The 115,343-nt window shown below is 62.3% G+C and carries 97 protein-coding genes, 1 tRNA gene and 3 pseudogenes (1 of these 101 cut by a window edge); 52 read left to right on the plus strand and 49 right to left on the minus strand.

Annotated elements, in window-relative coordinates:
- On the plus strand, positions 1-1,130 hold the 3' portion of the coding sequence (gene guaB, locus KJP30_RS02430; RefSeq protein ID WP_218447416.1) for an IMP dehydrogenase. 319 nt of this gene lie to the left of the window's left edge; only the last 1,130 of its 1,449 coding nucleotides appear in the window; its start codon lies off the left edge, out of view; its stop codon occupies positions 1,128-1,130.
- 103 nt (positions 1,131-1,233) lie between these two features.
- On the opposite strand, the gene KJP30_RS02435 is transcribed toward guaB, so the two are convergent.
- A complete protein-coding gene (locus KJP30_RS02435) occupies positions 1,234-2,046 on the minus strand; it encodes an NAD-dependent epimerase/dehydratase family protein (protein WP_218447417.1) in 813 nt (270 codons plus the stop codon).
- A gap of 23 nt (positions 2,047-2,069) precedes the next feature.
- Entirely contained in the window at positions 2,070-2,960 is an 891-nt protein-coding gene (locus tag KJP30_RS02440; RefSeq protein WP_218447418.1) for an SMP-30/gluconolactonase/LRE family protein, read from the minus strand.
- A gap of 111 nt (positions 2,961-3,071) precedes the next feature.
- On the opposite strand from KJP30_RS02440, the gene KJP30_RS02445 reads away from it, so the two are divergent.
- Together KJP30_RS02445 and KJP30_RS02450 are read left to right on the plus strand one after the other, a co-directional pair.
- Positions 3,072-4,232: an RsmB/NOP family class I SAM-dependent RNA methyltransferase gene (locus KJP30_RS02445; RefSeq protein WP_218447419.1), complete on the plus strand. Its 1,161-nt coding sequence runs from the start codon at positions 3,072-3,074 to the stop codon at positions 4,230-4,232.
- A gap of 69 nt (positions 4,233-4,301) precedes the next feature.
- Entirely contained in the window at positions 4,302-6,626 is a 2,325-nt protein-coding gene (locus KJP30_RS02450; RefSeq protein ID WP_218447420.1) for a hybrid sensor histidine kinase/response regulator, read from the plus strand.
- 10 nt (positions 6,627-6,636) lie between these two features.
- Here KJP30_RS02450 and KJP30_RS02455 read toward each other — a convergent pair whose 3' ends face one another.
- Entirely contained in the window at positions 6,637-7,227 is a 591-nt protein-coding gene (locus KJP30_RS02455; protein WP_218447421.1) for a gamma-glutamyl kinase, read from the minus strand.
- A gap of 170 nt (positions 7,228-7,397) precedes the next feature.
- Between KJP30_RS02455 and recA the strand changes: the two genes are divergently transcribed.
- The 5 genes from recA to KJP30_RS02480 all read left to right on the plus strand — a co-directional run bounded on the left by recA (position 7,398) and on the right by KJP30_RS02480 (position 12,687).
- Positions 7,398-8,465 carry a recombinase RecA gene (gene recA, locus KJP30_RS02460; protein ID WP_218447422.1) on the plus strand — a complete coding sequence of 356 codons (1,068 nt, stop codon included), beginning with the start codon at positions 7,398-7,400 and terminating at the stop codon, positions 8,463-8,465.
- A gap of 166 nt (positions 8,466-8,631) precedes the next feature.
- A complete protein-coding gene (gene alaS, locus KJP30_RS02465; protein WP_218447423.1) occupies positions 8,632-11,310 on the plus strand; it encodes an alanine--tRNA ligase in 2,679 nt (892 codons plus the stop codon).
- Position 11,311: 1 nt separating this feature from the next.
- Entirely contained in the window at positions 11,312-11,599 is a 288-nt protein-coding gene (locus tag KJP30_RS02470; protein WP_218447424.1) for a DUF1330 domain-containing protein, read from the plus strand.
- Complete coding sequence (locus KJP30_RS02475) at positions 11,596-12,066, plus strand: MOSC domain-containing protein (protein ID WP_218447425.1); 471 nt, start codon at positions 11,596-11,598, stop codon at positions 12,064-12,066. The genes KJP30_RS02470 and KJP30_RS02475 overlap by 4 nt, the downstream gene beginning before the upstream one ends.
- A 354-nt stretch (positions 12,067-12,420) precedes the next feature.
- Positions 12,421-12,687, plus strand: coding sequence for a hypothetical protein (locus KJP30_RS02480; RefSeq protein WP_218447426.1), 267 nt, complete (start codon positions 12,421-12,423; stop codon positions 12,685-12,687).
- Positions 12,688-12,835: 148 nt separating this feature from the next.
- On the opposite strand, the gene typA is transcribed toward KJP30_RS02480, so the two are convergent.
- On the minus strand, positions 12,836-14,653 hold the full coding sequence (gene typA, locus KJP30_RS02485) for a translational GTPase TypA (protein WP_218447427.1): 1,818 nt from the start codon (positions 14,651-14,653) through the stop codon (positions 12,836-12,838).
- A gap of 312 nt (positions 14,654-14,965) precedes the next feature.
- Between typA and KJP30_RS02490 the strand changes: the two genes are divergently transcribed.
- Positions 14,966-15,556: an outer membrane protein gene (locus tag KJP30_RS02490; protein ID WP_218447428.1), complete on the plus strand. Its 591-nt coding sequence runs from the start codon at positions 14,966-14,968 to the stop codon at positions 15,554-15,556.
- Between the two features lie 75 nt (positions 15,557-15,631).
- Here the strand turns inward: KJP30_RS02490 and KJP30_RS02495 are convergent, their stop codons facing one another.
- On the minus strand, positions 15,632-15,961 hold the full coding sequence (locus KJP30_RS02495) for a DMT family transporter (RefSeq protein WP_218447429.1): 330 nt from the start codon (positions 15,959-15,961) through the stop codon (positions 15,632-15,634).
- Between the two features lie 128 nt (positions 15,962-16,089).
- Positions 16,090-17,628 (minus strand): trimethylamine methyltransferase family protein, encoded by a 1,539-nt coding sequence (locus KJP30_RS02500; RefSeq protein WP_218447430.1) that lies wholly within the window; start codon positions 17,626-17,628, stop codon positions 16,090-16,092.
- A 299-nt stretch (positions 17,629-17,927) separates the two neighbouring features.
- Between KJP30_RS02500 and KJP30_RS02505 the strand changes: the two genes are divergently transcribed.
- From KJP30_RS02505 to KJP30_RS02525, 5 genes are all read left to right on the plus strand, one after another.
- Positions 17,928-18,497, plus strand: a complete 570-nt coding sequence (locus KJP30_RS02505; protein ID WP_218447431.1) for a hypothetical protein — start codon at positions 17,928-17,930, stop codon at positions 18,495-18,497.
- Between the two features lie 43 nt (positions 18,498-18,540).
- On the plus strand, positions 18,541-20,283 hold the full coding sequence (locus tag KJP30_RS02510; RefSeq protein ID WP_218447432.1) for a methyl-accepting chemotaxis protein: 1,743 nt from the start codon (positions 18,541-18,543) through the stop codon (positions 20,281-20,283).
- Between the two features lie 246 nt (positions 20,284-20,529).
- The gene (locus tag KJP30_RS02515; RefSeq protein WP_218447433.1) at positions 20,530-23,931 is read left to right on the plus strand and encodes a transglutaminase family protein; all 3,402 of its coding nucleotides are present in this window, start codon (positions 20,530-20,532) and stop codon (positions 23,929-23,931) included.
- 2 nt (positions 23,932-23,933) lie between these two features.
- Complete coding sequence (locus tag KJP30_RS02520) at positions 23,934-26,333, plus strand: circularly permuted type 2 ATP-grasp protein (RefSeq protein ID WP_218447434.1); 2,400 nt, start codon at positions 23,934-23,936, stop codon at positions 26,331-26,333.
- A 4-nt stretch (positions 26,334-26,337) separates the two neighbouring features.
- Entirely contained in the window at positions 26,338-27,255 is a 918-nt protein-coding gene (locus tag KJP30_RS02525) for a transglutaminase family protein (RefSeq protein ID WP_218447435.1), read from the plus strand.
- 1,023 nt (positions 27,256-28,278) lie between these two features.
- On the opposite strand, the pseudogene KJP30_RS25200 reads toward KJP30_RS02525, so the two are convergent.
- Positions 28,279-29,250 (minus strand): annotated as a pseudogene (locus KJP30_RS25200) (amino acid ABC transporter substrate-binding protein); the annotation flags it as partial.
- An 879-nt stretch (positions 29,251-30,129) separates the two neighbouring features.
- A pseudogene (locus KJP30_RS25205) lies at positions 30,130-31,155 on the minus strand (trypsin-like serine peptidase); the annotation flags it as partial.
- Between KJP30_RS25205 and KJP30_RS02535 the strand changes: the two are divergent.
- Together KJP30_RS02535 and KJP30_RS02540 are read left to right on the plus strand one after the other, a co-directional pair.
- Positions 31,073-32,863, plus strand: a complete 1,791-nt coding sequence (locus KJP30_RS02535; RefSeq protein ID WP_218447437.1) for a gamma-glutamyltransferase family protein — start codon at positions 31,073-31,075, stop codon at positions 32,861-32,863. The pseudogene KJP30_RS25205 and the gene KJP30_RS02535 sit on opposite strands and share 83 nt — an antisense overlap.
- 49 nt (positions 32,864-32,912) lie before the next feature.
- Complete coding sequence (locus KJP30_RS02540) at positions 32,913-34,730, plus strand: AMP-binding protein (RefSeq protein WP_218447438.1); 1,818 nt, start codon at positions 32,913-32,915, stop codon at positions 34,728-34,730.
- 46 nt (positions 34,731-34,776) lie between these two features.
- On the opposite strand, the gene KJP30_RS02545 is transcribed toward KJP30_RS02540, so the two are convergent.
- From KJP30_RS02545 to KJP30_RS02560, 4 genes are all read right to left on the minus strand, one after another.
- The gene (locus KJP30_RS02545; protein ID WP_218447439.1) at positions 34,777-36,186 is read right to left on the minus strand and encodes an MmgE/PrpD family protein; all 1,410 of its coding nucleotides are present in this window, start codon (positions 36,184-36,186) and stop codon (positions 34,777-34,779) included.
- Entirely contained in the window at positions 36,183-37,568 is a 1,386-nt protein-coding gene (locus KJP30_RS02550; protein ID WP_218447440.1) for an MmgE/PrpD family protein, read from the minus strand. Before KJP30_RS02550 ends, KJP30_RS02545 begins: the two co-directional genes overlap by 4 nt.
- A gap of 11 nt (positions 37,569-37,579) precedes the next feature.
- Entirely contained in the window at positions 37,580-39,562 is a 1,983-nt protein-coding gene (locus KJP30_RS02555; protein ID WP_218447441.1) for a tripartite tricarboxylate transporter permease, read from the minus strand.
- 108 nt (positions 39,563-39,670) lie between these two features.
- Positions 39,671-40,765 carry a type 2 periplasmic-binding domain-containing protein gene (locus KJP30_RS02560; protein ID WP_218447442.1) on the minus strand — a complete coding sequence of 365 codons (1,095 nt, stop codon included), beginning with the start codon at positions 40,763-40,765 and terminating at the stop codon, positions 39,671-39,673.
- Between the two features lie 146 nt (positions 40,766-40,911).
- Between KJP30_RS02560 and KJP30_RS02565 the strand changes: the two genes are divergently transcribed.
- A complete protein-coding gene (locus tag KJP30_RS02565) occupies positions 40,912-41,844 on the plus strand; it encodes a LysR family transcriptional regulator (protein WP_218447443.1) in 933 nt (310 codons plus the stop codon).
- Here the strand turns inward: KJP30_RS02565 and KJP30_RS02570 are convergent.
- Complete coding sequence (locus KJP30_RS02570) at positions 41,841-42,755, minus strand: LysR family transcriptional regulator (protein ID WP_218447444.1); 915 nt, start codon at positions 42,753-42,755, stop codon at positions 41,841-41,843. The two genes, KJP30_RS02565 and KJP30_RS02570, sit on opposite strands and share 4 nt — an antisense overlap.
- Before the next feature lie 81 nt (positions 42,756-42,836).
- Between KJP30_RS02570 and tcuA the strand changes: the two genes are divergently transcribed.
- From tcuA to KJP30_RS02585, 3 genes are all read left to right on the plus strand, one after another.
- On the plus strand, positions 42,837-44,222 hold the full coding sequence (gene tcuA / locus KJP30_RS02575) for an FAD-dependent tricarballylate dehydrogenase TcuA (protein ID WP_218447445.1): 1,386 nt from the start codon (positions 42,837-42,839) through the stop codon (positions 44,220-44,222).
- A complete protein-coding gene (gene tcuB, locus KJP30_RS02580) occupies positions 44,212-45,324 on the plus strand; it encodes a tricarballylate utilization 4Fe-4S protein TcuB (RefSeq protein ID WP_218447446.1) in 1,113 nt (370 codons plus the stop codon). Before tcuA ends, tcuB begins: the two co-directional genes overlap by 11 nt.
- A 200-nt stretch (positions 45,325-45,524) precedes the next feature.
- Positions 45,525-45,740, plus strand: coding sequence for a hypothetical protein (locus KJP30_RS02585; RefSeq protein ID WP_218447447.1), 216 nt, complete (start codon positions 45,525-45,527; stop codon positions 45,738-45,740).
- Here KJP30_RS02585 and KJP30_RS02590 read toward each other — a convergent pair.
- The 15 genes from KJP30_RS02590 to KJP30_RS02660 all read right to left on the minus strand — a co-directional run bounded on the left by KJP30_RS02590 (position 45,737) and on the right by KJP30_RS02660 (position 62,623).
- A complete protein-coding gene (locus KJP30_RS02590) occupies positions 45,737-47,185 on the minus strand; it encodes a sulfatase-like hydrolase/transferase (protein ID WP_218447448.1) in 1,449 nt (482 codons plus the stop codon). The genes KJP30_RS02585 and KJP30_RS02590 overlap by 4 nt on opposite strands.
- Before the next feature lie 3 nt (positions 47,186-47,188).
- Complete coding sequence (gene phnX, locus KJP30_RS02595) at positions 47,189-47,974, minus strand: phosphonoacetaldehyde hydrolase (protein WP_218447449.1); 786 nt, start codon at positions 47,972-47,974, stop codon at positions 47,189-47,191.
- Between the two features lie 18 nt (positions 47,975-47,992).
- Positions 47,993-49,174, minus strand: a complete 1,182-nt coding sequence (locus KJP30_RS02600) for a 2-aminoethylphosphonate--pyruvate transaminase (RefSeq protein WP_218447450.1) — start codon at positions 49,172-49,174, stop codon at positions 47,993-47,995.
- A gap of 29 nt (positions 49,175-49,203) precedes the next feature.
- The gene (locus KJP30_RS02605; RefSeq protein ID WP_218447451.1) at positions 49,204-50,337 is read right to left on the minus strand and encodes an ABC transporter ATP-binding protein; all 1,134 of its coding nucleotides are present in this window, start codon (positions 50,335-50,337) and stop codon (positions 49,204-49,206) included.
- Positions 50,334-51,344 carry an ABC transporter ATP-binding protein gene (locus tag KJP30_RS02610; RefSeq protein ID WP_218447452.1) on the minus strand — a complete coding sequence of 337 codons (1,011 nt, stop codon included), beginning with the start codon at positions 51,342-51,344 and terminating at the stop codon, positions 50,334-50,336. The genes KJP30_RS02605 and KJP30_RS02610 overlap by 4 nt, the downstream gene beginning before the upstream one ends.
- Positions 51,344-52,501 carry an ABC transporter permease gene (locus KJP30_RS02615; protein WP_246594329.1) on the minus strand — a complete coding sequence of 386 codons (1,158 nt, stop codon included), beginning with the start codon at positions 52,499-52,501 and terminating at the stop codon, positions 51,344-51,346. The genes KJP30_RS02610 and KJP30_RS02615 overlap by 1 nt, the downstream gene beginning before the upstream one ends.
- 3 nt (positions 52,502-52,504) lie before the next feature.
- On the minus strand, positions 52,505-53,497 hold the full coding sequence (locus tag KJP30_RS02620; RefSeq protein WP_246594330.1) for an ABC transporter permease: 993 nt from the start codon (positions 53,495-53,497) through the stop codon (positions 52,505-52,507).
- A gap of 122 nt (positions 53,498-53,619) precedes the next feature.
- Positions 53,620-55,671: an ABC transporter substrate-binding protein gene (locus KJP30_RS02625; RefSeq protein ID WP_218447453.1), complete on the minus strand. Its 2,052-nt coding sequence runs from the start codon at positions 55,669-55,671 to the stop codon at positions 53,620-53,622.
- A gap of 106 nt (positions 55,672-55,777) precedes the next feature.
- Positions 55,778-56,665, minus strand: coding sequence for a LysR family transcriptional regulator (locus KJP30_RS02630; protein ID WP_218447454.1), 888 nt, complete (start codon positions 56,663-56,665; stop codon positions 55,778-55,780).
- A 75-nt stretch (positions 56,666-56,740) separates the two neighbouring features.
- A complete protein-coding gene (locus KJP30_RS02635; protein WP_218447455.1) occupies positions 56,741-57,016 on the minus strand; it encodes an amphi-Trp domain-containing protein in 276 nt (91 codons plus the stop codon).
- A gap of 13 nt (positions 57,017-57,029) precedes the next feature.
- Positions 57,030-58,334 carry a metallophosphoesterase gene (locus tag KJP30_RS02640; RefSeq protein ID WP_218447456.1) on the minus strand — a complete coding sequence of 435 codons (1,305 nt, stop codon included), beginning with the start codon at positions 58,332-58,334 and terminating at the stop codon, positions 57,030-57,032.
- A 37-nt stretch (positions 58,335-58,371) separates the two neighbouring features.
- On the minus strand, positions 58,372-59,058 hold the full coding sequence (locus KJP30_RS02645; protein WP_218447457.1) for a histidine phosphatase family protein: 687 nt from the start codon (positions 59,056-59,058) through the stop codon (positions 58,372-58,374).
- Positions 59,051-60,121, minus strand: a complete 1,071-nt coding sequence (locus tag KJP30_RS02650; RefSeq protein ID WP_218447458.1) for an HprK-related kinase B — start codon at positions 60,119-60,121, stop codon at positions 59,051-59,053. The genes KJP30_RS02645 and KJP30_RS02650 overlap by 8 nt, the downstream gene beginning before the upstream one ends.
- The gene (locus KJP30_RS02655; RefSeq protein ID WP_218447459.1) at positions 60,118-60,999 is read right to left on the minus strand and encodes a GAK system ATP-grasp enzyme; all 882 of its coding nucleotides are present in this window, start codon (positions 60,997-60,999) and stop codon (positions 60,118-60,120) included. The genes KJP30_RS02650 and KJP30_RS02655 overlap by 4 nt, the downstream gene beginning before the upstream one ends.
- The gene (locus KJP30_RS02660; RefSeq protein WP_218447460.1) at positions 60,992-62,623 is read right to left on the minus strand and encodes an aminoglycoside phosphotransferase family protein; all 1,632 of its coding nucleotides are present in this window, start codon (positions 62,621-62,623) and stop codon (positions 60,992-60,994) included. The genes KJP30_RS02655 and KJP30_RS02660 overlap by 8 nt, the downstream gene beginning before the upstream one ends.
- A gap of 169 nt (positions 62,624-62,792) precedes the next feature.
- Here KJP30_RS02660 and KJP30_RS02665 point away from each other — a divergent pair, with 169 nt between their 5' ends.
- Positions 62,793-63,980, plus strand: a complete 1,188-nt coding sequence (locus KJP30_RS02665; RefSeq protein ID WP_218447461.1) for a GAK system CofD-like protein — start codon at positions 62,793-62,795, stop codon at positions 63,978-63,980.
- Between the two features lie 21 nt (positions 63,981-64,001).
- Here the strand turns inward: KJP30_RS02665 and KJP30_RS25010 are convergent, their stop codons facing one another.
- Both KJP30_RS25010 and KJP30_RS02675 read right to left on the minus strand, forming a co-directional pair.
- Complete coding sequence (locus KJP30_RS25010) at positions 64,002-65,804, minus strand: M10 family metallopeptidase C-terminal domain-containing protein (protein ID WP_218447462.1); 1,803 nt, start codon at positions 65,802-65,804, stop codon at positions 64,002-64,004.
- Between the two features lie 489 nt (positions 65,805-66,293).
- Positions 66,294-69,392: a calcium-binding protein gene (locus KJP30_RS02675; protein WP_218447463.1), complete on the minus strand. Its 3,099-nt coding sequence runs from the start codon at positions 69,390-69,392 to the stop codon at positions 66,294-66,296.
- A 484-nt stretch (positions 69,393-69,876) separates the two neighbouring features.
- Between KJP30_RS02675 and KJP30_RS02680 the strand changes: the two genes are divergently transcribed.
- The 3 genes and pseudogenes from KJP30_RS02680 to KJP30_RS02690 all read left to right on the plus strand — a co-directional run bounded on the left by KJP30_RS02680 (position 69,877) and on the right by KJP30_RS02690 (position 73,765).
- Positions 69,877-72,279, plus strand: a complete 2,403-nt coding sequence (locus tag KJP30_RS02680; RefSeq protein WP_218447464.1) for a coiled-coil domain-containing protein — start codon at positions 69,877-69,879, stop codon at positions 72,277-72,279.
- 419 nt (positions 72,280-72,698) lie between these two features.
- Positions 72,699-73,349: pseudogene (tnpC, locus tag KJP30_RS02685) on the plus strand (IS66 family transposase); the annotation flags it as partial.
- The gene (locus KJP30_RS02690; RefSeq protein ID WP_218447465.1) at positions 73,346-73,765 is read left to right on the plus strand and encodes a hypothetical protein; all 420 of its coding nucleotides are present in this window, start codon (positions 73,346-73,348) and stop codon (positions 73,763-73,765) included. The pseudogene tnpC and the gene KJP30_RS02690, both read left to right, overlap by 4 nt.
- A 128-nt stretch (positions 73,766-73,893) precedes the next feature.
- Here the strand turns inward: KJP30_RS02690 and KJP30_RS02695 are convergent.
- Positions 73,894-73,983 (minus strand) — tRNA-Ser (locus KJP30_RS02695).
- Between the two features lie 203 nt (positions 73,984-74,186).
- Here KJP30_RS02695 and KJP30_RS02700 point away from each other — a divergent pair.
- From KJP30_RS02700 to KJP30_RS02730, 7 genes are all read left to right on the plus strand, one after another.
- Complete coding sequence (locus tag KJP30_RS02700; protein WP_246594331.1) at positions 74,187-75,041, plus strand: DUF2059 domain-containing protein; 855 nt, start codon at positions 74,187-74,189, stop codon at positions 75,039-75,041.
- 233 nt (positions 75,042-75,274) lie between these two features.
- On the plus strand, positions 75,275-75,853 hold the full coding sequence (locus KJP30_RS02705; RefSeq protein ID WP_218448405.1) for a 50S ribosomal protein L21: 579 nt from the start codon (positions 75,275-75,277) through the stop codon (positions 75,851-75,853).
- Between the two features lie 21 nt (positions 75,854-75,874).
- A complete protein-coding gene (gene rpmA, locus KJP30_RS02710; protein WP_043138588.1) occupies positions 75,875-76,144 on the plus strand; it encodes a 50S ribosomal protein L27 in 270 nt (89 codons plus the stop codon).
- A gap of 156 nt (positions 76,145-76,300) precedes the next feature.
- On the plus strand, positions 76,301-76,840 hold the full coding sequence (locus KJP30_RS02715; protein WP_218447466.1) for a GNAT family N-acetyltransferase: 540 nt from the start codon (positions 76,301-76,303) through the stop codon (positions 76,838-76,840).
- Positions 76,841-76,991: 151 nt separating this feature from the next.
- Entirely contained in the window at positions 76,992-78,035 is a 1,044-nt protein-coding gene (gene obgE / locus KJP30_RS02720; RefSeq protein WP_218447467.1) for a GTPase ObgE, read from the plus strand.
- Positions 78,023-79,129, plus strand: coding sequence for a glutamate 5-kinase (gene proB / locus KJP30_RS02725; protein WP_218447468.1), 1,107 nt, complete (start codon positions 78,023-78,025; stop codon positions 79,127-79,129). Before obgE ends, proB begins: the two co-directional genes overlap by 13 nt.
- Positions 79,130-79,200: 71 nt before the next feature.
- Complete coding sequence (locus tag KJP30_RS02730) at positions 79,201-80,466, plus strand: glutamate-5-semialdehyde dehydrogenase (protein ID WP_218447469.1); 1,266 nt, start codon at positions 79,201-79,203, stop codon at positions 80,464-80,466.
- A gap of 20 nt (positions 80,467-80,486) precedes the next feature.
- Here the strand turns inward: KJP30_RS02730 and KJP30_RS02735 are convergent, their stop codons facing one another.
- Positions 80,487-81,092, minus strand: coding sequence for a histidine phosphotransferase family protein (locus KJP30_RS02735; protein ID WP_218447470.1), 606 nt, complete (start codon positions 81,090-81,092; stop codon positions 80,487-80,489).
- A gap of 28 nt (positions 81,093-81,120) precedes the next feature.
- Here KJP30_RS02735 and KJP30_RS02740 point away from each other — a divergent pair, with 28 nt between their 5' ends.
- The 3 genes from KJP30_RS02740 to olsA all read left to right on the plus strand — a co-directional run bounded on the left by KJP30_RS02740 (position 81,121) and on the right by olsA (position 83,045).
- A complete protein-coding gene (locus KJP30_RS02740) occupies positions 81,121-81,303 on the plus strand; it encodes a DUF3553 domain-containing protein (protein ID WP_218447471.1) in 183 nt (60 codons plus the stop codon).
- 124 nt (positions 81,304-81,427) lie between these two features.
- Positions 81,428-82,180, plus strand: coding sequence for an L-ornithine N(alpha)-acyltransferase (gene olsB / locus KJP30_RS02745; RefSeq protein WP_218447472.1), 753 nt, complete (start codon positions 81,428-81,430; stop codon positions 82,178-82,180).
- A 7-nt stretch (positions 82,181-82,187) separates the two neighbouring features.
- Entirely contained in the window at positions 82,188-83,045 is an 858-nt protein-coding gene (gene olsA / locus KJP30_RS02750) for a lyso-ornithine lipid O-acyltransferase (protein ID WP_218447473.1), read from the plus strand.
- A 35-nt stretch (positions 83,046-83,080) separates the two neighbouring features.
- Here olsA and KJP30_RS02755 read toward each other — a convergent pair whose 3' ends face one another.
- Positions 83,081-83,707, minus strand: a complete 627-nt coding sequence (locus tag KJP30_RS02755; RefSeq protein WP_218447474.1) for a thiamine phosphate synthase — start codon at positions 83,705-83,707, stop codon at positions 83,081-83,083.
- A gap of 127 nt (positions 83,708-83,834) precedes the next feature.
- Between KJP30_RS02755 and KJP30_RS02760 the strand changes: the two genes are divergently transcribed.
- Positions 83,835-84,584, plus strand: a complete 750-nt coding sequence (locus KJP30_RS02760; RefSeq protein WP_218447475.1) for an RNA methyltransferase — start codon at positions 83,835-83,837, stop codon at positions 84,582-84,584.
- 74 nt (positions 84,585-84,658) lie between these two features.
- Here the strand turns inward: KJP30_RS02760 and KJP30_RS02765 are convergent, their stop codons facing one another.
- From KJP30_RS02765 to KJP30_RS02775, 3 genes are all read right to left on the minus strand, one after another.
- Entirely contained in the window at positions 84,659-85,033 is a 375-nt protein-coding gene (locus KJP30_RS02765; protein ID WP_218447476.1) for an SH3 domain-containing protein, read from the minus strand.
- A gap of 236 nt (positions 85,034-85,269) precedes the next feature.
- Complete coding sequence (locus KJP30_RS02770; RefSeq protein WP_218447477.1) at positions 85,270-85,611, minus strand: SH3 domain-containing protein; 342 nt, start codon at positions 85,609-85,611, stop codon at positions 85,270-85,272.
- A 490-nt stretch (positions 85,612-86,101) separates the two neighbouring features.
- Positions 86,102-86,443 (minus strand): SH3 domain-containing protein, encoded by a 342-nt coding sequence (locus tag KJP30_RS02775; RefSeq protein ID WP_218447477.1) that lies wholly within the window; start codon positions 86,441-86,443, stop codon positions 86,102-86,104.
- Positions 86,444-86,655: 212 nt separating this feature from the next.
- Here KJP30_RS02775 and ctaA point away from each other — a divergent pair, with 212 nt between their 5' ends.
- From ctaA to KJP30_RS02790, 3 genes are all read left to right on the plus strand, one after another.
- Positions 86,656-87,801, plus strand: coding sequence for a heme A synthase (ctaA, locus tag KJP30_RS02780; RefSeq protein ID WP_218447478.1), 1,146 nt, complete (start codon positions 86,656-86,658; stop codon positions 87,799-87,801).
- On the plus strand, positions 87,802-89,277 hold the full coding sequence (locus KJP30_RS02785; protein WP_218447479.1) for a carboxypeptidase M32: 1,476 nt from the start codon (positions 87,802-87,804) through the stop codon (positions 89,275-89,277).
- A 121-nt stretch (positions 89,278-89,398) separates the two neighbouring features.
- Positions 89,399-89,713 carry a hypothetical protein gene (locus tag KJP30_RS02790; RefSeq protein WP_218447480.1) on the plus strand — a complete coding sequence of 105 codons (315 nt, stop codon included), beginning with the start codon at positions 89,399-89,401 and terminating at the stop codon, positions 89,711-89,713.
- A gap of 51 nt (positions 89,714-89,764) precedes the next feature.
- On the opposite strand, the gene KJP30_RS02795 is transcribed toward KJP30_RS02790, so the two are convergent.
- The 3 genes from KJP30_RS02795 to gyrA form a co-directional block, all read right to left on the minus strand.
- Positions 89,765-90,175: a DoxX family protein gene (locus KJP30_RS02795; protein WP_218447481.1), complete on the minus strand. Its 411-nt coding sequence runs from the start codon at positions 90,173-90,175 to the stop codon at positions 89,765-89,767.
- A gap of 120 nt (positions 90,176-90,295) precedes the next feature.
- Positions 90,296-90,871 carry a hypothetical protein gene (locus tag KJP30_RS02800; protein ID WP_218447482.1) on the minus strand — a complete coding sequence of 192 codons (576 nt, stop codon included), beginning with the start codon at positions 90,869-90,871 and terminating at the stop codon, positions 90,296-90,298.
- A 27-nt stretch (positions 90,872-90,898) separates the two neighbouring features.
- The gene (gene gyrA, locus KJP30_RS02805) at positions 90,899-93,637 is read right to left on the minus strand and encodes a DNA gyrase subunit A (protein WP_218447483.1); all 2,739 of its coding nucleotides are present in this window, start codon (positions 93,635-93,637) and stop codon (positions 90,899-90,901) included.
- A gap of 194 nt (positions 93,638-93,831) precedes the next feature.
- Between gyrA and KJP30_RS02810 the strand changes: the two genes are divergently transcribed.
- Positions 93,832-94,101, plus strand: a complete 270-nt coding sequence (locus KJP30_RS02810) for an usg protein (protein WP_218447484.1) — start codon at positions 93,832-93,834, stop codon at positions 94,099-94,101.
- 52 nt (positions 94,102-94,153) lie between these two features.
- Here KJP30_RS02810 and KJP30_RS02815 read toward each other — a convergent pair whose 3' ends face one another.
- Both KJP30_RS02815 and hemB read right to left on the minus strand, forming a co-directional pair.
- Positions 94,154-94,705 carry a lipid-binding SYLF domain-containing protein gene (locus KJP30_RS02815; RefSeq protein ID WP_218447485.1) on the minus strand — a complete coding sequence of 184 codons (552 nt, stop codon included), beginning with the start codon at positions 94,703-94,705 and terminating at the stop codon, positions 94,154-94,156.
- A gap of 150 nt (positions 94,706-94,855) precedes the next feature.
- The gene (gene hemB, locus KJP30_RS02820) at positions 94,856-95,854 is read right to left on the minus strand and encodes a porphobilinogen synthase (protein ID WP_218447486.1); all 999 of its coding nucleotides are present in this window, start codon (positions 95,852-95,854) and stop codon (positions 94,856-94,858) included.
- A gap of 123 nt (positions 95,855-95,977) precedes the next feature.
- Between hemB and KJP30_RS02825 the strand changes: the two genes are divergently transcribed.
- The 4 genes from KJP30_RS02825 to KJP30_RS02840 all read left to right on the plus strand — a co-directional run bounded on the left by KJP30_RS02825 (position 95,978) and on the right by KJP30_RS02840 (position 102,327).
- Complete coding sequence (locus KJP30_RS02825) at positions 95,978-96,499, plus strand: component of SufBCD complex (RefSeq protein ID WP_218447487.1); 522 nt, start codon at positions 95,978-95,980, stop codon at positions 96,497-96,499.
- A gap of 52 nt (positions 96,500-96,551) precedes the next feature.
- Positions 96,552-100,034 carry a transcription-repair coupling factor gene (gene mfd, locus KJP30_RS02830; RefSeq protein ID WP_218447488.1) on the plus strand — a complete coding sequence of 1,161 codons (3,483 nt, stop codon included), beginning with the start codon at positions 96,552-96,554 and terminating at the stop codon, positions 100,032-100,034.
- Positions 100,035-100,430: 396 nt separating this feature from the next.
- Positions 100,431-100,841 carry a TadE family protein gene (locus KJP30_RS02835; protein WP_218447489.1) on the plus strand — a complete coding sequence of 137 codons (411 nt, stop codon included), beginning with the start codon at positions 100,431-100,433 and terminating at the stop codon, positions 100,839-100,841.
- A 1-nt stretch (position 100,842) separates the two neighbouring features.
- The gene (locus tag KJP30_RS02840) at positions 100,843-102,327 is read left to right on the plus strand and encodes a Tad domain-containing protein (protein ID WP_218447490.1); all 1,485 of its coding nucleotides are present in this window, start codon (positions 100,843-100,845) and stop codon (positions 102,325-102,327) included.
- Positions 102,328-102,336: 9 nt separating this feature from the next.
- Here the strand turns inward: KJP30_RS02840 and KJP30_RS02845 are convergent, their stop codons facing one another.
- Positions 102,337-103,347, minus strand: coding sequence for a COG3904 family protein (locus tag KJP30_RS02845; RefSeq protein ID WP_218447491.1), 1,011 nt, complete (start codon positions 103,345-103,347; stop codon positions 102,337-102,339).
- Positions 103,348-103,446: 99 nt separating this feature from the next.
- On the opposite strand from KJP30_RS02845, the gene KJP30_RS02850 reads away from it, so the two are divergent.
- Together KJP30_RS02850 and KJP30_RS02855 are read left to right on the plus strand one after the other, a co-directional pair.
- Positions 103,447-104,325: an endonuclease/exonuclease/phosphatase family protein gene (locus tag KJP30_RS02850; protein WP_218447492.1), complete on the plus strand. Its 879-nt coding sequence runs from the start codon at positions 103,447-103,449 to the stop codon at positions 104,323-104,325.
- Positions 104,326-104,408: 83 nt separating this feature from the next.
- Entirely contained in the window at positions 104,409-104,834 is a 426-nt protein-coding gene (locus tag KJP30_RS02855) for a lipocalin-like domain-containing protein (RefSeq protein WP_218447493.1), read from the plus strand.
- Between the two features lie 49 nt (positions 104,835-104,883).
- Here the strand turns inward: KJP30_RS02855 and KJP30_RS02860 are convergent, their stop codons facing one another.
- The gene (locus KJP30_RS02860; RefSeq protein ID WP_218447494.1) at positions 104,884-105,828 is read right to left on the minus strand and encodes a cyclase family protein; all 945 of its coding nucleotides are present in this window, start codon (positions 105,826-105,828) and stop codon (positions 104,884-104,886) included.
- A 245-nt stretch (positions 105,829-106,073) separates the two neighbouring features.
- On the opposite strand from KJP30_RS02860, the gene KJP30_RS02865 reads away from it, so the two are divergent.
- Entirely contained in the window at positions 106,074-106,325 is a 252-nt protein-coding gene (locus tag KJP30_RS02865; RefSeq protein ID WP_246594332.1) for an excalibur calcium-binding domain-containing protein, read from the plus strand.
- A 6-nt stretch (positions 106,326-106,331) separates the two neighbouring features.
- On the opposite strand, the gene KJP30_RS02870 is transcribed toward KJP30_RS02865, so the two are convergent.
- The 5 genes from KJP30_RS02870 to KJP30_RS02890 form a co-directional block, all read right to left on the minus strand.
- Positions 106,332-106,748 (minus strand): ester cyclase, encoded by a 417-nt coding sequence (locus KJP30_RS02870; RefSeq protein WP_218447495.1) that lies wholly within the window; start codon positions 106,746-106,748, stop codon positions 106,332-106,334.
- 104 nt (positions 106,749-106,852) lie between these two features.
- Complete coding sequence (locus tag KJP30_RS02875) at positions 106,853-107,929, minus strand: methyltetrahydrofolate cobalamin methyltransferase (RefSeq protein ID WP_218447496.1); 1,077 nt, start codon at positions 107,927-107,929, stop codon at positions 106,853-106,855.
- Positions 107,926-108,594, minus strand: a complete 669-nt coding sequence (locus KJP30_RS02880) for an HAD family hydrolase (protein WP_218447497.1) — start codon at positions 108,592-108,594, stop codon at positions 107,926-107,928. The genes KJP30_RS02875 and KJP30_RS02880 overlap by 4 nt, the downstream gene beginning before the upstream one ends.
- A gap of 4 nt (positions 108,595-108,598) precedes the next feature.
- Positions 108,599-109,528 carry a methylenetetrahydrofolate reductase gene (locus tag KJP30_RS02885; RefSeq protein ID WP_218447498.1) on the minus strand — a complete coding sequence of 310 codons (930 nt, stop codon included), beginning with the start codon at positions 109,526-109,528 and terminating at the stop codon, positions 108,599-108,601.
- Positions 109,529-109,564: 36 nt separating this feature from the next.
- Positions 109,565-109,861, minus strand: coding sequence for a virulence factor (locus KJP30_RS02890; RefSeq protein WP_218447499.1), 297 nt, complete (start codon positions 109,859-109,861; stop codon positions 109,565-109,567).
- Positions 109,862-110,094: 233 nt separating this feature from the next.
- On the opposite strand from KJP30_RS02890, the gene KJP30_RS02895 reads away from it, so the two are divergent.
- Positions 110,095-110,787 carry a sulfotransferase family 2 domain-containing protein gene (locus KJP30_RS02895; RefSeq protein WP_218447500.1) on the plus strand — a complete coding sequence of 231 codons (693 nt, stop codon included), beginning with the start codon at positions 110,095-110,097 and terminating at the stop codon, positions 110,785-110,787.
- 32 nt (positions 110,788-110,819) lie between these two features.
- Positions 110,820-111,932, plus strand: coding sequence for a Ppx/GppA phosphatase family protein (locus KJP30_RS02900; protein ID WP_218447501.1), 1,113 nt, complete (start codon positions 110,820-110,822; stop codon positions 111,930-111,932).
- Between the two features lie 31 nt (positions 111,933-111,963).
- On the opposite strand, the gene KJP30_RS02905 is transcribed toward KJP30_RS02900, so the two are convergent.
- Positions 111,964-112,311, minus strand: coding sequence for a DUF1428 domain-containing protein (locus KJP30_RS02905; RefSeq protein WP_218447502.1), 348 nt, complete (start codon positions 112,309-112,311; stop codon positions 111,964-111,966).
- A gap of 136 nt (positions 112,312-112,447) precedes the next feature.
- Between KJP30_RS02905 and KJP30_RS02910 the strand changes: the two genes are divergently transcribed.
- The 4 genes from KJP30_RS02910 (at position 112,448) to KJP30_RS02925 (ending at position 115,330) form a co-directional block, all read left to right on the plus strand.
- A complete protein-coding gene (locus KJP30_RS02910; protein ID WP_218447503.1) occupies positions 112,448-113,179 on the plus strand; it encodes an RlmE family RNA methyltransferase in 732 nt (243 codons plus the stop codon).
- Positions 113,180-113,508: 329 nt separating this feature from the next.
- Positions 113,509-114,135 (plus strand): GDSL-type esterase/lipase family protein, encoded by a 627-nt coding sequence (locus KJP30_RS02915; RefSeq protein WP_218447504.1) that lies wholly within the window; start codon positions 113,509-113,511, stop codon positions 114,133-114,135.
- A complete protein-coding gene (locus tag KJP30_RS02920; protein WP_218447505.1) occupies positions 114,132-114,572 on the plus strand; it encodes a lipocalin family protein in 441 nt (146 codons plus the stop codon). Before KJP30_RS02915 ends, KJP30_RS02920 begins: the two co-directional genes overlap by 4 nt.
- Positions 114,569-115,330: an SDR family oxidoreductase gene (locus tag KJP30_RS02925; protein ID WP_218447506.1), complete on the plus strand. Its 762-nt coding sequence runs from the start codon at positions 114,569-114,571 to the stop codon at positions 115,328-115,330. Before KJP30_RS02920 ends, KJP30_RS02925 begins: the two co-directional genes overlap by 4 nt.
- Positions 115,331-115,343 lie beyond the last annotated feature (13 nt).

The raw sequence follows: 115,343 nt of genomic DNA on the forward strand, positions 1-115,343 counted from the left end.
CCCGGATGTTGACGGAACGCTATGGTTTCACCGGGTTCCCCGTTGTGGATGAGAGCCACCGCGTCGTGGGCATCGTGACCAACCGAGACATGCGGTTTGCCCAGAACGATGCAACGCCGGTTCATGCGATGATGACGCATCAGAACCTTGCCATCCTGACCGAACCGGCAGACCGGCAAGAGGCGATCAGCCTGATGAAGGCGCGGCGCATCGAAAAGCTGCTGGTGACAGACAAGGACGGCAAACTGACCGGCCTGCTGACCCTCAAGGACACCGAGATGGCGGTGCTGAACCCGACCGCCTGCAAGGACAATCTTGGCCGACTGCGCGTGGCGGCGGCCACGGGCGTTGGCGATTCAGGCATCGAACGCTCCGAGGCACTGGTCGACGCCCAGGTGGACATCCTGGTGGTGGACACGGCGCATGGCCATTCCGCCGGCGTGATCCAGGCCGTGGAACGGGCCAAGCGCCTGTCGAACGAGGTGCAGGTCATCGCGGGCAACGTTGCCACCGCCGAAGCCGCGCGCGCGCTGATCGACGCGGGTGCCGATGCCGTCAAGGTCGGCATCGGGCCGGGGTCGATCTGTACCACGCGGATGGTCGCCGGTGTCGGTGTGCCGCAGCTGACCGCGATCATGGATTGCGCCCGCGAGGCCGGTGACGTTCCGGTGATCGCCGATGGCGGCATCAAGTTCTCGGGCGATTTCGCCAAGGCGATTGCAGCCGGGGCATCGTGCGCGATGGTCGGTTCGATGATCGCGGGCACCGATGAGAGCCCGGGCGAGGTCATCCTTTACCAAGGCCGCTCGTTCAAGGCCTATCGCGGCATGGGCTCGTTGGGGGCCATGGCGCGCGGGTCGGCGGATCGCTATTTCCAGAAGGATGCGGCCAGTGACAAACTGGTGCCGGAAGGGATCGAAGGGCAGGTGCCCTACAAAGGTCCGGCGGGCACGGTGATTCACCAGTTGGTTGGCGGGTTGCGTGCGGCCATGGGCTATACCGGCTGCGCAACCGTCGAAGAGATGCGCCACAACTGCCAATTCGTGAAGATCACCGGCGCGGGGCTGAAGGAAAGCCACGTCCACGACGTGCAGATCACGCGGGAGTCGCCGAACTACCGGATCGGTTGAACGGGTTTAGGGTTGGGGACGGGACTCGGCCCCCTTTTCAAGGGGGCCATCGCCCGCCCGCCAACCCTTTGCCCGCCGGTCACCGCCGGGTTTGGCTATGCTGTCAGTCTTCGTGGATGCCGTCAGCGGTAAAGGCACCGCCTTGGTAAACCACGTCCGGCGCATCTGCGGGAAAGCGGGACTGGCTGGCGTCGAGCTTGTCGCGAAACACTTCGGAATTGTCCTGCGGGCGCCAGCCCAGCCAGGCGATTTTCGTATTATCCCACCAGACCGTGTCATTGTCAGAGACGCCATAGATCACCGGGCAGCCAAGCCGCGGCGCGTCAAAGACCTTTTCGATCAGCATGGCGAAATCGCCATAAGACATCCATGACGACAGCATCCGGTGGGATTTCGGCTCGTCAAACGAAGAGCCGATGCGCACCACCGCGGTTTCTTGTCCGAACTTGTTCCAATAGGCCGAGGCCATCATCTCGCCAAAGACCTTGGACACGCCGTAAAGCCCGTCGGGCTGGGGATAGACCGTATTGTCGATGACCTGATCCTGCCGGTAAAACCCCACCGCGTGGTTGGACGAGGCAAAGACGATACGGGGCTTGCCGTGTTTTCGGGCGGCCTCGTAAAGGTTGTAGACGCCTTCGATATTGGCGTTGCGGATTACCTCCCATGTGCCTTCGATGGATTTGCCACCGAAATGAACGATGCCGTCACAGCCCTCGACCAAGGCCTCGACCGCCTGTTTGTCGGCAAGATCGCAGGGCATGATTTCCTCATGCGGCGCGGCATCTTCCATATCGGCTACGTCTGACAACCGGATCGTCCTGGCCAGATGGGTCAACCGGCTGCGCATGGCTTGGCCAAGTCCGCCGGCGGCACCGGTAATCAGCAGTCGGTTCAGTTTGGAATCGGTGTGCATGATTGGTCCTGTCTGTTCCTGTCTCAACCGGCGAAGCGCGCCTGGGGCACGCCCTGAACGCCAAGGCCCGTGATCGCGAATAGCCCGCCGGCCTGCGGCTGATGGGCGTGTGGGTCCATATCCTCGCCGCCGATCGTGGTCAGGTAGAGCACGTCAAGGTTGGGGCCGCCGAACATGGGCCGCGAAGGTTTTTCCACCGGCAGGTCGATGGTCATGTCCAGCTTGCCGGCTGGCGTGATCCGGTACAGTTGCCAGCCGCCGACACCGGCCTGCCAGTAACAGCCATCCGCATCCACCGTCCCGCCATCGGGCCGACCGCGTACCGCGTGGGTGTCGAAAAACACCCTTGGCGCGCCGGGGGTTCCACTATCGAGATCATAGTCGCATTCCCAGATGGTGCGGATGTGCGGGGCGCTGTCCGAGAAATACATCTTGTCCCCGTCAGGCGAAAAGCTCAGCCCGTTGCAGGTGTAAATGCCGTCGCGCCACGCGGTGACCGACAGATCCGGGTCCAGCCGGTAAAAGGTGCCCGAGGGCGGCAGGCTGAGATCGCGCGGGTCACGCATCGTGCCAGCCCAGAAACGGCCCGCCGGGTCGGTCTGGCCATCGTTGAAACGGTTGTGGGGCAGGTGGGATTCGGGGTCGTTGATCGGGGTCAGCGCGCCGCTGTCCCAGTCCATCAGTTTGAATCCGGAATAGGTGGCCAGCACCAGCCCGCCGCCCTCGCGCAGGGCGAAACTGCCGATCTTTTCACCAATCTCGCGGGTTTCAGTGTATCCCGATGTGGGGTCGGTGCAATGGATCAGACCCGCCGGAATATCCACCCACCACAGCCGTTCGGTCCGGACATCCCAGACAAGTCCCTCGCCGATGCCGCTCTGGCTGTCGACGAGACAGTCGATTTCTATGCCCACGGGGGCTCCTCCCTTTGCTTTGTTGAGCGCTAACATGGGGCAAGGCGCGGGTCTCGTCAAAGGACTCGTGCTGGGGTAGGCAGGGCCTGCAACACCACCGGAGAGCCGACCATGACCCCCGCCGCCCGCGCACAGGCCGCCATCGAGCTATTGGACCAGATCGCAGCCGGGAAACCGGCAGAGCAGGCTCTGACAAGCTGGGGGCGGGCGTCGCGCTATGCCGGGTCAAAGGATCGAGCTGCGGTGCGCGACCTTGTGTTCGACGTGTTGCGCTGCTGGCGGTCCTCGGCGGTGGCCGGCGGTGGAGAAAGCGGGCGCGCGCGCCTTTTGGGCGCGTTGCGGCTCCGCGGTGAAGATCCGGATACGGTGTTCACCGGTCTGGGACATGCGCCATCGCCCCTGAGCACCGAGGAACAGGCCGCCGGACGCCCTTTGGACGTGAACGAGGCGATGGACCTGCCCGACTGGCTGGCCGAACGGTTCCGTAAGAGCCTTGATGACCGGGCGGAAAGCACCGCAGAGGCGTTGCGCCACCGGGCGGATGTGTTTTTGCGGGTCAATCTGCTGCGCGGGGATTTGGGCGCGGCCATAGCGCAACTAGCAGGCGAAGGGATTGCGGCAGAACCGCATGAGCTGTCTCCGACGGCACTGCGGGTTACGGAAGGCGCGCGCAAGGTCAATCGGAGCCACGCCTATACCCAAGGTTTGGTGGAATTGCAGGATGCGGCCAGTCAGGCGGTGGTCGACCTGATGCCGCTGTCCGCTGGTCAGTCGGTGCTGGATTTTTGTGCTGGGGGCGGCGGCAAGGCGCTTGCCATGGCTGCCCGGATGCAGGGCGGCCCGGTTTTTGCCCATGATGCTGCCCCTCGGCGTATGGTCGATCTGCCTGCCCGCGCGGCGCGGGCGGGGGCCGATATCCGCCTTGTTCACGACCCGCGCGGTCCTTTCGACCTTGTTCTGTGCGATGTTCCCTGTTCCGGCAGCGGTTCATGGCGTCGCGCGCCGGAAGGCAAATGGCGCCTCACGGAAGATCGGCTGGCAGAGCTGTGTCGCATTCAGGCCGAGATCATGGATCAGGCCAGCCAGATGGTGGCGCCCGGCGGTGTCTTGGGGTTTGCCACCTGTTCGGTCCTGCATGAAGAAAATGCCGATCAGGTCTCGGCGTTTCTTGACCGGACCCCGGGATGGAAGATCGAGGCGCAGCGCCAATGGCTTCCTTCCGATGGCGGCGACGGGTTCTTTGCTGCGGTCCTGCGTCGCGGAGATGATTGATCATACAACTTTGACGCGAACCCGCACGACGGTTAACGTGGCTTTAACGATGCAGGCTGGCAATATGACATGAACCGAATCGAGAGCCCGGGGGACGGTGTGGAGGCGGCAGTTGACATTGCGCAAAAGCGGCAAAGTGCTTTGACACCGATATTCGGTGCGGCCGCATTGGTTGTTCTGGCCACCCTTTCCTTGCTGATCTCTCAATTCGCCACCATCCGGGCGGTCGAGGTGGTCGCGCTGGCAGCAACCGGGGCCTTTGGATGCCTTGCCATGGCATGGCTGATCATCGACAGGATCTCGGGCGGGCGCAGCAAGCGCCGGATCGCCATGTTGGCCGATTTCATCGAAACGGAACCGGCCTTTTGCTTTCTGACCGACGGGGACGGAGGGGTTCAACGCAGCAACCGTTCGGCGAGAGAGCGGTTCACGGTCGCGGATGACAGCCATCTGTCGGCGCTCCTGCGCGATGTCTTTGCCAGTTCCGAGGGCATCATCTATCGCCTGCAACAAAGGGCGTTGCGCGATGGGGCCGCGGTCGAGGACGTCACCAGCCATTCCGAAGGGTATCGGATCTATGTGCGTGCCTTTCGCCCGGACCTGATGCTTTGGCGGCTGGAAAACGAATCTCAGCGGGCCGGGGGGCGCACCCGGGCCGATCTGTCGGTGATTTCGCTGGGGCGCAACGGGGCGGTCTTGTACATGAACCCGGTGGCGCGCGACCTTGTCGGCCAGCGGGTGAAACGTCTGGATGACATCTTTGCCGATCTGCCTCTGCGGCCCGGCGGCGTACACTGCCTCAAAGGCGCCCACGCGGGGCAAAGCGTTCTTGTCCACAGTTCGGACATCGGCGGCGGGCGGCAGGAACTGGTCCTGTCGCCCATCGCCGAGGATTCGGGCCGGCAGGACCTGATGGGCAGCTTTGACGGGCTGCCCGTGCCGTTGCTCAAGGTGTCTCCGGCCGGGCAGGTCCTTCGCGCGAACCCCGAGGCGCGGCGCTTGCTGAATCTGGGGCAGGGCGAACCGGGTCATGTGGCCGAACACATGGAAGGGTTGGGACGGGCGATCAAGGACTGGCTGCAAGAGGCCGCGGATGGCAGGGGCCTGCACCGTTCAGAATTCCTGCGGCTGACACGCGCCGACCGCGAGGTATTTGTGCAGGTGACACTGAACCGGGTGATCGACGATGGCGAAACGGCGCTGATCGCGGTGCTGAATGACGCAACCGAGCTAAAGACCCTCGAAGCCCAGTTCGTCCAAAGCCAGAAGATGCAGGCCATCGGCCAGTTGGCGGGCGGAGTTGCTCATGATTTCAATAATTTGCTGACCGCCATTTCCGGCCATTGCGACCTGTTGCTGTTGCGGCATGATCAGGGTGATCCGGATTACGGCGACCTTGTGCAGATCAATCAGAATGCCAACCGCGCCGCTGCGCTGGTGGGGCAGTTGCTGGCTTTCTCACGCAAGCAAACCATGCAGCCCGAGGTCATGGACCTGCGCGACACGCTGTCCGATCTGGCGCATCTGCTGAATCGTCTGGTGGGCGAAAAGGTTCGTCTGACACTGAAACATGATCCGGTTCTGCCACCGGTGCGCGGGGATCGCAGGCAGTTGGAACAGGTCATGATGAACCTCGTCGTCAACGCGCGCGATGCCATGCCCGAAGGCGGCGAGATCGTGGTTGAAACGGAACGCCGTGAATTGAACGAACCGCTGACCCGTGACAGGGCCGTCGTTGCGCCGGGCACCTATGTGGCGGTGCGTGTCACCGATGAAGGCATCGGGATCCCGCAGGACAAGCTGCAAAAGGTCTTTGAGCCTTTCTTTACCACCAAACGCACCGGCGAGGGCACGGGCCTTGGGCTGTCGACGGTCTATGGCATCGTCAAGCAGACCGGCGGATTCATCTTTGTCGACAGTGTTGTGGGGCAGGGCACGTGTTTCACATTGCTGTTCCCGGCTTTCGAAACGCCGAAACAGGAAGAAGTGAAGGTCGAACAGAAAGAAGCCAAGAAACTGCCGGAACAGGGATCCGGCGTGGTTCTTCTGGTCGAGGACGAGGCCCCGGTGCGCGCCTTTGCCGCCCGCGCCCTGCGACTGCGCGGCTACACCGTGATCGAAGCGGAGACGGCCGAAGATGCCTTGGAAACGCTGGATGACGCCGATCTGGCGGTGGATATTTTTGTCACCGATGTGGTGATGCCGGGCATGGACGGGCCGACATGGGTCCGCAAGGCTCGCGAACGTCGCCCCGACACGCGCGTGGTTTTTGTGTCCGGTTACGCCGAGGATGCATTTGGCGAAGGCAGCGAAGAAATCCCGAACTCGGTTTTCCTGCCCAAGCCGTTCTCGCTGTCTGATCTGACGGAAACCGTTCACCAGCAATTGAACTGAGCGGCTGGTCCTAACGGGCCTTTTCCCATGTCTCGAAATCCGCCGCGCATTTGCGGTGCAGTTTGGCCGCGATGTCAGGGGACAACGTCAGGTCCTTCCGGGGCGACACATTGGCCTGCGGAATCTCCAGCCGGGTTTGCAGGCGATCCTCCAGAAAGCGGACTAGGTCGGGCTGGTTTTCGTATTTGAACAGATACTGGACCGACACGCCATTGGGCCGCGGCTCGACGAACTTGGCCTGACTTCCCACATTGGCAAAGGGCGGCCGTTCGCCGCGCGTATAGGCATCACAGAAAGCGTCAAAGCTGACCCCCTTGGTCGAGGTCGGCTTGCCGTCCAGAAAGTCTCGTTGCCGGTAGCGATACCATGATCCCAGCCAATCGACCGGTTCGCGGATAACGGCCAAAAGCTCCATCTCGCCCCCTTGTTTTTCAAACATGGGGCGGAAGAAACGGTTGTAGCGATAGACCGGCGCGTGTTTGAGCTCTGGCGGATCCGAAACCACCATGGATGCCACCGGGCCAAACGCCCGCGCAAAGGCCGACGTACCGGTCTTGGGGACCGCCAACATCACCAAACGCGCTTTCCAGAACACGAGCATTCAAATTGTTCCTGTTTTGTAAACCTTGCCTTAACCGTCCCGCGCCAAGCTGACCAGAGAAAGATTTAACTTGAACTGTTCTCGTTTTGATCTCATTAAGTTGAGAACAAGAGGTAAACGAAAGCAGCGATTGCCGCGCTCCCCGGCATATGGAATAAGGATCGAAACGCATGGCAACGGCAGATCTTCTGAGTATGGACAACAAGCGTAAGGCCGAAAAGCAAAAGGCCCTGGACAGCGCGCTGGCCCAGATCGAACGACAGTTCGGCAAGGGCTCGATCATGAAACTGGGTGGTGACAACCCGATCAAGGACATCGAGGCAACCTCGACCGGATCGCTTGGTCTGGATATCGCGCTGGGGATTGGCGGCCTGCCAAAGGGGCGGATCATCGAGATCTACGGCCCGGAAAGCTCGGGTAAGACGACGCTGACGCTGCATTGTGTGGCGGAAGAGCAGAAAAAGGGCGGTGTCTGCGCCTTTGTCGATGCCGAACATGCGCTGGATCCGCAATACGCCAAGAAACTGGGTGTGGACCTTGATGAACTGCTGATCTCGCAGCCCGATACCGGGGAACAGGCGCTGGAAATCACCGATACGCTGGTGCGTTCGGGGGCCGTCAGCATGGTTGTGGTCGACTCGGTTGCGGCGCTGACGCCGAAATCCGAACTCGAAGGCGACATGGGGGATTCGAACGTTGGCGTTCAGGCCCGTCTGATGAGCCAGGCAATGCGGAAGCTGACCGGTTCCATCAGCCGGTCGAACTGTATGGTGATCTTCATCAACCAGATCCGGATGAAGATCGGCGTGATGTTCGGTTCGCCCGAAACCACCACCGGGGGCAATGCGCTCAAGTTCTATTCTTCCGTGCGGCTCGACATTCGTCGTATCGGCTCGATCAAGGACCGGGACGAGGTCGTGGGCAACCAGACCAAGGTCAAGGTCGTCAAGAACAAGGTGGCGCCGCCGTTCAAGCAGGTCGAATTCGACATCATGTATGGCGAAGGCATCTCGAAAATGGGCGAGCTGCTGGATCTTGGTGTGAAGGCAGGCGTGGTCGATAAATCCGGGTCGTGGTTCAGCTATGGTGATGAACGCATTGGCCAAGGCCGTGAAAACGCCAAGAATTATTTGCGCGAAAACTCTCGTGTCGCGCTTGAGATCGAGGACAAGATCCGCGCCGCGCACGGGTTGGATTTCGATATGCCAGAGGATGATCCGGAACTGACCGAGGACTGATCCCGGTTGGAATGGAACCAAATGCGGGCGTCCCATTGGGGCGCCCGTTTGCGTTTCCCGGGCCTTGCGGTGCGGGTTGGCGCAAAACGGGGTCTTCGCGGCTGTGGACACTCGCGGACGGCGCAGATACATCTTCGCCGATCACTCGCCCGCGAAGAGACCCGATATGGCCAGCCTGAACGACATCCGCTCGACCTTTCTCAACTATTTTGAAAAGCAGGGTCACCAGATCGTGCCCTCCAGCCCGCTGGTGCCGCGCAACGACCCGACGCTGATGTTCGTCAACTCGGGCATGGTGCAGTTCAAGAACTGCTTTACCGGCGTCGAAAAGCGCGACTATGTCCGGGCGACCACCGCGCAAAAATGCGTGCGTGCCGGCGGCAAGCACAATGACCTCGACAATGTGGGTTACACCGCCCGCCACCACACCTTCTTTGAGATGCTGGGGAACTTTTCCTTCGGCGATTATTTCAAGACCGAGGCCATCCCCTTTGCATGGGAAGTGGTGACAAAGGAATTCGGGATCGACCCGACGCGGCTTTTGACCACGGTTTATCATACCGACGACGAAGCCTTTGAGATCTGGAAAAAGGTCGGCGTACCCGAGGACCGGATCATCCGGATCGCGACCTCTGACAACTTCTGGCAGATGGGGCCGACCGGCCCCTGTGGCCCCTGCACCGAGATTTTCTACGATCACGGCGATCACATCTGGGGCGGTCCTCCGGGATCGGCCGAGGAGGACGGCGACCGGTTCATCGAGATCTGGAACGTGGTCTTCATGCAGAACGAACAGTTCGAAGACGGCTCGATGAAGGCGTTGGACATGCAGTCGATCGACACCGGCATGGGGCTGGAACGGATTGGTGCGCTGTTGCAGGGCAAACACGACAACTATGACACCGACCTGATGCGCAGCCTGATCGAGGCCAGCGCCGACGCGACCAGCGTCGATCCCGACGGGCCGGGCAAGATGCATCACCGGGTCATCGCGGATCACCTGCGGTCGACCTCTTTCCTGATTGCTGATGGCGTTATGCCGTCCAACGACGGGCGCGGCTACGTGCTGCGGCGGATCATGCGTCGTGCCATGCGCCATGCGCATTTGCTGGGCGCGCAGGATCCGCTGATGTACCGGCTTGTGCCAGCGCTGGTTCGCCAGATGGGCGCGGCTTACCCCGAGCTTGGTCAGGCGCAGGCGCTGATCGAAGAGACGCTGAAATCGGAGGAAACGCGCTTCAAGGCGACGCTGGACCGCGGTCTGAAACTGCTGGACGACGAATTGGCTGGCCTGGACGAGGGCGCGCCTTTGCCGGGTGCGGCGGCGTTCAAGCTCTATGACACCTATGGATTCCCGCTGGACCTGACGCAGGATGCGCTGCGCGAGAAATCGCGTGAGGTTGATGTCGAAGGCTTCGACGCCGCCATGGCCGAACAAAAGGCCCGCGCCCGCGCGGCATGGTCCGGATCGGGCGAAGCGGCGGATGCGACTGTCTGGTTCGACATCGCCGATCAGCATGGCGCGACCGATTTCCTTGGTTATGACACCGAAACCGCCGAAGGTCAGGTTTTGGCCCTGGTGGCTGAAGGGGCCGAGGTTGATCGGCTGGAAGCGGGTCAAAGTGGATGGGTCATTCTGAACCAGACGCCGTTCTATGGCGAATCTGGCGGTCAGGTGGGCGATACCGGCTGGCTGCGCCGCCTCGAAGACGAGGACGAAGGCGCCACCGTCAGCGATACGCAAAAGATGGCGGGCGGCAAGATCACGGCTCATCATGTCACCGTGGATCGCGGAACGCTGACCAAAGGGGACGCCCTGCAACTGGAGGTCGACCACGGACGCCGTTCGGCGATCCGCGCCAATCACTCGGCCACGCACCTGCTGCACGAGGCACTGCGCGAGGCGCTTGGCGATCACGTTGCACAGCGTGGCTCGTTGAACGCGCCGGATCGGTTGCGGTTTGACTTCAGCCACTCCAAGGCGCTCAGTCTTGCGGAACTGCAAGCGGTCGAACGTGATGTGAACAGCTACATCCGCCAGAATGCCAAGGTCAGCACCCGGATCATGACGCCCGATGACGCGCGTGAAATCGGTGCTCAGGCCTTGTTTGGCGAGAAATACGGCGACGAAGTGCGGGTCGTGTCCATGGGGGTCCAGAGCGGTTCGGGCAAGGGCACCGACGGACAGACCTATTCGATCGAACTTTGCGGTGGCACCCATGTGCAGCAGACCGGTGATATCGGTTTGTTCGTGGCGCTTGGCGACAGCGCCTCCAGCGCGGGTGTCCGGCGGATCGAAGCCCTGACCGGCGCGGCGGCCTTTGACTATCTCAGCCAGCAGGATCATCGACTGGCCGAAGTGGCCGGTGCGCTCAAGGCGACGGCCGCCGATGTGCCCGCGCGGGTCAAGGCACTGTTGGAGGATCGCAAAAAGCTGGAAGCCGAAGTGGCGCAGCTGCGTCGTGAACTGGCCATGGCCGGCGGTGCCGGGCAGGGCGGCGGTGCAGAAGCCCGCGAAATCAACGGCGTAAAGCTGGTGGCACAGGTGCTAAGCGGCGTTACGGGCAAGGACCTGCCGCCGCTGATCGACGAGCACAAGGGCCGGATCGGTTCGGGCGCGGTGCTGCTGATTGCGGATGCGGGCGGCAAGGCGGCGGTTGCCGCCGGCGTGACCGATGACCTCAAGGACAGCCTCTCGGCCGTGGATCTCGTCAAGGCGGCGGTTGCGGAGTTGGGCGGCAAAGGCGGCGGTGGCCGTCCGGACATGGCGCAGGGCGGTGGCCCCAGCGCCGAAAATGCCGAGGCCGCGATCAAGGCCGCCGAAGCCGTTATCGGAGGAAAATGACATGCCTGCACTCTGGATTGCCCACGTGACCGTAAGCGATGCCGAAGCCTATGGGAAATACGCGGAATTGGCCGGTCCGGCCATCGCGGCCCATGGCGGTACATTCATCGCGCGCGGCGGTCGCTATGTTCAGCTTGAAGGAAAAGAGCGGCCTCGAAACGTTGTGGCGCGCTTCCCTTCGGTCGAGTCGGCGGTGGAGTGCTATCACTCTGACGCGTACCAAGAGGCGCTGAACCATGCGCGCGGCGCATCCGAGCGCGAACTTTTGGTGGTCGAGATCACCGAGTGAGATCTTTGGCCGAGCTGCGCCGGTCCTTTGCGGGACCGGGGCGGCTGGACTGGATCGGCCTGCGACCTGCTCGCAAGGCTGATCTGATCGCCGTCGACAACGCGGTGGTCGGATTGGACGGTCTGGCCGGAGATCACGGTCGCCCCGGCAAACGGGCGGTGACGCTGATTCAGGCTGAACACTTGCCAGTCATTGCTGCATTGGTCGGTCGCGGGACGCTTGCGCCCGAAGTGCTGCGCCGAAATCTCGTGGTGTCCGGCATCAACCTGACGGCACTTCGGGAATTTGGCCTGAGGATCGGAGAGCTTCGACTGAAATTCGAATGCCCCTGTGCGCCTTGTTCCCGAATGGAAGATCTGTTGGGCCCCGGCGGCTATGTCGCGATGCGTGGGCATGGGGGCTGGTGTTGTTCCGTTACGGAACCCGGCGAAATCCGCCTTGCGGATCCGGTGCTGCCCGATTATTGATGCCTCATAGGCATCTTTTCGCCCGCAGAACTGCCGACTTGGGCGGTCTCCTGCCGCAAAACTTTCCCGCACTTTTTGAATCAGAGTGATTCGTGCGACATTCCGTCCAAGCCTTTGTCGATGGGTGGATTTTTTTCGATATCGTGAATTGTTCCCGGATTGGAAATCGAAGACAACGGTCCAAAGCTCTGGACCGTTGCAAAACTATGGCACCTCCACAACAGAATCGCTGATTTGGGCAGGAAAATCGGGGCTTAACTCGAATTTGCTCCGCCAAGTCAGGAATTCCTGTCGCGCCGTCGCGATTTTCTTGGCTAGAGTTTGGATACCTTCAATTTTCTTGGGAGAAAGATCATGAAAAAAGTTCTTGCCGGCGCACTCATCGCAGCCGCTTTCGCAGCACCCGCCATGGCCTGGGAAGGCAAGGTTGTCGCTTGCTACGACAAGGTCTGGGTGCCGGCCAAATATGAATACACGCACAAGCTGATCATGGCGGCCCACACCGAGTGGGAATACAAGAACGGCCAGATGATCAAGGTCCACTACCCGGCCGTCTACAAAGAGTCCAAGCATATGGTGAAGGCAGGCCATTACGTGGCCAAGAAAGCCGCCTGCAAATAATCGGCAGAGACACTCATGAGAAAGGCGCGGGGACTGCCACCCCGCGCCTTTTTCATTTCGGTTCGGCGGAAGAGGCACCTTTATTCAAAGGAGATCCGCCTTTCCTGACACCCGGCCGGACAATTATGGTCTGGCCGGGGTCCGTTCATCAGGCGCCGCGTGCTGCGCGCTTGCGTTCGTGCGGGTCGAGATGCCGTTTGCGTAGACGGATCGCGTTGGGCGTCACTTCGACCAGTTCGTCGTCATTGATATAGGCGATGGCCTCTTCAAGGCTCAGCGTTATCGGCGTGGTCAGACGCACCGCTTCGTCCGAGCCCGAGGCCCGCACGTTGGTCAGCTTCTTGCCCTTCAGCGGGTTGACCTCCAGGTCATTCTCGCGCGAATGCTCGCCAATGATCATGCCCGTGTAAACAGGGGCCTGCGCGCCGATCATCATCTTGCCGCGGTCTTCGAGGTTCCACAGCGCATAGGCCACGGCCTCGCCGTTTTCCATCGAGATCAGAACGCCCGCGCGGCGGCCCGGGATGGCGCCTTTGTGCGGGGTCCAGCCGTGGAAAACACGGTTCAGAACACCGGTGCCGCGCGTGTCGGTCAGGAATTCGCCGTGATAACCGATCAACCCGCGCGAGGGCACATGCGCGATGATCCGGGTCTTGCCGGCACCCGCCGGACGCATTTCCACCAGTTCACCCTTGCGCGCGCCGGTCAACTTTTCGATGACCGAGCCCGAGTATTCGTCGTCCACGTCAATCGTGGCCTCTTCGACGGGCTCCAGCATCTGGCCGTCTTCTTCGCGCATGATCACCTGCGGACGCGAAATCGACAGCTCAAAGCCTTCGCGGCGCATGTTTTCGATCAGCACGCCCATCTGAAGTTCGCCGCGGCCGGAAACCTCAAAGGCCTCGCCTCCGGGGGTGTCCTTGATGCGGATCGCCACGTTGGTTTCGGCCTCTTTATACAGTCGGTCACGGATGACGCGGGACTGCACCTTTTTGCCGTCGCGACCGGCCAGCGGGCTGTCGTTGATGCCGAAGGTCACGGTGATGGTCGGCGGATCGATCGGCTGCGCTTCAAGCGGTTCGTCCACGGCCAGCGCACAGATGGTGTCGGCCACGGTCGTCTTGGTCATACCGGCAAGGCTGACAATGTCGCCTGCTTCGGCTTCGTCGATGTCCTGCTGTTGCAGACCCCGGAATGCCTGAATCTTGGTCACGCGGAACTGTTCGATCTTTTGCCCCACGCGCGAGATTGACTGAACCGTCTGGCCCACCTTGCAACGGCCGGATTCGACACGACCGGTCAACATGCGACCCACGAAGGGGTCGGACCCCAGCGTGACGGCCAGCATGCGGAAATCGTCGTCCCGCTTCTTGACCTGCGCGGGGGCGGGCACGTGGTTCACGATGAGGTTGAACAGCGCGTCAAGGTTCTTGCGCGGTCCGTCCAGCTCGGCGTCACACCAGCCGCTGCGGCCCGAGGCATAGAGATGCGGGAAGTCCAGCTGGTCCTCGTTGGCATCAAGGTTCGAGAACAGGTCGAACACTTCGTCCAGCGCGCGATCCGGTTCGGCGTCGGGTTTGTCGACCTTGTTCAGCACGACGATGGGACGCAGGCCCAGTGCCAGCGCCTTGGAGGTCACGAACTTGGTCTGGGGCATCGGCCCTTCGGCCGCGTCCACCAGCAGTACGACGCCATCGACCATCGACAGGATGCGTTCCACCTCGGCGCCAAAGTCGGCGTGGCCGGGGGTGTCGACGATGTTGATCCGCGTGCCTTTCCATTCGACCGAAGTCGCCTTGGCAAGGATCGTGATCCCGCGTTCGCGTTCAAGATCGTTCGAGTCCATTGCCCGTTCGGCCACGGCCTGATTGGCGCGAAATGCGCCGGATTGCTTCAGCAGCTCGTCCACCAGTGTCGTCTTGCCGTGGTCGACGTGAGCAATGATCGCGACGTTGCGCAATTCCATGAGACGGTTCCTTTGTCCGGAGTTGGCGCGGAACTAGCCGGGTAAAGGCAAAAAGACCAGAGCCAATGTGCCGCAAGCCTGTTGCAAGAGGGGAACGGGTCACGCCTGCGAGAGCCAGAGAGGGAACCGGCAAGGCTTTGCCGGGTGCAGGGCAGGGCTCGGCGGGCTTTGGCCGTTGACGCCCGGGCAGGCGGTTCAGGGCGGAACAACATGCGGTCTGCTCCGTTGAAACCGCATCACGGGTCGTTACTTGCGGCCCAGACATGACGCGCTGCGCAGATGCAGCGTACGGAACCAGAAAAGGAGACAGTCATGAAATCGAGCATCTTTACCGTGATCGCCGCAACCACGGCTTTTGGCGCCGCTCCTGTCCTTGCGGGCAGCATCGACAACACGCCGGTTGATCCGGTGCTTGTTCCGGCCGCCCCGGTCGCACCTGCCGCGCCGGTGACGGGCGACTGGACCGGTCCCTACGCCGGTTTCAGCTATGGCAACATGAACACCCAGACTGGCGGCACCAGCAATAACGGCGGCGTATTCGGGGTCTATGGTGGTTATGACTATGACTTCGGCAAATACGTGCTGGGTGGCGAATTCGAATACCAGGACGGCAACGACTATTCGATCAACGGCGTGGACGTTGACAACGTGATGCGGCTGAAGGGTCGTGCCGGTGTCGATTTCGGCCAGACGCTGGTCTACGGCACCGCCGGTGTGGCGCGCATCGATTCCTCGATCGGTGATGCGACCGGTCCGGTCGGCGGCGTTGGTGTCGAATACAAGGTCAACGACCGCTTCTCGATCGGTGGTGAAGCGCTGGCGCATCGTTTCGAAGATGTCGGCAATACCGGTGTCGATCTCGACGCGCAGACCTATTCGTTGCGGGCAACCTTCCGCTTCTGATCTTCCCCCACAAGAGAGCGGAAGGAATGGCCCCCCGGAGCGTGCTCCGGGGGGCTTTTTCTTATTGGGGCCGGATCAGTGAACCGAGCTTTTGGAGAACAGGTGGATCACCAGGATGCCCGCGATGATCAGCGCCAGCCCCAACACGCCTGCAAGGTCCAGCCGCTGTCCGAAGAGGACGATGCCGATGACCGCGATAAAGACGATCCCAAGCCCGGACCAGATGGCATAGGCGATGCCCACCGGGAAATACTTCAAGGCGATGCCCAGCAGGTAGAAGGCCGCCCCATATGCCACGATAACGATCAGCGTGGGGCCAAGCTTGCTGAACTGCTGGCTGGCCTGCAACGCGGTGGTGCCGATGGTTTCGGCAAGGATCGCGCAGGCGAGGATAAGATAAGGCATGAGGGGACTCCGGTAACTGTCGGGGCAGGGGTAAAGCCGGGGGAACGCCGGGGCAAGCAAGTGACCGGTGCGGGCAGGAAAAAGGCCCCGGACCAGAACCGGGGCCTGTCCTTGTTGGGTGATGCGGCTCAGCGCGGCAAGTGGATCGGGAACCTGTCGCGGATGGCTGCGTCCAGCGCCGGATTGAATTGCGACGCGGCCGGGACGGAGAGGATCTGATCCTTGCGGGCGGTGGCCTTTTGGATCAGGTCGGGTTTGCCTTTCTCTTCCCATTCGCGGGGAGAGGACCGGTCGCCGAAAACCGGGTAGACATGGTCGCGCTGCATCCGGCCAAGGGTTTCATCCGTCCCAAGGTAGTGGCCCGGCCCCTTCAGGCAGACCTCGCGCATCTGGTCCAGCGCCAGCGTTGTGTCATCCACCTCGATCCCGCGCACACAGCGCAGCGCCTGACCGATCAGGTCATCCGCAAGGATCAGGCTTTCGTGGCAGAACCCCAGCAAAGAGGCATGCATGCCCGCGGCTTCGTAAACCATGTTGGCCCCGGACAGGCCCGCCATAACGTTCGAGCACATCTGTTCCCAACCGGCCTGCATGTCCGGCAGCTTGGAGTCTGAGGCGCCGCCCGCAGTTCCGCCGGGCAGGCCGTAAAAATCGTGCATCTGCGCGCAGCCAGAACTCAGCAGGGCCTGTTCGCCCGATCCCACCGACATGGCCCCGGTGCGCAGATCCAGCCCAAAGGGCCAGGTTCCAAAGATCGCCGGATGCCCCGGGGACATGGCGTTGACATAGACAACCCCGGCAAGGCATTCGGCCACCGCCTGAACGATAGCCCCTGCCACGGTCGACGGGGCTGTGGCCCCGGCCATGCCGGCGCTCAACAGAAGGACAGGCATCCCGGCACGAATGCAGGATTCCATCGTTTCGCAGCTTTCGGTGGCGAATTTCATCGGCGGGACAACGAAACAGTTCGAATTGGACACAAAGGGCCGCGCCCGCCATGCCGCTTCGCCGCCTGCGATCATGTGCAGCAGTTCGATACAATCCGCCACGTAGGCCGGGTCCGAAAAGGAGGTGCCAATATGTTTCGTGGTGCCGGAACAGCAGGCATAAACGGTGTTCAGGTCCATTTCGCGGTTGTTGGTGATGTCGCGCGCCACCATCGGGCGCTGAAGGAAATGCACATTGTCCAGCACATGGGTGATCCGCGCCGCGTCATGCAGATCTTGCAGGGTGCTTTCCCGGTAGCTGCGGCCTTCGACATCGACCATGTGAACCGCTGCGCCGGCGGTCCCATAGTGAACCCGCTGCCCCGATAGATCGAGATCAAAGCGCGGGTCGCGGCCGGTCAGGGTGATCTTGCGCGCGGCCTTGGCCAGCATATCCTCGACCAATGCGCGAGAGAACCGCAGGCGGCCATCTTCGCCCAGGGTCGCGCCGGCCTTTGTCATGATCTCGATACCGGACGGAGGCGCATCGGCAAGGCCGATCTCCTCCAGAGCGGTTAGCGCGGCCTCGTGGATGCGCTGGACCTGCGCATCGGTCAGGGGGCGGTAGTTGCCGCCGCTCATCCCGGCACGGATGGGGCGGACGTCTTCGGAAAGGGCGGTGTTACGTGCGGCGACGCGGGCGGCGCGGCCTCCGCTGCGGCGGGTCATGGGGGCAGTCATCTCTGGGACTCCGGAACAGGTGGACGTGGGAACTCAGGCTGTCGGCGGGTGTTCCGGGCGGCCGCGCGCGGCCCGGCCACGGCGTGCGCCGATCTGCAGCAGGATCCGGGAAATGACCGCGTGTTCCACATTCATGACGATCAGCGTGGCGGCGGGAACCGGCGCTGTCTGTACCGAAAACGACGCGGTGTCGTTTTTGGTCCGGGGAGAGAATACTTTCAATTTTACCGAAGGTTAATCGCGCGTAAATGCCCCGTGCCTAGTCTCCGGGCACGCGAACCAACACCGGAGATCATCCAATGACCCGCAATTTTCTTTTGACGGCGGCCTTTGTCGCCACTGCCTCCATGGCCGGGGCGGTCGAACCCCACGCGGCGATGCAGGCCTATGTCGACAGCGATATCATGACATGGGCGCATGAGGCGGTCATCGTAGACGCAATTGCCGCCCAGAACGCGCAGACCGCCGGGTATGACGCCGCGCGGATCGAGTCGCTGGACCAGACATGGCGGGCCGAGGTGGGCACCGGCTCGGACCTCGTGGATGGCGTCTTGATGAACGCGGCCGCCGATTTCCTGCGGACCCGGATCGAGGCGAGCGGCGGCATGATCACCGAGGTCTTTATCATGGATGCCCATGGTCTGAACGTGGCGGCATCCGGTGCCACCTCGGACTACTGGCAGGGCGATGAGGCGAAGTTTCAGGAAACCTTCCCCAAGGGGGCCGGGGCCGTGCATTTCGGCGAGGTCGAGTTCGATGAATCCAGCCAGACCTACCAGGCGCAGATTTCGATTACGATCACCGATCCGGCCAGCGGCGCGCCCATCGGCGCGATGACGATCGGGATTGATGCCGAAGCGTTGATGTAAGGCGCGGGCAGGGCGAAGAGGCAAACAGGCAAGGGGCGCGAGCATGACACAGGACAGCGGCAAGGCGAAATCGGGGGCGGGTCTGCATTCGGTCTTCGTCAGATGTGCGGCAATCATGGCGGTCACGACGATCGTGGTGGCGGCAGTGTTGTCGATACAGGCGACCCGGTTGATCCACGGTCTCGCGGTCAAAGGCGTTGTGGGCCAGGCCGTCCGTACCGTGGAAATGAGCGCCGATGCCTTGGTCAAGCCGATCCGCTTCAAAGCTCTGCCAAAACTGGAAGAAGAGGTCTCGGCCGCGATGGATGCGGCCGGGAACAGCGGGCTTGGCATCCTTGTCCTGAATGCCGAAGGCGAACGGCTTGCTGCGCGGGGCGAAGACCCGGTCGTTCTGGACCAGATTCAGGCGCTGGCGGCGTCGGTTCTGTCCAGCGGAACCCGGCAAAACACGCATGACGGGCTGTGGTTGGCCGAACCGGTCATGGCCGGGGCCGATGGTCCGGTGATCGGTGTGCTGGCCATGGCCTGGAACGCGGATGCGGCGCTGGCCGCGGTGCGGTCGGATGTGATTGTCATGATCCTGACCGCAGCGGGCGTTTTTGTTGCCATGCTGCTGGCGACCTTGGTCCTGTTGCAACGCAGCCTCGGACGCCCGCTTGCCAATGTGACACAGGCGGTGAACCGCATTTCACGCGGCGATTATGACACGGGCATCGGAATGGCCGGGCGACGCGACGAATTCGGGACAATTGCCGCCCATATGGAGGAACTGATCGTCGCCCTCCGGGATGCACGCGACGCCCAGGAGGCCCGCAGCCGTGACATGGAGCACCAGGTCGAGATGGTGCGCCATCTGGGGACGGCGCTGGACCTGCTGGCCGATGGCGTATTGAACCGTGAAATCGACGCAGAGTTCCCCGAGGAATATGCCGCGCTGCGGACCAACTACAACCGCGCCATCGCCAGCCTGAGGCGCGTGGTCGACGATGTCTCGATAAGCGCGGGCAGCCTTCTGGACAATGCCAACCAGATCGCCTCGGCCTCGGATGACCTGTCGCGGCGGACCGAAACGCAGGCCGCGACGCTGGAGCAATCGGCGGCGGCATTGGAGGAACTGCTCAGCAGCGTCAGCGCCGCGGCGGAAAACGCCCGTAGCGCCGATGAACAGGTGCGCCTGACGCGCGAGATCGCTGAACGCAACGGCGAGGTGATGAAGTCCGCGATCGAGGCCATGGGGGCGATTGAAAAATCCTCGGATGAGATCGGCGCCATCACCAATGTGATCGACGACATCGCCTTTCAGACCAACCTGCTTGCGCTCAACGCCGGGGTCGAGGCCGCGCGCGCAGGTGAATCCGGCAAAGGCTTTGCCGTGGTCGCCACCGAGGTGCGCGGTCTGGCCCAGCGCAGCGCCGCCGCGGCCCAGCAGATCAAGGACCTGATCTCGGGCGCGGGGGAGCAGGTGACCAGCGGTGTCAAACTGGTCGAAGAGGCGGGCGATGCCCTTGGCGATGTCCTGAGCCGGGTGGCAGAGGTTTCGACTATGGTCAGCGGGATCGCCAACAGCGCCGGCGAACAGGCGCAGGGCCTGCAGGAAATCAACGTCGGGGTGTCGAACCTCGACCGGGTCACCCAGCAGAATGCCGCCATGGTCGAAGAGGCCACTGCCTCGGCCCATATGATGCGCAGCGACGCCGGCGCTCTCAGCGAAACGGTGGGCCGTTTTTCGACCGGAACGGATAAGGCAGCGGCCCAGCCTGCCGAGCTTCGGGCCAAGGTCGCCTGACCCGGAAACGCCCCGGCCAACCCGGGGCGTCCTTGGGCATTCGGCGGTTCCGGAACCGATGGGAAACCCGGCAGCGTTGTGCATCTGTCCCGGAAACCAGCCCAAAATTTGTGCATTTGCCCAAGTCTGTCACCCGCTTGCGGCATTGCCGGGCGGAATGGGCTTTGACCGACGCTGCGGCTTTACTTCCTTTCCTGCGGGCGCTTGTCTGATCGGACAAGCACAACCGGGACAGACAGGAACACCATGGCGATCACGGCGAGCATCCGGCATCTTACGCATTACAAATACGACCGTCCGGTCACGCTATCGCCACAGATCATTCGTTTGCGCCCGGCCCCCCACAGCCGGACCCGAGTGATCAGCCATTCACTCAAGGTGGAACCGGCGGGGCATTTCGTGAACCACCAGCAGGACATCTATGGCAACTGGATGGCCCGTTTCGTCTTTCCCGAACCGGTGACCGAATTCCGGGTCGAGGTCGATCTTGTCGCGGATATGACCGTTTACAACCCGTTCGATTTCTTCGTCGATGAGGTCGCCCGCGAATGGCCCTTCGAGTACCCCGAAGAAATCGCCGAGGACCTTGCCGTCTATCGCAAGACAGAGCCGCTGACGCCCTTGCTAAGGAAATGGGTCGCCAGCGTTCCGCGCAAAAAACAGGTCACCATCGACATGCTGGTGGACCTCAACCGCCGCTTGGAACAGGACGTCGAATACCTGATCCGGATGGAACCCGGGGTTCAGGCACCAGAAGAAACACTGGAAAAGAAATCCGGGTCCTGCCGCGACAGCAGTTGGCTGTTGATCCATATCCTCCGGCACTTGGGGTTTGCGGCGCGTTTTGTCTCGGGCTACCTGATCCAGCTGAAACCGGATCTGGAGGCGCTGGATGGGCCTTCGGGCACGGATCATGACTTCACCGATCTGCACGCATGGTGCGAGGTCTACCTGCCCGGCGCGGGCTGGGTTGGGCTGGACCCGACCAGCGGGCTTTTGACCGGCGAAAGCCATATCCCGCTCGCCGCCACGCCCCATTATAGCAACGCCGCGCCCATCGTTGGCGGCTTTAGCGGGCATAAGGACACCGAGACCGAATTCGATTTCGCGATGGAGGTGCATCGCGTCGCTGAACACCCGCGCATCACCAAACCCTTCTCGGAAGACAGCTGGGACGCGCTGGATGCGCTTGGTCGCAAGGTCGATGCCGAGATCAAAGCGCAGGACATGCGCCTGACCATGGGCGGTGAGCCGACCTTTGTATCCATCGATGATTTCGAAAGCGCCGAGTGGAACACCGGAGCCGTCGGACCACAGAAACGCGCGCTGGCCGATGACCTGATCCGTCGCTTGCGGGATCGTTTCGCTCCCGGCGGTTTCCTGCATTTCGGACAGGGCAAGTGGTATCCCGGCGAAACCCTGCCGCGCTGGACGTTTTCGTTGTACTGGCGGCGCGATGGCAAGCCGATCTGGAAGAACCTTGACCTGGTGGCGAGGGAAACCGCCAAGGGTGCCACCGCCGAGGATGCCGAAACGTTCATGACAGGGTTCGCCAAGGCGCTGGATATCGGAACGGAATACGTCCAACCCGCCTTCGAAGACCCGGCGGTCTGGATCCTGAAAGAGGCCGAACTGCCGGAAAACGTCACGCCCGAGGATTCCCGCCTCAAAGACCCCGAAGCACGGGCCCGCATTGCTCGTGTCTTTGAACGCGGGCTGGACCGGCCCGCCGGGTTCATCCTGCCGATCCAGCGTTGGCAGTCGCGGGCCTTTGGGCGCAACTGGCGATCGGAGCGCTGGCGCACGCGGCGCGGCCATCTGTTCCTGATCCCGGGCGACAGCCCCGTCGGGTTCCGCCTGCCTCTGGGCACGTTGCCGTATGTCAGCCCCTCGGCCTATCCCTATGTCTATCCGACAGATCCGACAGTGCCTGTCGAGGATCTGCCGGAGTATCATCAGATGGATGAAAAGCGGCAGGCGCTGTTCGCGGAACTGCGCAAGATCGCGCAGGAAGAGCGCGCGGTACTGCCCGAAACCACGCCGGGCCGGGAACAGCCGGTCACGCGGCTGCGCGCAGATGAACCGGCAGAGGCCCAGCGCGAACAGGCGGTGACACCGGAGGGCGGCGTGGTGCGCACGGCCATCGCGGTCGAACCGCGCGATGGCAAGCTGTGCATCTTTATGCCGCCGGTCGAGGCGCTGGAGGATTACCTCGAACTGATTTCAACCGCGGAACAGACGGCCGAGGCGCTGGATCTGCCGCTGCATATCGAAGGCTATACGCCGCCGCATGACTCGCGACTGAACGTCATCAAGGTCGCGCCCGATCCCGGCGTGATCGAGGTGAACGTGCATCCTGCCTCCAGCTGGGAGGAATGCGTCGACATCACCAGCGCCGTCTACGAGGAAGCCCGCCAATGCCGCCTTGGCGCGGACAAGTTCATGATCGACGGCAAACATACCGGCACCGGGGGCGGCAACCATGTGGTTGTCGGCGGGGCGACGACCATGGACTCGCCCTTCCTCCGGCGGCCGGACCTGTTGCGGTCACTGATCCTGTACATGCAGCGGCATCCGTCGCTGAGCTATCTGTTCTCGGGCACCTTCATAGGTCCGACCAGTCAGGCCCCGCGGATTGACGAGGCGCGCCACGATACCCTGTATGAACTGGAAATCGCGCTGTCGCAGATTCCCGATCCGTCCGAAGGTGAACCGCCGCAACCGTGGCTGGTGGACCGCCTGCTGCGCAACATCCTGATCGACGTGACGGGCAACACCCACCGCGCCGAAATCTGCATCGACAAGCTTTATTCGCCGGACGGCCCGACCGGGCGGCTTGGCCTGGTGGAATTCCGCGGGTTCGAGATGCCGCCCGACGCAAGGATGAGCCTTGCGCAGCAGGTTCTGTTGCGGGCGCTGCTGGTGCGGCTGTGGAAATCCCCGGTCAAGGGGCAGCCGGTGCGCTGGGGCACCACGCTGCATGACCGGTTCATGCTGCCTGAGTTTGTCTGGCAGGATTTTCTTGATGTTCTGCGCGACCTCAAGGAGCACGGGTTCGACCTGCGTCCCGAATGGTACGAGGCGCAGCGCGAATTCCGCTTTCCCTTTGCAGGCGAGATCGAGGTCGAGGATGTCCACCTTGAGGTGCGGCAGGCGCTGGAGCCGTGGCATGTGCTTGGTGAACGCGGTGCCATTGGCGGGACCGTGCGTTATACGGACAGTTCCGTGGAACGGATGCAGGTGCAACTGACGGCGCTGGACCCTAGCCGTTATGTCGTCTGCTGCAACCAGCGGCAGGTGCCGCTGCATGCCACCGGGACCAGCGGGCGCAAGGTGGGCGGCGTGCGGTTCAAGGCATGGCAACCGGCCGAGGCCTTGCATCCTGTGCTGCCGGTCAATGCGCCATTGATCTTCGATATCTTTGACACCTGGTCGGGGCGTGCCATCGGCGGGTGCACCTATCATGTGGCGCACCCCGGCGGGCGCAGCTATGATACCTTCCCGGTCAATACGAACGAAGCGGATGCCCGCCGCCTGGCGCGGTTCCAGAAATGGGGGCACACGCCCGGAACCTACTGGCCGGCTACTGAAAACCCGCACCCGGAGTTCCCGATGACCCTGGATCTGCGCCGCGCGCCCTGGATCTGACAATGGCCGAGACCGGCGCCGCCGATGCGGCGCGCAAGGCGCCGCTTGACTTCTACCAGCCACTCGACGGAGTGGCGGATGAACTGCTGCGCCCGGATGGGAGCCTGCGCCCGGTCTGGCAACCTATGATCGACCACCTGGCCGGGCGCGCCACCGAACAGGTGGCGCAGGATTTTGCGCGCGGTGATCTCTATCTACAGGACGCAGGTGTCTATTACCGGCAGTACACCGGTGATGAATCCACCATGCGTGGTTGGCCGCTGAGCCATATTCCCGTCATCATAGGCGAGTCCGAATGGAACGGATTGGCCGAAGGCATCGCTCAGCGGGCCGAACTGTTGGAACGCACCATGGCCGACCTTTATGGTCCGGCCGATCTGGTGCGGCGGGGCATCCTGCCGCCGCAACTGATCGCGCGCAACGCGGAATGGCTGCGTCCTCTGGTCGGTGTGAAACCGCGTTCGGATCATTTCCTGCATTTCCTTGCCTTCGAGATAGGCCGCTCGCCCGATGGCAGCTGGTTGGTGCTGGGCGACCGGGCACAGGCTCCCTCCGGGGCGGGTTTTGCGCTGGAAAACCGGATGGCCACGCAACGGGTGTTCACCGACCTTTATACCGAGGCCAATGTACACCGGTTGGCTGGGTTCTTTCGCACCTTTCGTGACCGGCTGACCCAATTGCGCGGCCCCGAACAGGGGCAGGTCGCCATCCTGACCCCGGGCCAGCACACGGATACCTATTTCGAACACGCCTATATTGCCCGCTACCTTGGGTTCCTGCTGCTGGAATCCGAGGATCTGGTCAGCGTCGACGGCAAGCTGATGGTGCGCACGATCAACGGCTTGGAACCGGTCAGCGTTCTTTGGCGCAGGCTGGATTCGCGTTTTGCCGATCCTCTGGAACTGGACGAAAGCTCGGCCTTGGGGACGCCCGGAATGGTCGGCACCCTGCGGTCCGGGGCTGTGACCATGCTCAATTGTCTTGGCTCCGGGGTTTTGGAGGCGCGCGCGCTGATGGCCTTTATGCCGCGCATCGCCGAGGCGCTGCTGGGCGAGCCGCTGAAGCTGCCGAATATCGCAACATGGTGGTGCGGTCAGGCCAGCGAACGCGCCTATGTCAGCGAAAACCTCGAGCGCATGATGATCGGCCCCGCGCTGTCGACGCATCTGCCCTTTGATATCGACAGTTCGACCGCACTTGGCGGGCGTTTCCGTGACAGCGCGCGCGGCCCGGTGCGTGAGTGGCTGGACAAGAACGGCGGCGCGCTGGTCGGGCAAGAGGCCGTAACCCTGTCGACCACGCCTGCGATGATCGACGGCAAGCTGTTGCCACGCCCCATGGTGGTTCGCGTCTTTGCCGCTCGCACGGCCGAGGGCTGGACCGTCATGCCGGGGGGATATGCGCGTATCGGGCGGACCAATGATCCCACCGCACTGGCGATGCAGAATGGCGGCTCGGTCGCCGATGTCTGGGTGGTCAGCGATACGCCGGTCGAAGTCGATACACTGTCGGGGCAACAGCCCGGGCCGTTCATCCGGCGCATGCCGGGGCGGCTTCCGTCACGGGCGGCGGACAACCTGTTTTGGCTGGGCCGTTATGTCGAACGGGCGGATTTCACGGCACGGACCCTGCGGGCCTATCACCTGCGGCTGGAGGACAATGGCGGCACGCCGATGCCGGTCTTCGATCAGCTTGGCCGCTTTCTCGAGGGGCGCGGGCTGTATCTGGCGCAACCCATGCCGGACCTTTTCCTGAGCCTGCTGGACAGCGCGCGGGGCTGTGCGTCAAAGGTGCGCGACCGGTTCTCTGACGATGGGTGGTACGCGCTGGACGAGCTTGAGGCGGCGGCCCGCGATCTGGCCGGGGTGGTTGCGCCGGGGGATGTCACGGGCCGTGCCCTCAGCCAGCTTTTGCGCAAGCTGGCCGGGTTCGCCGGTCTGGTGAATGACAATATGTTCCGCTTTTCCGGCTGGCGCTTTATGACCATGGGCCGTGCGCTGGAACGCGGGGTCCAGATCTCGGACCTGCTGTCGGTCTTTGCCGCCAGTGGCGTTCCGCAAGGCAGCCTTGATGCCGCGCTGGAAATCGGTGACAGCGTAATGACCCACCGGCGGCGCTATTCGGTGCAGACAAACCGGAACACGGTGATCGACCTCTTGGCGCTGGACCCGGAAAACCCGAGATCGGTGATCTATCAGGCGGCGGTGCTGCGGGACCAGCAGGGGAAATTGCCCCGGCGGACCAAAACCAGCCAACTGACTGTCGTGGGCCGCCGAATCCTGCGGGTTCATACCGAATTGTCGGTCCTGACACCCGAGGAACTGGACAGCGCGGCGCTGGCGAAACTGGCCGATGATCTTCAGGCGGTCTCGGACGCCATCCACACGGAATACATGGGGTAGCGGCATGCTCTACGATGTCACCTTGGCTGTCCGCTATGCCTACAACCAATCCGCGGCGGCGGCGCGGATGCATCTGCGTATGATGCCCGGAAGCGGTCCGGCGCAGCGTTTGGTTTCGGGCCTGCTGGAGGCCGATCCCATGCCCGGATTCCGGCGTGACCGGATCGATTTCTTTGGCAATGCCCTGACTGAAATCGCCTATGACACACCCATTGACGAGGTGAGCTTTCGCTTCAGCGGGCGGATCCGCCGCAATGAGTTGCCACAGGAACTGGACCTGTCCTGTGCGCTGAGCGACATGCGCCGGGAACTGGCCGAGGTGGCCTCGTTGTCATCGGATGCGCCGCATCATTTCCTTGGCGCTTCAGATCGTGTGGTGCCGGTGCCGTCGATCACGGCCTTTGCACGCGGGATCACGCGGCCGGATCAGCCTGTCCTGTCGGTGGTTCAGTTGATCTCACGCGCGTTGCATCAAGAGATCACCTTTGATGCCACGGCCACCGATGTGACCACCGATCCGGCCGAGGCCTTTGCCAACCGTCGGGGCGTCTGTCAGGACATCAGTCACATTATGATTGCCGCCTTGCGCGGCATCGGCGTTCCGGCGGGCTATGTCTCGGGATTCTTGCGGACCGAACCCCCGGAAGGTCAGCCAAGGCTGGCCGGAGCGGATGCCATGCATGCCTGGGTGCGGGCCTGGTGCGGGTCCGAGATGGGCTGGATTGAGATCGATCCCACCAATGACATGCGGGTGGGCGCCGATCATATCAGCGTGGCGCACGGCCGGGACTATGCCGATGTGGCGCCGGTCAAGGGGTCGTTGCGCAGCTCGGGTCTGCACAGCACGGCGCATAGTGTCGACGTGGTCCCGGTTTCGGATCGCGGTCCGGCCGAGTCCGCAGGGCGCAGCACGACCGACTGAGCGCCAAGGCCCGGATCAACGGAAAGGCGGAGCATACATCAGGCCGCCGTCCAGCCAAATGCGGTTTTGCGCGCGCTCGATGTTCAGCCCGCTGCCCGCGCCGAAATGGCGTTCGTAGATCTCGCCATAGTTTCCGACGGCAAGGATCGCCTGCAAGGCCCAGTCTTTGGGCAGATCCATCATCGGGCCAAGATCGGCTTCGACCCCCAGAAGCCGCCGGGTTTCGGGATTGAAAGAGCGAAGCCCCGCATCGACATTCAACTGTGTCAGGCCCAGTTCCTCTGCAGCGATCAGCGCAAAGATCGTCCAGTTCACAAAGTCGCGGAAGTTCTCGTTGCCCGGCATGACGGGACGGATCGGGACAACCGGGGATTCGACCTCCTGAAAGATTTCATAGCGCGACCGGTCGCGCCCGGCCGAGGCCAGCCCGGCGGCCAGCCGACCGGCATCGCCCACAACGCCGCCGCATTTCCCCTGGCTCATTGCCTGCATCCCCGAAATGGCATCGGCCACCGGAACAAGCGTCGAATCCTCTGATCCGAACAGGTGGCGGGCGAAAAGGCGGGAGTGCCCCGAAACCAGCGCACAGATCGGCAATCCCGATTGTTTCAGTGTATCCTCATGGCTGCCCTTGGGCAGGATCGCCCCGTAAAGAGGGTACATCAGCGGAACGCCACGGATGCTGCCGGCCTGAAGGTCGCCGCTCAGGTCATTGCTGAGCGCGGTGGGGATGATGTCCGCCCGTTCGTCGGCAAGCATTTTGGCCCAGTCGTCATCCGCGCCGATCACATAGTCGACGCGATCGGAATCCTTGAAGATGGCGGCCGCCAATGCGCGACATATGTCAGGCGCGAAACCCACGCGGCGGCCTTGTTGAAGGCTGCTATAGGGGGGCAGCGCGTCATGCACTCCGCAGCGCAGGGTTCCGCGCTGACGGATCTCTCGCACCGAGATTGAACTCGTGCGCAGGCGACCGGCGCGGCGGTTGTCCGTGGGAACGTTGGTCAGGAAACTCACCGGGTGCAGGCCGCCGGCATTGGACGTGAGGTTGAGCCCAAGCGGCAGACCAAGTTCCTCCGACAGGTTGCGTTCGAATATCTCTGTATAATTGCCGGTCGCTGCGGTGATCCGCAGCATCAGGTCATCGGGCAGGTTGAAGGCCCGTCCGCCCAATGCCACCGTGCCAAGATCTGCGCCATCCGGTTCGTTTTGCAGGTAATCCACGATTTCCGGGATGGTATCCTTCTGCAACTCCATCTGTTCGGACAGAAGAAGGGCCTGGATCACGCCGCTGACCAGATGTGTCCATTGCGGGTCGCCGTGACGGACCAGCGGTCCCAAGGGTTCTTTCGAGATGATTTCCGGCAAGATGATGTGATCGCCCGGGGCACCGAAGCCGCGGCGCATCACGGCCAGACCGGTGGCATCGCCGGTCAACACATCGCAGGCCCCGGCCAGGTACTGCTGTTCGGCTTCGGCCATATTTGCAACGGGCTGCGGTTCATAGATCATGCCGTTGGCGCGGAAATACTCGGCAACCGCCAGTTCCGAACTCGTGCCGGTACGGAGACAGACGACGGCACCGTCCAGATTGGTGGCCCGGTCAATACCCAGAGAGCGAGGTGCCATGAAACCCTGACCATCGAAATAGGTGATGCCGGGGTAATCGAACTTCAGGTCCACGTCGCGGCTGAACGTCCAGCTTGTATTGCGCGACAGGATGTCGATTTCGCCCGAAGCCAGCGCGACAAACCGGTTTCGCGCGCCAAGCGGCACGAATTGCACCGCGTTAGCATCATCCAGAACCGCCGCCGCCACGGCGCGACAGACATCCACGTCCAGACCTTGCCATTGGCCAAGATTGTCGGCGAAGGAAAAGCCGGGCAGGCCGGTGCTGACACCGCAGACAAGATAGCCGCGCGCGATCACGTCCGCCTGTGTCCGGCCACCGTTTCGGGCCATGGTCTCCAGCTCGGCGCGGGTGATCGGAGCCATGAGCTTGGACGGCGGGGAAACCAGCGGCGTGGGATCGGCAAAACTTGCCGATACCGGAGCTTTGGGTTTGGGCGCGGGTTTCGTTGCAACCGGTTCAGATGTTTTCGGTGTCGTTGACCGCAGACGGGTCAGAACCTCGGCGGCTTTGGTCGCGGCAGCGCGGCCGACATGTGCGCGGGTGATCTGTTCCAAAGCGGCGATCTGGGCCGTGCGATCTGCCAGTAGCAAGGCATTGGTCAGCGCCGTATTGGCTGCGGTTTCCGCGTCACGCAGGGCGGATTCCGCCTCGAACAGGGCCAGTTGCACCTGAAACCCGAAGGCGGTTCCGTCAAATTCGCTCAACAGGGAGCGGAGCGCGTCAAGGTCTCCATCTGCCTTGGCTCGGTCCAGCCGGGTCTGCGCCTGTGCATCGCGGTCGCGGCTGGCAAGGTCGCTTTCCAACCGGCTGGCGGCGGCCAGCGCCTTGTCGGCGGCATCGGTTCCGGCGAACTGGCTGATGACGCCGCGCAGGGCCGAGATCCGGGAGCGAAGGTCGGCGGTCAGCAGTGCATCGGACAGCGCCTGCGCCGCCTGCGTTTCCCGTGCGCTTGTGCTGTCCCCGGCCAGCCGGTCCAATGCCATGGTCGCCTTGGCCGCGGCTTCGCTGTTCGGGAAACGGTCGATGACGCGGCGCAGGGCCTCGGCCTGTCGGGTTGGATCAAATATCAGCAACGCGTCGGTCAGCGCGCTGGTGGCCGCATCGCCGCCGCCGCCCGCTGCCTCGGGCGTCACGATCTCGAACCCGAGGTCCAGTGCCTGATTTATCAGCGCAATTTTGTGGCCGCTGTTGAAACTGTCGCCAGAGGGGCGCAACCCGCCCTGATTGTGTAGAGCCACCACTGCCAGCGTGCGGGCATCCAGCAGCAGAGAGCCAGAAGACCCCCCCGTGCTTTCGCAGCTGTGCCGCAGAGGTGAGCGTTCGGGCGGAATTTCGGCCTGACGCCGGTGCACCTGACAGGTGCCGGTGGAATATTGCTGAGGTTCGCCAGCAGGGTGGTGGATCATCCGCAGTTCCTGAAAGGGATCCACGCTGGGCATCATCTTCATCGGGACATGGCCGCCAAGGTCGCCGTTCGGATCACCGCCGATAACCTGAAGCACCATGGCATCCAGCTTTTTGTCCAATTTCAGTTCGCGCGGGGACACAAGATAGGTGCGCACCGCACCCGTGTCGTCCTTGGAGGTATAATTGAAATTGACCCGTGCCTCGCGGACAATGCTGAACCCGGCGCGCACCAGATCGGGATCGTAGAAACAATGCACGTTGGTCAACAGCCGGTTGTCCGGCAAGAGCGTGGCCGTGCAATTGCCCAGAAACGGGCTGTTCAACGTAAAAGTGCGACCGCCGCGCGTGATCTCGCGGGGTTTGCCATCGGGGGTGACAAGGCAGGTTTGCAAGCGACCGATGTGCCGCGCCACCTTCTTTACGTCCGACGGCGCGCGGTTGATCGATAACCAGAAGCCGCGCTTTTGTTCGCCGTCCACCACCATCGACTGGAAAGCCGAGCTTTGTGCGTCGATTTCAAAGCCGAAACCGCAGTCCGCGAGGCCCTGCGCCTGTGCGGACGGCGCAAGGCCGATAGCAAGGCAAAAGGCGGGAATCCATCTTGGCACGGGCGCTCTCCCCTGGTCCTGTCGCTGCGTCAGTCTGGCATGGCGACCGCCAATCGGGCAAGCGCGCAGGCCGCTTGGGGCCGGGCAAAGGGCAGGGCGCGGGCGTCGCGGCTGGTTTGCGGCGGCGGTTCTGCATAGGCTTGGCCCGAACCGAAGGCGGAGAACAGGCATGAGCTTTACCACACGGCCGGAACTGACCGGCACCTTTGGCATGGTGACGTCGACCCATTGGCTGGCCAGCGCGGCGGGCATGAAGATGCTCGAGGCGGGCGGCAATGCCTTTGACGCTGCCGTGGCGGCGGGGATGGTGCTGACAGTGGTCGAACCGCATCTGAACGGGTTGTTGGGGGATATGCCCGCGCTGGTCTGGCCGGCCGGGACCGACGCGCCGGTGATGATCTGCGGTCAGGGCACGGCACCGGCCGCCGCGACCGTGGCACATTACCGGGCCGAGGGGCTGGACCTGATCCCCGGATCCGGCCTGTTGGCGACCGTGATCCCCGGCGCGTTCGATGCGTGGATGGTGATGCTGCGCGACCATGGCCAGATGGAATTGCGCGATGTGCTGGCCCCGGCGATCCACTATGCCGGGGCAGGCCATCCGATCCTTGCCCGCGCCGCCGGGGTGATCGCCGACCATGCCGATCTGTTTCGCAAGGAATGGCCCAGTTCAGCAAGGGTCTGGCTGCCGGGTGATGCACCGCCGCCTCCGGGCGGCCTGTTTCGGAACCCCGACCTTGCCGCGACACTGACCCGGTTCTGCGACGAAGGCGCGGGCCCGGCTAGCCGCGAGGCACGGATCGACGCGGCGCGGCGCGCCTTTTACAGCGGGTTCGTGGCCGAGGCTATCGACGACTACCTGCGCGATGCTTGCGTCATGGATGGCACGGGGCAGCGGCGGCGCGGTGTTCTGACCGGTGCGGACATGGCCGCATGGCAGGCCACCACCGAACCCGCACTGGCGGGCGAATATCACGGCTGGCGGGTCTGGAAAGGGGGTTTCTGGACACAGGGGCCGGCGTTGCTGCAATGCCTGAACATCCTGCGGCACACCGGAATAGAGGCCACCGGCCCGCGCGAGGCCGAGTTCCTGCACCTTGTTGTCGAGGCGATGAAACTGGGGTTTGCCGACCGCGAGGCCTATTACGGCGATCCGCTGCACGCAGCGATCCCCGGCGAGCGGTTGTTGTCCGACAGCTATGCCGGGGAGCGTGCCGCGCTGATCGGCCCTTGGGCATCGCTGGAACAGCGCCCGGGGCGGGTGCCGGGTCTGGAGCATCTGGCCGACGCTTTCGTGGCACGCGCCGCCCGGGCGACGCCCAAGGGCACAGGCGCAGGCGGCGGCGAACCCACGATGGCCCATCTGCACCCCAGCGAAGGCGATACGGTGCATCTGGACGTGGTGGACCGCTGGGGCAATATGGTGTCGGCCACGCCATCTGGCGGCTGGTTGCAATCCAACCCGGTGATTCCGGGGCTGGGTGTGCCGCTGAACAGCCGCGCGCAGATGTTTTGGCTGGACGAAGGTTTGCCAACCACGCTGGCACCGGGCCGGCGCCCGCGAACCACCCTGACCCCGTCCATGGCGCGCGCGCCGGACGGCACGCGGCTGGCCTTTGGGACGCCCGGAGGTGACAGTCAGGACCAGTGGCAACTGATCCTGCTATTGCACCTTGTCCACCATGGGATGTCCCTGCAAGAGTCCATCGACGCGCCTCTGGTCCTGTCCGGACACCTGCAATCAAGCTTTTATCCCCGCGCGGCCGATCCGGGCGCCTTGCTGGCGGAGCCGGGCTTTGACCCCGGCACGATCCAGACCCTGCGTGCCCGGGGCCATCGCGTAACCGAGGCAGAGCCGTGGTCTCTGGGACGTCTGACGGCGGCGGCGCAGGGGCCGGATGGCATCCTGCGCGCGGCGGCCACGCCAAGGTTGATGCAAGCTTACGCAGTGGGGCGTTGATCGGTGTCTCAGCCTGGCTATGGTGCGGCTGACAGCCGGAGACAACAACATGCCCCTGATACGGAGCGCGGAAGATATTGCCGCGGTCGAGGCTGCCGGCCTTGACCGTTTCCTGCCGCACAAGACGCCGTTCGATCTGATCCGCGCAGCACGGGACCGGGATCCGCAGGCGGTTGCGATCCGCTATCTCTGCGATCCTATAGATCCGGCGCGGGAAGTTGTCCTCAGCTACGATGCCGTCGTAACGCGGATCTTGCAGGCGGCGCGGGTGTTTCGCGATCTGGGTGTCGGTCCCGAGGATGCGGTGGGCCTGATGGTGCCCAATTCTCCGGGCGCGCAAGTGGCGCTATGGGGGGCGGAACTGGCCGGTCGGGTCTGTCCGATCAACCCGATGCTGCGGCCAGACCACATTGCCGAATTGCTGCGCGCCTCGGGCTGCAAGCTGGCGCTGGTTCTGGGGGAAAACGACGAACTGCCGCTGTGGGAGCAGATCGTCCCGGCATTGCGCTCCGAGGGTGTTTCGATCCCGTTGCTGGATTGCGAAGGCGCGCAGGCTTCTGTTGGTACCGACGGGTGTTTCGAGACCCTGTGCCAAGCGGCCGCGCCGCTGGATGTGCCCGATGGCGGTGATCCGGGCTGCATCGCGGCCTTGTTTCACACCGGCGGCACAACCGGCGCGCCCAAACTGGTCCGGCACAGCCGCTTGAATCAGGCGCATGTCGGACGCTCTTGTGCGTTGATGTATGATCTTGGCCCGGACGACCGGCTTGTGAACGGCTTTCCACTGTTCCACGTGGCCGGTGCCTTTGTCTACGGGCTGTCGACACTGTCGGCGGGGGCGCAACAGGTGATCCCCGGACGTTTGGGGATGCGCAACCGCGCCTTTGTCCGCTCGATCTGGCAACAGGTCGAACGGTTGGGGATCACGGTGATCGGCGGGGTGCCGACCGTGATCAGCGCCCTGAATGCGGTCCCGCTGGAGGGAGAGATCGCGTCGTTGCGGTTGCTGCTCAGCGGTGGGTCGCCCTTGCCGGCGGAACTGGCGCAGGCTTTCGAGGACCGGACCGGCGTGCCGGTGCGCAATATCCTTGGCATGACGGAATCGGCGGGCTGTATCGCGGTCGAGCCTTTCCACGGCCCGCGTACCGAAGGCTGTTGCGGGTTGGCCTTGCCATTCGTCGAGGTGGAAACCATCGACCCCGATGACCGCCCGTTGACGCCGCAGCCGCGTGGGCAAGAGGGGCTTCTTGCCGTGCGCGGTCCCAATATCTCGCCCGGCTACAGCAACCCTGCCATCGGGCGCGACACGTTCCCCGGCAATGGCTGGTTGATCAGTGGGGATCTGGGCCGGGTGGACGGTGACGGGCGCATCTACGTTTCCGGCCGCGCCAAGGATGTCATCATGCGCGGCGCACATAATATCGACCCGCAGGCAGTCGAAGAAGTCTTTCTGACCCATCCGGCGGTGGCCACCGCGGCGGCCATCGGAATGCCGGACGGATATGCCGGGGAATTGCCGGTGGTCTTTTTGCAACTGGAGACCGGGGCCCATGTGCGGATGGACGAACTCAAGGGCCACGCGCGGGCGCGGATCCCGGAACCTGCGGCCTTTCCCAAGCGGATCGAGATTCTGGACCAGATCCCGCTGACGCCCATCGGCAAGATCTACAAACCGGCCCTGCGTCGGATAGCCTGTCGCTGGGCGTTGGTAAGGGCGGCGGAAAAGGCAGGATTTGTCCTGCCCGATCACGATATCGAAGTGAACGAAGACCTGTTCTGCCGCGTCAGGCTGGCCGAAGAACTTGAACCGCGCTTTCGCGAGGCGGTGCGCGGCATGTCGATCGATCTGACGGTCATCACCTACTAGGAGGTGACGTGCGGGCGAAGGGCCGGGAAGGCCCCGCGCCATGGTCTCAGGGCTTGGCCGCCGCGATCAGTTCGGAGAGGTCGGCCAAGTCCTCCAAACCATCGGCCAGCGCGATAATTCGGTCCTGTTTGGCGGCGGACAGGACGGCATCGGCGCAATCGCGGAACTTGCCGCACAACTCGTGCCAGCTCAGCGGGTTCAAAGGACCGCCGCGGTAATGTTCTGCGGAGCGCTGGGTGAACCTGCGCCCGTCACGAGTCTCCACGTCGATGTCAAAGACGATCTTGTCTTTTCCCAGCGCCGCAATCTCCGGGTCGATCATGGCGTCTACCCGTTTTTGCATGTCCTGACAGGGGGCCGAGGCAACGAATTCGTCCGAGAACTCGGACAGCCCGGCCTTTCGGCGCAGGATCATGGCGGCCATCTGGAAGGGCACGCAGAACTTGCCTTCCAGCGCGGTGGTTGCATGGGCGATGCGCAGCGGGCCGGGGTGGATCACGTTGGGACCGGTGCGAACACGCACCTGCGCCACATCATCGGGCGACAGGTCATGATCGCTGACCAGCTTGCCCATGGCATCCATGCCGGGATGGCCGACCACCCCCGAAGGGTAGGGTTTGACCGAGGTGCCCGGTTCTAGGATGGCAAATGGCGCGCCCAGCCGTCCCTGAATACGGTCAGCGACAAACCCTCCGCCGAAGGCTTCGAAAAAGCCACGCCCGCCTTCCAGCGCGTTCACGGGCCCGTCGAATCCAAGGCTGGCCAGTTGCGCGGCGGTGACACCGGTTTCCGAAGACCGGCCCATGTTCAGCGGCTTGGACATTGTGCCATGATTGACACCCAGACCGGCAGACATGGTGGCGGCAATGGCCAGCGCATTGCGCGTTTGCTCGTGGGTCAGTTGCATCAATTTACAGGCCGCGACGACAGAGCCAAAGACCCCGATGGTGCCACTGGAATGAAAGCCGCGCCCGCCTGCGAAATGATCCGGGTGGATCGCTTCGGCGATCTTCACCTCGACCTCGAACCCCAGAACAAAGGCCGCGAGGAAATCTTTGCCGGAGACCCTGCGGTCTTGGCCAATGGCCAGCGCAGCGCAGAGCGGTGGCATGGTCGGGTGGATCAGAACGGACCGGTCCTTTTCCAGCGACAGCGCCGTGTCGTCGTAATCCAGCGCGTGACCTGCTATGCCGTTGGCCAAAGCCGCCAGATGCACCGGGGCGGACAGGCTGCCGGCGCCAAGGGTCGTTGCCACGCCCCTTCCGTCCACGCTGGCAACATATTCCCGGGCAATCCGCGCGCAGGGTTCGTCTGATCCGGCGATCATCACAGCGATCCCGTCAAGGATGCAGCGGCGGGCTGCCTCCACCGCCTCGGCGGGCAGGTCGTCAAAGCCGGTCCGGGTGACGAATTCGGCAATTTGCCGGGTGACACCGGCGCGGGTTTCGACGTTCATGCTTGGCTCCGCAGGTTGGTCGGTGAGGCGACAGGCGCGCGCTGGCAAGCGGCGACAAGGTCGGTCATCTGGAAATCTTCGTTCAGGCACAGGGCGATCAGGCGCGCCCCGCCGTCGGCCAGGATTGGGCCAAGGATGTCGGCGGCTTTTGCCGCAACCTCCTTGGCGGTCATCGGGTCGTCCGGGGTGCCACGCACGACACGTGCGTGGTGCCGCCGTTCTTCGCCATCGGCCATGCGGACGTGGACGATTGATTGGCGTTCTGGGCGCGCGTGGGTCAGTTCCTCGTCCGAAACGAGCCGGATCTTTCGGCGCATGGCGCGAACCTCGGGATCCTGCATCAGGGTATGGTCGTGCGAGGCCGCAAAACTGACATGGCCCCGCAGGGTCGCCAATGCCACCAGATGCTGCGCGCAGACCGCGGGCATGTGCCGGTCATCGACCACGTGAATGCGGTTCGACGGCAGGTGCACGACGATCTCGGCCACCTTGTCGACGGCGGTTGGCTGGCCGCCAAAGACCTCCCCCACGGCATCCAGAACCGTTTGCAAGGGTGAACCGACGGACCATTTCTTGATCGTCGAACGGGCGATTTCGTACCGCTCGCCCAAAGCCTCGGTCAGTTTCCCGGGCGCGGGGGTCTCTGCGTAAGCGGCAAGATAGCCGTTCTGCCCGGTCATGGGCAGGTCCGGGGCCGTCATGCCCGCCTCGGCCAGAAGGGCGGCAAAAACCCCGTTGCGGGCGCTTTTGGCACCGAAATCAAAGGATTTCTCGACGTGGTCGGGATCGCGGTTCCAATAGGACAGCCCCGAGGTTTGTTGCACGGTGAAGGACAGCAAAGCCTCGGCCTGTTGGGTGTTCAGCCCTGCCAGCGCTCCGGCTGCCGCCGCCGCGCCGAACAACGTGCCAAAGGCATGGGTCGAAAACACCGTGGTCTTGGGGCTGCTAAAGCCCAGCGCCATGGTGGACCGAGCGCCGATATCATAGCCCAAAGCGATGGCCCGCAGCAGGTCGCTGCCGTCGGCCCCCCGGCCTTCGGCCATGGCAATCGCGGCTGGCACGATCCCACAGCCGGGATGGAAGCGGCCCCAGATATGGCTGTCATCGGTTTCATCCGCATGGGCCGCCATGGCATTGGCAAAGGCTGCCTGTTCGATGCTCGTTCGACTTTGGCTGCCCAGAAGGGTTGCCGGTCCCGGGGCTTGCGCGGTCTCTGCGAACCGGTAGCCAAAGACCCCGGCGGGCAAGTCGCGCCCCGAGAGGATGGCCGCCAGCGTGTCCAGCAGGTGCAAGCGTGTCCGGGCCTCGACCGGTTCAGGCAGGGGTGTGGCGCAGGCGCCGGCGATATGGCGCGCAAGGGCGCTTTCGGGACTGTTTGTCATGGTCACCACTTTCACTGGAGAGGCCAGGGGAGCGTCACGCCTGCCTGCGATTGCAAGAAGCCAAGCGGATAGCGCAGGGTCAGCTGGTCCGAGAGGATACCGAGAAAGAGGATGAAGCCGGCGGCGCCCAGCGCGGCGTATAGCGGTTTCACCTCGGCCCGGCGCCAAAGGAACAGGAAGATGAACAGGCCGATGCCCAACACGTATCCCACCAGCGCCGCCAGCAGCAGCATGCCCAGCAGCATCGCAAGGAAGAACTCGGCAGAGGGCTTTGCCTCGTCCACCGCGCCCGCGCCATGTTCGGCGTCAAAAAAGCTGGGCCCGGGCGTGCGGCGCAGTGCCATGTTCAGACCCAGCGGGATCAGGCAGGCCAGCGCGACACAGGCCGCCACGGTGGGATAGAGGCCGGTCAGCTGGTTGTAGGACTGCGCATCCCACAGGACATACAGGGCAAAGGCCGTGATGATGCCGAAAAAAGCCCATTGCGGTCCGGTGCGCCGCGGCGTGAAGGGCGAGTCCTCGGTCATAGGGCCGGGGTGGGTTTCCTTGTAGAACACCGCCGCCGCTACCGAAAGCAGGGTCAGGATCAAAAGCACGATCACCACGGGGCGTTGCAGGAAGGATGCGCCGTACAGGGCCACGGTCTGATAGACCGAGGATTCAACGCGCTCGGCCAGAACGAAACCGATCAGCAGCGCCGGGCGCGGCCAGCCAAAGCGCTTCATATAGACGCCCAGCAGGCTCAGCAGGAAAAGCGCGATCAGGTCGCCCCAGCTTCGGGTTGCCTGAAAGGCGGCAAAAAAGATGATCCCCAGCATGAAAGGTGCCAGCAGGACGTAGCGGATCGTTGTCAGCTTGGCGATCTGCGGTGACAAGGCAAAGGCAATGCCCGCTCCAAAGATATTGGCCAGAGCGATGGACCAGATGATGACATAGACGAGGTCGAGGTTGTCAGTCACCATCTCGACGCCGGGGTCGATGCCGATGATGACAAGGCCGCCCAGCAGGATTGCCATCGACCCGGACCCGGGAATGCCCAGCAGCAGGGTCGGAACCAGCGCGCCGCCTTCCTTGGCGTTGTTGGCGCTTTCCGGGGCGATCACGCCGCGCACATCACCGGTGCCATAGCGTTCCTTGTTCTTGGTGGTCTGTACCGCGTGGCCATAGGCGATCCAGTCGACCACACTGCCGCCCAGACCGGGCAGGGCACCCACGATGCAGCCGACCACGGCACAGCGCAGCGACAGCCACCAGTTCGCGGCCCAGTCGCGCACGCCCTGCATCCATCCGGATCCCAGCTTGCCGCTTTCGGAAATGGTGGACTGTCGGCGTAACAGGTCGATGATTTCCGGCGTGGCGAACATGGCAAGACCGACGATCACCAGCGGCAGAGGATCAATCAGGTAATCGGTGCCGAAGGTGGCGCGTTGTACGCCCGACAGCGGGGCCGCGCCCAGCGATCCCAGCAGCAGGCCCAGCGCACAGGCCGCAAGACCTTTCCAGATGTTGATGCCGGTCAGGATGCCGACCATGGACAGCGCCAGCACAACCAACATGAACTGTTCGCCAAAGCCGATGGACAGGATGATCGGACGGGCCGCAAAGACCGCGAAGGAAAGGACAAAGGCGCCGAAGATCCCGCCAAAGAGCGACGATACAAAGGCCGCCGACAGGGCGCGTGTGCCTTCGCCGCGTTTGGACATGGGAAAGCCGTCCAGCACCGTGGCCTGCGAGCCTGAGGTGCCGGGTATGCCCATCAGGACAGATGGAAACGTGTCGGATGTGGTGGTTACGGCGGTCAGGCCGATCATCATCGCAAGGGCTGAACTGGGCTCCATCCCGAAGACAAAGGGCAGAAGCAGGGCAAGCCCCGCGGTGCCGCCCAGGCCGGGCAGGATACCGACCGCAAGGCCGACAACCACGCCCGCGATCAGGGCAAGGAGCGTCGACAGGGTCGTAAGCTGTCCAAGTGCGTTAATGGCTGCATCAAGCATAAAGGGTCACCCCGGCTGAGAACGTCGGCGAAAAGGGTTCGACGATGGGAAAAGGGGGAAAACGTGCCGGGGCTGCGGAGGCCCCGGCACAAGGTTCATGCGCGACGGTCAGTCGAGCTTGGAGTCGTAGTTTTCTTTCAGGAAGGTATTGGCCCAGGCGCGGACCTCCGGCGACATCGAGGTGCCGACGGCAATGGCGCGCTGGGTTGCGGCGCCGAAGTTCACCGGCATCGACCCGATTTCACGCGGAAGCTTGTCCGCTACCGCCGGGTCGGCCACGGTCTTGCGCATCGCTTCGACGTAGACGTCGCGGATTTCGTCCGGGGTGCCCGGCGGCAGCATGACCGCCTTCGAGATCATGACCTTGGCGTTCATCAGGTTCTGTTGCAGGTCATATCCCAGGCCGCTGGGTTTCTCGCCAAGGGCGGCCTCGTAGAACTCGGGGAAGGTCGGGACATCGGGCAGGTCGGGGTCTCGCAGCAGGGTGCCGTCCTCGTCGATCACACCGTAGGTCCAGACCGGCACGACCTTGGCGTCATCCTTGAAGTCCTTGAGATAGGACCGGGTATTGTCGGTGTTCATGTTCATCTCGCCGCGCAGGAAGGCCGCTTCGGCGTCGGAGGAACTGAGGCCAAAGATCACCCGTGCGTCGATGCCCAGCAGGTTCATCGCCACAAGATCCAGCATTTCCGCCGAAATCGGAGTTTCCAGCCCGAAACGAATGTTCGCGCCTTTCATTCCGTCGAAGTCCTCGGTTGCGTCATGGCCGTTGCCCTTGGCGCCGATCTGTTTCGAAATGCCGAACATCGTGGCCCCGCGGGCAAAGCCGGAGACTGCAACCCATTCATTGGGATCGTACTTGGCGACCGAGGCCCCCAACAGCGCGGGCAGAAAGGTCGAGGTCGACGCCATGATCAGCGTGGTGCCATCCGCGGGCGCATTGGCGTGGAAATCGTTTGAGGCGGTGACCGATCCGCCACCGGGTTTGTTCAGCACGATGATGTCGGGATTGCCGGGCAGGTTTTCCGACAGTTTCGCCGCAAGAACACGGGTCAGCCGGTCGGTGCCGCCGCCTTCGCGAAAGCCGACCACCCAAGTGACGGTCTTGCCTTCTAGGGTAAACTCCTCTGCCACCGCGGCGGCGGGGCTGATCATGGCGGCCGCGGCAAGGCCAAGGGTCAGTCTTCGGGTGAATTTCAGCACGTCGGTGTCCTCCCAAGAGATAGGCAAACGCTCCTCTACGTTTGCCGGTGCTATTTCCGTGACGCAAATGCTGACAAACTTTGGTTTCTGACACAAACTCAAAGAAATCATTGATTGTTGACCTTCTCTCATGAATAAGAGGCGTCATGCGGATCAAGCTGGATGACTTGCAGGCTTTTGTCGCGGTTGCCGAATTCGGCAGTTTTGCGCGTGCCTCGGATGAGTTGAACATCACCCAGTCGGCCTTGTCGCGGCGGCTGAAGAAATTGGAAGAGGCCCTTGGCGCGCGGTTACTGGATCGCACGACACGGCAGGTTTCCGTTTCAGTGGTGGGGGCAGAGTTCCTGCCAGAGGCCATGCGCATCGTGGCAGAGGTCAATCGCTCGCTCAGCGATATAACCGACCTCATCAAGGTCCGCACGGGCACTGTCAGCATTGCCAGCAACATGACGATCTCGGACACGCTGCTGCCCGAGATCCTTTCGGCATTCAAAAAGCGCCACCCGAATGTGCGTGTCCGGGTCAGTGAAAGTTCCAGTCCCGCCGCGCTGGAACGGGTGCTGCACCGGGAATCCGAACTGGCCGTAGCGCAATTCGGCGAAGGTCATCCAGAGTTGGAATTCGAGCCGCTGTTCGAGGACCGTTTCGTTTTGATCAGCCACCGGGATCACCCGATCGCAGGCCGCAAGGGGCTGACATGGAAAGACCTGTCTGATCACAATTTCATCCGGATGCGGGCGGGCAGCGGGACGACGAACCTGCTGCAACGGTCGCTGGGCGAAGATATCCGGCATCTTTCGGGGGATATCGAAGTGGGTCATTTCAACGCGCTTTTGGCCATGGTCGGCAAAAACCTGGGCCTGTCCGCGATCCCGACGCTGGTTCAGCTGAAAAGGGTCGATCTGGACATTGTCGCCACTCCGGTGTCGGACCCGGTCATCAGCCGTCAACTGGGTATAGTGACATATCGGGGCCGGTCGCTGTCTCCGGCGGGCGAGGCTTTGCGACAGACCTGCCGCGAGGTGCTGCGGGAAACCGTCCCTTCAATCCTTGGCAAGATCTCGGCACGGCGCGGTTAGTCGCTGGAAACGCGGACGGCGGCGATGGCCCGTTTCAGTGCAGCGGCCTGCGGCGTGTCCTTTTGTCCGATCCGTGTCAGCAATCCGATGGGGCGGGCGACGTCGGGGCCGTTCACAGGACGCCAGCAGACATTGTCCGACGACGTACCGTCCAGCGCCAGCCGGGGCAGGGGCGCAATGCCAATGCCCCGGGATACCAATTCCAGCGCCGTTGAGGTGCGCCCGACCTCAAAGGTCCAGCGCACGGGTGTGCGGCTCCGCGCCAGCGCCTCGTCGATCAACAGCCGGTTGCCGGTGCCGCGTGCGGGCAGGATCAGCGGTTCGGATGCCAGATCCGGCCATGTCAGCTTGGTCCGGTGTCCCAACGGGTGATCCGCGGGCAGGGCCAGCACCATGGGTTCGTTGAACAGCAAGGTGAATTCAGTCACCGGTTCCAGCATCGGAATCGAACACAGGCCAAAATCCGCCTCGCCCTGTGCCACGGCTTCGGCCACCTCGTTGGCGGCAAGGTCCAGCAGGCGGATTCGTGCGGTTTGACCGGCGACACGAAAGGCATGGATCGCCGGGCTGACCAGCGCCCCGATCACGGTGGGGATCGTGGCCAGCGTCACGGTTTGCGCCCGTTGATGGGCAAATGCGGCGCTTTCGTCGCGCAAGGCCAGCGTGGTTTCCTGCGCGTCCTGCAAGATCGCTTCGGCGCGCAGTTGCAGGCGCTTGGCCGCAAGGGTCGGGCGCACTTCGCGCGTGGTGCGTTCGAAAAGCTGGGTGCCCAGCGCCTCTTCGAGCTTTTGCACCCGCCGCGTGACCGAGGATTGAGAGAGGTTGAGTCTCTCTGACGCAAGGTGAAACGATCCTGTTTCCTTGACGGCCAGAAAGGCTTCGAGATCGAGAAAGTCGAAATTGATCCGCATATCGCATCAATTACAGGAAAAGCTGCATTGGTCAAATCAATCCGTGCTTGCTATCCGGTCTGCCAAACTCAGGAGGGGTTCATGCAGAGCGATCCGGATATCGTTGTCATCGGTGGCGGCAACGCCGCCCTATGCGCGGCCATCACCGCGGCAGAGGCCGGGGCGCGCGTCCTGATCCTCGAAACCGCGCCGAAGCCTTACCGGGGCGGCAATTCCCGCCACACGCGGAACTTTCGTTGTATGCACTCCGGGCCGCTTGGACCGTTGGTGGACAGCTATAGCGAGGATGAATATTTCGCCGATCTGCTGAAGGTGACGGGCGGCAAGACGGATGAACATCTGGCCCGACTTGCAATCCGAACCTCGGAGGAATGCCTGCCGTGGATGGAGGCACATGGCGTCCGGTTTCAACCTTCTCTGTCCGGCACCCTGTCGCTGGCGCGGACCAATGCCTTTTTCCTTGGTGGCGGCAAGGGACTTGTAAACGCCTATTACCGCACCGCCGAGGCGCTTGGCGTCGAGGTTCTGTACGAGGCCGCCGTCACCCATCTGGAAATGGAGGGTGACAAGGTCACGCGGGTGGATTTTACCCATGAGGGCGCTGCGAAAAGCTTGTCACCGACATCGGTGGTTGTGGCTTCGGGCGGGTTTCAGGCGGATACCGACTGGTTGGCGCGGGCCTGGGGGCCGGCAGCCAAGAATTTTCTGATCCGGGGCACCCCCTACAATCGCGGTGTCGTTCTGGCCGACCTTCTGGATCAGGGCGTCGAACAGGTCGGCGACCCGACGCAATGCCACGCTGTTGCCATTGACGGGCGCGCGCCCAAGTTTGACGGGGGTATCGTCACCCGGCTGGATTGCGTGCCTTTCTCTATCGTCGTGAACAAGGACGCAGAACGGTTCTATGACGAAGGCGAAGACGTCTGGCCCAAGCGTTATGCGATCTGGGGCCGATTGGTGGCGGCGCAGCCGGATCAGGTTGGCTATGTGATCATTGACGCCAAATCGCTGAAACTGTTCATGCCCTCTGTTTTTCCCCCGATCGAGGCGGACAGCATCGAAGGGCTGGCCGACAAGATGGGTCTGCCCGGCGACAAGTTGCGCGCGACGGTCGATGCCTTCAACGCCGCCTGCGGTGATACCTCGGGGTTTCATCCGACGGAATTGGATGGCGTTGCGACCACCGGGATCACGCCGCCCAAGACAAACTGGGCACGCCCCATCACTGAGCCACCGTTCTATGGCTATTCGCTGCGCACCGGCGTGACCTTTACCTATCTCGGGCTGAAGGTGGACGAAAACGCCCAGTGCAGCATCGGCAACCGCCCGGTCAGCAACCTGTGGGCGGCGGGGGAAACCATGGCCGGGTCGATCCTTGGCCAAGGCTATCTGGCGGGCTTTGGCATGACCATCGGCACCGTCTTTGGACGTATCGCAGGCAAGGAGGCCGCAGCCCATGCAAACTGATTTCATACAGGAAGCCCGCCGCCAGGCCGAAATCTGCAATGCATGCCGCTATTGCGAAGGCTATTGTTCGGTCTTTCCGGCATTGCACCGGGAACGTGCCTTTTCCGATGGCGACATCACGCAGTTGGCCAATCTCTGTCACAACTGCCGGGGCTGCTATTACGCCTGCCAATATACTGCCCCCCATGAGTTCGATCTGAACCTGCCCAAGGCTCTGGCCGAGGTCCGTCAGGCCAGTTGGCAGGAACATGCGTGGCCACGGGGCTTTGCGGCCCTGTTCGACCGCAGCGGCGTCCTGATGGCGGCCGGGTTGATCCTTGGGTTCGCGCTGATCTTTGCGCTGGCACAGGCGATGCGCCCGGAAACCGGCGAGGGCTTTTATGCCTATATGTCCCACGGTTTGATGGTGACGATCTTTGCCCCCGCCTTTTTGCTGCCGCTCTTTGCGCTGGCAATTTCCCTGCGTGGGTACTGGCGGACAGTCGGCGGACAGGAGTTTCGGCTGGGTGATCTGTGGGAAGCGATGAAATCCGCGGGCCGGATGAAGAACCTCCAAGGCGGGCACGGCGATGGCTGCAACTTTGAGGATGAAGACCGGTTTTCACATGCGCGGCGGCATTTCCATCAGGCGGTGCTTTTCGGTTTCCTGCTGTGCTTTGCGTCGACCTCCAGCGGGACGGTGCTGCACTATGTTTTTGGTCTCGAAGCGCCTTACGGGTTCTTCAGCCTGCCCAAGCTGCTTGGCGTTCCGGGGGGACTTCTTTTGTGCCTCGGCACCGCCGGTCTGGCTTGGCTCAAGACCAAGGCCGACCCGCAACTGGGGGCGCCCAAGGCTTGGGGGGGCGAGATGGCCTTTGTGCTGTTGCTGTTCACTGTCGGTGCCAGCGGGCTGATCCTCTATGCCGCGACGGGTACAGCGGCTGTGGGCTGGCTCTTGCCGCTGCATCTGGGGGCGGTTCTGACCTTTTTCCTGCTGACCCCGTTTTCCAAGATGGCGCATGGGTTCTACCGGATGGCGGCATTGACCAAAGAGGCAAGCGTCACCCGGGCAAACCGCGCGCCCAGCCTTGCCGGCGCAACCGGTCAGGCGAACCGCAGCTAACACAGGCCCACGGTCCGGCATCGGGTTAGATCATTGGTAAGCGCCCGGACACGATCGCCCGTGTTCGGGCGTTCTGTTGCCAATTTGAACTTGAATCTTCGGGTTCTGTCACGGGCCAGACGGCGGGAAAGAGGATTTGGCAACCTTCGGCGGGGTAAAACATGCGGGTGACGTGCTGCATTTATCCGAAGGGAAAACTCATGGATCTCATGCTTGAAACGGCTGACGGCGCTCCGATCACCGCGGCCGACCTGCAAACGGAAAAGGTTGTGCTTCAGATGGGCCAGAATGTTCTGGCGCTGACGGAGCGTGGCGTGACCTTCAAAGGGGACGCGGATCAGGCCGCCCGGATGTTCTTTGCCGCGCTGGCGCGGGAAAACGTCAACGCGATGCGGACCGGCCCGAACAGGCTTTAACAGCGCGGGGCAAGGGCGCGGATCCGATGTGACAACAACCGCGCCTGAAGTCTGGCCACCTCCCCGGGTCGCTCCGGGGCTAGGTCAAACCGGCAATCCGGATCCGTCCCGACATCGAACAACATCGCATCGTGCCCCGATGCGAAATGCACCAACCGCTGGCCGTCTGTTTCGAAGGCCACGGCGCGGCACTGGTCCGAGCACCGTCCCCAGGTGGTTTCGAACCGGCCATCGGCCTCGACCGCGCCCAGTTCCAGTTCGACCATGACTGCGGCCTCTGGCCTTTCATCCGGGCCGAGCAGGTCACGGCCCTGCATCTGTGCCGGAGGTTGACCGCCAAGCGCGGCCAAAACGGTGGGCGATACGTCGATGGATTCCGTCGGGCTGTCGACGGTGCCGGGCGCGACCTCGGGGTGCGCGATCATCAGGGGCACATGCGACGCAGGCCGGAACGGCACTTGTTTGCCCCATAGGCCGAGGTCGCCCAGCATTTCGCCATGATCGGCGGTCAGCAGGATCATTGTGTCCTCGCGCTGTCCGCTGCTGTCCAGCCAGTCAAGCAAGCGGCCGATGTGATGATCCACCTCGGCAGCAAGGCCCAGATATGTGGCGCGGGTCTGGGCGATCTGGTCCGCGGTCAGACGGGACAGTGCGCCGTCAAACCCCCAGAACATCCCCGGCATCACCGGACCTGCATGGAACGCGTCAAAGAACGGATGGTCAAAGCCGCGCGCCACGGGTGTGGGCATCTTTGCGGGATCGGCCAGCGCGTGCCACGGCGCGGGGGCGACAAAGGGGGGATGCGGGCGGATATAGGTCAACATAGCTGACCACGGTCGGGCTTTGCGAACGTCCAGTTGGGCAATCGCCTGATCGGTGAGAAAGGCGGTGTCGCTGTTTTCGGCGCGGTACAGCGCGGGGTTGCCGGGTCGGCCTTCTTGCGGACGGTAAAGACAATCGAAACCGGGGCTGTCCGCGTCGGGCACATCATACCCGCGCGCGCGCAGATGCGCGAGCCAGGTCCAGGCCTCTTCGCGCATCTCAAGCGCCTCGGTGATGCCGGTGATCGGCGCGGTATAAGAACGGTGCGCCGGATCGTTAGGATGCAATCCGCGCGGGTCCGGTTGAATGTCCGTATAGCCGAACAACAGCAGCTCGCGCCCAAGGCGGCGCAGTTCGGTTGCAAGGTTGGGAATATCCGCCGCAAGGGGCGTGCCATTGTGAACCGCGCGGTGGCTCATGGCATATTGCCCGGTCAGCAGGCTGGCCCGCGCAGGGCCGCAGGGCAGGGTAACGGTGTGGTGGTTGCGAAACCACAATGCCTGATCGGACAGTTGGCGCAGGTTGGGCAGCGCCACGCAATCGGCCAGAGGACCAGTCAACAGATCGGCGCGGAACTGGTCGATCACGATCATCAAGAGATTGCGCGGCGGCTGTCCGGTCATGAGTCAGACCCCGGCGTCAAGTTGGCGCAGCAGCGCGGGCAGGTCGGCCACCGTGTCGATCACGTGGTCGGCACCGGCCTCCTTCAGGATCGCGGTCGCATGGGCGCGCAACGCGGCGATTTCGGCATCGGGGAGCGCGGCGAGTTGCTCGGGGGTCTTGCCCACGGCGTTCCCCGACATGGCGACACCCACGGTCAGACAGCCTGCGGCCACACCCTCTTTGATGCCCGGTTCGGTGTCATCGACCTTGATGATCGCGGCGGGCGGATACGCCACGAGATCGACCATGCATTTATACATGCCCAAGGGGCCGGGGCGGCCTTCGGGCAGATCGTCGGAACAAACAAGATTGTCGGGTTCATACCCCTGCGCCGCGGCCACGGGCAGCACCCGCTCCATGATCGAGCGCGTGTAGCCGGTGGTCGACCCGATCTTGAGCCCCATGCCGCGCAGGTCGTCGATGGCTTCCTTGGCACCTGGCACAAGCTGGGCATAATCGGCGGCCACGTCTTCGTTCATCGGAACAAAGATCTCATACACCTTGTCGACATCCGCATCGGTGGGTTTCGCGCCGTGTTTCGCTTCCCATTGGGCGGCGATTTCAGGCATCTGCATCATGGTGTTGATGTGGTCCCATTTGGGCGCGCCCATCGGTGCACGCGCCTGTTCGATGCTCGCCTCGATGCCGAATTTCTCAAAGGCTTTTACGAAGACGCCCATCGGCGCGAAGGATCCGAAATCGACAGTTGTGCCCGCCCAGTCGAAGACAGCTGCTTTGAACTTGCTCATTTTTGTATCCTTTTCTTATCAGGCGGCGTCGGTCTGGCGTTCGGCCAGATCCGAGTGGGAAGGGGCGGCAGAGGTCACCCCCATTTCGGTCAGGACTTCGCCGGCGTTGGTCACGACCGATTGCATGACATGGGAATCCACCTGACCGATATGGCCGATCCGAAAGCTTTCGGCGCGGGTCAGCTTGCCGGGGTACAGGATGAAGCCGCGGTTCTTCATCCGGTCGTAAAAGGTGGGGAAGTGAAAGCCCGGATCCGTGGGGCAGAAGAAGGTGGTGATGATCGGCGACAGCCAGTTATCCTTTAGCAACGTCACGAAGCCCAAGTTGCGCATGCCCTGGACCAGTGTGTCGCGATTGGCGGCATAACGCGCGCCCCGCGCTGCCACGCCGCCTTCGGCCTCATGGGCGCGCAACGCCTCGATAAAGGCGGCGACGACATGGGTCGGGGGGGTAAAGCGCCATTGCCCGGTTTTCTCCATCGTGGCCCATTGCGCGTGCAGGTCCAGTGCCAGCGAATGGCTGTTGCCCTCGGACGCCCGCAAGGCACCCTTGCGAGCGATGACAAAACCAAAGCCGGGCACGCCTTCGATGCATTTGTTGGCGGAGCTCACCAGCGCCTGAAACGGCGTGACGTGGGGATCGACCGGAACCGCGCCAAAGGCCGACATGCTGTCGATCAGCAATTCGCGGCCCGCCGCAGCCGTCGCATCGGCGATTTCCTGAAGCGGGTTGAGAATGCCCGAAGAGGTCTCGCAATGGATGGCCAGCACATGGGTGATGGCGGGATCATCTGCCAGTGCCTCGGCCACCTGATGGCCGCGCGGGGGCAGGTAATCGCCCATATCGATCACCGCATGGTCGCGCCCGAGGATGCGCAGGGTCTGGACCGCGCGTTTCCCGTAGGCGCCGTTGCACAGGGCCAGAACCTTGCCGTCGCGGGGAACAAAACTGCCGAGCATGGCCTCGACCAGGTAGGATCCGCTGCCTTGCATGGGCACGCAGTCATAGCTGTCCTGCCCCGCCCCCAAGAGACCCAGCAGGCGGGCCCGCAGCTCTGCCGTCATGGCACGGAAATCGCCGTCCCAACTGCCCCAATCGCGCAGCATCGCCTGTTTGACGGCAAATGAGGTGGTCAGGGGACCGGGGGTCAATAGGTAGGGTTCGCCCAACTGCGGGGCGGGCAAGGGAGCGTGGGTCATGATGCGGACTCTTTTTCTGGGACGTTGGGTCAGGCCGGTTCGGCGCGGTTCAGGTTCGGGCGCGCAAAGTCGAACTCTTCTGCAAAGTGGCAGGCGACAAAATGATCCTCGGCCACTTCGCGCCAGTCGGGTTCGTGGCGGCGGCAGGCGTCGCGGGCAAAAGGGCAACGGGTGTGAAACCGGCAGCCGGAGGGCGCCCCAAGCGGGTTCGGAATTTCGCCAGTCAGGCGGATCGGGTCGTAATCCACATCCGGATCGGCCAGCGGGATCGCCGACAAAAGCGCATGCGTGTAGGGGTGGCGCGGCCCAAAGAACAGCTTTTCGGTCGGCGCGTATTCGACGAATTTGCCGACATACATCACCGCGACGCGATGACTGATCTGGGCGACCACTGACAGGTCATGCGCGATGAACAGGAACGAAACGCCCATCTCGTCCTGTAGATCCTTCAGCAGGTTCACGATCTCGGCCTGAATCGAGACATCCAGCGCCGAAACGCTTTCGTCGCAGACCACGAATTCGGGTTTGGACACCAGCGCGCGGGCGATGCAGATCCGCTGACGCTGACCGCCGGAAAAGGCATGGGGGAAGCGGCGCAGGTGTTCGAGGTTCAGCTTGCAGCGCGCCGCGATCTCGCGCACCCGGGCGTCGATCTGGGCGCGGTTGGTCATCAGGCCCGAGGCGACCAGCGGTTCGGCGATAATGTCGCGCACGGTCATCCGCGGGTTGAGGCTGCTGTACGGGTCCTGAAACACAAGGCTCATGCGTGGGCGGAACGCGCGCAATGCCTCTCCGCCCAAGGAATGTACCGGCACGCCACCCTCGTGAAAGGCCATCTGCATGGCCGGACGCACCCGGCGCAGGTCTTCGCCCTTGGCATGGGCAAGGTCGATGTCGCCGCGCTGCGAATGGAACAGCACCTCCCCGTCGGTAGGGTCTATCGCGCGCAGGATGGCGCGGCCGACGGTGGTCTTTCCCGAACCGCTTTCGCCCACAAGCCCCACCGTTTCACCGCGGTTGATGGCAAAGCTGACATCATCGACGGCGCGCAGCATCTGGACTTCGGTCCGGAACAGTTTTTTCGATTTGACCGGGAAATGGACCGAAAGGTTGTGAACCTCGATCAGCTTGTCGTCGTCGGTCCGGGGCGCATCAAGGCTCATGCCGCGCTTCTCCCTTCTTCGTCGTGCAGCCAGCAGCGCAGGCTGCGGCCGGGCAGGCTCTCTACCTCGCGTGGAGGTTTCGTATCGCACAGGCCCGTGATCTTCTGGGCGCAGCGGGTGTGAAAGGGGCAACCGGCGGGCCGGGCATTGGGCGAGGGGATGTCTCCGGGCACCGGCGACAGGCGCGTGTGCAGCCGATCCAGCGAGGGGATCGCCGCAAGCAGGCCCTTCGTATAGGGGTGCTGGGGATTGCGGATCACGTCGCGCGCGGGGCCGCGTTCGACGATTGTGCCAAGGTACATGACCGCCACGTCATCGGCGATCTGCGCGATCACCCCAAGGTCATGGGTGATGAAGATCATACCCATGCCGAGTTCGCGCTGAAGGTCGCGCATCAGGTCCAGCACCTGCGCCTGAATGGTCACGTCAAGGGCGGTGGTCGGCTCATCCGCGATCAGCAGGGCCGGACCGGCAGAGAGCGTCAGCGCGATCATCGCGCGCTGACGCATCCCGCCGGACAGTTCGTGGGGATATTGATCGACGCGGGCCTCTGCGTTGGAGATGCCAACCTTGTTCAGCATCTCGATGGCAAAGGCACGGGCCTGCCGGCGGGTCATGTCGCGATGCAGGCGGATCGCCTCCATCATCTGGTTTCCAATGGTATAGACAGGCGAGAAACTGGCCATCGGTTCCTGAAAGATCATGCCGATTTCACCGCCGCGCAGGCGTCGGATGGTCTCGCCGCTGTCTGGCAGTTTCTCGATCTCGACGGTCTGGCCCGCCTTGTTGGTATAGTGCATCCGGGTGTCCGCCCCGAGGCTTGCAGTGCGGGGCAGAAGCCGCATCAACGCCTTTGTGGAAACGGATTTGCCAGATCCGCTTTCCCCCACAAGGCCAAGGGTGCGCCCCTTTTCGACGCTGAAACTGACGCTCTGCACCGGCGTCACGGTGCCTTCGTCGGTGCGAAAGGAAATCGACAGGTTTTCGACGGTCAACATGCGGGACATCACTTGGCCTCGGAATAGGGGTCGGCGGCATCGCGCAGACCGTCGCCAATCACGGTAAAGGCCAGCACGGCCAGAACGACAAACCCGGCGGGAATGAACAGCCATGGCGTCTGTTCGATGGCGCGGACCGATTGTGCCTGTTGCAGCAGAACGCCCCACGAGACCGAGGGGGGCCGCAGGCCCAGACCGACAAAGCTCAGTGCCGTTTCCGACAGGATCATGTAGGGAAAAGAGATCACCAGATCGACGATGATGAAGCTGGTAAAGCTTGGCAGCATGTGCTGGGTGATGATGCGGCGCGGGCGCGCGCCGGCCAGCCGCGCGGCCACAACGTAATCCTCGTGCCGTATCGACAGCAGTTGTGACCGGATGCGCCGCGCCAGCGTGGGCCAGCCGAACAGGCCAAGGATCAGCGTCATGGCAAAATAGACCTGCGTGGTCGACCATTCCTTGGGCATGGCCGCGGCAAGCCCCATGTACAGCGGGATGATGGGCACCACGCGGATGACTTCGGTCACGCGCTGGATCACATTGTCGATCAGCCCGCCGAAATAACCGGCGATCCCGCCGATGGCCAGCGCCAGCACGAAAGAGATCAGCACTCCCAGAACGCCGATCGACAGTGAGGTGCGGGTGGCATAGATCGTCCGGCTGAACACGTCGCGGCCCAGATCGTCCGTGCCCCAGAAATGGATTTTCCGGGCCGGGTCGTCGAGGCCGATGAGGTGGCGGTCGGTCGGGATCAGGCCCAGAATCCTGACCGTCTCGCCTTTGACAAACAGCGAAAGGTAATGGCGGGTATCGGGGTCCGGCACGGTCAGCGCGCGCAGGGTGACGGGGTCCCGTTCGGTCTTGGTGCCATTGACGAAGGGGCGCAAGCTGCACCCGTTGTCGTCGCAGAACCTTGGGATCTGCGGCGGCCCTTCGATGTATTTCGTGTCGCGCGTCACCGGACCATAAGGGGCCACGAATTCGGCAAAGATCCCGGCCAGCGCCATGAGCCCAAGGATCATTGCGGCGACCATGGCTGCGCGGTGACGACGAAAGCGCCACCAGATCAGCGTCCACTGAGAGGCCGAATAGTATTTCAGCAGGCGTTGGCGTTCTTTCTCGGCTTCCTTAGACAGCATCTGCCCGGGATTGGTCATGTCGGTCATGGCTCAGGCCCCCAGCTTGATGCGCGGGTCCAGCCACGCGAGAAGTAGATCGGACAGGAAGTTCATGAAAACGATGGCGAAGGTCAGCAGCAAAAGGATCGCGCCGGCCACGTTCATGTCGAGGTCGAGATAGGCCTTGAGCAGCAGTTCACCCAGCTCTGTCAGGCCCAGCACCACGGCGACGATGGGCAGTTCGGAAAAGATCCGGTTCACGTCGAACCCGATGGTCGACACGATGGGATTCACCGCCAACCGTGCGGGGTATTTGATCAGAAGCCGCCCTTCCGGCACGCCGCGTGCGCGTGCGGCAGTGACCGAGAGCTTGTTCAGCTCGTCCGACATGGTCGCCCGCACGGTCTGGATCTGGTAGGCAACCGCGCTCCATGCCAGCACCACGGCAGGCAGCCAGAGGTGTTTCAGCATGTCCCAAAGCCGCGCCAGCGACCACGGTGCATCGCGGTACTCGGCCGAAAACAAACCGCCAATGTCCGAGCCGAACCAGCGGTTTGCGAAATACAGCATCACCAGCGCCAGCAGGAAATTGGGCAGTGCAAGGCCGAGATAAGAGAATATCGTCAGCCCGTAATCCACCATCGACCCACGCCGAACGGCGGCATAGATGCCGATCGGAATCGAGATCAGGTAGGTCAGGATCAGCGTGGCGAACAGGATCCCCGTGGTCAGCCAGACCTTGTCCCCGATGACCTTGACCACCGAGGTTTCAAACGCAAAGGCCTGTCCGAAATCTCCGCGCAGAACGATGCCGCCGATCCAGTCGACATACCGCAGCACCATGGGTTTATCGAGCCCCAGATCCTCGCGGATGGCCTGAACGTCGGCGTCGGTCACATTGACCCCGGTGCCGGAATACTTCCGAAAGGCGTACCGGTCGGCGTAATCGCCCGGAGGGATTTCCATGATGATGAAAACCATCATCGAAACCAGCAGCATGGTGATGGCCATGCCAACCAGCCGTTCCAGCGTGAAACGCAGCATCTCGGCCTCTTGCGAAGGTGGGTTGCGGTCAGGCGATTGCAGGTGGTGCGCCTTGCACCACGTGGAAACGCCCGATCAGGGGGGACCGGGGCAGATGCCGCCCCGGCCCGGATGTCAGGCGCTTACTGCTCCAGCCACCACTGCGAAGGGCGGTAGGGGTAGGTCCAGTAAAAGTCGTAGGTCTTCGACTTGATCGGCTTCACGTTTTGCAGGTCGTTGCGATACAGGAAGGGCGCTACGATGTCGCCGACGGTGCCGATCTTGAGCATGTTGTCGGTGTGGATCTTTGTGATCTCGGCACCGATCTTGTTGCTTTCGTCGGACCCGAAAGAGACCTGGATGAACTGTTCGGACAGGTCCCACAGTTTCTTGATGTCGGCCGGCGGCTCAATGCCTTCGGCGCCGCCCGAGGTTTTCCACGCGGCCCAGCCAAAACCGGTGCCCGGGTTGAAGTAGTCACCGAAGGGCGGGACAAAAACCGTGACATCCTGCGAAATGGTCGGACCGGCGTTGCCGTCATATTTCCACGTGGTCACGTCCAGGTCGTTGTTATTGCCCGAGGCGCGGTATTCGTCCGAAGTGACTTCCTTGACGTCGACGCGGACACCAACGGCGGTCCAGTAGTCGCGCACCAGTTCCATCATCTTCACCGGCACACCCTGCGAGGAATAGACCAGCCGAACGACCAGCGGCTTGCCATCGGGACGCTCCAGCGTGCCGTCGCCATCTGCGTCTTTCAGGCCCATCTCGGCCAGCAGGGCCTTGGCGGCTTGGGGATCATAGGCGATGTCGCGGTTCAGGGTCTCTTGGTCGATGAAGGCCACCGTCTTGGGTTCCGCCGGAACGCCCTGCATCGGGGTGCCCTGACCGAGGTAGACGATCTCGTTGATCTCGTCGCGGTTCATGGCCAGCGACATGGCACGGTTAAACCGCACATCGTTGAAGATCTGCCGCAGCACGTCGTCCTGGTGTGTGCGGTTGAAAGAGAAAAAGACGTTTTCGCCCAGCGTCGGCGCGAACTGGATCGTGTAGCCGCCCTTGGCCTCGTTTTCTTTCAACAACGGGAAGTCTTCGAGAAAGACAGCCTGCTGTTTCCAGACCACTTCGCCGTTCATGATCTTGAGGTTCTGAACCTCCTTGTCGGCGACATAGGATTCCCAGATCTCGTTGATGTAGGGCAGTTGCTGACCCTTGGTGTCGACCTGGTGGAAGTAGGGGTTCGCGACCAGCTTGCGGCCTTCGGCGCTTTCCTCGACAACGATGTGGCTTTCCAGCGTCGGCAGCACTGCGCGGCCGATCCGGGCGGCCTTGTCGGCGTCTTTCAGCAGCGGCGAGGGCACGTCTTTCCAGTCCGAGCCGCCATAGTAGAAATCGACGGCGGCGGCCGCGTTCTCGAAACCGTATTCGGCGGCCAGCGCCTCGGCGTCGGCATTGTACTTGGGCATGAACTGGCCAAGGAAATGCTTGGGCTGGAACGGCTGGCCGAAATCCACGGCAAAGCGGTTCAGGATGCCCGGCGTGGGCACGGGAAAGATGAACTTGATGGTGGTTTCGTCAACGACCTCGGTCACGATCTTTTCGCCAGCGAACAGCCAGCGGTCCGGGGTCTTGGCGTAGACATCGGGATTGTAGACGATGTCGTTCATCCAGAAATCGACGTCTGCGGCGGTAAAGGGCGCGCCGTCCGACCATTTGTGCCCTTTGCGCAGGGTGATGGTCAGCTGGGTATAGTCGTCGTTCCACGCCCATGCCTTGGCGATGTTCGGCACCACGGTCTGAAGATCGTCCGAATAGCGCACAAAGTTCACGTGACGGATCGACAGCAGGTCAGATGTGCCGGACTCCGTGCCCTTGGACAGGCCGGTGATGGTGCCTCCGTAAAGGCCGATGCGTTCATAGGGCATCACGACCAGCGGCTCGGCGGGCAGACGTTCGGCCACCGGCGGTAGATCGGCGTTGCCAAGAATGCGTGCGTTCAGATCGGCAATGGCGGGGTTCTGCGAAAAGCTGAGCTGGCAGGAGGCGGCTTGTTGCAGCTCGGCCAGTTCGAGTTGTTGCGGGTAGGCCGGTGCCAGACCCATCGGGTCTGCGACGGTTGCCACCGGACAGTCGGCAAATGCGGGGGCCGCGGCCACAACGGCAGCGGTCGAAAGAAGAAGGGTGCGGAAAGTCATGTCAGCCTCTTGGGGTTGCCCGGGCCTTCGCATAAAGGCGCAACATGACGTATTTATAACATGATGGTCGATATAGCTCTTTGCTATAGTGAAAGGGGCGGCGCGGTCAGGCGCAGATTTCCCGAGTGATTTCAAAGAACTGCTGGACCATGGATGTTTCCGCCATCGAGGGCATGGCCACAAGGAACTGGCGCGCGTTCAGTTTTTCATCGTTGATCGGCACAAAGCAAAGGTCTTCGTCGCGGGCCGACAGTTCGACGTCAAAGCCGACGCCAAGCCCGATTCCCGCGCGCACCAACGACACGATGGATCCCCACGAGCCAAGCCCGAGGATCGTATTGACAGGGGTTCCCGCCGCAGCGGCGGCGTCTTCAAAAATGCCCCGTGTGCCCGCATTGGGTTCACGCTGAATCAACGGCAGTTCGGCGACCTCCGACCAATCCAGCCGGGGCCGCCCGGCAAGCGGGCCGTCCCGCGGCACCACAAGCCCGATGCGAAACGCGGCGACGGGCAAACAGTCCAACCCTGCCAATGGTTCGCGCGAGGTGACAAAGGCCACGTCCAGTTCGCCCGCGTGCAAAAGCGGCAGCAGGTCCATCGTGGCCATCGCGCGCGCGGTCAACTGGATCGTCGGATAGGTCTGGATAAATCGTGCGATCGGGGCCATGGCCACCTGATGCGTGGAATAGCCTACCCAGAATGCGCCGGATTTCAGGTCGCGCCGGCTTTCGATTTCTTGATCGACCTCGGATTTCAGCGCCAGCACGGCGCGGATCTGTGGCCTGATCTTTTCGAACAGCGGTGTTGTGTGGATCTTGTTGCCGTCGCGGCGCAGGAACCGGCACTTTGTCTGCCGTTCCAGCGAGACGATGAGGTTTGACACGGTCGGTTGGGAAACGCCCAGTTCGGCCGCTGCCTGCGTGAAACTGCCGGTGCGCGCAACGGCTTCAAGCGCGCGCAGCTGGCGGATGCTGGGTTCGGATGTGGTGGCCAAGTCCTGTGCTCCCGGGCTTTGCGCGCGGATTGATCGGGTGGTTTGGCCGTTCCTACCCCGAAGCGGACCCGGCTGTCAGCTTTCGATGCGGGGCTTGTTCTTGCGCGACGTCGTGGGCGTGGCCGGGTCGTCCCATGTGACTCGCAGGCTGACGGTACAGCGGCCGTCTTCGCGTTCGCCCTTGATACGCACATTCATCAGGTCAGCGGTTTGCAGGACAAATTCGTCGTCTTCGTCGCCCAGCGTCATTTCCCCCTTGCCGAACCCTTTTGACAGGGCGGTAAGCAGGGTCTTGATCGTCTTGGCATCCTGAAGCGACTCATGCGTGAAACGCTTGTTGTTTTCGCTCATTCCGGGTCTCCGGTCAGTTCATGCGCTCGGGGGCAAAATGCTTGGCCCGGGGATAGTCGCGGCTCAGTCCGATCACATCTCCGGAGGGAAAGATCAAGGTCGCGCCGGCGCCGATCCCATCCAGCCCTTCAAGGGCGCGCGAGGTGCGGTCCAGCGTGACATCGCCTTCGAGGTGCAGAAGGCCGCGTTTCGCCAGCAGGCGCTGGCCCGCGTGATTGTTGACATGGCCCTGCACGACCATGTGGATGCCCGCACGGTGCAGCGCCGCCACCCCTTCATCGGTCAGCGTGCAGTCCGAGGCGCGATATTTCGTCCGCACAAGGTTTGCCAGTGGGCCGAAGTAAAAGTTCAGGGTCGCCGCCTCGGTCGCAGAACGATAACGGGCGTTGACCTCATCGGTGCCGCGCGTGGCCAGCGCCGCGCACATGTCATCGCACAACCCGGCATGTACGAACAGCAGCGACCCGCTGCGGGCCACGACATCCATCCGTTGGTAGAACCAAGCGTATGTGCCGCCGGGGGTCACAAAGAGGTCATGACATTTCAAGAGTGCCGCCAGCAGGTCCCGGTGGCTCAGCCCGACGCGGGCGATTTCCTTGTCGAACTTGCGCAGCTTGTCCTGCAACTTGGCGATTTCCTTGCGGATCACCTTGGGGCGCAGGTCCGGTTTGGCCGCCTTGCGGAACCGGGTGGCCCAGTCGGGGCCGGGCATCAGCCGTGCCCGACAGGCCGCGTCGTCGGGCAGGGCGTTCAGATCGCCCTGTGTCACATAGCGGTCATATACTTCGCGCAGGGCGGGCAGGATCTTGCGCCCCATGCGGACGAAAAGATGTTCGTTCAGGGCGCTGCGCGGGCCACGTACCGCGGCAATCGCCATGCGCATCCGCAGATCATGGTTTCCCGCGAGGATCTGAACCTCGGCCCCTGTGTCCAGCAGATCGGCAAGCGCATCCAGCAGGGCAAGGTTGCTTGGCCCCTTGTCCAGGGTGTCGCCCCCCAGAACGATCCGTGCCTGTTGGCCAAATCCGGTCAGGACAATGCGGCCGGCTTCGCGGCGGATGACCCCGGCGGCGATCAACGAGCGCAGAAACCCCTCGGCGTCCGCGTGCGGGTCGGAAACAAAGACGACTGGCCGGTCTGGCCAACGCCAGCCGCCGTGCAAACGCGCGCGTTCCAGACAGGCCGCGACCTGCGGCTGAGTCGAGGCCTCGGGCCAGGGTTCCAATTTGCGGGGCAAGTCTGTCAGGCAGGCGTCATGATCGAAAACAGGTGGCAGAAGTTCCGCCCCCTCAAGGGAAAATTTCCGAAGTTCCGTCATGTCCTGCCCTCCTGACGCGCCTCTGGCGGCGTGGGGGTCAGTCCTTGGGGCTGTCCCCGGCTGCCCGGATTTTCCAATCGCCTGCCAAGTGGTGCCACCTACCATGGGGATCATGACAGATCAGTGACGGCCGGGCGTGAAACATGGACAGCCGCGCAATGTCATCGCGGCCAAGCAGGCCAAGGTGGTGACAGGCATGACGGAAAGAGGCGCCATGGCCAACGTGGATCGTCAGCAGGCCGGGTTTTGCAGTGGCGCGGATGTGACGGGCCACGCGCGCACCCGCCTGCATCAGGCTTTCGGCACCCTCCAGCGGCAGGCGGTATTCACTGTCTGATTTCCACCCCGGCGGCGGCGCGTCGTAACGGGGATCGTCGTGCAGGGCGGTTTCGATTTCGGCCAGGGTGAGATTGGCGGCGCTGCCCAAGCCACGTTCGGCCAGATCCGGTGTTTCGGCGACGGTTTCGACCGGATACCCTGCGGCTTGCAGGCCCTGAAGGATGTGTTGCGCGGTTTGCCATGCCCGCAGCTGATGCGAACTGTGCATCACCGGCGCCGGTGTCAGGCCATGGGTTTCGATCATTCGGGCCAGCAGGATGGCGCCTTGCCGGGCCTGCGCGCTTCCGTCTTCGGTCAGGGGCCATGGCTGGCGGGCCGAGGGCACACCCTTGCGCTGATGATAGGCGCCGTGCCGAAAGAAGGCCACATAGGCGCGCTCAGCCATTGAACAGGGCCCGTCCGTATTCGGCCATGGCGTCAAAGTCGATCCGGCCCGACACCTCGCAGACCCGCACGCCGGTCATGGCGTCCAGATAGGCAGCGGGGTCGGGGCTGTTGCCATTGGGTTCGAAACGCCCGTCGGGGTGCTGGTAAAAGGGGCCGGGGCTTTTCATGATGGCGCTCAGCAAGTCGGGGCGATGGGCCAGATCGACCTCCGTTACAGCTGTCGGTGCCGCGCTGTCATGGCTCCAGTTCAGGACCCAGAAATCGGTCAGCGGACCGTGATAACGGATGCGGTCGGGGCCGTAGACCTGCGGGATGATCAGGTCATGTTTGTCCTCAAGCGCCCAGAGTTCAGACACGGGCAGGGATCGAAGCTCGGCCGTGCGTTCCGGTGTCAGCATGGCGTGCAGACGCGGATTGCCAAGGATTGTGCCCGGATTGATGCGGGGATGCTTGGGGATGCCCAAGGCCTGCGCGGGGGCACCGGCCTGCACCAGAACGCGGTCGTTGCTGACAAAGGCGATACCGTCGATATCCATCATCCGAAGGATCGAGGTGGATTTGCCGCCGCCCGACAAACCCGAAATCGCAAGCGTTCGCGTACCGTCGGTCACCGCGGCGGCATGGGCCAGTTGCCAGCCCGCGCGCAGGCAGGTGTTCAGAACCTGCGTATTGATGAAATTGATGACCGTGCTTTCGTTTTCGTCCAATGGGCCGAAAGCGATGGCCAGATCCGGGCCTTGCAGGAAGGTCACGCCGCTGCGGACCTTGCGGATCAGTCGCGCGCCATCGAGATCGTGGATCGCGTCCTTGCGGCCGCTTTTGCCGCCTTCGCGCAGCCAGTCTGTCCACGCTGGTTCGGTGCCAAGGGTCTGGCCCGGCAAAAGATGCACGTCGAGGTTTCCGGGCTGATCGGTCAGCGCCGCGTCGAAATACCGGATCAGGGCGCTGCGCAGCGGCTCTGGGCAATGGACAGAGACCCCAACGTGGCCGACGCGCAGATGAAAGGCGGCCTCATGCGCCACTGTCAGATCAAGATCGCTCAGGATGTCATTGACGGTCATGCGGAAACCTCTGTCAGCACGTGGTCTGCCACCTTGGCGGCGGCGTCGATCCCGCATCCCTTGAGCGCCCCGGAATAGCCGCCAAAGGCCGAAACCTCGAAGACGATCGGACCATCGGGGGTCATGGCTATGTCGACGGTGGTAAAGGTCAGGCCAAAGGGTGCCTGTGCGCGACGGCCCAGTTCGATCAGTTCAGGTGTTGGATCGAAGGGTTCATATTTCCCGCCCGAGTGGATCGTCGTGTTCCAGCTGCCGGTCTGGCTGACGCGGGCGTAGGTGCAGATGTAGTCGCCGTTCAGGAACACCATGCCCAGATCATGCCCGGAGAGATCTGCCTTTTGCTGGATGTACATGACCGGGTTCTCCGCCTTGAACCCTGCAATCTGCGCCTTGGCATCGGGGGCGTCGGCCTGCAACAGCAACATGCCGCGTGCCTTGGTGGAAAAGAGCGGTTTGAACACCGCAGCACCGAAACGGGTCAGCGCGGCCTGCGCGGCGTCCAGGTCTTCGGTGATGACGGTGGCGGGCATCGGGACGCCTGCATTTGACAGGGTGACGGTACAGGCCAGCCGGTCCATCAGCCGAATGACGCTGTGCGCAGGGCTGAAGACGCGGACGCCGCGGGCCTCGGCGACGCGCAGCATCTCTAGCCGGTCAAGCGCATGGGGGCTGTAGGTTTCCGACACCTTTTTCAGGACCAGACCGTCCAGTGTGCACAGGTCCACGTCGTCGCACAGCAACTGGCCTTTGGACAGGTCCAGCGTGACCCGCGCCATGTCGATCACCTTGCGGTATCCGGTGCGGGTTTCGAATGCGTCGGCCAAGGCTTCGGTCGACCATTTTCCGGGCGTCCCGATGACGCCGATGCGTTTACTCATCGAACAATTCCTTTATGGGCAACTTGAACCGGGCCTCGCGTCCCTCGGGCACAGCCAGCGCGGATTCAAGGATGTATCTGGCACGCAGCAGCATGCGGCGCGCGTGGGACTGGTCGACGACAAAGCGCGTCGAACTGGCAAAGGACCGCGCCAGTCCAAGGGCGAGGCGGTATTCAAAGGTGGCGTCTTTCTGGCGGCGGGCGAACTTGGCGGCCATTGCGTGCATCTGGGTGGCCACCGCAGAAATCCGCGCGCGGGTCTGCGCATCCAGCACTTGCAGGCGATAGTTGGATACCATGAAGACCGAAACATCCTGCACGTAATCCATGTAGCGCGAGCGGTGCAGGTCGATGAAACGGATCTTGCGGCTGACCGGGTCATAAATCACGTTGTCGAGGTTGAAATCCCCGTGGATGTAGACCGAGAAGGGTGCCGGCAGCCGGGCCTCTCGCTTGGCCGCCGCGGCGATCAGATCGTCAAAACCCTCGATGACCAGCCCGTTCAGAACCTGACGCCCACGGGCATGGCGTGGATGCAGGCGATAGACATCTTTCATGCGTTTGGCCAACTGGTCCATGGCGCGCATTTCGGCGGGTTCCCCGGTAAGGGTCTGCCGCCAGATGTCGCGGACGGTGCGGTGCAAGGCGTCGGTGGCTTCGGCCAGGGCCTTGTCGCTGCCGCCCAGAACGATGTCCTCAAAGGTCTCACCTTCAAGGTGTTCAATCAGCAGCGCGGCGCTTTTGCCGCTTTTTTCATAGGACAGGATTTCGGGGGCCAGACCGGGATAGACCGAGTTCCAGCTTTTGACGCCGACGCGCTCTTCCTTGACCTTGTGTTTGTCACCGTCCTTGAACACTGCGGCCACCGTCTTGCCTTTGGCATCGCGCAGCGAGACCGACGAAATGGCCGAACCCGACCGTGTTTCGGCCAGAGGTTGCAGGGTGATTTCTTCGTCACGCGACACCCCGGCCAGAACGCTGCGCAGGGTGAAATATCTTTCGAACTGAACCGACTGCCCGATGTTGATCGACAGGATCGCCTCCGAGATCGTCTGCAAGGCTTCGCCCATGCGGGTGACTTCGTTCAGCGCCAGCAGGGCAAAGGCGAGGTCCTCGGTGTGCTTGGTGCCCTGCATGTCACGGGTGTAGGTGCGGAACAGTTGATCGTGAAAGCGGCCCATGTCGGTATGGATCTGCCCGATCTGCACCGCCAGCTTGCTGTCGCGTGCTTCCAGCGCATCGTGAATGCGGGCGACGGTCTTGCGCACTTTTTTCAGCGGGGCGACATAGGTGTCTGCCCTCAGCAATTTCTGGCGCTGGATGCGTTCGGCCTGATCCACGGCGCGACGGCCAAGCCGCGAGATCAGGTCGAGGTTCCGGGCAATCGTATCGATGCCTTGCAGGCGCAGGTTCTGCGGATCGGGTTTCTTGCCGCGCATCATGCCGGTCAGACAGGCCTTGCGGACGCGCGACGACAGATTGTTGGAATACCCGGCCCGCTGGACCAGTTGCAGGGCTACCTCGGATCGGGGGTCTGCGAAATAGGAGATCAGCCGGGACAACTGTCCATCCATCTCGGCAAGGAGAAAGGACATGTTCTCGGCGATGGCGTCGGGGCGTGACACGCTCGGGCTCCTTGTCAGTTCATGGTCCGCGCGCAATGGCAGGTTTCCGCGACACATGGATGACAGCGCGCGTCGTCGGGCGTATGAGGTGGCCGCGGTTCAAGGCGCCATATGGGCCAGCTTTGCCGCGGATGCAAAGCGACAAGCCCGCGCCCGCCCGGAGAATGCGATGAAACCGACCCCGATCACCGTGCAGCGCGAGGTCAGCCTGCCTGATGATCTGCGCGTGGCCCGCGCCGAAAGCGCCCCGCATCTGGGGCCTCGTATCCTGTTTTTCAGCGGGGGCAGCGCATTGAACGGCGTGTCGCGCCGGCTCAAACGGTACAGTTTCAATTCGATGCACCTGATCACGCCGTTCGACAGCGGCGGCAGTTCGCGCGAACTGCGCGAGGCATTTGACATGCCCGCCGTTGGCGATCTGCGGTCCCGCCTGATGGCGCTGGCCGATGAAACTGTCCTTGGGCAACCCGATGTTTATGCCCTGTTCACCCACCGCTTTCCCAAGACCGCAGAGGCCAAGTGCCTGCGGGCCGAGGTGCAGCGCATGGCCAAGGGCAAACATGCGCTGATGTCGGCCATTGCGAAACCGATGCGCCAGTTGATCCAGAGCCAACTGGACAGCTTTCTGGCCGAGGTGCCGGACCGGTTCGACTATCGCAACGCCTCGATCGGCAACCTGATCCTTGCGGGCGGTTACCTGTCTCACGGCCGGGCGCTGGAGCCGGTGCTGTTCATGATGTCAAAAATGGTCGACGTGCGCGGCACCGTGCGGGCCGTTGTCGACGAAAACCTGCACCTTGGTGTTGATCTGAAAGACGGCCGCCGGATCATCGGCCAGCGCGCCCTGAGCGGCAAGGAAGTGCCCCCGATCAACAGCCCGGTGGTCCGCTGTTTCCTCTCTGCTTCGCCAGACGAGGAACGGCATGTCGATGTGCCGCTGCCCAAGCGGAACCGCAAGCTGATCGAGCAGGCCGATGTGATCTGCTATCCGCCGGGCAGCCTGTATTCCAGTATTATCGCCAATCTGCTGCCTTCGGGCGTGGGCAGGGCTGTGGCGGCCCGGCCTGTTCCCAAGGTCTATTTGCCCAGCGTCGGCAAGGATCCCGAAGCCATGGGCCATGACCTTGCCGATCAGGTCGCCGCGATCCTTGCGCCGCTGATGGCGGATGCCGGGGCAGGGGCGCGGGCCGTGGACCTGATGACCCATGTGCTTTGCGATACGGATGTCCCCGAGCCGTCCTGCGCCGAAGTCACGAAACGGCACGGAATTCCCTGCATCCGTTTGCCCCTGCGACAGCCGGGCGCGGCCCTGTACGACGATGATCTGGTCGCGCGGGTGCTGATTTCGCTCAACTGACCGGCGCACGCGCCGTCCGGATCAGATGAAATCCGCGGCGGTGATATCGCCCGGGGCCAGCCCCTCCAGCGTGATAAAGACTGTCGGATCGGCGGTGAGGGCGACGCGCAGGCCGTCGGTCTCGGCGGTGACGGTCAGGTCGTCGAAACTCAGGCCGCCCGTCAATTGGATGACGTCCGAGCCGTCTTCGAAATCCAGCACCCGGTCCTGGCCGGAACTGTCGCCGAAGATGAACTGGTCCGGGCCAGAGCCGCCCACCAGAATGTCATTTCCGGTACCGCCGTCGATGGTATCCGCACGACCGCCGCCATAGATCTGGTCATCGCCATCGCCGCCGCTCAGCGCGTTTCGGCCACCGTTGCCGGACAGAACATCATCGTAGTCCGAGCCGATCAGGTTGCCGATGGAGACAAGGCTGTCGCCCTCGGCATGACCGCCCGCGGCAGAGTTGCTGAACAATGCGACCGTTACCCCGGCGTCAGAGGTTTCATAGCTGGCGGTGTCCCGGCTGTAGCCGCCATAGATCTGATCCGCGCCTGCGCCGCCGATGAACACATTGTCGTTGGCGTCACCGGACAGAACATCGTCGTGGTCCGACCCCGTCAGGTTTTCGATCGAAGCAAAGCTGTCGCCCTCGGCGTCGCCGCCCGAGGCCGTGTTGTTGTAAAGCGCGACACGGATGCCGCTGTCGGAACCTGCGTAGCTGACCGTGTCGAGGCCGTCACCGCCGTCCATGATGTCGGCACCGGCCCCGCCGACCAGCAGGTCGCTGCCGTCCCCGGCGGTCAGCGTGTCGCTGCCTGCTCCGCCGATCAGGATATCCGCGCCCGCTCCGGTCGAGATGTCGTTGGCGGCAGAGTTGCCGGTCACCGTATCGTCGCCCGATCCCGTCACCGCGTTTTCGATCACCGCGCCCCGGGCGATGCCGAAGGTTCCGACATAGCCGTCGAGGTCAGACCAGGTTTCGGCCAGCAGGCTCAGTCGCTGATCTGCTGTGCGGCTGCCAAGGTCGATGGTGTCGATGCCGTCACTGTCAAAGATCGTCACGGCATAACCCGGGGCCAGATCCATCCCTGCACTGGTCAGCGGCGTGCCATCACCATAGACCGTGTTCCCCGTATGCACGTTGTCGGGCGTGCCATAAAGTGTATGAATGGCAAGGATATCGGCCATCTGTGGCGTCGCCAGATAGGCATAAGACGCATCGACGTTCGGATTTTCCCACTGCGCGAAATACGACATGACCGACATCTGCCAGCTGTCGTTGGCGTAATGGGCGTCAGAGGCAAAATCGCCGCTGCCATTGTAGTTGCCGCCGTGCCCCAGACCCAGAGCATGGCCGATTTCATGGATATAGGTCTGGTAGTAATAGTCGGCGTTGCTCTGCCAGCTGACATGTACGTTGACCACGGAATAGGCGATTTCATTCCACGATGTGTAAACCGCCGAGTAGGCATAGGCCCCGGTGTCGGTGTGCTGAAAGGTGATGTCGGCATCTTCGATCGTGACGGTGAACACCAGCCCCGAAACCGCCGACCACGCGTCCAAAGCGTCCAGTGCAGCCTGTTGGCCCATGGCGTCCAACGCGGTGATGTTCACCGAAATTTCGTCGCCGTATTGCACATCGAAGGCGCGCCAGTCGCCGCCGCCGTCCTGCCAGTAGGCATGGGTCAACTGATAGGCGACCTGATCCAGCGTGTAGACCGGCTTGGCATTGGCGGGATCATCGGATTCACCATCCTGCGGACGCGCGGATGTTGGTCCTGTCAGGCCGTGAAAGTCATAGTCCGAACGGGGATCTAGGCTTTGGCAGAGAAAACACATGAGCAGGCTGTGTCCTTCGTGTCAGTGCGCGCGACCGTGGTGATCGGCGGGTGCAGAGGCGTGTCCCGGACGGGTCGCCTCTGTCAGGAGGGTGTGGCTGAACGCCGGAAAACATGAGGTCACGAGACAAGCGGGGGCAGCGGTATGTGCAACGGCGGCAGCGAACCGTTTGTGGGCCATCATGTGTTTCATCCTGCGGCAGCGTTTCGGGCAGCGGACCGATGGCAGTTCGGTCACCGGATGATCTAGCCCCCCGAGTTTGGGATTGGCTGGGCCAGAACGTGTTGATGTTGCGTCATTGGTGAGCACATCGAAACGATGTATCGCCGTAAGGATACACCGTTTCCAAGCGGGTTGGATCGGTCCGGGCCTGCCATCGGCGGATTTTGGGCTGTTCAACTGGGGGTTGCGGCGCTTGGGCGCCGATTACCTGCCAACGGACGGATGACCCGCCGTTGGGCAAGGCGCGCCGCGGCTGGCGCGGGCGGCTCAGGTGAAATCGTCGGCGGTGATATCGCCCGGGTTCAGCCCCTCAAGCGTGATATGCACGCTGGGATCGGAGGCAAGGGCGATCCTTTGCCCCGAGGCGACCGTGGTCACCGTGAGATCGGCAAAGGTCAGTCCGCCAGTCAGTTGAATCAGGTCCGTGCCGTCCTCGAAATCCAGAACGGTGTCCTGACCGCTCTGGGTGCCAAAGACAAAGTGATCCCCCCCGGGGCCGCCGCTCAACGTGTCGTTCCCGGACCCGCCGTCCAGCGTGTCGGAGGACCCGCCGCCATAGAGCTGGTCATCGCCGTCCCCCCCGATCAATATGTTCCGTCCACCATTGCCCGACAGAACGTCGTCGTGATCCGATCCGGTCAGGTTTTCGATGGACACAAGCGTGTCGCCGGTGGCATCTCCGCCGGTGGCCGAGTTGTTGAACAGCCCGACGCGGACCCCGGCGTCGGACCCGGCATAGCTGGCCGTGTCGGCGCTGAAACCGCCATAGATCCGGTCTGCTCCGTCGCCGCCTTCGATCGTGTTGCGCCCGCTGTCGCCGGACAGTTCATCGTTGAAATCGGATCCGATCAGGTTCTCGATCGACACCAGCATATCGCCGGACGCATGGCCCCCGGAGGCGCTGTTGTTGAACAGGCCGACCCGAACCGCGGAATCCGATCCGGCATAGCTGGCCGTGTCGGAATTGAAGCCGCCATAGATCTGGTCACCGCCCGCGCCGCCTTCGATGATGTTTGCGCCGCTGTCGCCCGAAAGTTCGTCGCCAAATTCCGATCCGATCAGGTTCTCGATCGAGATCAGGCTGTCACCGGCGGCATGCCCTCCCATCGCCGTGTTGTTATAGAGCGCGACCCGTACCGGCGCGTCGGAATCGGCAAAACTTGCCGTATCCAGATCCGTACCACCGTCGAGAATGTCCTGACCCGCACCGCCATTCAGCGTGTCATGCCCGGCCTGACCTCGGATGGTGTCGTTTCCGGCATCGCCCCGGACAAGGTCATCGCCGGCACCGGCCTCGATCAGATCGCCGCCATCCGGCCCCGAACCGCCGTCGCCGCCAAGGATCGTATCATCTCCGGCACCCCCCAGAATGGTGTCATCGCCGTTGCGGCCTTCAAGCCGTCCCGGCGCCGCCAGCCCCAGCAGGATGTCGTCGGACAAGGTGCCGATCGCAGGGTTGGCCGAAAGCGTGCCGAAGTTGAAGGTCGCGCGGATGATGCCGACGGTCATGTCGTCGAATTGCAGCGCAGTGAATCCGCTGAGCTGATCCACCCCGTCCGGTCCGCTGATCTGGACGATCGGGTCCAGCACTTGCTGAGGCGTCTGGATCACATAGTCGGACCGCAGCCCGGAAAACACCGCAACGCTGGAATAGGCGGCAAAGGACAGCCAACTGCCCGTCAGGATGTCATTGCCGGGGCCGCCATCAATGATCGAATTTCCAATCGACGCGGAAATCGTATCATCGCCCATGCCGCCTTCGGCACTGCCTGTGCCACTTAGAACCGTCATGAAAATCAGGTCATCGGCAAGCCGGCGGCTGCCATCGGAAAAGAGGATGTCCCCCAGCAGCGGCGGCGCGCCGTCACCGGTTTGGATCTGTACGATGCGATTGTCAAAGACCAGCCGTTCGACGTTGGTCAGCGTATCGGTGCCTTCGGGGCCGTCGACCTGCACATACCGTATCCCGCCTTGCTGATAGGTGGTGACGGTGTATTCGGATCTGCGGCCGGAATAGATGGCAAGGTCCAGCCCGGGGCCGCCATCTATCGTGTCGTCTCCCGGTCCGCCGATCAGCGCGTCATTGTCTGCGCCGCCTTCCAGCAGGTCATTGCCTTCGTTACCTTCGAGCCTGTCGCCACCCGATCCACCCTGAACGGTATCGTTGCCTTCCATGCCGCGGATCAGGTCCGGATCGCCGCCGCCTTGCAAGAGATCATGACCGTCATTGCCAACGATCAGATCATCGCCATCGGTTCCGACAATGGTGCCGTCGTTTTCAAAGCCTGGAATGCTGGGCAGGACAAATTGTTCGCCGTCCGTCAGGTCACGGAACCCGGCGATGGTTTCGGCAAAGGCCGCGCGGTCGATCCCGAACCATTGCAGCGTCTGCTCGATGACCCATGCTTCCATTTCGGCGCGCCAGAGATCAAGGCCGGAACGGGCGTCGGGATGTGTTGACGCGACCGGGTTGCCGGCGCTGTCGTAATAGCGGCTTTCCTGGATCGTGATAATCCTGTCCAGTGATGGCAGGTAATAATCGTTTGGCGACCCGTCGATCTGGTAGGGACCTTCGAAATCTTCGGCGGTCACACCGGCCGGATCGAAGATGAACGGCGAGCCCCCGTAGCCATAGGCGCTTCGGCCTTCGATCTGATCGAACCCGGCGCTGTAGAATTCGGGAAAGGGAGCACCGTCGAGATAGGCTTCGTACCGGAAGTTTGAAATCGGGACAGCGGTCACGCGGGTCAGGACATATTCCACGACGTCTTCAAAGAAGGCCATGACATCCTCGATCTGTCGCGAGATCTTGTCCGATGCGATTTCATCTCCTTCGAGTTCGCGCGCGACTTCCATCCGGACGTAAAGCGTATAGGCAACCGCGGCGATACCTGCCTTGAGCGCGTTCAGCGCCGTGGGCGGATCGCTGGGTTCCATCATCTGCGTCGCCTGTGCAAGCGCGTCACGCAAGGCCCGCGAGGCATCTGCGATGATCTCGGCGCGGTCGATATCAGGGTCAATCGAATATGAGGCCAAGAGATCCAGAGCACTGGCCGCGCGGGATTGCGCGCTGGCCAGCAATTGCTGCTGGAGATCGGAAAACTCGGAAATGATGAGCTCGGTCAGGGCGCGCTCCATTTCGACGATATCGTCCTGAAGCTGTTCGATCTCGTCTTTCAGCTCGGCAATTGCGGCAAGGTTGGGATCCTCGACGTCATTGAAGGTGCCGTTGCCGTTCACATGAGCATAAATCTCGGACGCGATGGTGTAGACCGTTCCGGCAATGGTGAGAACATTGGCGATGGAACTGAAACCATTTCCGCCCAAAAGCCCGGAAACACCTTTATCGATCTGAAAGAATGGCATGGTCGTCTATCCCCCTTGGCGCGGTCTGTTCATGCTTTGCGCCAGGATCGACCGCCGAGGCCTGTCCCGTGTGCAGGGAAGGACGCTGTTCGGAACCACCTTTGTGACAATGTAAACCGCAAATTATTTTATATCTTTTACGTTAGGGAAAGTTCCTTTGCAGGTCGAGGGCAATACAGGATTTTCAATGCGATCAGGGGCAGGGCGCAACCAGCCGTAAATTGGCGCGAACCATCAAAGGCAATGCAGCGAACACAGCAGGGCTCAATACGCTGCACATCCCGGACTTCAAAAACCTGAGGGAAGACAGCGACGACGCAAATGTCGGGCCCAAGGCCAAGCCGGTACAGAAGCATGATCGGGCTACTATGGGCTGACTTTCGGACGCCAAAGGCTCTTGCGATCGCAGCCGCCACAGCCACACGGCGACAGGTGGCCGGGAATGGGGTAGGCTCGGACAACCGAGCCAGACCGGAGCCCCGACATGAAGCAACTATTCGCAGTCTTGTTTGCCTGTCTTATCGCTCCTCCGCTGCTGGCTCAAACCGGGACCGAGTGCCCCATTCCCGAGGTTCGGTTCGACCCGACGGCAAGCCATGCCGAAAGGCTGGATGCCGCGATCATCTCGCAGACCTTTGTGATCTGCACGCAGCGTCAATCGCTCAGGGACACGGCCCGCATCAAGCCAGAGGGGGACGCAGAGCTGGTCCGGTCGATGCTTGATGCGTTCGAAGCGGACCTTGATCTCTTGACCTCGCGCCTCACCATGCCGCCGATCGAAGACTACCGTGCGGCGTTCGCCCGCATCGGGCGCGACAAACAGGCGGTGGCCTGGGCGGACTACCTATCGGCCACGGCCGCCCTGCATTTCTACGACACCTGCAACCGAGCCAAAGGCGAATGCGCCATCGACTTGCCGATCATGAAGGCCGTACCAGACCGGCACGGCATGGCGCCGCGACCCTGGGTTGCGATGATTGCCCGCACGATGCGCCCCGAACCGATGCCGCCCTGGTTCCGCTTGGGGTCGGTTTCGATGCGCTACGAACCCGACAGCCTCGCCTTTCTGCGGATCAAGTCCAAGCTGGACGAGGCGACCCGCGCCCGGGATGAGGCAATCCGGGTGCTGGACAAGGCAAAGGCCGATCTTGCTGCGCAGCTGGACAAGCGGGCCGGGGTGCTGGCGCCGCTTCGACAGCGGATCGAAAAGGATCGTCAGACCCTGTTCCGGATGGAGATGCAGCGCAAACCCGACAGTAACAAAGTGATGAAGGACCCGGGGTGGCAGGCACGGGCAGACATCGCGCGGCGTGCCGAGAAGCGGGTGGATGAGTTGGATAGGGCTATGGCCTCTGTCTTTGCCACCGAAGGGAATACCGCCGCCGGGCAAAAGCGCTTGCGCGAGATGCAGGATGAACGCGACGCAGAGGCTTTGCGCGCAGATACGGCATGGGCCGAACGCATTGCCATGTTGCAACCCGACTATACGGCAGAAGAACGCGCTATCCGCGAGAAACTGGAACAGGAAATAGGTGTGAACCAGCGCGATCACGACCGCAGGCAAGCGATCTATGACGGCTGGATCAGAGAGGCGGAAATTAAACTCGTCAAGGCTCAGGTCACGCTGGACGCGGCCTATGAAGTGCTCGGCGCCGCCCAAAAAGAGATGCAGAAGTGGTACGCCGGTCAATCCGTTGCGAGCGTCCTGCTGATCGAAACCGATCATGCCCGTTTCGTGCCCGCGAAAGGGGACGAGCTGGACAAGCTCCGCACCGAGATCGCAAGGCTGGAAGCCGAGATTGCGGACAGAGAGGCACGACGCGCCGACCTTCAAGCTAAGCGCGAAGAGGCCCGTCAGGCGATGTTGGCCGCTGGACAAACCGCAGACCGCATGAATGACCGTTTGGCGGCTGCGGGCCTGGCTTCGATGATGGCGCAATATGCCGTGGAGGCGGGGTTTTCCGCCCGCGATTTCATCAAGTCGATCCGCGGCGGACCGGCGGCCATGTTGGCCGAGGCCGCGCGGCAGGGGGTCGGCATCTACCTGTCGCCGCCCAGTTACTATGATGCCTCCACGAAACGGCTCTCTGACTATGCTCGTGGTCAGGATACCCCCAGCGACTGGGCGCTTGTCGATCTTGATAGCCTGACCAGTCGTGAAACGCTGGTCAAAACCGTCGAGAAAAACTGGGCCAACCTCCCGCTCAAGACACTTGTCCAAAGTCTGACGCAGGAAAACCTGTGGCGGGACCAGCGGATCGGTTGGAAACAGTTCAAAACCGTCGACGGCAACATGTGGCAACAGCTCAGGAAAATCGGTGAGACCGAGGTTGAGCTGGAGAAAGTCACCAAGGAATTGCGCGCAATGACTGGCCGGGCCGGGGCATTTGCCGCCGTCAAATCGTTCACCACGAAACTGGGCGAAGGCGTTGCCAAAAGCATCGCAAAGGAGGCCACGAAAAAGGCCATGGCCGAGATCCTCGAAGGCAGCCAGTTCGAGGAATACATGTTGGCGCAGGTCGATCTAAGCCAAGCGGTGGCGCGTTTCCAGCACGCCGGGGGCCTGTATTGGAGCAATGAGGACCTGCTTGCGCTTGCACGGGCCAAACTCTCGGGACTTTTGCAACGCGATCTGGGCCCAAGCCTGTTGATAGACGAGCGCAATGAACCGTTTTATCCGCAAGAGGGTTATGCGCTCCGGTTCGAGTTCTCGGCCAGCAGCGCGGCACAACTGCGGGACGCCAAGATCGAGGTATTCCTTGCGGGCCTGAAACTGGAGCGCGATCAGGGAACGACACAATTTATCTGGCGTCTTTCGGCAGAGGCCGCCGAACGCTTGCACAGGGGTCTGCCAGAGGCGCTGCCGATCGAGATCTTGGTACAATAGGCGACGATCCAGCGCAGTTTCACAAGAATTCCGGGCGAAGAGATCGTCAATAGAATGCCCTTGCCGACCCCGCCGTTCCGTAGCGCTGAGGCGCGACTTCCAAACCCGGCAAGACCGCCCTTTGGCGGCCGTTTTGGTCACATTTCTTGGGGAGTTATGGCGGAGAGACAGCCCGCCAAGGTTAGGTTGCGACTTTTCGCACATCGTCGCGATTGTCCGTTTCTTGTCAGTGGGATGCTCCAGAAGTTTGCGAATCCGACCCCTCCATCCGTTGCAATCTGTCGCAAAACAACGCATTGATTTAGGCGGGTGAGTTGATGGGTATGAGATGCCGCGTGTAGCCAAAGAGCTGTCAGCACTAGATGTAAAGAGGTTGCAGCACCCCGGAAGGGGAAGCAACGCGCTCTTTGCCGTGGGTGGGGTACACCGGCACCGTACATGCCGATGGGTTCACGGGCTTCAATGGTTTGTTCGGTGAGGGCAAGGCACACGAACAGGCCTGCCTCGTGCATGTGCGTCGTAAATTTGTAGACGAGTTTGAGCGTACCGGCTCGGAGATCGCCAAGGGGGCTATCGAACGGATTGCACAGCTCTACGCCGTCGAGAAGATGGCAAAGGGCAAATCCGCTGATGCGCGAGCAGCACTGCGTACTGAGCACGCTATGGCGATCTTCGATGAGCTGGAGACATGGCTGGCGGTACAGCTTCCCAAAATCTCCGGCAAAACCAAACTGGCCGAGGCCATACGTTATGCCCGTGGCCGCTTGCCCAAAGCCCGCGCCTACTTGAGCGATGGCCACTTGGAACCGGATAACAACATCTGCGAACGCTCCATTCGTCCAGTTGCTTTAGGCCGCAAGAACTACCTCTTCATGGGCTCCATCGGTGGCGGCAAAGCAGCCGCCATCGCATACACGCTGATCGAAACAGCCAAGATGAACGGCGTCGATCCAGAGGCCTGGCTCACTTGGGTCTTGGAGCGCCTTCCAGATCACAAGATCAACCGCCTCGGTGAACTGATGCCGTGGGTTTGGACGGAGGTCGCAGGTTGTCAAAGCGTGGGAACATGAACCTCGTACTCTCCCTGATCGCCTGCTTTGCTTCTGTCGAAGCAGGTGCTTTGGTCGTCTGCATCGGGATCATGATCCTCGATAGCGGTCTGTTGTCTGTGTTGGAAGGCGTCGCCGTCTGGGCAATCGCGCAACCTGTGATCCTCCCAATAGCCCTGCTGTCGTCCCCGGTTGGTGCATTATTGCGAATGGTGCTCGGCTTGGTGTTTGAGCAACCCGCCAAGGTCGCAATGACTGCCGGGGTGGCTGTGGGTATCATTGGCGCAGCGGCCTTCGCACATTCGACAAAAGATGGCGTAGCCGCCTGGGGGCCAATCCTGTTGATAGGTTCTCTTGCAGGGTTTTGCGGCGGCCTACCATGGTGGCGGATCGAAAAGCCGTACTTGGATCGACTCAATACAGAGCGTCAGCGATAAAACGCGGGTTCAACGGACGGATACTGAGCATGTCGCATGGCGTTGCGTTCAAGCGCAAATGGTATGGCGGGCACTTTGGCGGGTGTGGCCGCTTGAAGCGGTTTTTATCGCTTAAAATCAAAGATGTATGGCGGAGAGACAGGGATTCGAACCCTGGGTCCCCGTGAAGGGACAACGGTTTTCGAGACCGCCCCGTTCGACCACTCCGGCACCTCTCCGCGGGGGTCTTGGTAAGGGGGGCGTTTAGACAATTCATTCGGGCTGTGCAACAACCAAACTGAGGTTTTTTGAACTTCCTTGCGTCACCCGTGTTCGATCCGGTGAATTGTCTGGCATCCCGCCGCCAGCACGCGCGTTGCACAGTTGTTGCGGCAGCGCGGCTGGTTTACGTCTTGTGCAACCCATAATGCGTGAGGACGTCATGACACAGAAGAGACTGCGCGATTCCACCCCGGCGGCCCGCTGGGTGATGCGGGCGGCCTGCACTTGGATGGCCTGCCTGTGCCTCGCGTTACCGGTCCGGGCGGCCCCGATCGACGATCTCATGGGGGCGTTGCGGATCAGCGAGATGGTCGAGGTCATGCGCGACGAAGGCATGACATATGGGTCGGAACTGGCGGATGATCTGCTGCCCGGCGGCGACAGCCTTGCCTGGCAGGTGCTGGTTTCGGACATCTATGACAATGAAAGTATGCTGGCAGTTGTCGAAAAGGGCTTTGCCGGCGCAATCGCGGAAACCGATGTGGATCCGCTGATGGCGTTTTTTAACTCCGATCTTGGCAAGCGCATCGTCGACCTGGAACTTTCGGCGCGCAAGGCCATGGTCGACGACGCCGTTGAAGAGGCCGCGCGCGAGAAATACCGGAGCCTTCAGGGCAGCGAAGATCCCCGGCTGGCGCAGATCCAGCGGTTTGTCGAGGTGAACGATCTGCTGGAAGCCAATGTCAGCGGAGCGCTGAATGCCTCTTACCGGTTTTACAGCGGGCTGGTGGATGGCGGCGCGCTGCGCCTGTCCGAGTCGGAAATCCTCTCTGACGTTTGGCAGCAGGAGGAAAGCACCCGCGAAGATACCCGCGAATGGGTCTATGCCTATCTTCTTCTGGCTTATGAACCGCTAAGTGATGAGGATCTGGAGGCATATATCGCCCTGACCGAAACCGCGCAGGGCCGGGCATTGAATCAGGCGCTCTTTGCCGGTTTCAACAATATGTATGACACGATTTCCTATGCGCTTGGCCTTGCGGCAGCACGGTTGATGCAACAGCAGGAACTGTGACAGCCTGCAAGGGGCGATCCGGTTTCGGGCCGCCCCGATACAAAGGGCAACATTCCCTTGACAACGGCAGGTCCGACAGACCATAAGCCGCGCACGAGAAGGACGGGGCTTTTGGCCCCGCCTTTTGTTTTTGTTCAATGATCGTCCGAGAGGGCGCGCTGTTCGAGGCGGGGATGACCCCGGAAACACCGGAAACGGGGCCGAAGAACGCGGCAGAAAAGGAAAGACGCACTATGTTCGCGGTGATGAAAACCGGCGGCAAGCAATACAAGGTTCAGTCGGGCGATACGCTCCGGGTGGAAAAGCTGGCCGCAGACGCGGGTGAGACCGTGCAGTTCAACGACATCCTGATGCTGAGCGGTGACAGCACCGTTGTCGGCGCGCCCTTCGTGGCCGGCGCCGCCGTTCAGGCCGAGGTCATCGACCAGGTCAAGGGCGACAAGCTGATCCATTTCGTCAAGCGTCGTCGTAAGCACAGCTCGCAGCGTACCAAGGGCCACCGCCAGCAACTGACGCTGGTGCGTGTGACCGAAATTCTCGCCGAAGGCGCAGACGCAACCGGCGTCAAGGCTGCGATCGGTGCTGGTTCGGCCCCGAAGGCAGCAGCCCCGGCGGCGGCTCCGAAAGCAGCCGCAGCGGTTGAATCCGGTGATGACCTGACCCAGATCAATGGTGTCGGCCCCGCCGCAGCCAAGAAGCTGGTCGAAGCCGGTATCGCCACTTTCGCCCAGCTGGCGGCCGTGGATCCCGAAACCTTCGAGGCCACCAAGGTCAAGCCCGAGTGGGTCGAACAGGCCAAGACGCTGGTCTGAGACAGTTAAGGAGAGAGACTTATGGCACATAAAAAAGCAGGCGGTTCCTCCCGCAACGGTCGCGACTCCGCTGGACGTCGCCTTGGTGTAAAGCTGTACGGTGGCCAGGCCGCCATCCCCGGCAACATCATCGTGCGTCAGCGCGGCACCAAGTTCTGGCCGGGTGAAGGCGTTGGCATGGGCAAGGATCACACCATCTTTGCAACTGCCGAGGGCGCCGTGACCTTCCGCAAAGGTCTGAAGGGTCGCACCTTTATTTCGGTTCTGCCGGTGGCGGAAGCCGCGGAGTAACGCCGAGATCATCGCACGGAAACGGACGGGGGATCGGCGGCAAGACCGCCGGTCCCCCTGACTTTTTTGGGCCCGGATCGGACAAGTTCATTTTGGAAAGACCTGCGAAAGACAGGCGTCCTCCTGATCCGGTGATTGCACAAGAGGAGAGTGCACATGGGCCTTGTTGCAGGTCACACCCAACCCGTTGTTTCGACCGACCGTTTCGATCTGCGCCCGGTTCGTAAATCGGACATCGGCCTGATGGAATTGTATACGGGCGACGAGCGCGTTGCCCGCATGACGACCTCGATTCCACATCCGCTGCCGCCGGGCGCGGCCGAGGCTTTTGTCACCCGCGTGACGGCACCGGTGCGCGACGAAGACGTCTGGGCGATGGATGCGACCAAGGTTGGCGGGTCCGAGCTGATGGGGCTGATCGCGCTGGATCGCATGGACCGCAACCAGTCCGAGGTTGGTTATTGGGTGGCGCCGGCCTTCTGGAACACGGGGCTGGCCTCCGAGGCGGTGCGTGCGCTGGTCGAGGCAAATCCCATGGGCAATGCCACCATGTTTGCCAGCGTTTTTCAGGACAACGCGGCCTCGGCCCGGGTTCTGGTGAACTGTGGCTTTGAATACATCGGCGATGCCGAGGCATATTCGGTCGCCCGTAGTGCCAAGGTCCCGACATGGACCTATATCCGCAAGCTGGGCTGACGGCGCCTTTGGGGGCGATGCGCGGCCTGCGACATTGATCGGCACGCTGAAACTCACGGGGCTTTGGCTGTGCTGCAACCCAAGCCCTGTCTTGAGCGTGGCCTGAAAGCCCGCTAAACCGCCGCCTGTCTCTCGCCGAAAGCACATACCCATGAAATTCCTCGATCTCTGCAAGGTCTACATCCGCTCTGGTTCGGGCGGGAACGGCTGTATCAGCTTCCGCCGTGAGAAGTTCATCGAATACGGTGGCCCGGATGGTGGCGATGGCGGGCGCGGAGGGTCTGTCTGGGCCGAGGCTGTCGACGGGCTGAACACGCTCATCGATTTCCGCTATCAGCAGCATTGGTTCGCGCAGAACGGCCAAGCCGGCAAGGGGCAGAACCGCACCGGTGCGGATGGCGATGACATTGTGCTGCGCGTTCCGGTGGGGACCGAGATCCTCGAAGAGGACGAAGAAACCGTGCTGGCCGATCTGACTGAACTGGGCCAGCGCGTGCTGCTGGCCAAGGGCGGCAACGGCGGCTGGGGCAACCTGCGGTTCAAATCCGCCACAAACCAGGCACCGCGCAACGCGAACCCCGGTCAGGACGGCGTGGAACGGACCTTGTGGCTGCGGCTGAAACTGATTGCCGATGTTGGTCTGCTGGGCCTGCCCAATGCAGGCAAAAGCACCTTTTTGTCGGCCACGTCGAACGCGCGACCCAAGATCGCGGATTATCCCTTTACCACGCTGCACCCCAACCTTGGTGTGGTTTCGGTCGACAATACGGAATTCGTGGTGGCCGATATTCCCGGCCTGATCGAAGGCGCACATGAAGGTCGCGGCCTTGGCGACATCTTCCTTGGGCACGTGGAACGCAGCGCCGTGCTGCTGCATCTGGTCGATGGCACCTCGGGCAGCCTGCTGGAAGATTATCAGACCATCTGCAACGAGCTTGAAGCCTATGGCGCCGGTCTGGCCGACAAGCCGCGCGTGACCGTCCTGAACAAGATCGACGCGCTGGATGCCGAGGAACGTGTCTTTCTCAAGGAAGAACTGGAAGCGGTCGGCGCGGAGAATGTCATGCTGATGTCCGGCGCATCCAAGGAAGGCGTGACCGAGGTTCTGCGTGCCTTGCGCCCGCATGTCGAGGCGCGGCGCGTGGCGGACCGGCCCGACACCGAAGAGGAAGAGGACGGGACATGGCAACCCTGACCGAGGCGCGTCGCGTTGTCGTCAAGATCGGATCGGCCCTGTTGGTCGACCGGGTCACAGGCGATCTGCGCCGCGACTGGTTGACCGCCATTGCCCAGGACATTGCCGACCTCAAGGCAGGCGGCGCGGATGTGGTGCTGGTCTCTTCTGGGTCCATCGCGTTGGGGCGCGGTATCCTCAACCTGCCGCACACTGTGCTGGCGTTGGAACAATCGCAGGCGGCGGCGGCCGTCGGGCAGATTCAGTTGGCTCGCGCGTGGCAAGAGGCACTGGCCCCGCATGATTTGACCACGGCGCAGGTGCTTGTGACGCTGGAAGACAGCGCCGACCGACGCCGCTATCTGAACTCGCGCGCGACGCTTGAAACCTTGCTGGGCTTTGGTGTCGTTCCCATCGTGAACGAGAACGATACCGTTGCCACCGATGAAATCCGCTATGGCGACAATGACCGACTGGCCGCACAGGTTGCCGTCACGGTTGGCGCCGAACTGCTGGTTCTGCTGTCCGACGTGGATGGCCTGTATACCGGCAACCCCAACAGCGACCCGGATGCCCGGCGGCTGGAGGTGGTGGACAACATTACCCCCGAAATCGAGGCCATGGCAGGCGATGCCGGGTCGGGCCTTTCCAAGGGCGGGATGAAAACCAAGGTCATGGCCGCCAAGACGGCAACAGCCTCGGGCTGTGCGATGATCATCTCGCACGGGGCCGACCTGCATCCGCTGAAACGTTTGTCTCAGGGCGCACCGTCGACGCTGTTCACTCCGCATATCGATCCGCATGCGGCCCGCAAACGCTGGATCGCGGCGATGAAACCTCAAGGCGTTCTGAACGTGGATGCAGGCGCGGCGCGGGCGCTGGCCTCGGGCAAATCGCTTTTGCCCGCCGGGCTGCGCGGGATCGAGGGCGATTTCGGCCGCGGCGACCCGGTGACGATCCGCTCGGTCGCGGGCGAAACGCTGGGGCAGGGGCTGACGCGTTATACCGCCGAAGAGGCGCGCGCCATAGCCGGGCACCATAGCCGCGACATCGAAGGTATCCTTGGGTATCCGGGCCGCGCCGTTCTGGTGCACCGCGACGACATGGCGGTGTGACGGCTTGTTTTGACGCCTCGCCGCCTTCTCACTAGAAAGACATAAACTCCAACGGCCAGAGGGTTCTTGCGATGAAAGATCTCGAAAACATCCCCGCCCTGATGCAGGACATCGGTGAAAAGGCACGTGCTGCCGCAGCGGATCTGGCCTTTGCACCAGCCGAGACCAAGCGTCAGGCGCTGGAAGCGGCCGCCGACAAGGTCTGGGCGGCGCGTGCCCAGATCATCGAGGCCAACGCCAAGGACATGGAGTTCGGGCGCGAAAAGGGCCTGAGCGACGCGATGATGGACCGGCTGATGCTGGATGAGGCGCGGATCAAGGGCATCTGCGACAGCCTGCGCATGGTCGCCGCACAAGACGATCCGGTCGGAGCCGTGATGGAAGAATGGGACCGTCCTTCGGGGCTGCACATTCAGCGCGTGCGCACCCCCTTGGGTGTGGTTGGGGTGATCTATGAATCGCGGCCCAACGTGACCGCGGATGCCGGTGCGCTTTGTCTGAAGGCCGGGAATGCGGTGATCCTGCGCGGTGGTTCGGAAAGCTTTCATTCCTCCGGCGCGATCCACGCCTGCCTTGTCGACGGGCTGCGCGAGGCTGGATTGCCGGAAACGGCGATCCAACTGGTGCCGACCCGCGACCGTGCGGCGGTCAGCGAGATGTTGAAGATGACCGATCACATTGACGTCATTGTGCCCCGGGGCGGCAAAGGACTGGTGGGACTGGTCCAGCGCGAGGCGCGTGTGCCGGTCTTTGCCCATCTCGAAGGCATCGTACATGTCTACGTCGACAAGGAGGCCGATCCCGTCAAATCGCTGGCCGTGGTGCGCAACGCCAAGACGCGGCGGACAGGGATCTGCGGCTCGGCCGAGTGTTTGCTGATCCATCGCGACATTGCCGACACCATCGGGCAGGGCATCATCCGCTCGCTGATCGAGGCCGGGGTCGAGGTGCGGGCCGATGCCGAATTGCAGACCATTCCCGGGACCGTGCCCGCCACGGCAGAGGACTGGGGCCACGAATATCTGGACAGCATCATTGCCGCGCGGGTGGTGGATGACATCGATCAGGCCATCGCGCATATCCGCAAGTACGGTTCGAACCACACGGATGCGATCCTGACCGAGGATGACGCCGCCGCCGAACGGTTCTTTCAACGGCTCGATTCCGCCATCCTGATGCGCAATGCCTCGACCCAGTTCGCCGATGGCGGCGAGTTTGGCATGGGCGCAGAGATCGGGATTGCCACGGGCAAGATGCACGCGCGCGGCCCGGTCGGGGCCGAACAGCTGACAAGTTTCAAGTATCTGGTGACCGGTGACGGCACGGTGCGGGCCTAGGCCCGCACCGGAATGCCCGGTCAGGCGATCTTGATCGAGATGGTGTCATCCCGCTGGGTGGCATAGATCTTGTGGCCAGCGGCCTCGGCCAGGATCGGAAGCATGGCAAAATGCACCCGGTTCGCCGCCGGGTCATCCAGCGCGACGCTGCCGTTCAGATGATCCCACAGGGGTTGGTCGATGGATAGCCGCGGCCCGCGTGCCGTGATCGTCCAACCTGCCGGATCACGGTCGAATTGCAGGGTGCCGCCGGCAGGCAGCGCGGTTTCGCAGCAAAGATAGGCAAGAAAGGCCACTTGAACCTCGGTCCGGGGCAAATCCTCGGTTGGGGCCCATTCGACCTGAAGCTTGCCGCCCTTGCCAAGGGCTGACAGGGTGGACGTGATCTCGCGCCGGCCCATCATCTGCTGGGACCCGGCAAGGCCAAAGGCCACGCGAAAGAACCGGATACGGGCAGCCGCGCTTTCGCAGCTGTCCTGGATAAGGTCCATTTCCGGGCTGGTATCGGCTTGTCCCGCTAGGGCAATCAGTTCCAGCCCGTTCTGAATGGCGCCGATGGGGCTGATGAGGTCGTGGCACAGGCGCGACCCGACAAGGGCGGCGAGCTGGGCGTGGGGCAGGGACATGGGAAACTCCGATCAGGAGGAGACAGGAATGACAGAACTCAACTCGTTACTCGAACCCGGGATGCTGGTGCAGCACCCGGACCAACCGGATTGGGGTACAGGGCAGGTGCAGTCCAACATTGGCGGTCGCATCACCGTTAACTTCCGGGAGCAGGGCAAGGTTGTACTGGACAGTGCCCGTGTGACCTTGATCCCTGTTTTCGATGGTTAACGTATTCGCCGACTGGTTTAAGAATGGTTAACCAGAGGCTTGGTAACACGGCAAACGTTGCACTCCAACGGTGGCTTGCCTATGACCTCGGGACGTCAGGCAGGCAGGCGCGGGGGACATCGCAATGACAGAGGCTTTCTCGGTTGGGCTGGCGCGGGGCGCGGCCGACATCGAGGCGGCTCAGCGGCTGCGGTACGAGGTGTTCGTTGCCGAGCTGGGCGGCGACGGGCCGCTGGTCGATCACGACGCCCGGCTGGAAAAGGATCGCTTCGACCCGTTTTTCGACCATCTGTTGGTGCGTGACGAAACCAAGGGCGGCGAGGTCGTGGGCGTTTATCGCCTGCTGCGCGACGATCAGGCCAAGGCCGCCGGGCAATTCTACTCCGAGGACGAATACGACCTCACCGCGCTGCGCAATAGCGGGCGGCGCCTGTTGGAACTGGGGCGGTCCTGCCTGCACCGCGACTATCGAGGTGGCGCGGCGATGTTCCATCTCTGGCAAGGATTGGCGGCCTATGTTCTGGAACACAAGGTCGAGGTGATGTTCGGAGTGGCCAGTTTTCACGGCAATGACGTGCAGGCGCTGGCCGAACCGCTGTCGCTGTTGCACCACCGCCACCTGGCCCCGCCGGATCTGCGAACCCGCGCGCGGGAGTTCCAATCCATGGACCTGATCCCGGAGGCCGATATCGACCGCCGCAGCGCCATGTTGCAGGTGCCCGCGCTGATCAAGGCCTATCTCCGCCTGGGCGGTTTCGTTGGCGAGGGCGCATTCATTGACCATGAATTCAACACCGTGGACGTCTGCCTGATCATGGACACCGAACGGATGAATGCCCGCCAGCGTGCGATGTACACGCAGGACCGTGGCCAGTGAGCCGGTCATGAGTCAGACATGGACCGGCGCAAAAGAACCTGACTGGCCGCCCATCGGCTTTGGGGGCTGGTGCCGCATAGCGTGGCGGGCACCTTTGATGGTCGTGGTGATCTTTGGTTGTCTGGGTATCCTGCTGGCCCTGCGCCTGGTGGAACGCCCGATCTTTGGCGCAGGCCGCCCGGTGACGCCGCATATCACGCGGTTTGTCTGCCGGTCCGTGCTGACGATCATGGGGCTGCCCGTCGAAATGCGCGGCCAACGGATGAGAGGCCCGGGCGCCATCGTGGCCAACCATACCTCATGGCTGGATATTTTCGTATTGAACAGCCGCAAGACGATCTACTTCGTTTCCAAGGCCGAGGTGGCGGGATGGCCGGGGATCGGCTGGCTTGCGCGGGCGACAGGCACGCTGTTCATCAACCGCGACCGGCGTGAGGCGCAGGCCCAGACCGAAGCCTTCGAGGACCGGCTTCTGAATGGCCACCGTCTGCTGTTTTTCCCCGAAGGCACCTCGACCGACGGGCTTCGCGTGCTGCCGTTCAAGACCACGCTGTTCGCAGCCTTTTTTTCGGAACGTCTGCACCATCAGTTACAGGTGCAACCGGTCAGCGTGGTCTATCACCCACCCGCAGGCGCGCATCCACGGTTCTACGGCTGGTGGGGCGAAATGGAATTTGGCCCTGCCTTGCTGCGTATACTCGCGCAGCGCAAACAGGGGCGGGTGGTGTTGGACTATCATCCGCCGGTGCGGGTCGATGACTATGCCAACCGCAAGAGCCTTGCCCATGCCCTGGAAACCCGCGTGCGCGAAGGGCATGCGGCTGAACTGGGGCCGGTTCCGGCAGAGTTTCTGGAAGGGCGCTGACGTAGCACCAGCGCCCGGTTTCGGTATCTTTTCGTTCAGCCCGCCATTGCGGCCCGAAGCGCCTTGAGCGTCGCCAGCGGATCTTCCTGGCTCCAGATCTCTTCACCGATGGCAAAGAAGTCGGTGACAGGGGCAAGGGTGCGGACCAGTTCGGGGGTCAGCCCGCCTTCGGCAACAACGGGAACCTCGATCATTTCGGTCCACCATGCGAACAGCTCGGTTTCGGCTGTTTCACCGTCCCCAAGTTCACCCGAGACCGGGCCGAAGGAAACATAGTCCGCGCCGCTTTCGCCTGCGGACATGCCATCATGGCGCGACTGGCGGCAGTAGGCCCCGACGATGGCATCCGGCCCCAGCGTCTTGCGCGCCGAGCGAACCGACCGCGCGCCATCCAGCAGGTGCACCCCGTCCAGCCCCAGCCGATCGGCCAGCACGACATGTGTGTCGATGACCAAGGCGACATCCGCGCGATGTGCCACCTCGCGAACCGCATCCGCGGCGCGCATCAGGCGATCTTCGTCGCGGGTGGCAAGGCTCAACCGGAGGCAGGCTGTGTCCACCTCACCGATGACCCGGCCCAAAAGCTCGGGGAAACTGCCAAGGTCGAACTCGGGTGGAGTGACCAGGTAGATCTGCGGGGTATCGGGGTCTTGGGTCGTCATTCTGTTCTCCTGAACCGACCGTCCTATTAGCGCGGCTCAGCGGCTAATGCACCCGGCTTTTTCGTTTCATGCCATTGCCCCCGGGTCTTTCGCGCATTACCCCTCCGCCGATCCGACGGAGAGAATGATGGCGACAGGTACACCTCAGCCGGCCTTTGTGCTGGTGCGGCCCCAGATGGGCGAAAACATCGGCGCAGCGGCACGGGCGATGTGGAATTTCGGTCTGGACCGGATGCGGATCGTTGATCCGCGCGACGGTTGGCCCAATTCCCGCGCCGTCGCGATGTCCAGCGGGGCGGGACGGCTGTTGGACGAGGCGCAGCTTTCCGAGGACCTGCCCGGAGCGATCGGGGATTGTTCTTTTGTTCTGGCCACCACGGCGCGGCCACGTGACCTGACCAAGACGGTCTGGACACCCGAGGCCGCCATGACGGAATGCGCCCGGCGAATCGCGGCTGGTGAGAAAGTGGCGGTAATCTTTGGTCCCGAAAGGGCAGGCCTTGAGAACGAGGATATCGCCCCGGCCAACGGCATCATTTCGGTGCCGGTCAACCCGGACTTCGCCTCGCTCAACCTCGCCCAATGCGTGTTGTTGTGCGCCTATGAATGGCGCCGGGCCAGCGAAACGGTGCCGGCAGTTATCGAGTCGATGGCCGGAACCGAGGTGGCGCAACAGCACGAGGTCGAACATCTTGCCCGCCATTACGAAGACCGCATGGACGAGGCGGGGTTCTTCTTTCCCGAACACAAGGCCGAAAGCATGAAGGTCAACCTGCGCAACATGTGGTCGCGCCTGCCGTTGACCCGCGCCGATGTGCAGATGCTGCACGGCATGATGCGGCAGATGGTGCGCTGGAAAGACAAGAAAACGGACTGATCCGTGGGGGATCAGTCCGCAAGTTGGCCGGGCCGGACAGGGAGGGGAACCGGCGCCGGGGGTGTCAGGCGCGATCAGTAGTTGCTGCCGCCGCCCGAGTAGCCACCCGAATAGCCGCCGGAGTAGCCATTCTTCTTGGGGGCCGAATAAGTCTGCTTCGGAGCGGTATAGACCTTCTTCGGCGGCGTGTAGGTGCAGGCGTAGTTCACGATGTAATCGCCGTGGACCCAGTAATACTGGCCCTGATACTGGATCTGCACCCAGCCATATTGCGTGTCATAGGTGTCCAGCGCGGTGCAGGGGGTAAATGTGCCTGCCACCGGATAATTCTGGCCGGGGCCGGTGCGGTAATTCAGGTGGCTCTGGCCAACCCAGGCCTGACCGGCCGAGGCGGCGGTCCCGGCAAGCGTTGCGGCGGCGACGGCGGCGGAGATGATCAAGGTTTTCATGTCTGTTGTCCTTTGGGATCTATGATCGGTCGTCTAGGCAATGGAAGGGGCGAACTCTTGAACTTGTGGTCTCAACCTACGTTGTTCCGGCGCAGGTCATAAGTCAGGCATTCCTGACCGAAGGGAAACCACCCGCTTGTTCCCGCCCAAAAAGAAACGGACCGATCCGTTTTGGGATCGGTCCGCGAGGGGATCCGGGGCCAGCCGGGAGGAGGAACTGGCCACCAGAGGAAGGATCAGTAGTGGTTCCAGTGCTTTTTCGGGGCCCAGTGCTGGACGTGCTTCTTCTTCTTCGGGGCCCAGTGGCAGGCGTGGCCCTGCACGTAGTCGGCTTTCACCCAGTAGTACTTGTGGTTGAAGGCCACCTTGTACCAGGTCGGGTTGCCGTAGTGGTCCGTGGTGTATTTGACGATATGGACCGGGGTGCAGGGGTTGAAGACACCCAGCTTGTGGTACTGGACACCGGGGCCGGAGCGCGCATTCAGATGGTTGTGACCGATCCAGGCCTGCGTGGCGGAAGCTGCCGAAGCGGTCATTGCGGTTGCGGCGATGATGGCGGAGAGGATGATCTTTTTCATGGGTCAAGTCCTTTGGGTAAGTCGTTGATCTGTTGTGCTGTCTTGGCTTGGTGGTCGTCTTGTCCTGTGCCCTCAATCTAGGCTTTTGCGCCCCGGCCCATAAGTCCGGCATTCCTGACGGAGGTATTCCCGACCGACTGCGGGTTTTCCCTACCTTTCAGACGGATAGGGGCGGATTTTCACGCGGTTTGGGCTTGTGCTGGTTGCCGACTTTGGCTTCGGTGAAAGCCATTCGGTCCGCGCCGCCGCGCCGGACGGCTCCCCGCTTTGGCGGACGTGCAACGGCAGTGGTTTTCGTCTGAACGGTGGAACAAAGTGGCGCGCATCCCGCCGACAACCGCCGCGTCTGGCCCTTTGCATTCTGGACCGGCGCGGCCGGAAACCACCCGCTTGCTCCCGCCCAAAAAGAAACGGACCGATCCGTTTTGGGATCGGTCCGCGAGGGGATCCGGGGCCAGCCGGGAGGAGGAACTGGCCGCCAGAGGAAGGATCAGTAGTGGTTCCAGTGCTTTTTCGGGGCCCAGTGCTGGACGTGCTTCTTCTTCTTCGGGGCCCAGTGGCAGGCGTGGCCCTGCACGTAGTCGGCCTTCACCCAGTAGTACTTGTGGTTGAAGGCCACCTTGTACCAGGTCGGGTTGCCGTAGTGGTCCGTGGTGTACTTGACGATATGGACCGGGGTGCAGGGGTTGAAGACACCCAGCTTGTGGTACTGGACACCGGGGCCGGAGCGCGCATTCAGATGGTTGTGACCGATCCAGGCCTGCGTGGCGGAAGCTGCCGAAGCGGTCATTGCAGTTGCGGCGATGATGGCGGAGAGGATGATCTTTTTCATGGGTCAAGTCCTTTGGGTAAGTCGTTGATCTGTTGGGCTGTCTTGGCTTGGTGGTCGTCTTGTCCTGTGCCCTCAATCTAGGCTTTTGCGTCCCGGCCCATAAGTCCGGCATTCCTGACGGAGGTATTCCCGACCCCGGCCTGCCTCAGAGTGCCGCGCTTGAAGGCACTGGGCGGTCGCTCTACTGTCCGCGAAAATTGGCGGAGGCTGGAATGGCAGAGAAACGCAAGCTGTTCGAAGAAGTGGGAGAAGGGGCCAAGACGCCGGCGGCCCCGGCAGGCGGCATGATCGACGCGGGAAAGCGCGGCGCGCGGGGCGCGGTGCGCCTGTGGCTCATGCTGTTGTTCGTTCTGGTGATGGTGATGATCGCGGTGGGCGGTCTGACACGTCTGACGGATTCCGGCCTGTCCATCACCGAATGGAAGCCGATCACCGGGGCCTTGCCGCCGATGAACGCCGAAACATGGGACGCCGAGTTCGAGAAATACAAACAGATCCCCGAGTACCAGTTGCAGAACAAGGGTATGAGCCTGTCCGAGTTCAAGGCGATCTATTGGTGGGAATGGGGCCACCGTCAGTTGGGCCGGGTGATCGGCCTTGTCTGGGCCATCGGCTTTCTTGGGTTCCTTGTTGCCGGGTCAATCCCGAAGGGCTGGACCGGGCGGCTGTTCGGACTTGGCGTCCTTGGCGGGCTGCAAGGGGCGATCGGCTGGTGGATGGTTTACTCCGGCCTTGGCGGCGAGATGCTGGATGTGGCCTCTTATCGGCTGGCCACGCATCTGGGTCTAGCTTTTGTGATCCTCGGTCTGATCGCCTGGTATGTCTATAACCTGACTTTCGAGGAACGCGCCCTGATGCAGGCGCGACGCAGCGCCGAACCCAAGCTGTTCTCGATGTCCACGGGGCTGATGCATTTTGCCTTTTTGCAGATCCTTCTGGGCGCATTGGTGGCCGGGATCGATGCGGGGCGCAGCTATAACGACTGGCCTCTCATGGGGGGCGAGCTGTTTCCGTCGAATGCCTTTGACCTAGAGCCGGTCTGGCGCAACTACTTTGAAAACGCGGGCCTTGTGCAGTTCATTCACCGGGTATCGGGTTACCTGTTGTTTGTCTTCGGGATCGTGGTGTGGCTGCGGGCGCGTCGCTCTCCGAACACGGATACACGGTTCCGGTTCAATGCGGTTTTTGCGGTCTTGCTGCTACAGGTTGTGCTGGGTATCGTCACGGTTGTGTATGCCGCGCCCTGGCATATTGCCATCGTGCATCAGCTGGGGGCGGTTGCACTTTGGGCATTGATCTTGCGGGCGCGCTTTGCGGCGCGATACCCCGCACCACAAAGCATAAGAGGGACAGCCTGAATGGGTGCCTACGAAGAATTGATGGCCTTCCAGCGCGAAACAGAGGCGCTGGCACAGGTCGCAGGGCGGTTGAGCTGGGATCAGGAGACCATGATGCCGCGGGGGGCGGCGGACCAGCGCAGTGACGAACGCGCGGCGATGGAGGCGGTGTTACACCAACGGCGCACCGACCCGCGGATCGGAGAGTGGCTTGAGGCCAGCGCAGAGGCCGCGCAGGATCCGGTTGCCAAGGCGCAACTGCGCCACATCCGCCGCAGCCATGAACGCAGCGTCCGCGTGCCCGAAAGATTGGCCTCGGAAATCGCGCGTATGGTCAGCCGCTGCCATGTCATCTGGGCCGAAGCCCGGGCCGATGACGATTTCGCGGCCTTTGCTCCCGCGCTGAAAGAGATCATCGCGCTGCGGCAGGAAGAAGGGGCGGCACTGGCTGCGGGTGGCGATGTCTATGACGCGCTGCTGGATGACTACGAGCCGGGTGCCAAGGCCGCAGATCTTGAGGCCATGTTCGGCGCATTGCGGCCGCGATTGGTGGCCCTGCGCGAGGCCGTTCTGGCTCAACCGCAACCGCAGGGTCTGAACGGAGCCTTCGATGAAGCCGGCCAGATGAAACTTGCCCGCCTGCTGGCCAAGACCTTTGGCTATGACATGAAACGCGGGCGCGTGGACAAGGCGGTGCATCCGTTCAGTTCGGGATCGGGCGATGATGTTCGCATCACCACGCGGACCGTCGCGCTGGAGCCGTTCAACTGTTTCTATTCGACAATCCACGAGGTCGGCCACGCCAGCTATGAGCAGAACATCAACCCGGCGTATCGGTTGACCCCGCTGGGTGCGGGCGTGTCCATGGGTGTACACGAAAGCCAAAGCAGGATTTACGAGAACCAGATCGGGCGCTCTCGGGCGTTTACCGGTTGGCTGTACGGCCAGATGCGCGACACCTTTGGCGATTTCGGGATCGCGGACGAAGATGGATTTTATGCCGCGGTGAATCAGGTTCGGAACGGTTATATCCGCACCGAGGCCGACGAATTGCAGTATAACCTGCATGTGCTCTTGCGGTTCGATCTGGAACGGGCGCTGATCTCGGGCGATCTGCTGGTCGATGATCTTGAAACCGCGTGGAACGACCGGTTCCTTGCCGATTTCGGCTTTGCCGTCGACAAGCCTTCGGACGGCGTTTTGCAGGACGTCCATTGGTCCGCGGGACTGTTTGGCTACTTCCCGACCTATTCATTGGGCAATGTCTATGCGGGGTGCCTGTACAAGGCGCTGCGGGCGGCCGTTCCCGCGCTGGACGACCAGTTGGCGCAGGGCGACACCTCTGGCGCGACGGGTTGGCTCAAGGAGAGCCTGCAACAGCATGGGGGTCTGTTCACCCCGCGCGAGGTGATTGAACGCGCCAGTGGGGCCGCCCCGTCCGAGGCCCCCTTGCTGGATTATCTCGAAGAGAAATTCTCGGGCCTCTACGGGCTTTGAACGTCTGTCTGGAAGGATTGGTTGCGCCACGGGTGATCCTGTGGCGCGATTTTTCCCGGTGACCCTGCACCCCGCCACATGTCAGATTTGTGACACCAAGGTGGAAAGGGGAGTAAACGCGATGAAAACATTCATTGCCAGCGTGGCGCTATTGGCCGGATTGGCCCAAGGGGCGCAGGCGCAATCTACAACAGAGGCCCGTGTGCTGGGGCCGTCTGGCGTGCCGGTTTATACGGTGCAGGTTCTGGGGCAGGATGGTGTGACCTACAACTGCCGCCCGGAGACCGAACAGCGCGACGGGCAAGAGATCCGCTATTGCCGGCGCGTGGCGGGGGGCGGCGTAGTGTCCGGCGATCCCTTTCCAATCGGAGCGGGCGCCGTGATTGCAGGGGTTATCGCCTTGATTGCGGTGTCCTCGGCCTCGGGCACCGACTGATGGCAAACGGGGCGGACCCTTTCGTGGTCCGCCCCGACAGGTCGCTCAGGTTCAGGCGCGCTGCGGCGCAGCCCCGCCCATCACGCGATCAAGAGACCAGTCGCCCGGACCGGCAATGGCCAGTGCAAGATAGCCACCGGTCAGCGCGATGTTCTTGAGGAACATGGTCATCTGCATCTGGTCGCCGGGCACGTAGTGATACAGCACGCCAGAGGCCAGTGAAAACAGGCCAAGCGCCAGCGCCGCAAGGCGGGTTTGAAAACCGACGATCAGGGCAAGGCCGCCGATGATTTCCAGCAGGATCACGGGCCAGGCCAGAATGGCGGGCACACCGCCGCTGGCCATGTAACCGGCAAAGCCCTGCACATCGCCAAGCTTGCCGATCCCGGCCATCACAAACAAAACGCCCAGCAGGATACGGGCGACGAGCAAACCGCTGGTTTGGGTCATTGAGGTGGACATGGTGCATCTCCTATTGGTCCGATGCACACCCACATAGCGATCCCTGCGAAAATGAAACCTCGCGCTTTTTCACAGGATCTGTGCGCTTTCGGGCAAAGGAAACCCCTGTGCCCGATGCGTTTAGCCGTTGGGATAGATATAGGCCCTGCGCGCCGATTCCAGACCATCCAACCCGCGGTTGATGGCAGGAATGGCCCGGTTCATCATCGGTGTGACCTGCGGGTTCAGCGCGGCCCGGGCGGATTGCGACCCCGCGGCCTTAAGCAATTGGTAGGCCGCCTCGAAATCCGACGCTTGGCTGCGATAGGTTTCGACAAGCGCCCGCGCCTCGGAGAGGAACTTGGTCCGTCCGGCCACGCCGTCGTCTTCGTTGGCCAACCCGGCAATAACGTCAGTGGCCTTCGTCGCCTCGGTGGTCATGCTCTTGCCGCAGGTCTCACCAAAGAACAGGGCCACATTTGCGGTTGTGGCCTCTTGTTCGAAGGTTCCGGTGGTCAGGCCGATCATGTAGTCGGTGCAGCTGCGCGAATGACGGTCCATGGCGTTGATCGCCTTGACCACCTTGTTCGCGTCCGATTTGCGGAGGTTTTGCGCTTCGATCCGATTATTTTGCTGATACCGCTCATAGCGCGACACCATGAACATGACGCCTGCCGCAAAAGCGGCAAGCGTGATCAGCAAGGACAGAATACGCATTTACACAAACCCTTTTCAGTTCACTGGTTACTCAGAGGCGTTTTCTTCGCCGTCTTCGCCCTGGTCCGCGATCCATGCAACCGACACCACGGTTTCGCCGGCCCCGGTGTTAAAGACCTTGACCCCGCCGGCGCTGCGCGAGCGGAACGAAATCCCGTCCACCGGCACCCGGATCGACTGGCCCGTCGATGTGGCAAGCATGATCTGATCGTCCATTTCCACCGGGAAAGAGGCGACAATTTCACCGCCGCGCATGGATTTCTCCCAAGCGGTCACACCCATGCCGCCACGGCCCCGGACCGGATAGTCGTGGCTGGAGGACAGTTTGCCCAAGCCTTTTGCGGTGATCGTCAGGATCAGGTTCTCTGCCGCCGACATTTCGGCATAGCGGTCCTGCGGCAGCGCGCTGTCGGCGTTGCCGTCTTCCTCTTCCGGTGCCTCGGCATCATCGGTCAGACCGGCCATGGCGCGGCGCATCTTGAGGTAAGACGCACGTTCGTCAGACGAGGCATCGAAGTGCCGGATGATCGACATCGATACGACCTCGTCGCCATTCGACAGGCGGATACCGCGCACGCCGGTGGAATTGCGCGAGTTGAAGACACGCACCTCAGGCACCGGAAAGCGGATCGCACGGCCAGAGTTCGTCACCAGCATCACGTCGTCATCCTCGGAACAGATGCGCGCGTTGATCAGGCGGGTGTTCTCATCCTCACCTTCGAATTTCATCGCGATCTTGCCGTTGCGCATGACGTTGGTGAAATCCGACAACCGGTTGCGGCGGACGCTGCCCTTGGAGGTAGCAAAGACGATTTGCAGATCGTCCCATTCGCTTTCGTCGCGGTCGACCGGCATGATGGCGGCAATCGACACGCCCGCCGGGATCGGCAGGATATTGACGATGGCCTTGCCCTTGGACGTCCGTCCACCCAGCGGCAGGCGCCAAGTCTTGAGCTTGTAAACCATGCCTTCGGTGGTGAAGAACAACAGCTGCGTATGCGTGTTGGCGACGAAAAGCGTGGTCACCACGTCGTCGTCCTTGGTGGCCATGCCGGACAGCCCCTTGCCGCCGCGTTTTTGCGCGCGGAAGTCGGCCAGCGCGGTGCGCTTGATATAGCCGGATTGAGTGACCGTGACGACCATGTCCTCACGCTCGATCAGATCCTCGTCCTCCAGATCGCCAGCCCATTCGGTGATCTCGGTCCGGCGCGGCACGGCAAATTCATCGCGGATCGCGCGCATTTCGTCGCTGATGATCTGCATGATGCGTTCGCGCGACGACAGGATGTCGAGGTAGTCCTTGATCTTGGCAGCAAGGTCTTCCAGCTCGTCCGTGACTTCCTTGACGCCCAGTTGGGTGAGGCGCTGCAACCGCAGTTCAAGGATTGCACGCGCCTGTGCCTCGGAGAGGTTATAGGTGCCGTCCTCGTTTTCGCGGTGGGTCGGATCGTCGATCAGCCGGATATACGGCAGGATTTCTTCGGCGGGCCAGCGGCGCTCCATCAGCTTTTCGCGGGCCTCGGCGGCGTCGGCGCTGGCACGGATGGTGGCGACAACCTCATCCACGTTGGATACGGCAACCGCCAGTCCGCAAAGAATGTGCGAGCGTTCGCGGGCCTTGCGCAGCAGATAGGCGGTGCGGCGGGCAACCACATCCTCGCGGAAATCGATAAAGGCGCTGAGGAAACCGTACAGGGTCAATTGTTCCGGCTTGCCGCCGTTCAATGCCAGCATGTTGCAGCCAAAGCTGACCTGCATCGGCGTAAAGCGGAAAAGCTGGTTCAGCACAACTTCGCCGGTCGCATCGCGCTTGAGTTCGACAACCACGCGCACGCCGTCCCGGTCGGATTCGTCCTGTACGTGGGCGATGCCCTCGATCTTTTTGTCGCGGGCCGCTTCGGCGATCCGTTCGATCATCGTGGCCTTGTTCACCTGATAGGGGATCTCGTCGATGACGATGGCAAAGCGATCCTTGCGGATCTCCTCGATCCGGGTCTTGGCGCGGATGATGACGCTGCCGCGACCTTCGAGATAGGCCTTGCGCGCGCCGGAACGTCCAAGGATCACGCCGCCGGTCGGAAAATCCGGGGCGGGGATATAGTCGATCAATTCCTCGGTCGACAGGTCGGGGTTTTCGATCAAGGCCAGCGTGGCGTCGATGACTTCACCCAGGTTATGCGGCGGAATCCGGGTGGCCATGCCGACGGCGATGCCTTCGGCACCATTGACCAGCACGTTGGGATAGCGCGCCGGCAGGACCGTAGGTTCGCGTTCCTTGCCGTCATAGTTGTCTTGAAAATCGACGGTTTCCTTGTCGATATCCGCGAGCAGGGACAGCGCAGATTTCGCCAGACGGCTTTCGGTGTAACGCATCGCGGCCGGCGGATCGCCGTCCATCGAGCCAAAGTTGCCCTGTCCGTCGATCAGCGGCAGCGACATGGAGAAATCCTGCGCCATGCGGACCAGCGCATCGTAAATCGCGGAATCGCCGTGGGGGTGATAGTTGCCCATCACCTCACCCACGGATTTCGCCGACTTCCGGTAGGCCTTGTCGGGCGTATAGTTGCCCTCGTACATGGCATATAGGATGCGGCGGTGCACAGGTTTTAGGCCGTCGCGCAGATCGGGGATCGCCCGGCTGACGATCACGGACATGGCATAGTCGAGGTAGCTCGACTTCATCTCCGTTTCGATCGAGATCGAAGGACCGCGATACTCTGGCGGATTTTGTTCTGTATTTTCAGGTGTTTCTGGCGTGTCGCTCACGTAAGGGGCCTGTCGGTTTGTCTGCCATATCTTGTTGGAGGTCTTATATCAGAGACTATCTGTAGGGCGCAATGGCGGCACGGGTCACGCAGTTTGGCAGCCAGCGGTGCACAGTGCTAACATGCTGTTTTTATTGAAAAGTAAACACTCGCTTGGCAGCATTTCGGAACGAGTTGTCAAAAGAGGTAAAAACGATGCAGGAGTCCGAAACCGAACTGATGCTGAAGGGCTATGGGCTGACCACGGCGGAATTCTTCTACCGGATCCCGGATTACAGGAACGTACTGAACACCTTCATCTGGCAAGAATACGATCTGGCGCCGGATCATCCCAAATTGTTCGAGTTTATCGAATTCTGGCGCGATGAGATCGAAGGACCGTTGCATTCGGTCCGCTTTACGCACCGCAAGATGATCTCGCCCGGGGAATGGCAGAACGTGGTTGGCGAGTTCCGCTATCATTGAGGAAGGGCAGGACCGGGACGTTGCCCCGGTCCGTTCGGATGTTTTGGGACGATCAGGGAATGATGCGCGTGTATTTCACGCCTTCCAGCGTCGCGCCAACGCGCAGGCCGGCCTGACCAAAGATCACCGCGATGACCGGCGCCAGCGACGTGGTGGTTTCCGCTGCCAGCGTTTCGCCGCGTTCAAGCACCGCGTATTCGAGGTTCGCACCGGCGGCAAAACCGGGCGACCGGCGGAAGGTTTGCAGCGCGTCATCGGTCATGAAGAACAGCACGTGCGAATATTGTTGCGCGCCAATCTGAAGCCCGCCCGAGGCCTTGGCGACCGAGTAGTAGTCTACCGAAGCGCCACCAACGCGCAGCGCGCCGCGGCCATAACCGCCACCAAAGCCCAGTCCGGCCTCGGTGACGACGGGCATCACCAACATGCCCACCGATTTCTCGGCAAGGCTGCGGGTGGCGGGGTAATCGCCGTAAAGCCGCGCCAGCGTCTGGTCCACACGCGCGTCGATCCGCGCGCCGCCATTGCTGCCGACGCCGTTGCAAGCGCCAAGCGCCAGGGTTGCGCCCAGTCCGAGGGTCACATTTCGTCTGTTGAGTGTCATGGGTCCGCCTGTTCCTCGCATAGCCTCAGATCCGGCTGTCTCGCCGGTTGCGCGGCAATATAGGCACGGGGGCAGGGGATGTCACGAGATGTTGTGGCCCACCGGCAAGAGATCGCGCGTCCGCTCGCGCGATCTTGACAGGCCGGTGACTCAGCCGTTCAGCAAACGGGCGGCGGCGGGGGCGAAATAGGTCAGCACGCCGTCGCAACCTGCGCGTTTGAAGCTCATCAGGCTTTCCATCATGACCTTTTCGCCATCGACCCAGCCGCGCTCTCCGGCGCCTGCCAGCATCGCGTATTCACCTGAGACCTGGTAGGCAAAGGTCGGCGCGCCGAACATCTCCTTGGCGCGGCGGCAGATGTCCAGATAGGGCATCCCCGGTTTCACCATGACCATATCGGCGCCTTCGTTTAGATCGCGTGCAATCAGGCGCATGGCCTCGTCGGAATTGCCGGGGTCCTGCTGGTAGGTCTTCTTGTCGCCCTTCAACGCGCCCGAAGCGCCGACTGCATCGCGGAACGGGCCGTAAAAGGCGCTGGCGTATTTCGCGGCGTAGGACAACAACAACACGTTCTGATGACCCGCGCTTTCCAACGCGTCGCGCAGCGCGCCGATGCGCCCGTCCATCATGTCCGATGGCCCGATGATGTCCGCGCCGGCGTCTGCCTGCGACAGCGCCTGTTTCACCAGTGCCTCGACCGTCCGGTCATTGACGATCTCGCCAGCTTCGACAAAGCCGTCGTGTCCGTTGATATTGTAGGGGTCCAGCGCCACATCGGTCATCACCGCGATGTTCGGCGCGGCGGCCTTGATCGCCCGCGTGGCGCGGTTCGACAGGTTGTCCGGATTCCATGCCTCGGCGCAATCCTCGGTCTTGAGCGCGGGATCGGTATAGGGAAAGAGGCAGATTGCCGGGATGCCAAGCGCCTGTGCCTCGATTGCGGCCTCGGCCACTTTATCCACGGACAAGCGGTTCACGCCGGGCATCGAGGCAATGGGTTCCACCACGCCTTCTCCGTCCCGTACGAACACCGGCCAGATGAAATCCGCGGGGCTTAGCGTGGTTTCCTGCACCAGCGCGCGGATGGCGGGGGTGCGGCGCAGGCGGCGCAGGCGCGTGGCGGGAAAGGGGGCAAGGGTCGGCTGCATGGGGCGCTCCGTCATTGGTCGCGGACAGGGATGCACCCTGAGGCGCGCGCTTGTCCAGTCCCTGCCTCTGGGCATTTGGAATCCTGCGCGTTATGACGCTGGATACAGGCAAGGACAAAGAGCATGGACTGGTACGATACCGTATTCGAACTGATCGATCTGCGGAGCTTTTCGAACCTGTGGTTCTGGATCGTTCTTGCGGTGCTGTGGTCATCGACCAGCCATTGGGTGCTGGGTGTGCCCTATGACATGGTGGCCCGCGCACGCCGTCACGGTGGACAGGCCGCGCAGGATCTTGAGGATCTTGTGCGGATCAACACCAACCGGTTGCTGTTCATCGTGGATGAGTCGGGCCTGTGGGTGGCGGCGATCGGATCGGCCTTTCTGACCGGGGCGGCGGTCCTTGGGTTCTGGTACTGGGTTGAATTCGCCCAGGCGGTGTTCCTGCTGGGGTGTCCCATGACCATTGTCGGCCTGCTGAGCATCAATTCCGCACGCCGCATCCAGCTTGGCGAAGGCGAGGGCGAAGCGCTTTGGCGGCGGTTGCGCATTCACCGCACGCTGACCCAGCTGATTGGCATGGTGTCGATCTTCTGCACCGCGATGTGGGGCATGTACATGAACCTGACGGTGCTGGCCTTCTGATCGGGTGTCTTGCCGGTTGACGCTGCCCGCGCGGCGCGCCATTTGAGCCTTCATGACACAGCAGCGGATCACGATGGGCGGCGCGCCCGAGGGCTATGACGCCCGGTTGGTGCTGCGTGAGGTGGAAAAGACCGGCGGGCCGGTCATCCACATCGCGCGTGACGACAAGCGGCTTGCGGCCATGCGCGATGCGCTTGCCTTCTTTGCCCCGGACATGCCGGTGGTGGTCTTTCCCGCTTGGGATTGCCTGCCATATGACCGGGTTTCCCCGAACGCAGACATCTCGGCGGCGCGGATGGCGACACTGGCCGGGCTGGTACATGGCGGGCCGAAACACTTTGTGCTGCTGACGACGCTGTCGGCGGCGATGCAATACCTGCCGGCACGCAACGTCCTGCGCGAGGCAGCCTTTGCCGCGCGCGTCGGCGATCGGGTCGACGAGACAGCCCTGCGCGGCTTTCTCGTCCGCATGGGGTTTAGCCAGGCGCCGACGGTGACAGAACCCGGTGACTATGCCGTGCGCGGCGGGATCATCGATATTTTCCCGCCGGGGGATGGCGGTCCGGTGCGTCTTGATTTCTTTGGGGATGTGCTGGACGGCGCACGCCGGTTTGATGCCGCCACGCAGCGGACCACCGAAAAGTTGGAAATCGTGGAGCTGGCCCCGGTGTCTGAAGTCATCCTTGATGACAGCGCGATCACGCGGTTCCGCCAGAACTATCGGATCGAATTCGGCGCGGCGGGCACCGACGACCCGCTGTACGAGGCCGTCAGCGCGGGACGGAAACATCAGGGTGTCGAACATTGGTTGCCGTTCTTTCACGAACGTCTGGAAACCCTGTTCGACTATCTGCCCGGCGCGCCTGTCCTGATGGACGACCAACTGACGCCCGCCCGCCTGTCGCGTTGGGATTCGATTGCCGATCAATACGATGCCCGCCGTCACGCGATGAGCCAGAAAAAGACGCTGGGCAGCACGGTTTACAAACCGATCCCCCCGGAAACGCTGTATATGGATGACGCGGCATGGTTGCGCGCCGTGGGGGACCGGCGCGAGGTCCAGTTCCATCCGCTGCAACAGGCCTCTGGCCCCGGCGTGGTGGATGCAGGCGGGCGCATCGGGCGCAATTTCTCGCCCGAACGGCAGCAGGAAAACATCAGCCTGTTCAAGACGCTGGCCGACCACGTCAAGACCTGCATGACTGACGGGCCTGTTCTGATCGCGTCCTATTCCGAAGGGGCGCGTGAACGCCTGACCGGGTTGCTCGAGGATGAGGGGCTGGCCGAGGCGATCCCGATCATCAATGGCACCCGGATCGGCAAGCGCGGTCTGCACCTTGCGGTCTGGTCATTGGAGGCGGGCTTTACCGCTCCGTGGGAAGCGGCGGGTGACAAGGGGCGGCTGACCGTTATCTCGGAACAGGATGTTCTGGGTGACAGGCTGATCCGCCAGCCCAAGAAGCGCCGCAAGGCCGAGAATTTCCTGACCGAGCATCAGTCGCTTGCGCCGGGCGACCTTGTGGTTCACGTCGACCACGGGATCGGTCGCTACATGGGCCTTGAGGTCGTTACGGCGGCCGGGGCGGCGCATGAATGCATCGCGCTGGAATATGCCGATGGCGCCAAGCTTTACCTGCCGGTCGAGAATATCGAACTGCTGTCCAAATACGGCCACGAAGAGGGGCTGCTGGACAAGCTGGGAGGCGGTGCCTGGCAGGCCAAGAAGGCCAAGCTGAAACAACGTATCCGCGAGATGGCCGACCGGCTGATCCGCATCGCCGCCGAACGTGCGCTGCGCAAGGCTCCGATCATGGACCCGCCGCCGGGATCTTACGAAAGCTTTGCCGCGCGGTTCCCCTATCAAGAGACCGACGATCAGTTGCGCGCCATCGAGGATGTCATGGAGGACATGCACTCGGGCCAGCCGATGGATCGCCTGATCTGCGGCGACGTGGGCTTCGGCAAGACCGAGGTCGCCATGCGCGCGGCCTTTGTCGCCGCCATGTCCGGTGTACAGGTGGCGGTCATCGCGCCGACCACCTTGTTGGCACGCCAGCACTACAACAGCTTTGCCGAACGTTTCCGGGGCTTCCCGCTTCAGGTCGCGCCGCTGTCGCGCTTTGTCTCGCAAAAACAATCCGCGCTGACGCGTGACGGGATCTCTAGGGGCACGGTCGACATTGCCGTGGGCACCCATGCCTTGCTGGCGAAGGGTATCCGGTTCAACAACCTTGGGCTGCTGATCATCGACGAAGAACAGCGTTTCGGCGTTCAGCACAAAGAACGCCTGAAACAGCTTCGCTCGGACATTCACGTGCTGACGCTAACGGCGACGCCCATTCCGCGTACCCTGCAACTTTCGCTGACCGGGGTGCGCGACCTGTCGATCATCGGGACGCCGCCGGTCGATCGATTGTCGATCCGCACTTATGTGTCGGAATTCGATCCGATGACCATCCGTGAGGCGCTGTTGCGCGAACATTATCGCGGCGGGCAGTCCTTCTTTGTCGTTCCGCGCCTGACGGATCTCCCCGAGGTGGAGGAGTTCCTGAGGGAACAAGTGCCCGAGGTGTCCTATGTGGTCGCGCACGGCCAGATGGCGGCGGGCGAATTGGACGAACGGATGAACGCCTTTTACGACGGCAAATATGACGTGCTGCTGGCGACGACCATCGTGGAATCCGGTCTGGATATCCCCACTGCCAACACGATGATCGTGCATCGCGCCGATATGTTCGGCCTGTCGCAGCTTTACCAGATTCGGGGCAGGGTGGGCCGGTCCAAGACCCGCGCCTATTGCTATCTGACCACGAAACCGCGGATGAAACTGACGGCCACCGCCGAAAAGCGTCTGCGCGTTCTTGGCGCTATTGACACTCTGGGCGCAGGGTTCAGCCTTGCTTCGCAGGATCTGGACATTCGCGGCGCAGGCAACCTTTTGGGTGAGGAGCAGTCCGGCCAGATGCGCGACGTGGGCTATGAACTGTACCAGTCGATGCTGGAAGAGGCGATTGCCAAGATCCGCTCGGGCGAAATGGAAGGTCTGGCCGAAGCCGACGACCAATGGGCACCGCAGATCAACCTTGGTGTGCCGGTCCTGATCCCCGAGGATTACGTACCCGATCTGGATGTGCGTCTGGGGCTGTATCGCCGCCTGTCCTCCCTGACCACCAAGGTGGAACTGGAAGGTTTTGCCGCCGAACTGATCGACCGCTTTGGCAAGTTGCCGCGAGAGGTCAATACGCTGCTGCTGGTCGTGCGGATCAAGGCCATGTGCAAGAAGGCCGGAATTTCCAAGCTGGATGGCGGGCCGAAAGGGGCGACCATTCAATTCCACAATGACAAGTTTGCTTCCCCGCAAGGACTGGTGGAATTCATCAAGGCGCAGGATGGTTTGGCCAAGGTCAAAGACAACAAGATCGTCGTGCGCCGCGATTGGAAACGCGACAAGGACAAGATCCAGGGCGCTTTCGCCATTGCCCGCGATCTGGCCGAAAAGGTGGTTGCCGAAAGGAAAAAGGCGAGGGCCGGATAGGTCGTCGCCCCTGTGTGCTGATGATCCATCGTGCTTTTATCGACACCCCGGCGGGTCGGAAACTCTCGGGGTGATTTGCGTCGTCGACCGTCATTTGTTCCAATTGAAATTGACCGATTGGTTTAAAAGTTAATAAGGCAAGTTTATTGATTGATTTACCCCGAGAGGCTAATAGGGGAATTGGTTGACCTGTCAATTTCAGCATAATTAACGATATCTAAAAAAATTGTCCGGCATATGCTCCCGTTTTTTCTGTGCTTTTTTCGGGGGCGCATTTCTGCCACATTTCTGCCGCCAATCGGCCATCCAGCCTAATCAACCTTTAATTGATGTATGAGATTTTGAGGTTTTGGCGCAATGACAAGGTTGACAGGCAAACGATCAAAAAACTTCCTCATGGCGGAAGACGGTAGCGCGACGGTCGAGTTCGCAATCCTCTTTCCCGCTTTCATCACTTTCGTCATCGGTTGTTGTTGGGTCGGCCTGTTCGCGGTGACCGTCGCCAATGTGCAGCAACTGACCTACGAGGTGGCGCGTCAAACGTTGCAATACCGTGTTGCGCCGCGCGACGATCTCGATTTCTGTCAGCACGTGGGCGAAACCGTTGTGCCCGCCATCGCGAAATCCTTTGTGGCCATTGATCCATCTCGGATCACCGCGACCGAATGTGTGCCGGGCAACCATCCCGGGTGGGTGCAACTGACGCTGCACTACGACGGGTCGGGGTATGGGTTTGCCCCGCTTGTACGCGCCGTGAACAATGGGTCGGACATGATCGTCGGTTCGGCCATGATCGTTGGGGGTTGAAATGACTCCGGGCAAAGAAGACGGATCTATCACCACTGCCACGCTTTTCATCTTCATCGCGTTTTGCCTTGGCGCGGCAATGGCCATCGACATGTTGATCCTGAATGCGCATCGCAGCCACGTTCAGGCGCAGGCGGATTTCTCGGCGCTGGAGGCTGTCCGACATGTCAACCACGAGCCACGAGCCTATAAACAGGCGTCGCGGTCGGTCGATTACAACGATCTTTTTCCGGCGCGGCCTCTGGCCCCTGCGCAACTGGTTCTGGGCCGCTACGAGTCCGGCGTCTTTACACCACGGAACCAGTCCGAGGGCCGGGTGAATGCGGCGCATGTGACGGCTGTTTCGGATGCGCGTATGCAGGTGGCATCGCTGTTGGGAGATGAGAGCCGCACCGTGATCACCCGTCAGGCCGTCGCCGTGGTGCAGGAAAGGGTGAGCTTTAGTCTGGCGAACTGTCTTTTGTCGCTGAACCTGTTTCACGGTGCGCTCAGACCGATCCTTGGGACCGAACTGGATGCCATTTGTTCCGAGGGCGCGCTTTTCCTGCGGACGGACGCGCTATTGGAGACGCTCAGTCTGAATCTGGATGCGCCGATGACCTATGGCGATGTGCTTGATGCCGATATCGCAGTGTCACGCATTTTGTCCGCCGCAGTCGGGGCAGAGGTGAATGCGCCGGATGCGGTCCTGCGGCTGTCTGATTTTGTCCATCTGGATTCCGGTGCCCGGGGGATGTTGATCGGTACGGAAATTCCCGGATCCTTCATCAGCAAATCAGACCTTGTCTTTGGTACGGTCGAACTTTTCGGGGAACATGTTCTGGACCTTGGCCTGCGTGCTGATCTTGGCCCCGTTGCCGATGTGCCGGTACGTCTGACCGTGGTGGAACCGCGCCGGATCGTTGCCAGTGTCGAACCCGGCACGCCCGAGGCCTACGCGGAAACTGCCCAGATACGGTTGGATGTCGATGGTCTGGATCTTTTGGGACTGGTGGGTTTGGACCTGTCCTTGCGGATCGCCCATGCCGAGGCCCGTCTGACCGACCGCGCCTCTGCCTGCCATGCGGCGCGCAGCGAAACGGCAGCAATTTTCGACCCGGCCCAGGCAGGTTTGCTAAGTCTGGATATTCGGCTTAGCGCGCTTGGCCTGACGGTCCGTGATGAAATCGACCTCGTTCAGACCGAGGAACTGGAGATCGCTTTTTCCGCCCGGGACATCCAGCAACAACGCACGGCCACATTCTCGCCGCGTCTCGAAGGCACGCTGGCCGACGTGGACAGCGCCCTTGCCGGTTTGCTGGGGCAACTGCCCTTGTCGGGTCTCACCACGGGGCTGGTCGGCGGTCTGGTATCTCCGGCGCTGGACAGCCTGTCCCCGGTCGAAAACCTCCTTGCCGCCGTGGTGCATGATTTCGTCGGTTTGGCCATTGCCCCGGCGCGACTGACGCCGCTTGGCTTCGATTGCCGGATTGCCTTGGTGCAATAAGACCCGCTGTCAGTATGGCAGTTGGGCCAAACGGGTCGACGGATCCAGAACCTGCACCAGAGGGACAAAGCCACTTTGCACCTGGTTCAACGGCACCGATTTGCGCTGCGCTGCGCCCTTGGGCAGAAAAAACGCGCAGCTTTCGCCGGTCATGTCATTGGTGATGATCTCGACCTTGTCGCTCCATTCATCTGAGACCCAATTGACGAAATACTGATCCCAATAGGGGTCTTCGGTGGCGGTTTCGTCCGCCTCCCAGGCTTTTTGATTGGCGCAGGTACGGCGGAAATCCATTTCGGTCATGATGCGCCCGCTGTCGCGCAGTGGTCCGATCTGGATTCCCCATCGTCCGGCCTGATCGACGGTGTCGATATAGAACATGCTGTCCGGCGGGGTCCGCAGCATGGTTGCGATCAGCGAAGGTTTCAGATGTTCGCCATCCTCGAAACCCCGGTTCTGCATCAGATCCTCGATTGTGCGGGCCAAGGTTTCCATCGCCAGTGCATAGGCCCGGGTGACAGTGGCCCCGTCATATTGACCGCGCCCTACCTGAAGCGAAGGCGCGTGAAAGCCCAGCTTGGCCGTGGGGTGCATGACCCGCCATTTGTAGTAACCGCTTTCATGGGCGTAAAAACTGCCCGCCATGAACAGCAGCGCGCAGGCGCTTTCGCAACGTGCCCCGGCTTCCAGTTTTGTGCCCACGGCCATTTCGCGCAGGGCGGCGCCCAGTTTCAGTGCCTCGGCGATGGACCCGCCCGGGCTGTCAAGGCAGATGACGGATTTGCCCCATTTGTTCTGCTTGCGCCAGTCTTCGATGGAGTTGCGCAAGATCCCGGCCATTCGATCGCCGTCGCCGGGCGCGAACTGCCCGGTCAGCCGGTGGGTGCAGGCAATGTTGGGATCAGCCCCCTGAATGTCAAAGGCGTCGTTGGTCATTCCAACCACGCGGAAATCGGCAGCAAGGGCAGGGGGCACGGAAAGGGACAGTGCGGCGCATAGCGCCATGGCAAAGCGTTTCATGAACAAACTCCCGGAAATTCAGTCTCAGTATTCCGCCACAAGCGATTCCGGTCAAACGCGATGGTTGACCAAAGCCCGCCCCTGACCCGAGGGTGAACCATGCGGATTGCCAGTCTGAACATGCAGAACCTGCGATTGATGCCCGGAGGCGCGCTTTTTGGCGCACGGGACCGCGATGATGTCGAAGATGCGGGTCTGGATTGGGCGGACCGCCGGTTGACCGCCGATCTGTTGGCGCAGGCGAACGCGGATGTGCTTGCGCTGCAAGAGGTTTTTGATGCCGATAGCCTGAATGCCTTTCACGAGCGCTTTCTTGTGGCGCGGACCGGCCCCTACGCGCATCGTCTTTGTTTGCCGGGCAATGATGGGCGCGGTCTGGATGTTGCGGTCATGTCGCGAAGACCCTGGGACGCTGTCCATAGTCATGCCGGGCTGTCACCCGTGGATCTGGGTCTGTCCACACCGGAAGGGATGGATCCGCAAGCGCCGGTGTTCCGGCGGGATTGCCTCGAAGTGCGTTTTGGCGCGCTGAGGTTGTTCGTGGTGCATTTCAAGGCCCCCTATCCAGACGCGGCACGGGCCTGGGCCGTTCGGCGGCTGGAGGCCAAAGCCGTGTCCCGTCTGGTCGCGGAGGCCGGGCCGCTCTGGCTGGTTGCGGGGGATCTGAACGAACCGGACGGGGACAATCGCGCTGTCGGGCCGTTGGAAGCCATGGGTGAAAACCTGATGCAGCGACTGCCACGGAATGATCGGTGGAGCTACTTCCAGTCTCAGGAAAAATACCGTGACACGCCGGACGGGTTGATTGCCTCGCCACTCTTGGCGGGCCAGCTAAGGGGCATCGCCCCCAGAGTGCTGAGGATCGGGATGGGCCATGAAGCCGGAGCGCTTGGCGCCGCCCGCCTGAAAGGAACCGGCTATCATCGTCCACATGCAAGCGATCACGCGGCGGTTGTTCTGGATCTGCCGGGGCTATGAGTAAGGGGCGATCCGGTCGGTGATTGGCGCTATACTGCTTACGGGCCGAATTGGTCGGCGCACCTTTCAGCGGAGGAAGGCAGATGGCGGATGCCCAAGACCTGATCGGATCGTGGAGGATGGTTTCGTGGACGCGGCAGGCGTTGGCGACCGGAGCGGTGACCGATGCGCAGGGACCGAACCCGCTGGGCTATATCGCCTATCATGGCGATGGGCGCATGATGGCGACGGTGTTCCAGCGAAACCGCCCGGTGCGCGATTCAGCGCGATGGAGCACCGAGCAAAAGGCCGAGTTGTTCGATACGATGCTGGCCTATGTCGCTGCCTACACGCTGGACGGAGACAAGATCATCCACCATGTCGAAGGCGCATGGAACCCGGATTGGGAAATCGACCTGACGCGGCCTTTCACCTTGTCCGGAACCCGGCTGGTCATTAGCGGTGCGCCCGGCGTCGATCCTGTGACCGGGGAACAGGTGATTTATCGGATGGAATTCGAAAAGGTCTGACCGGGCAGAGAGTGGGGCTGGTCCTCCGCCCGGTCAGGTCGCTTTGGGATCAATACGCCGCCAATGGCGCACCCGGCGATCCGGTGGCCCCGGCGATCGGAACCGGGGCAAAGATATAGGCGAATTCGGACACACCCGCCGCGATCAACCGTTGGGTTGCGATGTTCTCATGGATGAATATCCCGTTCTTCGGGATCAACTCCATGTGGACGGGAAAAGCGACGGTGTTGTCCGGGTTCGGCAGCACTTCGATGGTCCAGGTGTCCGCTCCGACGATGGCGATGTCCCGCGCGATCAACCATGCCGCGGCCTCAAGCCCGATGCCCGGTTCGCCCGAGTTGAAGGTCACGTTGTCAGCGATCCAGTGGCGACCCCAACCCGTATGCAGCAGGACCACATCACCGGTGCCCGGTTCGGCCAGCCCCTGCGCTTTCAGCGCGTCTTCGATGTCGGCGACGGTGATCTCTTCGCCCGCTTCCAGATTGCGCCCTTTCAGTGCTACGAAATCCAGCACGATACCGCGGGTGAAAAACGGTTTGACGTGCTCGATTCCCAATTTCCGGGTGCCGGTGCCGCCAAAGACCTCCTCCATCGGGGTGCCGTTGTAGAACAGGTTGTGATCGCCGCCGATCCCGATATGGCTCAGCCCGTCGAACTGGGTACCAACCTGTCCGATCTCTGTGGCGATGAAATCATCCATCCAGATGATGCTGTTGGACCCCAGCGGTCCGCCGGCCAGTCCACGGGTGCCGCGCACGGCAAAGACCCGCGCCCCGAAAAGCGGCATGTCCGCGGTGTAATCGCGCCCGAGAGACAGGACAGAGCCGGTTTTGATCAAGGCCGTCGCCTGCAAAGCCTTGTCAGGGGTCATCAGGTTGGACGCGCCGGCCATATCGGTCGAGCCGTATTTCGACTCGGTCCATGATTGGGCTTCGGCGCATGCGGCGAGAAAACTGAAAATCGTTACCACACAAGCAAGTTTGACGAATTTCATTTCTTCCTCCCATTTTGCCCGAAAAATCGGGCCGTCGGCAAAGACCGACAGGAGGCAGTCTACATCATTTCATGTAATTGACGTAGGGTAAGGTGTCTGCGTGGTTGCGATTGGAACTTGGCTCGACAGGGCCTCATCGGATCACATGCGCGGGAAACCGGCGCTATGAGTGGCCTGTGTTTTGTCTTGCCTCGGAAGGACTGTGGGTTCAAAGGTTAACAATTCGTTAATGCAAGAGTGAGCACATGGGACGTTTATCCCTTTTGACCTTTTTCCTTGTCAGCAGCACAGCCTTCGCGCAGCCCGATCAACCCAGCCCGATGGAACGGCTTGACCAGTTCCGGACCGCGCAGGCATTTGATTGTCGCAACGTCAGTTGCAAGCGGCTGCGATCATGTGCCGAGGCCTGTTACAAGCTACTGCAATGCGGGCAGAGCAAGCGGGATGGCGACAAGGACGGCATCCCCTGCGAAAACCTGTGCAAGCGGCGCTGCTAGTCAGCCTCAGAACGGCGAGCCCGGCACCGCTCCCAGTTGCCGTTTCACGGCATCCACGTCGCCCAGAACCCAAAGCTCGGACAGTTTGCCCTTGGCGATCGTGAAAAAGGCGGCACCGGCCCATTCGATTTCCTTGTGGGTTGGCGCGACGCCGAAGAACGTGCCGCGATGTTTGCCGCGAAAGGTCATCCGGGCGGCGACCCGGTCGCCGGTGCAAACCATGTCCTCGATTGTGCAGGTGTAATTCCCAAGGGCCGCGTGGACGTCATCGACGTAATCAAGGAACCCGGCAAGGCCACGCTTTTCCGGTCCGAGCGATCCGCGAAACCGAAAATCCGAGGCGATGATGTCACGGGCCGTGTCATGATCGCGCCGGTTCCAGACATCTGCGTAAAAGCGCTCGACCAAGTCTTTTGGTGTCATTTCTGTTTCCCGGTTGGTGAGGTTTCTCCGCCGTGGCAGAGGCGGCGCGCAAAGCAAAAAAGGCCCGGTGTGAAACCGGGCCTTTTCGTGTTGGGTTACGCGGCTCAGGCGCGGCGGCGACGGCCACCGCCACGGCGGCCCCGGCCACCTTCGCCATCGGCGGACGGCGGTTTGTTGAAGGCGATCCAGTTGGCGCCGCCCTCGTCGTTGTTGGTCAGGAAGTTGGCAGCGCGGATCGCTTCCATTTCCTTGCCGGCGCGCGGTTTGGTCGATCCCATGCCAAAAAGCGTGACAAAGGTTTCGTCGTCCATGTCCTCGGGGAGGATGATGCCAGCCGCGGCCACTTCGGCCTTTTTCTCGGCAATTTTGGTGGCGTTGATCGGCAGGGCGACCGGGTTCATGATCGCCGAAGTCATGCCTGCGCCCATGGCCATCGGCAGAAAGGCGTTGTTGATGCCGTGACGGTTGGGCAGGCCAAAAGAGATATTCGACGCACCGCAGGTGGTGTTGACGCCCAGTTCCTCACGCAGGCGACGGACGAGGGTAAAGACCTGAAGCCCGGCGGTGCCCATTGCGCCAATCGGCATGACCAGCGGGTCAACCACGATGTCATGCGCGGGAATGCCGTAATCGGCGGCGCGCTCGACGATCTTTTTCGCCACCGCAAAGCGGACTTCGGGATCTTCGGAAATGCCGGTATCGTCGTTCGAGATCGCCACAACGGGCACATTGTATTTCTTGACCAGCGGCAGCACCATTTCAAGGCGTTCTTCTTCGCCGGTGACCGAGTTCAGCAGCGGACGGCCCTCGGCGGCGGCAAGGCCGTTTTCCAGCGCGCCGGGGACCGAACTGTCGATGCACAGGGGGACGTCGACGGTTTTTTGGACCACTTCTACAAGCTGCTTCATCAGCGTCGGTTCGACAAAGTTGTTGTCCGCATAGCGCGGGTCTTCGGCCATTTTGTTGGAGAAGACGGCGCCCGAGTTGATGTCCAGCACTGTGGCACCCGCGGCGACCTGCGCAAGCGCGTCCGCTTCGACGCGGCTGAAATCGCCAGCTTCCAGTTCGACGTTCAGGATCTTGCGGCCCGTGGGGTTGATCCGTTCACCGATCACGCAGAACGGTTCGTCAAAGCCGATGACGGCGGTTTTTGTTTTCGACTCGACGATGGTGCGGGTCATTGAACTGGCTCTCCTGTCAGGCGCGCTAGGATTGTTTCCAGCGCGGGGTCGTTGAAATCTGCAATTGTGTCTCGTGCGCCATGGGCGCGCAGGTCTGTATCCGAAAGGCCGGAGCGGACCCCGACGGTGTAAGCACCGGACCCTGCTGCCGCGCGCAGGCCCGAGGCGCTGTCCTCGAAGGCGACGGCCTGTTCCGGGGCTACGTCCAGCGCGCGCATGGCGGCCAGATAAGGCTCCGGGTCGGGTTTTCCGCGCGCGCATTCTTCGCCGATAATCAGCAACTCGAAAGCATCGCGCAGACCCACGGCACCCAGCATCGCCTCGGCGTTCAGCCGGTTGGCGTTGGTCACAACCGCCAGCGCCCATCCTTCGGCGCGGGCCCGTTCGATCAGCGCCTCGACACCCGGCATGGCCGGGTAGGGACGGGGCAGGCGGTCGCGGAACTGTGCCTCCTTGAGGTCGGACAGGCCCTGCGGATCTTCGAGCTCGGGCAGGAACTCGGCAAAGAAATCCGTGTTCAGCCGCCCGTGGACATGCGCCATGTAAAAGGACTCGGTCACCTTGATGCCATAGGGCTGCATCAGGTCGACAAAGACCTCCCGATGAATGTCATCGGTCATCAACATGGTGCCGTCCAGATCGAACAGCAGGGCCGGTCGCGTCATGTCCTCAGCCGTGCGCCGCAGCGGGGCGGGCGTTTTCGCCGCCGTTGTTGATCGCCCATTCCGCGTTGGTCTTGATGCCGCCCAGCGGGAAGAAATGGACCTGCTCGATGTTGAAGTCCGGGTTTGCGGCCTTGTGCGCGGCCAGCTGTTCCAGAACCTCGGTCGGCTCGTAAGGCAGAAGCAGCTTGGACACGTCCATCGCGCGTTTCTGCAGAACCTTGAGCGAAGGGCCGACGCCGCAGGCGATGGCGAACTTGATCAGGGTTTGCAGCTTGGCCGGACCGGCGATGCCGATATGAACGGGCAGGTGGATGCCCTCGGCGGTCAGCCGGTTGGCCCAGTCGATGATCGGACCGGCGTCAAAGGCGAACTGCGTGGCCAGCGCCATCTGCGCGTCCGTCCGTTCCGAGAAGGACTGTTTCCAGCGCAGCGCCTCCATCACGACCTCGTCGCCGCCGTTGGGGTCAATGTCCTTGTTGCCCTCGGGGTGGCCGGCCACGTGCAGGCGCTTGAAGCCCGCCTTGTCGAAGAGGCCGGTTTCCATGAGCTGCATGGACGAGTGGAAATCGCCGTGCGGATTGGTGACGCCACCGGCCAGCAGCAGCGCCTGTTCGACGCCGGCCTCACCCTGGTACATGGCGATCCAGTTTTCCAGCGTGGCGGTATCTTTGATGATGCGGGCCGGGAAATGCGGCATGACGTTGAAGCCGTCCGCCGAGAGGCGCTTGGCCGTATCAACCATTTCCTCGATCGGGGTGCCCTCGATATGGGCGATGTAGACGCGGGTGCCCTCGGGCAGCAGCGCGCGGAAATCCTCGACCTTGGCGGCGGTGCGCGGCATCACCTCGATCGAGTAATTGGCCATGAAGGCCTCGAGGTCGGGGTTGCCGGTCCGCGGGGCGGTGTCGCGCTTGCGGAAGTTCAAGAGGGCCATCAGCGTCTCCTTCAGGGTCATGTCGGGGGCAGGGCCTCAGGCCCAGCCGTCGTTGGCAATAAGCGCCTTGATGCGCTCGGCGTCGAATTCGGCCTCCAGCCGCGCGGCGGCGGCATTGGCGGCTTCCTGGGGATCGCCCTCGACCGTCCCCGAGGCCACCTTGCGCCATTCGGCAAGATAGGCGTCGGTTTCGGCGGCGCCGGTCTTCATTGCGGCACGGTCGATGGCCTGTTCGAACCGCTCGGGCAGCTGGACCTTGGCGCCGCGACGGCCCTTGCCCACGATGACCTGTGCGGGGATGTCGCGCCAGTAGACGATGGTCAGCTCTGCCATGGGTCCGATTCCCTTGTTCCTTCATGACTCTTTACGCGTGGTGCGCGTCTGGTATGGGTCGGTTTTCGACTTGTCCCGCACCATGCGCGACAGCTTAGGCGGTGCGAGTGCGGGTTCCAACCGCCACGGAGACCAGAAGTTTTCAGCATCTAGATGAGGAAAATTAAGGTTTCTGCCCGATTCCTGCCATATGCCCTTGGTAGGGCCGGTATGCGTTACGAAAGGAAAAACTGTTGGTCATTGCCGTCGATGCCTGGAAACTTGCCTATGTCGCCTTGCCCAAGGCGGGGTGTTCCTCGGTGAAACAGGCCTTGGCGATGCTGGATCCCTGGGTGATCGTGCCGGATCAGCCCGATGTGCAGACGTGGCACCAGATCTATCAGACACGGCGGTTCAACGGCGCGCTTTGGGCGCAATATTCAGATTTCTTTCGGTTCTGCGTGGTCCGCGATCCCGCGAAACGGCTGATGTCCTGTTACACGGATATTGTCGTCAAGCGGCGCGCGCTGAAGGACAGTCCGCGGGTCCGCGCGGCCAGCGGCCTGCCGCTGGATCCCGATCCCGATACGTTCTTCATGCGTTTGTCGCGCTATCGTCGCAAATCCTCGATTGTGAAACATCACGTTCTTGGCGCAGAGCTTTTCCTTGGCCCTGACCTGCGGGCGAATTTCGACCGGGTTTACCGAACCAGTGAACTGGGCCAACTGGCCTGCGACCTCTCGCGACAAACGGGGGAAACGGTGACGATGCCGCATGCCAATTCCAGCGGTGGCAAACTGTCGATTTTCGATCTTGAGGGGCGCACCATCGACCGGCTGCGTCCGCTACTGGAAGATCAATACGACTACCTTGCGGACTACTTCACCAATCCACTGGGGGCGAAGATACATGATGCTTGCGCGATCCCGGAACGGCGCGTATCGTGAAGGCAAGTTGATCTCGGAAAAGGCGCAACATCATGGCGCCAAAGCGTCCCAAGGCTGCGGGCGCTTTCCCGAAACCGGTCGAGAGCCCCGCGCCGTCAAGGCCAGATCCCAACGCGCTCTATGCCGCTCTGGATCTGGGTACAAATAGTTGCCGCATGCTGATTGCCCAGCCGAAGGGCAGCCAGTTCCATGTGGTTGATAGTTTCTCAAAGTCTGTCCAGCTGGGACATGGGCTTGAGAAAACTGGCCGACTAAGCCGGGCGTCCATGGGGCGCACCGTATCGGCCCTGCACGTATGCAGACAAAAGATCGAACGTCACAAGGTCACGCGCATGCGTCTTGTGGCCACCGAGGCATGCCGCAGGGCGCGCAACGCCCGCGAATTCATCCGGCATATCAAGCGGGAAACCGGGCTGAAGATGGAAATCATCCAGCCCGAGGAAGAAGCGCGTCTTGCCGTGATTTCCTGCGCACCGCTGGTGTCTACCAAGACCGAACAGCTTTTGGTGGTGGATATTGGCGGCGGGTCGACGGAGCTGGTCTGGATCGACCTCAGCAAAGTGGCGCCACGGGATCGCCCGCGTGCAATCATGCGGCTGCATGCCGGGTTTCATCCTCCGGACAGCCCGTTCCCCTCGGCCAAGGTGGTGGACTGGATCAGCGTTCCGCTGGGGGTGGCGACGCTGCGCGACCAATTTTCGGACGTGATGGATGATGCCGCCCGATATGCCTTGATGAGCTGGTATTTCGAGGAAAACCTGTCTGAATTCGCGCCGTATCAAGATGAACAGGCGCGAGAGGGTTTCCAGATTGTCGGCACCTCCGGCACGGTGACGACGGTCGCCGCCTCGCATCTGGGGTTGCGCCGTTACGACCGGACCAAGGTGGACGGTCTGCGCATGTCTTCGGACCAGATCGAGTCGGTGATCCAGCGCTATCTGGAAATGGGACCGGCGGGCCGCCGCAAGGATCCTCGGATCGGGCCGGACCGCCACGCGCTGATCATGAGCGGCAGCGCCATTCTTCAGGCCCTGTTGCGGATCTGGCCGACGGATCGGTTGTCGGTCGCCGACCGTGGCCTGCGCGAAGGATTGCTTTACGCCCAGATGTCAGCCGACGGCGTTCTGGAGGATGGGCCCCTGTAAAGGCCCATCCGGTGCGTTACAGGCCGCCGCGTCAGGCGCGGGTGCGCAGCAATTCGTCGAAACCGCCAAATATCATGCGCTTGCCGTCAAAAGGCATTTCGAATTGCGGTTCGTCGTTCATCATCTTGGCCCAGCCCGCATCGCGGACCTCTTTTGACGGCCAGACGATGTATCCGGCCGCAACGCTTTCGCCCGCCTCCAGCTTGACCGCCAGTGGCAGGGAGGTCAGTTCGCCCTCTGGCACATCGCTGGGCCAGAGGTCGACGACCTCGCTTGCGCCAAAGCCGATGAACATCTCATGCGTGGTTTTGACAAAGGCGTCATAGTCCGCACGTTTGGCATCAAGGACCGGGGCAAGAAAAATATCGTAATAGGGCATCACAGCCTCCACCTGTTCGCAATGCCTGACGCTAACACGGCTGTGACGTCAGGCGAGTAACAATCGGCAGCGGGTGGTTGCCGGGCGGCGGTGCTTTGGCGTATGGCTTTGGTTCCGTCACAGGAAGCGTATGGATATGGCTAAGACACCTACCGGCAAAGGTTCGAGCAGCAAGAACACCTCGGGGCGCGGGCAACGCGACCTGAAGGTCAAGGTCAAGACAGCGCGCGGGCGCAAGCTGTCCTCGACCCGCTGGCTGCAACGGCAGTTGAACGATCCCTACGTCAAGCGCGCCAAGGATGAGGGGTTTCGTGGACGCGCGGCCTTCAAGATCCTTGAGATCGACGAAAAATACCGTTTTCTCGTGCCCGGGGCGCGGGTGGTCGATCTGGGCTGTGCTCCGGGTGGCTGGTGTCAGGTGGCTGTGCCGCGCGTCAACGCGCTTGGCGACAGGCCGGGCAAGGCGCAGGGTTTTGTTCTGGGGGTCGATCTGCAAGAGGTCGAACCGATTGCCGGGGCCGAAATTCACCAGCTTGATTTCATGGAAGACGGAGCCGACGACAAGGTAAAGGCGTGGTTGGGCGGCAAGGCCCATGTGGTCATGTCCGATATGGCCGCGGCCTCGTCCGGGCACAAACAGACAGATCACCTGCGGATCATCGCCCTGTGCGAAGCGGCGGCACATCTGGCGTTTGACGTGCTGGAAGAGGGCGGCACCTTTGTCGCCAAAGTCTTGCAGGGCGGGGCCGAAGGCAGCCTTCAGGCCGAATTGAAACGCCGTTTTGAGAAGGTGGCCAATTTCAAACCGCCGGCCAGCCGCTCCGACTCTTCCGAAAAATTCGTTGTCGCAACGGGGTTCCGCGGCTGAGCGAGGCGATGGCCCGGCGTTGCAGGCCGATGGCCTGTTCCTTGGTCAGCGTCTGCTCTTTAGCGGGACGCAGGTCATCGTCTGGCGGGCTCTCTTGCTGAAATAGCGAGAAGAGCCGCGCATGGCGGGCAGGGCGCAAAGGCGCCTCTTGGGATTTGTCGTCTCGCATGGTGGCCTCTCATGTGGCAGCGGGCCTTAGGGTGCGAATGTCCCTCAGCAGCGCGCTCTATGCGCGATGAAGGCGGAAAAAACAAGTCTCCACCATGCATTTGAGGGATTGACGCCCAGTGGCTGCTTCGTCTGGATGGGCGAAACCAAGGGAGAGCGGCATGAAAACGATCCTGTGCTATGGCGACAGCAACACCCATGGCACCGCGCCATTGCCCGCGCCGGGTGTGGATCTGCGGCATGGCCCGGGGGACCGTTGGCCCGATGCGATGGCGGCAGGTCTGGGGGCGGGCATCCGCGTGATCGACGAAGGGTTGCCGGGTCGCACCACGGTGCATGATGACATGGTCGAAGGCGGTATGCGCAACGGGGCGACCGTGCTGCCCGCCATTCTGCACAGCCACAAACCCATCGACGTGATGGTCCTTATGCTGGGCACCAATGACCTGAAGACCCGGTTTTCGGTCAGCGCGTGGGAAATTGCCCGGTCGGTCGAACGTCTGGGCCTGATGGCACAGGCCGAAAACGTGGTGCAAGATATCGTTCTGGTGTCCCCGGCCCCTGTCCGCGAGATCGGCGCACTGCAAGAGGTTTTCGCCGGGGCCGAAACGCGCCAGCAAGGGCTTAACGGGTTCATCGAGGCGGCGGCAAAGCGGCATGGCTGGGGGTATGTAGATGCGGCCGCGCATGTCGAGGTTTCGCCCACGGATGGCGTGCATTGGGAGCCGGACGCGCATCGACGCTTTGGGGCGCATATGGCCATGGTTGTGGCCGGGCGGTTGGGGTGAAGCGTCTCTGCCTGCTTTTGATGCTGGCGGGATGCGCGGCGGCGCCGGTTCCGCGCGATGTGCCGTTGCGCAATCCGACCGCGCCGGTGGCCTCGCAAGTGGATGCAACCCTGACTCGGCTGACGGGGGACTGGCGTGTCGTGCAGGGGGCCGGTGTGGCGCCGGGGTCGTCGGTGAACGTGTCTTCAAATCAGGTGTCACTGGCGGGGCAGGTTCGGACCGTGCGCGACGACGGCCAAGGGCGGCTGTCACTGGATGGCGCGCCGCTGTGGATCTACTGGATCGACGCCGACAACCGGACGGCGGCGCTTGGCGATCCGGACGGTCGGCGGGTCTGGATCATGGATCGAACCGGACAGCCGGGCGAGCGTCTGCGTGCCGCACGCGAGATTCTTGAATGGTACGGCTATGATCTGACACGGCTGGAGGGCCTATGAAACGCGTTGTCATCACGGCCGGAGCCGCGGGCCTGGGGCTTGCCATGGCGCAGGGCTTTCTTGCGCGGGGCGATCGGGTTGCCATTTGCGATGTGGATGCGGAGGCGGTCGGGCGGTTCCGTCATGCGCATCCTGAGGCCATCGCAGAAGTGGTCGATGTCACGAATGAAGCGGAAATCTCCGCCTTCCTCGATCAGGTCGAACAGCGGTTTGGCGGCGCGGACGTGGTTTGCGCCAATGCGGGCACTGGCGGGCCTGCCGGACGGATTGAAACACTGGATCTGGATGCCTGGCGCGCCTGTGTCGATGTGAATGTGACCGGGGCTTTCCTGACATGCCGCTGGGCGGCGCGGGTCATGCGGGCCCAGAAAAGCGGCCTGATCGTCCTGACCAGTTCGACCGCAGGGCTGTTTGGCTACCCCTTGCGCGCCCCTTATGCGGCGGCGAAATGGGCCATCGTCGGGCTGACCAAAACGCTTGCCATGGAACTGGGCCCGGACGGCATCCGGGTCAACGCCATCTGCCCGGGCGCCGTGGAAGGCGACCGGATGGACCGTGTTGTCGCGATGGAAGCCGCCGCCTCGGGCAAGACCGAGGATGACGTGCGCGCGGCTTATGTCAAAGGCGTGTCCATGCGCAGTTGGGTGACAGGCGAAGAGGTGGCCGACACGGTGCTTTGGCTGGCGTCGCCGCAGGCGCGAAAGATCTCGGGTCAGATCATGGCCATCGACGGGCATACTGAAACGCTGGTCCCGTGACGGAAACTGCACG

It is taken from the genome of Antarctobacter sediminis (genome assembly GCF_019218285.1).
Taxonomy (GTDB): domain Bacteria; phylum Pseudomonadota; class Alphaproteobacteria; order Rhodobacterales; family Rhodobacteraceae; genus Antarctobacter; species Antarctobacter sediminis.

Coding starts and splice junctions, on each gene's coding strand:
- KJP30_RS02555 (WP_218447441.1), bottom strand. CDS start 39,562: ATGCTTGATGCAGCCATTAACGCACTTGGACAGCTTACGACCCTGTCG.
- phnX (WP_218447449.1), bottom strand. CDS start 47,974: ATGAGCAAGTTCAAAGCAGCTGTCTTCGACTGGGCGGGCACAACTGTC.
- KJP30_RS02610 (WP_218447452.1), bottom strand. CDS start 51,344: ATGTCCCGCATGTTGACCGTCGAAAACCTGTCGATTTCCTTTCGCACC.
- KJP30_RS02900 (WP_218447501.1), top strand. CDS start 110,820: ATGGCGCCAAAGCGTCCCAAGGCTGCGGGCGCTTTCCCGAAACCGGTC.
- KJP30_RS02455 (WP_218447421.1), bottom strand. CDS start 7,227: ATGCTCGTGTTCTGGAAAGCGCGTTTGGTGATGTTGGCGGTCCCCAAG.
- KJP30_RS02810 (WP_218447484.1), top strand. CDS start 93,832: ATGCAGGAGTCCGAAACCGAACTGATGCTGAAGGGCTATGGGCTGACC.
- KJP30_RS02590 (WP_218447448.1), bottom strand. CDS start 47,185: ATGACCGGACAGCCGCCGCGCAATCTCTTGATGATCGTGATCGACCAG.
- KJP30_RS02735 (WP_218447470.1), bottom strand. CDS start 81,092: ATGTCCCTGCCCCACGCCCAGCTCGCCGCCCTTGTCGGGTCGCGCCTG.
- KJP30_RS02870 (WP_218447495.1), bottom strand. CDS start 106,748: ATGACACCAAAAGACTTGGTCGAGCGCTTTTACGCAGATGTCTGGAAC.
- rpmA (WP_043138588.1), top strand. CDS start 75,875: ATGGCACATAAAAAAGCAGGCGGTTCCTCCCGCAACGGTCGCGACTCC.
- KJP30_RS02445 (WP_218447419.1), top strand. CDS start 3,072: ATGACCCCCGCCGCCCGCGCACAGGCCGCCATCGAGCTATTGGACCAG.
- obgE (WP_218447467.1), top strand. CDS start 76,992: ATGAAATTCCTCGATCTCTGCAAGGTCTACATCCGCTCTGGTTCGGGC.
- KJP30_RS02655 (WP_218447459.1), bottom strand. CDS start 60,999: ATGAGTAAACGCATCGGCGTCATCGGGACGCCCGGAAAATGGTCGACC.
- KJP30_RS02615 (WP_246594329.1), bottom strand. CDS start 52,501: ATGACCGACATGACCAATCCCGGGCAGATGCTGTCTAAGGAAGCCGAG.
- KJP30_RS02480 (WP_218447426.1), top strand. CDS start 12,421: ATGAAAAAAGTTCTTGCCGGCGCACTCATCGCAGCCGCTTTCGCAGCA.
- olsA (WP_218447473.1), top strand. CDS start 82,188: ATGAGTCAGACATGGACCGGCGCAAAAGAACCTGACTGGCCGCCCATC.
- KJP30_RS02730 (WP_218447469.1), top strand. CDS start 79,201: ATGAAAGATCTCGAAAACATCCCCGCCCTGATGCAGGACATCGGTGAA.
- KJP30_RS02715 (WP_218447466.1), top strand. CDS start 76,301: ATGGGCCTTGTTGCAGGTCACACCCAACCCGTTGTTTCGACCGACCGT.
- KJP30_RS02620 (WP_246594330.1), bottom strand. CDS start 53,497: ATGCTGCGTTTCACGCTGGAACGGCTGGTTGGCATGGCCATCACCATG.
- alaS (WP_218447423.1), top strand. CDS start 8,632: ATGGCCAGCCTGAACGACATCCGCTCGACCTTTCTCAACTATTTTGAA.
- KJP30_RS02510 (WP_218447432.1), top strand. CDS start 18,541: ATGACACAGGACAGCGGCAAGGCGAAATCGGGGGCGGGTCTGCATTCG.
- KJP30_RS02515 (WP_218447433.1), top strand. CDS start 20,530: ATGGCGATCACGGCGAGCATCCGGCATCTTACGCATTACAAATACGAC.
- olsB (WP_218447472.1), top strand. CDS start 81,428: ATGACAGAGGCTTTCTCGGTTGGGCTGGCGCGGGGCGCGGCCGACATC.
- KJP30_RS02755 (WP_218447474.1), bottom strand. CDS start 83,707: ATGACGACCCAAGACCCCGATACCCCGCAGATCTACCTGGTCACTCCA.
- KJP30_RS02665 (WP_218447461.1), top strand. CDS start 62,793: ATGAAACCGACCCCGATCACCGTGCAGCGCGAGGTCAGCCTGCCTGAT.
- KJP30_RS02625 (WP_218447453.1), bottom strand. CDS start 55,671: ATGACTTTCCGCACCCTTCTTCTTTCGACCGCTGCCGTTGTGGCCGCG.
- KJP30_RS02545 (WP_218447439.1), bottom strand. CDS start 36,186: ATGAACGTCGAAACCCGCGCCGGTGTCACCCGGCAAATTGCCGAATTC.
- KJP30_RS02635 (WP_218447455.1), bottom strand. CDS start 57,016: ATGAGCGAAAACAACAAGCGTTTCACGCATGAGTCGCTTCAGGATGCC.
- KJP30_RS02505 (WP_218447431.1), top strand. CDS start 17,928: ATGACCCGCAATTTTCTTTTGACGGCGGCCTTTGTCGCCACTGCCTCC.
- KJP30_RS02600 (WP_218447450.1), bottom strand. CDS start 49,174: ATGACCCACGCTCCCTTGCCCGCCCCGCAGTTGGGCGAACCCTACCTA.
- KJP30_RS25010 (WP_218447462.1), bottom strand. CDS start 65,804: ATGTGTTTTCTCTGCCAAAGCCTAGATCCCCGTTCGGACTATGACTTT.
- KJP30_RS02540 (WP_218447438.1), top strand. CDS start 32,913: ATGCCCCTGATACGGAGCGCGGAAGATATTGCCGCGGTCGAGGCTGCC.
- KJP30_RS02825 (WP_218447487.1), top strand. CDS start 95,978: ATGGACTGGTACGATACCGTATTCGAACTGATCGATCTGCGGAGCTTT.
- KJP30_RS02705 (WP_218448405.1), top strand. CDS start 75,275: ATGTTCGCGGTGATGAAAACCGGCGGCAAGCAATACAAGGTTCAGTCG.
- KJP30_RS02785 (WP_218447479.1), top strand. CDS start 87,802: ATGGGTGCCTACGAAGAATTGATGGCCTTCCAGCGCGAAACAGAGGCG.
- tcuA (WP_218447445.1), top strand. CDS start 42,837: ATGCAGAGCGATCCGGATATCGTTGTCATCGGTGGCGGCAACGCCGCC.
- KJP30_RS02910 (WP_218447503.1), top strand. CDS start 112,448: ATGGCTAAGACACCTACCGGCAAAGGTTCGAGCAGCAAGAACACCTCG.
- proB (WP_218447468.1), top strand. CDS start 78,023: ATGGCAACCCTGACCGAGGCGCGTCGCGTTGTCGTCAAGATCGGATCG.
- KJP30_RS02740 (WP_218447471.1), top strand. CDS start 81,121: ATGACAGAACTCAACTCGTTACTCGAACCCGGGATGCTGGTGCAGCAC.
- KJP30_RS02765 (WP_218447476.1), bottom strand. CDS start 85,033: ATGAAAACCTTGATCATCTCCGCCGCCGTCGCCGCCGCAACGCTTGCC.
- KJP30_RS02860 (WP_218447494.1), bottom strand. CDS start 105,828: ATGAAATTCGTCAAACTTGCTTGTGTGGTAACGATTTTCAGTTTTCTC.
- KJP30_RS02855 (WP_218447493.1), top strand. CDS start 104,409: ATGGCGGATGCCCAAGACCTGATCGGATCGTGGAGGATGGTTTCGTGG.
- ctaA (WP_218447478.1), top strand. CDS start 86,656: ATGGCAGAGAAACGCAAGCTGTTCGAAGAAGTGGGAGAAGGGGCCAAG.
- mfd (WP_218447488.1), top strand. CDS start 96,552: ATGACACAGCAGCGGATCACGATGGGCGGCGCGCCCGAGGGCTATGAC.
- KJP30_RS02925 (WP_218447506.1), top strand. CDS start 114,569: ATGAAACGCGTTGTCATCACGGCCGGAGCCGCGGGCCTGGGGCTTGCC.
- KJP30_RS02865 (WP_246594332.1), top strand. CDS start 106,074: ATGGGACGTTTATCCCTTTTGACCTTTTTCCTTGTCAGCAGCACAGCC.
- KJP30_RS02690 (WP_218447465.1), top strand. CDS start 73,346: ATGAACCTCGTACTCTCCCTGATCGCCTGCTTTGCTTCTGTCGAAGCA.
- typA (WP_218447427.1), bottom strand. CDS start 14,653: ATGGAATTGCGCAACGTCGCGATCATTGCTCACGTCGACCACGGCAAG.
- KJP30_RS02645 (WP_218447457.1), bottom strand. CDS start 59,058: ATGGCTGAGCGCGCCTATGTGGCCTTCTTTCGGCACGGCGCCTATCAT.
- hemB (WP_218447486.1), bottom strand. CDS start 95,854: ATGCAGCCGACCCTTGCCCCCTTTCCCGCCACGCGCCTGCGCCGCCTG.
- KJP30_RS02565 (WP_218447443.1), top strand. CDS start 40,912: ATGCGGATCAAGCTGGATGACTTGCAGGCTTTTGTCGCGGTTGCCGAA.
- recA (WP_218447422.1), top strand. CDS start 7,398: ATGGCAACGGCAGATCTTCTGAGTATGGACAACAAGCGTAAGGCCGAA.
- KJP30_RS02490 (WP_218447428.1), top strand. CDS start 14,966: ATGAAATCGAGCATCTTTACCGTGATCGCCGCAACCACGGCTTTTGGC.
- KJP30_RS02520 (WP_218447434.1), top strand. CDS start 23,934: ATGGCCGAGACCGGCGCCGCCGATGCGGCGCGCAAGGCGCCGCTTGAC.
- KJP30_RS02815 (WP_218447485.1), bottom strand. CDS start 94,705: ATGACACTCAACAGACGAAATGTGACCCTCGGACTGGGCGCAACCCTG.
- KJP30_RS02500 (WP_218447430.1), bottom strand. CDS start 17,628: ATGACTGCCCCCATGACCCGCCGCAGCGGAGGCCGCGCCGCCCGCGTC.
- KJP30_RS02770 (WP_218447477.1), bottom strand. CDS start 85,611: ATGAAAAAGATCATCCTCTCCGCCATCATCGCCGCAACCGCAATGACC.
- KJP30_RS02640 (WP_218447456.1), bottom strand. CDS start 58,334: ATGACGGAACTTCGGAAATTTTCCCTTGAGGGGGCGGAACTTCTGCCA.
- KJP30_RS02835 (WP_218447489.1), top strand. CDS start 100,431: ATGGCGGAAGACGGTAGCGCGACGGTCGAGTTCGCAATCCTCTTTCCC.
- KJP30_RS02650 (WP_218447458.1), bottom strand. CDS start 60,121: ATGACCGTCAATGACATCCTGAGCGATCTTGATCTGACAGTGGCGCAT.
- KJP30_RS02605 (WP_218447451.1), bottom strand. CDS start 50,337: ATGAGCCTTGATGCGCCCCGGACCGACGACGACAAGCTGATCGAGGTT.
- tcuB (WP_218447446.1), top strand. CDS start 44,212: ATGCAAACTGATTTCATACAGGAAGCCCGCCGCCAGGCCGAAATCTGC.
- KJP30_RS02680 (WP_218447464.1), top strand. CDS start 69,877: ATGAAGCAACTATTCGCAGTCTTGTTTGCCTGTCTTATCGCTCCTCCG.
- KJP30_RS02800 (WP_218447482.1), bottom strand. CDS start 90,871: ATGCGTATTCTGTCCTTGCTGATCACGCTTGCCGCTTTTGCGGCAGGC.
- KJP30_RS02450 (WP_218447420.1), top strand. CDS start 4,302: ATGAACCGAATCGAGAGCCCGGGGGACGGTGTGGAGGCGGCAGTTGAC.
- KJP30_RS02495 (WP_218447429.1), bottom strand. CDS start 15,961: ATGCCTTATCTTATCCTCGCCTGCGCGATCCTTGCCGAAACCATCGGC.
- KJP30_RS02840 (WP_218447490.1), top strand. CDS start 100,843: ATGACTCCGGGCAAAGAAGACGGATCTATCACCACTGCCACGCTTTTC.
- KJP30_RS02850 (WP_218447492.1), top strand. CDS start 103,447: ATGCGGATTGCCAGTCTGAACATGCAGAACCTGCGATTGATGCCCGGA.
- KJP30_RS02700 (WP_246594331.1), top strand. CDS start 74,187: ATGACACAGAAGAGACTGCGCGATTCCACCCCGGCGGCCCGCTGGGTG.
- KJP30_RS02905 (WP_218447502.1), bottom strand. CDS start 112,311: ATGCCCTATTACGATATTTTTCTTGCCCCGGTCCTTGATGCCAAACGT.
- KJP30_RS02525 (WP_218447435.1), top strand. CDS start 26,338: ATGCTCTACGATGTCACCTTGGCTGTCCGCTATGCCTACAACCAATCC.
- KJP30_RS02875 (WP_218447496.1), bottom strand. CDS start 107,929: ATGACCCGCACCATCGTCGAGTCGAAAACAAAAACCGCCGTCATCGGC.
- KJP30_RS02435 (WP_218447417.1), bottom strand. CDS start 2,046: ATGCACACCGATTCCAAACTGAACCGACTGCTGATTACCGGTGCCGCC.
- KJP30_RS02675 (WP_218447463.1), bottom strand. CDS start 69,392: ATGCCATTCTTTCAGATCGATAAAGGTGTTTCCGGGCTTTTGGGCGGA.
- KJP30_RS02535 (WP_218447437.1), top strand. CDS start 31,073: ATGAGCTTTACCACACGGCCGGAACTGACCGGCACCTTTGGCATGGTG.
- KJP30_RS02760 (WP_218447475.1), top strand. CDS start 83,835: ATGGCGACAGGTACACCTCAGCCGGCCTTTGTGCTGGTGCGGCCCCAG.
- KJP30_RS02915 (WP_218447504.1), top strand. CDS start 113,509: ATGAAAACGATCCTGTGCTATGGCGACAGCAACACCCATGGCACCGCG.
- KJP30_RS02470 (WP_218447424.1), top strand. CDS start 11,312: ATGCCTGCACTCTGGATTGCCCACGTGACCGTAAGCGATGCCGAAGCC.
- KJP30_RS02845 (WP_218447491.1), bottom strand. CDS start 103,347: ATGAAACGCTTTGCCATGGCGCTATGCGCCGCACTGTCCCTTTCCGTG.
- KJP30_RS02775 (WP_218447477.1), bottom strand. CDS start 86,443: ATGAAAAAGATCATCCTCTCCGCCATCATCGCCGCAACTGCAATGACC.
- KJP30_RS02795 (WP_218447481.1), bottom strand. CDS start 90,175: ATGTCCACCTCAATGACCCAAACCAGCGGTTTGCTCGTCGCCCGTATC.
- KJP30_RS02790 (WP_218447480.1), top strand. CDS start 89,399: ATGAAAACATTCATTGCCAGCGTGGCGCTATTGGCCGGATTGGCCCAA.
- KJP30_RS02885 (WP_218447498.1), bottom strand. CDS start 109,528: ATGGCCCTCTTGAACTTCCGCAAGCGCGACACCGCCCCGCGGACCGGC.
- KJP30_RS02550 (WP_218447440.1), bottom strand. CDS start 37,568: ATGACAAACAGTCCCGAAAGCGCCCTTGCGCGCCATATCGCCGGCGCC.
- KJP30_RS02585 (WP_218447447.1), top strand. CDS start 45,525: ATGGATCTCATGCTTGAAACGGCTGACGGCGCTCCGATCACCGCGGCC.
- KJP30_RS02570 (WP_218447444.1), bottom strand. CDS start 42,755: ATGCGGATCAATTTCGACTTTCTCGATCTCGAAGCCTTTCTGGCCGTC.
- KJP30_RS02880 (WP_218447497.1), bottom strand. CDS start 108,594: ATGACGCGACCGGCCCTGCTGTTCGATCTGGACGGCACCATGTTGATG.
- KJP30_RS02890 (WP_218447499.1), bottom strand. CDS start 109,861: ATGGCAGAGCTGACCATCGTCTACTGGCGCGACATCCCCGCACAGGTC.